This is a genomic window from Corynebacterium mastitidis DSM 44356 (genome assembly GCF_000375365.1).
Classification (GTDB): Bacteria; Actinomycetota; Actinomycetes; order Mycobacteriales; family Mycobacteriaceae; genus Corynebacterium; species Corynebacterium mastitidis.
The window spans coordinates 1-110,094 of the sequence record NZ_AQXB01000008.1; the positions used below are offsets into that span (position 1 = coordinate 1).

The following is a 110,094-nucleotide window of genomic DNA, read 5'->3' on the forward strand; positions in this document are numbered from 1 at the left end:
ACGCTGTCTGATGAGACGGTGGCGGGTGTTGGCGATGTTGTTAATATCCAGCCGAAGCAGATTGATCGGTTGAAGGTGGGTGAGTCCGGTGAGTTTACCGGCGAGCTGATCCTGCCTGAGGGTGGTCAGGAGCACAAGGACGTCGCTAAGGCCGAGGGTGTGCCGCCGAGCCCGGAGAATCCGGACGAGCCTGGTGATGTTCCCCCGGTGCCGTCGGATGAGGACCCCGCGCACGCCAGGACCCCGAAGAACTTCGAACCCAAGGTGGAGACCTCTGCCTCGGTGGACAAGGACGGCAAGGTCGCTGCGGTGGAGTCGGATGAGGCTCAGACTGTGTATGACACGGTCACGGTGAGCAACCTCGTTGAGGACGCCCCGTACACCCTGGATGCCCAGTTGATGAAGAAGTCTGATGGTTCCGAGATCGCCGGTGCCTCGGCGTCGAAGAGCTTCACGGCTTCCGAGTCCGAGCTGAAGGACTTCACCAGGAACGAGGACGGCTCTGTCTCCGGTTCCGTCGTGGTGGAGATTCCGCTCCCGGCCAGCTCCCTCTCCGACGGTGATTCCGCCGTTGCCTTTGAGACGCTGACCTCGTCGGCGGACAAGGCGAAGGAGAATCGTGCGGAGAAGCTGACGGATGGTTCCGAGCCGTCGGGTGACGTGATCGCGGATCACAAGGACATCAACGATGAAGCCCAGACGGTGACGTATCAGGCCAAGCCGGAGCCGGGTGAGCCGAAGTTGGAGTTGAAGAAGTTCATCAACGACAACGATGCTCAGTCTGCTGATGAGGCTGAGGTGTTGAAGCCGGGTGAGAAGGCCACGGTGAAGTTCGTGGTCAAGAACACNGGNGAGGTNGATCTGTTCAACGTGACGCTGTCNGATGAGACGGTNGNGGGTGTTGGCGATGTNGTNAANATNNAGCCGAAGCAGATTGATCGGTTGAAGGTGGGTGAGTCCGGTGAGTTCACCGGCGAGTTGACCCTTCCCGAGGGCGGTGTTGAGCACAAGGACGTCGCTAAGGCCGAGGGTGTTCCGCCGAGTCCGGAGAACCCGGATGAGCCGGGTGATGTTCCGCCGGTGCCGTCGGATCCGGATGAGGGCCATGCCAAGACGCCGAAGCCGGGTGAGCCGAAGTTGGAGTTGAAGAAGTTCATCAACGATAACGATGCTCAGTCTGCTGATGAGGCTGAGGTGTTGAAGCCGGGTGAGAAGGCCACGGTGAAGTTCGTGGTCAAGAACNCNGGTGAGGTGGATCTGTTCAACGTGACGCTGTCGGATGAGACGGTTGAGGGTGTTGGCGATGTGGTCAACATTGAGCCGAAGCAGATTGATCGGTTGAAGGTGGGTGAGTCCGGTGAGTTCACCGGCGAGCTGACCCTGCCTGAGGGCGGTCAGGAGCATAAGGACGTCGCCAAGGCCGAGGGTGTTCCGCCGAGCCCGGAGAATCCGGACGAGCCGGGCGTCGATGAGCCGAAGGTGCCGTCCAATGAGGATCCGGCGAACGCGAAGACGCCGAAGCCGGACGAGCCGAAGCTGGAGCTGAAGAAGTACATCAACGGCAACGACGCCCAGACCGCCGAGGACGCCGTCATGGCCTCCAAGGCTGGCGAGGAGCTTGAGGTGACCTTCGTGGTGACCAATGCCGGTGCCGTGGATGTGTTCAACGTGACGGTGGAGGACAGCCTGCTGGATTCCGACGAGTCCGGCGTCAAGGTGGACGAGCCGAAGGCCGCCTCCGCCGAGGACGAGGCCAAGGCCCGGCGCCTTGCCCCGGGGGAGAAGGTGACCTTCAAGGGCACGATTCCCGCCCCGGAGTCCGGCAAGCTGCACGCGGATCAGGCCAAGGCGAAGGGCGTGGCCCCGAAGCCGGGTAATCCCGACGAGCCGGGCGATACCCCGGTGGAGTCGAACGAGGACCCCGCGCACGCCAAGACCCCGAAGCCGGGTGAGCCGACCGAGGAGCCGAGCAAGCCCGCCAAGCCGTCCGAGGAGGAGCCCACCCCCTCGGAGCCGGTGAAGCCGGGCGAGCCCGGTAAGCCGAACGAGCCGAAGCCGGGTAAGCCCTCGGACTCCGCTCCGGAGCCGAAGATCACCACGGACGCTGCGATCGAGGATCAGGGCGCCCTGGTGGCCGGTGCGACGGTGGTGGACACGGTCAGCTTTACGAACCTGGTTCCGGGTAAGAAGTACGAGCTGTCCGCCGAGCTGATGTGCAAGGCCTCCGGCGAGTCCACGGGCGCGACGGCCAAGGTGACCTTCCTGGCGAGGGTGGCCGACGGCCAGATCAACGTGCCGGTGTCCGTCACGGACGGCGACTGCTCCGAGCAGGTGGTCTTTGAGACGCTGCGTAACGCCGATGGTGAGGTGGTGGCCGTTCACCATGACATCAACGATGAGGCGCAGACGGTGACGGCGCAGGATGTGCTGAAGCCGGCCCCGTCGCAGGAGACCCAGGAGTCCAAGCGCGACCATAACGTCACGCGGGTGACCGAGGAGGCCCCCGAGGTGGGCAAGCCGGTGGCCCCGAAGACGCCGCGCCGCTCCATCAAGGCGGTCCCGTCTGGTTCCCTGGTGTTCGAGGAGGGCATGCCCTCCCGGATCTAGGAGAATACAGGCTCGCTAGGTCCCGGTAGGGTCCTAGCGGGGCGAGAAGCCCCTCGTCAAGACGCACCGCGTGCGACCTTGCGAGGGGCTTTCCCTATGCCCCATGCCCCATGCCTCGGTCCCGGGAGAGCAGCAAGAAGATCAGCCCCGGCCCGTGCGTGGCCTACTGGGGAGTCCGTGCATGCGGAAGGTCAGCCCCCCGGGGCGCATGGAAGTATCCGAGCGGCGGAGAAGTCCCGATCACGGTGGCGTTCCCCGAGGCCCCGGCGGGGCGTCGAGAGCGGGGCGTCGGGAGTGAAGCCTCGGGAGTGGGGAGCCGTGAAGCGGCGCAGGAGGGCACGCCGGGGGGATACCACGCAGCGGCCCGCGCCCCGTGTGCCGCTTTTCACCCCTCGCGGCGCGCCCCGCAGGGACCCACGCGGTGGCCCCACGCGCAGAAAAGGGCGCCCTCCACGAGGGCGCCCGCATCCGGTAAAAGGGTATGCGCTAGTTCTTGGCCGAGACCCAGCGGTACAGCCCGGCCACCAGGACCACAAAGGCGGCGATGCCGACCCACTCGGCGGCGGGCTGGTAGGAGTCGGGGAAGATGCCCAGGGGCGAGGCCTTGCCCGTGGCGGCGATGATGCCGGCGTGCAGCACCCCGAAGAGGCTTTCGCCCACGATGAGGCCGGTGGCCATGAGGGTGCCCAGGCGCGTGAGCTTTTCCGGGTTGGCGCTGCGCGCGGCGCGTCGGTTGTAGAGGGCGCCGATCACGCTGCCGAGGACGATCATGAGGGTAAGCCCCAGCGGCAGGTACATGCCCATGCCCACGGCGAGCGGCGGCAGCGCGAGGCGCTTGGCGGTGGTGCGGCCCAGGGTTTCGTCGATGGCGATGAGGCCCACGGCGATGAGCGCGCCGAGGCCCACCTTGCCCCAGTCCAGGGAGTCCCCGAAGATGCCCTGCGCCACGGAGGACATCAGGGCGGCCTGGGGCGCGGCCAAGGCGTCCGGCCCGGCGCCCTCCATGCCCTGGAACCCGAAGGCCTGGAGCATGAGCTGCAGGATCGGCGGGATCACGAGGGAGCCAAAGACCACGCCGATGATGAGGGCCACCTGCTGCTTCCAGGGGGTGGCGCCCACGAGCTGGCCGGTCTTGAGGTCCTGGAGGTTGTCGTTGGAGATGGTGGCGATGCCGAACACCACGGCCGCAGTAAACAGCGTGTAGGCCACCAGGGCGGTGGGGTTCACGCTGGATTCCGAGCCGGTGGCCACCTTGATGAGGAGGGCGGCGCAGAGCACGGTGATGATGCCCATGGAGGAGATGGGGCTGTTCGACGCCCCGATGAGCCCGGCCATGTATCCGCACACGGCGGCGATGAGCAGCCCGGAGACGAGGGTAAACAGCACGCTCAGGGTGATGAGCAGGCCGGTGTGGTGGCTGATGGGGGTGCCGCTAAGGAAGCTCCACAGCAGCAGCCCGATGGGGATCATGGAGGCGCCGATGGTGGCGAGCACGAGGGGGAAGGGGAGGTCGCGCTCCACGAGTTCCACCTGCTGACCGTTCTTGCGGGCGCGGGAGGACAGCAGGGAGTCCCGTATTCCCCGGGTGATGGGGCCGATGATCTTCAGCAGCGTCCACAGCGCGGCCACGGCCATGGCCCCGGCGCCCACAAAGCGCACCTCGCTGCTGAACACGGTGGCCACGGCCTCGGAGACGTCCCCGCTGGCGGGGACGCTGCCGCGCGAGAAGATCGGGAGCAGCACGCCGTTGGAGATGAGCACGCCGATGAGCATGGCCACGCCCACGGTCAGGCCTACCAGGTGCCCCACGCCGATGAGAGCCAGGGAGAGGCTGGCGCCGACCATGGTGCCGCCGGTGCCCACGCGCAGCGCCGTGGAGATCTCCGCCGTGGCGGCCTTGAGCGCACCGAGGAGGGCAAAGAAGGCGGAGGAGAGGGCGCCCGCGAGGATCACGTGCAGGCCCCGGCGGTTCTCGTCCGCCGAGCGGCTTTCGTCGCCCACTCGCAGCACCTCGGCGGCGGCCACGCCCTCGGGGAAGGGGAGGTCGGAGCCGGTGACCAGCGCGCGGCGCAGCGGGATGGAGTACATGACGCCGAGGACGCCGCCGATCATGCACACCAGCAGGGTGGTCCAGTAGGGGAAGCCCTGCCACCAGCCCACCATGACCAGGCCGGGGAGCACGAAGATGATGGCGGACAGGGTGCCCGCCGCCGAGGCGATGGTCTGGACGATGTTGTTCTCCACCACCGTGTGCTGCGCAAACCGGCGCAGCACCGCCATGGAGATCACGGCCGCCGGGATGGAGGTGGCAAAGGTAAGCCCCACCTTGAGGCCCAGATAGACGTTGGCGGCGGTGAATACCAAGGTGATGATTCCGCCGAGGATCACCGCCCTGAAAGTAAGTTCGCGCATAGTTGCCTGCCTGCTCGAGGAATAAAAATGCTGAGAGGTAGATTACTCCCACCTGACAATGAGCAGAGCGTAACCCCGTGGTATGTCCGTCACACCGTGTATGCGGCACCCTCGAGGTCGAGCAGGAACCGCTTGGCGGCCAGCCCGCCCGCGTAGCCGCCCAGGGAGCCGTCGGCGCGCAGCACCCGATGGCAGGGGACCACGAGGGGCAGGGGATTGGTGCGGCACCCGCTGCCCACCGCGCGGGACGCACCGGGGGAGCCCAGCGCCGCCGCGAGGGCGCCGTAGCTGGTGGTCTCCCCGTAGCCGAGGGTGAGCAGGCGGCGCTGGACCCGGCCCCGGAACCCCGTGGCCCCGAACCAGTCCAGCGGCACGGTGAACTCCCTGCGCCGCCCGGCGAAGTATTCTTCGATCTCGCGGCGGGCCTGATCCACGAAGGGGGATTCGGTGGAGGGGCCGGGGCCAAAGAGCACGCGGCTCAGGCCGCGCGGGGAGGCGAGGAGGGTGAGCGGCCCGATGGGGGTGTCCACGCTAGGACCTGTCCGCCAGGGTCTCCCGGATGGGGCGAGCGAGCTGAGTCATCTCCCGGCGGCCCCGTAGCTCCACGGACTTCATCAGCGTCCAGCGGGCCTGCTCGGCCTCGTTGGCGCCGCGCAGGGTGGCGGAGTTGGTGAGCACCCGCCCGGGGGTGTCCTTGGCCAGCTCGGTCAGGCGCGCCGCCTGGTTGACCGCGTCCCCGATCACGGTGTACTCGAAGCGGTCGTGGCCGCCGATGTGCCCGGCCACCACGTGCCCGGCGGCCACGCCGATCCCCGCCTGCAGCTCCATGTCGCGCAGCTCCTCGCGCAGCTCGCGGGCGGCGCTCAGGGCGAGCGAGTTGGCGTCGGCAAGCGGCAGCGGCGCGCCAAAGACCGCCAGGGCGGCGTCGCCCTGGAACTTGTTGATGATGCCCTTGTTGCGGTGCACCACCTTGACCACGCGCTCGAAGAAGCGGTTCAGCTCCGCCACCACCTCCTCTGGCTCGTGGTGCACGGCAAAGGTGGTGGAGCCGATGACGTCGATGAAGAGCACGGCCACCTTGCGGTCCTCGCCGCCGAGGGTGGGGCGCTCCTCGAGCGCGCGGCGGGCGACCTCGGTGCCCACGTAGCGGCCGAAGATGTCGCGCACGCGCTGCCGCTCCTTGAGCCCGCGCATCATCTCGTTGAACCCGGCCTGCAGCACCCCGATCTCGGAGCCATCGTAGATGTCCACCTGGGCGTTGGAGTCCCCACGGCGCACCCGGTTGATGGCCTCCTGCAGCTCCTGGATGGGGTCCACCACGCTCATGATGGAGAAGGTGGTGCCCACGAAGCCGGTGACGAGGGCGCCCACGATGAGCCACAGGATCGCGGGGACGATGTCGGCGGCGTCCTCGGTGAAAAAGCCCGCGCCCTGGCCCCAGATGAGCAGCAGCACCCCGAGGGCGGGAACCCCGGTGGTGAGCACCCAGGTGGTGCGCAGGCGGGACTTGATGGGGGGCTCCAGGGTGGAGTCCTCGAAGCGGCGGGCCAGCGCCGACGCCGCCACCGGGCGGACCATGCGCTCGGCAGCCAGGTAGGTGATGATGATGACCACCGAGCCCGCCAGCGCGCAGGCCACCGCGATGACCCAGGCCATGCGCCCGCTGACGGAGGCGGCGAGCGCCACGGCGATGAGCACTCCGAGCAGCCACACGATCGCGCACACCACCGCCTGGTAGATGGGCAGGCGTAGCACCAGGTTGCGCACCATGTTGGGGTCGTGGGAATCCGGGGCGCGCTGCCAGTCCAGCACCGGGCGGAAGAGCACGAAGGTGGCCACCATGCCCACCACCGTGGCCAGCCCCACGTAGCTGATGCCGATGAGGGGAAGGTGCGTGTCCGTGGAGTCGAAGTGATTCAGCTCCGGCAGCGGGATGAGAAAGCGGATGAAGAACATGATGGCCGCCGCGCCCACGAGGTTCGATCCGAGCACCAGGGCGGCATACAGGGGCCACGAGGTGCCCCACAGCCATGTGATGGCCCTTAGCAATCGGTTCATGCTAGATACTCTATCCATTCGCTACGCTGGGTGCGGTGAGCACTTCCCCCCGAAGCGTGGCCGAGCGCCTCGCCGATACCCCCAGCGTGCGCGACGCGGTATTGGGCGCCGCCCGGGCCGCCCGCGAGGCGCGCCGCGACGCCGCGTCCGGCGAGGCGGTCGCCGGGGACGCGGGGGGCGGCGTCGGGGGTGTTGTCGGGGACGCGGGGGAGGCGCCGAGTTCCTCCGCCATGACGCACTCCTGGGTGTTTACCGGGGCCCCGGGTTCGGGCCGCTCCCAGGCGGCCCTGGCCTTTGCCGCCGCCTTAGAATGCACGGGCGAGGAGCCCGGCTGCGGGCGGTGCCGGGAGTGCCGCGCGGTGCTGGAGGGGGCGCACACGGACGTGGTGCGCGTGGTGCCCCAGGCGCTGTCCATCGGGGTGGACTACGTGCGCGAGACGATCATCGCCGGGGCGCACCGCCTGCCCACCGTCTCCCCCTGGCGGGTGGTCATCATCGAGGACGCGGACCGCCTCTCCGCCTCGGCGGCCGACGCCCTCCTCAAGACCGTGGAGGAGCCGCCCTCGCGCACCGTCATCGTCTTCTGCGCGCCCTCCACCGACCCGCAGGACTTTTCCACCACGCTGCGCTCCCGGTGCCGCCACGTCTACGTGCCCTCGCCCTCGGTGGCGGAGATCACCCGGCTCCTCGTCGAGGAGGAGGGGGCCACGGAGCACGACGCCCGCCTGGCCGCGCAGGCCTCCATGCGGCACATAGGCCGCGCCCGCCGCCTGGTGACCACCCCCAGCATGCAGCAGCGCCGCGCCGCCGTGCTCAACCTTGCGGAGCTGATCCGCCACGGCGACCAGGCGTTTCAGGCCATGTACGCCCTGGTCAAGGCGATGGAGAAGGAGGCCACCGAGGCCTTCGCGGAGGAGGACGCCGCCGAGCGCGAGCGCCTGGAGCGCTCCCTGGGGGCCGGGGGGCGCGGAAAAGGCGCCCAGAAGGCCGCGCGCGGGGTGGCGGGCATGGTCAAGGAGCTGGAAAAGGCGCAGCGCATGCGCACCACGAGGCGCCGCCGGGACCTCCTCGACCTCGCGCTGGTGGACCTTGCCGGGCTGTACCGGGACGCGCTGCTGCTCGCGGTGGGCGCCACGGTGGAGCCGGTGCACCCGGACTTCTCCGGGCTCGCCGGGGAGCTGGCCCGGGGCGTGGGGGAGCGGGGACTGGTGCAGTGCCTGGACGCCATCGCGGTGTGCCGGCGGCATATCTCGGAAAACGTGCAGTTCAGCATCGCCACCGACGGCCTCGTGGGCCGTTTGCGGCAGGCGTATGGGGTGTAGTAGAGTGATCGCTCGTGCCGCCTTAGCTCAGTCGGTAGAGCGATTCACTCGTAATGAATAGGTCGCGAGTTCGATTCTCGCAGGCGGCTCCATTTTTTTTGAGGGTAGTGATTGCCCTTTATGAGGCCGGTGGCAGGCTCTCCCTTGGGTGGTTTGCCGCCGGTTTTCTTGTGTGCGCGGCCCGCTTTTTTGGGGGGTGCCGGTGCACGGGGTGAAGGGGCTGCGCGCCTCGGCATGCCGTGAGAGTCGGGGGTGCGGGGCCTTGAGGTGCGCGCCTGCCTCGCGCGGGGCGCAGGGCGTGGGTCGGCTTTTCCGGTTGGTGGAAGCTCCGTCACGCCCCGGTGCCGTGCGGCGGGCGGGCGTTTCCCGGGTACCCCTGAATGGGGTCATTCTGGCTCTTGGCGGGGTGCGGGGCGATGTCGGGCTACCAGGGCTTTCTGGGTGTGTGGGCAGGGTGGTGCCGCGCCGATCCATTTTTTACACTTTTACAAAAACTGTAAAAGTGTAATGATGTGGCCATGGCTACTGAGACGTTCCCTTCCGGTGTTCCGCTTCCCCCCATGTCCCACAACCTGTGGGGCACCCCGGAGGAGGCCAAGCCGCTCTCCGGCAGCGTGCGCAAGCTCGTGTCCACGGTGCTCGGGGCCGAGGCGGCCGCCGTCAACCGGATCCCGGCCACCGACGTACGCCTGAGCGAGGTGCGCCTTTCCGACCAGGATCGTGCGGCGCTGGAGCGGATCGTGGGGCAGAGCTACGTGAGCACCGAGCATGAGCAGCGCTTGCGCCGCGCCCGCGGCAAGTCCTATCCCGACCTCTTGGATTGGCGCTCCGGGCGGGTGATTGACGCCCCGGATGCCGTGGTGGCGCCCGGCACCGAGGAGGAGGTCGAGCGGGTCCTGCGCTGGTGCACCGAGCAGCGCGTGGCCGTGGTCCCCTTCGGCGGGGGCACGAGCGTGGTGGGGGGCGTGGCTCCCCGGGCGGGGGCGCTGCGGGCGGTGATCAGCCTGGACCTGGCGCGTTTTGACGCCCTGGAGGACGTGGACACCGTCTCCATGGAGGCCACGCTGGGGGCCGGGCTTTCCGGGCCGCACGCGGAGCTTAAGCTGGCCGAGCACGGGTTGCAGATCGGCCACTTCCCGCAGTCCTTCCCCTATGCTTCCATCGGCGGTTATGCCGCCACCCGTTCCTCCGGACAGAACTCCGCGGGCTACGGGCGTTTTGACGAGATGGTGCGGGAGCTGACCGTGGTGACCCCGGTGGGCATCACCCGCGTGGGGTACCGGGCCCCGGCCTCGGCCGCGGGGCCAGACCTGCGGCAGCTGTTCCTCGGTTCCGAGGGCACCCTCGGCGTGATTACCCGGGTACGCCTGCGCGTGCACCCCATCCCGGAGGTCAAGCGATACGAGGCCTTCAGCTTTCCCTCCTTCGCCAAGGGCGCGGAGGCCATGCGCCGCGTGGCGCAGACAGGCACCGGGCCCACCGTGCTGCGCCTTTCCGACGAGATCGAGTCCAGCATCAACCTGTCCTCCACCGATAAGATCGGAGACTCCGAGGAAGCGGATTCCGGCTGCCTCCTACTCACCATGTACGAGGGCAGCGCCGAGCACGCGCGGTCCCGGCACGAGGAGACCCGCAGCCTCCTTCTTGCGCTGGGCGGCGTTTCACGCGGGGAGGGGCCGGTGCGTCAGTGGGAGCGCGGGCGCTTCGGCGCGCCGGTGCTGCGCGACGGCCTGCTGGACCAGGGCGCGGTGTGTGAGACCTTCGAGACCGCCACGGAGTGGTCCAACATCGGTCGGGTCAAGAAGGCTGTCACCGAGGCCGTGGGAGGTTCCCTGGCGGAGTCCGGAACCTCCGCGATCATCATGTGCCACATCTCCCACGTGTACGAGGGCGGCTGCTCCCTGTACTTCACCGTCATCGCGGGCCAGCGCGGGGAGGATCCCGCCAGCCAGTGGTGGAAGGCCAAGGAGGCCGCCTGCCGGGCGATGGTGGATAACGGGGCCACCATCACCCACCACCACGCCGTGGGAACCGATCATCGCCCGTGGGTGCAGCCCGACATGGGAGAACTGGGGAGCACGATCCTGGGATCGGTGAAAAAGACCCTCGATCCCGCCGGCATCCTCAACCCGGACAAGCTGTTCTAGCGCACCCCTTATGCCGTGAAGGAACGAACGATGAGTAACACATACCAGCTGGGTCAGCGGAAGATCTCGCGCGTGGCCCTGCTGACCAACCCAGCCGCGGGCAAGGGGCGCGCGGTGGCCGCCTCGGAGGAGGCCACCCGGGCCTTCTATGGGTACGGCGTGGACGTGGTGCGCCTTTCCGGTTCCTCCCCGGACGCCTCGCGGGAGCTGGCGCGCGAGATGATCCGGGACGATTCCATCGACGCCCTGGTGGCCTGCGGCGGCGACGGGCTCATCGGCCTGGCGCTCCAGGAGCAGGCGGGCACGGACACCCCGTTGGGCATCATTCCCGCTGGAACGGGCAACGATCACGCCCGCGAGTACCGGATCCCGCTGGATCCGCGCCGCGCGGCCAAGGTGATCGTGGAGGGCTTTACCACCCGCACCGACCTCGGCATCATGCGCACCGATGACGGCAGGCAACGCTACTTTGGCACCATCGCTTGCGCGGGGTTTGACTCGCTGGTCACGGATCGCACCAACCGCATTCCGTGGCCCTCGGGCCAGCCGCGCTACGTGCTGGCCATTCTCATCGAGTTCCTTAATTTCCACTCGTTGCCCGCCCGGATCACGCTGGACGACGCCGAGCCGATTGAGGGCGACGTCACCCTGTGCGCCATCGGCAACACCAGGACCTACGGCGGTGGGATGCACGTGTGCCCGGACGCGGATCACTACGACGGCCTCTTTGACATCACGGTGGCCGCCAAGATGAGCCGTGGGAAGGCTATGCGGAACGTGGGCAAGATCTTCTCCGGGGACTTCGAGGATCTGGAGGAGACCCGGCAGTACCGCGCGCGCAAGGTGCGCGTGGAGATGCCTGGCATCAACGCCTACGCGGACGGGGACAAATACTTTGCCTGCCCTGTGGAGTGCGAGGTGGCCCCGGGGGCCGGTTATTACCTCGTACCGAGGCCCTAGCGGGCAGGAAGAGGGGAACAATGAAAGGAGATCCGACCATGAGGAAGCCCTCCCGGCTGGCCCGGGTGCTCGACTGGCGTCCGCGCGGGGCGCTCGCCCGGGCGCTCATCGTCATGTTGCTGGTCATGCCGCTCATCGTGGCCGTGGCCTACATGTGGTCCATGTGGGACCCCCGCCATTACCTGCGCGACGTCCAGCTTGCCGTGGTCAACAACGACAAGGGCGCCCTGCAGGCGGGAAAGCAGGAGAAGTTCGGTCAACAGGTGGTAGACGGGCTGCTGGATACCGACTACCTGAACTTCGTGGAGGTCAGCGCCTCCGAGGCGGACGAGGGACTAGCCAAGGGCACGTACCTGTTTACCGTGGAGATCCCGGAGACCTTCTCGCAGGACGTGGTGACGGTCATCGACGATAAGCCCCGGCAGCCCGTCATAGAGATCTCCTACAACGACTACAACGGCACCAACGCCCCGCTGCTCACCAACGGTCTGGTCTCCGAGATTCAAAAGGGTGTGGCCCAGGGCATTCAGGAGGGCTACGCCAAGCAGATCCTTGGGGGCATGAACCAGCTGGGCAAGGGACTCGGGGAGGCCGCCGACGGTGCCCGGCAGCTCGACGACGGCGCCACCTTGCTCCACGATGGCACCACCCAGGGGGTGGACGGCGCGGGCCAGCTCAAGGACGGCACCCGGCAGCTGCGCGAGGGCTCGGGGCGGCTGGTGGACGGCCAGGCGCAGGCCCTTGATGGTTCCCGTCAGCTGGTGGACGGCCAGGCGCAGGCGCTCGACGGCTCGCGCCAGCTGGTGGACGGCCAAGGGAAGCTCCTGGACGGCACCCGGCAACTGGGCGACGGCATGGTGCAGATCGACGACGGCGTGGGGCAGCTCACCGGCACCTTGATCCCCCTCATGGAGCAGATTCAACATGCGGTGACCACCGTGCAGCCGGTGCTCGACACCATGCGGTCGGTGGGGCTTGGGGCCCAGGCGGACCAGATTGCGGGAGCCCTGGGGCAGTTTCACAACGGCAACCCGGAGAACATGGCCGCGCAGCTGCGCAAGCTCAAGGACGGCACCGCCGAGGTCCGCTCCAACCTCACGGACCCCTCCTCCCCGTACATGAGCGGCCTGCTACAGCTGGGCGACGGCCAGCGTCAGCTGCACGAGGGCCTGACACAGCTGAGCGATGGCCAGGGGCGGCTCCACGAGGGCCTGGAGCAGCTGGATGACGGACAGCGTCAGCTGCAGGACGGCATCCTGCGGGTGGACGACGGCATGGGGCAGCTCTACGACGGAACGCTGCAGCTCAACGACGGCACCCGGCAGCTCAAGGACGGCGCCGGGCAACTCTCCTCGGGGCTCAGCGAGGGGGCCAAGCAGGCGCCCCGAATCAACGCCGTGCCGCTGTCCGCGAAGCAGATCGCCGCGCCGATCCTGTACGACTCCACCAATAACCACGCCGTGCAAACCCAGGTGGACCTGCACGATCCCACCAGCCAGACGCTTTCGGGCGGGGTGTCCATCATCCTGGTACTGGTGTTTGGATTCTTGTTCATGGCGCTCGCCTCCATCCTCCTGCCGGAGATCCTGGGACGCATGCGCCAGCGCCCGGCGCTCCCCGCGGTCAAGGCCTTTGCCCTGGTGTCCGCGGTGAACATGGCGATTCTCCTGGCCCTGGCGGGCGTTTCCACCGCAGTGGGCTGGCACCCGGCTCGGTGGGGAGCCATCCTGGCGGTCTTTGCGCTGATGTCCATGTGCGGTGCGGCGGTGTATCAATTTTTGCGCGTCCTGTTCGGGCGCCTCGTGGGTGGCATCTTCGCCCTGGGCTTCCTGGGCTATGGGGCCTTCTCCTTCGGCGGGGTGTGGCCGCTGGAGCTGACCCCCTCCGCGCTGCGGATCCTCCACGGCGTGCACCCGATGTCGTACGCGCGCTACGCCTTTATCCGTGCCACGGATGGCACCCTGGACGGCACCTTCTGGTTGGGGGTGTTGGGGATGGCGCTGTCCATCGCGCTCGCCCTGGCCCTGACGCTCCTCGTGCGCGCGGTGCGCGCCAAGCGGCAGGAGGACGCCGGACGGCACGCGGTGCGGCGGGCGCAGAACCCGGAGCCTGTGTCATGGTAGTGGAGGTACAGGCAGGGCTAGGAAAGGAACGGGCCGTGGTAACCAGCGTGGACGTCGCCGCCGACAAGCGCACGGAGGCGGAGGAGGCCATCCTCGCCGCCGCGCGGCAGTGCTTCATGGAAAGGGGCGTGGGCGGGACCACGATGGTGGCGGTGGCGCGCCGGGCGGGGGTATCCCGCCCCACCGTTTACTCCTACTTTGGCAGCGTGGATAACCTCGCACGCAAGGTGCTCACCCGGGAGATCGTGGGGCTTCTCGACGCCGCCTATCCCCTGCCGCAGGACGCCGAGGGCCTCTGCGAGGCGCTCGTGGCGGTGGCCCGCCACGCCCGGCGCAACGAGTTCCTGGCCCAGATGTTGGGTAAGAGCCCGGAGCTGCTGCTGACGTATCAGTTTCAGCGCTTTGGGGAGAGCCAGGAGATCCTGGTGCGCTTTATCAAGAACGTCGTGGCCCGCGTCCAGCAAACAGACCCCGCCATGCGGCGCGGGGAACCCAAGGTCATCGCCACGCAGATTTTCATGGTGGTGCAGTCGCTGGTGCTCTCCGCCGAGGCGATGAGCGCCGGGGTGCCGTCGGAGGAGGAGTGGGCCAACGAGCTCACCGCAATGTTGAAGGGATACTTATGCCAGTGAATGCTCATGGTGCAACCTCCGCGCTCAACGCGCTGCGGCGCGAGCGCGAGCTGGAGGCCCTGGTCGCCAGCGACGATGCCGTGGACGTGGTGATCATCGGCGGCGGCATTACCGGGGTGGGGTTAGCCCTGGACGCCATCACGAGGGGCCTTTCCACCGTGCTGGTGGAAAAGCACGACCTTGCTTTTGGCACCTCCCGGTGGTCCTCCAAGCTGGCCCACGGGGGCCTGCGCTACCTCGCCAAGATGGAGCTGGGTATCGCCCATCACTCGGCGGTGGAGCGCGGGATCATCATGGAGTGCACCGCCCCCCACCTGGTCCGGGCCTTGCCGCAGGTTATGGCGCTGGGGGATGACTCTACCCTGGTGCAAAAGGCCGCCACCCGGGTGGGATTCCTGGCGGGCGATGCGCTGCGGATCACCGCAGGAACCTCGGCCGACACGTTGCCGCGCTCGCGCTACGCCTCCCGGGAGGAAACCCTGCGGCTCTGTCCGGCGGTGGCGCGCACGAAGATGCGGGGCGCGTGGGTGAATTATGACGGGCAGATGGTGGATGACGCGCGCATGGTCACGGCTATCGCCCGCACCGCGGCCCGCGAGGGAGCGAGGATTCTCACGTATTGCGAGGCCACGCGCGCCAGCGGAGACGAGGTCACCCTGCGCGATAGGCTGGCGGGCAGGGAGCTTACGGTGCGGGCGCGCGCGGTGATCAGCGCCGCCGGGGTGTGGGCCGGGGGGTTGGACCCGGATATTAAGGTGCGTCCCGCGAGGGGCACGCACCTTGTGTTCCGCGCGGAGTCCCTGGGCAACCCCACCGGGGCGCTCACGGTGCCGCTGCCGGGCTCCGTTTCGCGGTATCTTTTTATCCTCCCGGCGCCGCACGGCCGCTGCTACCTGGGTCTGACGGACGAGGACGCCCCCGGGGAGATCCCGGACGTGCCCCCGACCCCGGAGGAGGACGTGGATTTCTTGCTCCGCAATATCAACCGCGCGCTGGACCGCAAGCTCACCCGGGACGACGTGGTGGGGGCCTTTACCGGGCTGAGGCCCCTGCTGGATAGCGGGCAGGGGGGATCTACTGCGGATCTTTCGCGCCGCCACGCGGTGGTGGCCTCCCGCGATGGCATGTTCTCCGTGGTGGGCGGCAAGTTTACCGAGTACCGCCTCATGGCGGAGGAGACCCTGGACAGGGTGATCGAGGACCGCGGCCTGCGGGCGGGGGAGTGCGTGACGCGGAACTTTCCCCTCGTCGGCGCGCCCGGGCATCGGGACTACTCCCACATTGCGGTCCGTGACCTGCATGGGCTGCCGGAGGCGATGATCCGTCGATTTGGCAACGAGGCCCCCCGCGTGGTGGAAGCCGCGACGGTGGAGCGCCCCCTGGACACGGTGGGCTCTCTGGACGTGACCAGGGCCGAGGTGGAGTATGCCTTTACCCACGAGGGGGCGGTGACGGTGGAGGACGTGTTGGAGAGGCGCACCCGTGCCGCGATGGTCCCCGAGGACGCGCAAGAAATGCGCCCTGAGGTGAGCGAGATCCGCGAGCGCGTGATGCGCATGATGGGAGTGGAGGAGAACGCATGAAGAACCCGAGGAATATCCTGGATTCCCTCTTTGTGAAGGCGCAGGCCCGGTACCCCGTTGCCACGGGGGCCCTCATGCATAGGATCGTGGCCGTGGCCTCGGGCGGCGGAAAGAAGAAGGCACCGGAGGCTCCTGGGGCCACGGAGCGGATCAGCGGGATAGCCGCCGCGAACCGGGCCGCCGGCATGGAGGCGCCCGGGGAGGCCGAGGCGCGGCGTACCAACGGCGTGCTCGCCGCCAACGCTGCGGCGGGTGTCCCGGGCTACGAGGCCCTGCGCGGCTAAACGAAAACGATTCTCACCTGCGGCGGCTCGCCGGACCCGGCGTTAGACTCGGCCAGGTAACTGCATCGAGAACCCGTATGTAAGGAGCCCGATATGTCCCACAAGGTCACCGGCATCGTCTCGCGCGCCAAGGGCGAGCCCGTGGAAAGCGCCACCATCGTGGTGCCGGACCCCGGCGCGCACGACGTGGTGGTCAAGGTCCAGGCCTGCGGCGTGTGCCACACGGACATGGCCTACCGCGACGGCGACATCGAGGACGCCTACCCCTTCCTGCTGGGCCACGAGGCCGCCGGCGTGGTGGAGGAGGTGGGCGAGGCCGTCACCCACGTGGAGGTGGGGGACTTCGTGGTGCTCAACTGGCGCGCCGTGTGCGGCGAGTGCCGCGCCTGCAAGCGCGGGGAGCCGCACTACTGCTTTGCCACCTTCAACGCCTCGAAGAAGATGACCCTGGAGGACGGCACCGAGCTGACCCCGGCCCTGGGCATCGGCGCGTTCGCGGAAAAGACCCTGGTGCACGAGGGCCAGTGCACCAAGGTCAACCCCGAGGAGGACCCCGCCGCCGCCGGGCTGCTGGGCTGCGGCGTGATGGCGGGCGTGGGCGCGGCGGTGAACACCGCGCAGGTCCGGCGCGGGGAGTCCGTGGCGGTCTTTGGCTGCGGCGGCGTGGGGGCTGCGGCCGTGGCGGGCGCCCGGATGAACGACGCCACCACCGTGATCGCCGTGGACGTGGACGAGCGCAAGCTGGAGTGGGCGCGCACCCTGGGCGCCACCCACACCCTGAACTCCGCCGAGCTTTCCGAGGAGGAGGTCATCGAGAAGGTGCGGGAGCTGACCGGCGGCTTCGGCGCGGACGTGACCATCGACGCCGTGGGCATCATGCCCACCTGGCGGCAGGCCTTTTACTCCCGCGACCACGCGGGCCGCATGGTGATGGTGGGCGTTCCCAACCTCACCTCCGCCATCGAGATCCCGGCCATCGACTTCTTCTCGCGCGGCGGGAGCCTCAAGCCCTCCTGGTACGGCGACTGCCTCCCGGAGCGGGACTTCCCCGCCTACGTGGACCTGCACCTGCAGGGGCGCTTCCCGCTGGGGGACTTTGTCTCCGAGCGGATCGCGCTCGACGGCGTGGAGGCGGCCTTTGCCACGATGAAGTCCGGCGACGTGCTGCGCTCGGTGGTGGTGCTCTGATGGCGCACACCGACCTGCGCGTGGATCACGTGCTCACCTCCGGCATCTTTGCCCTCGACGGCGGCGAGTGGGAGGTGGAGAACAACGTGTGGCTGGTGGGCGACGACTCCGAGGTGTACATCATCGACGCCGCTCACGACGCCGCTCCCATCATCGACGCCGTGGGGGATCGCGCCGTGCGCGGGATCATCTGCACCCACGCCCACAACGACCACATCAACGCGGCGCCGGAGCTGGCGCAGCGGTGCGACGCCCCGATCTTCGTCCACCCCGGCGATCAGATGCTGTGGGAGGAGACCCTGCCGGGCGTGGCCCACAGCGACCTGAGCGACGGCCAGGCCTTCGAGGTGGCGGGCACGCGCATGACGGTGCTCAACACCCCCGGCCACTCGCCGGGGTCGTGCTGCCTCTACCTGCCCGAGGCCGCCGAGCTGTTCTCGGGGGACACGCTCTTCCAGGGCGGGCCGGGCGCCACGGGGCGCAGCTACAGCTCCTTTGACACGATCATCGCGTCCCTGAAGACCTCGCTGCTCGACCTGCCCGCGGAGACCACCGTGCGCACCGGGCACGGGGACCACACCACCATCGGCGCGGAGGCCCCGCACCTGGAGGAGTGGATCAAGCGGGGGTACTAGCGGCGCGGGCGTCGCACCGGCCTGCCCAGCAGCTCGGCGGCGGCGCGGGCGGCCTCCCGGGCGGCGGGCCCCACCCCGGCGAGGGTGGCCGAGCCGGGGTAGGCCCAGTCCCCGTAGCCCACGAGGAACAGGCCGGGCACGCGGGGTTCCCCGTGGCGCAGGAGGGGGCGGACGGGGCCGAGGGCCGGGCGGAAGCCCGTGCACCAGATCAGGTGCTCCGCCGGGATCTCGCTCAGCGAGGAAAACATGGGGGTGGCGGCGAGGCGGCCGGAGTCGCGGGCGGTGCGCACCTCGGGGGTGACCACGATGTCTCCCAGGGCGGAGTCCGCCCCGGGATCGGGCTCGCCCCGGGCGATGGCGGCGGCCCGCTCGCGGTTGCGGTGGAAGAGCACCCGCCCGTCCACGTCGTCCGGCATCCAGCGGGGCGGGCGCCGGGTGTACCAGGTCACCGCGCGCACGGCGGGATCGTCCGTAAGCTCCGCGGCGATCTGCGCGCCGGAGTTCGCCCCGCCCACCACGGCCACCGTGGAGCCCCGGAACGGGCCGGGGCCGGGGTAGCCCGCCGAGTGCCACTGGGTGCCGGGAAAGGAGCCCGGGTAGGCGGGGACAAAGGGCGCGGACCACGTTCCGGTGGCGGCGATCACCACCTCCGCCGTCCAGGAGCGGTCCGGGTGCGCGGTGCGCAGGCGAAAGCGGCCGCCCGCGTGGGCGACCTCGCGCACGCGCACGGGGCGCTCCACGGGGATCCGGTAGCGGCGCTCGTAGGCGGCGAGGTAGCCGATCACGTGCGAGGCCGGAGGGAAACCGGGGTGGCTCGGCATGGGCATGCCCGGCAGGTTGGAAAAGCCCGCGGTGGAAAAGAGCCGCAGCGAGGGCCAGCCGTGGCGCCAGGCGCCGCCGGGGGCGGGCTGATCGTCCAGGACCAGCGCGTCTATCCCTGCCTTGAGCAGGTAGTACGCGGTGGCCAGGCCGGCCTGCCCGCCGCCGAGGACGATGACCTCGCGGTGGCGTTGCGGGTGCGGGGAGCGCAGGGGAATCACGGGGCCACTATAGGACGGCGGCCCTCCGGCGCGGTCCTATGCGGCCCCCAGCACGGCGTTGTCGATCAGCCGCACCCCGCCCACGGTGGCCGCCACCAGCGCCAGGGCGGGCGCGGCCAGGGGCGCGGAGAGGGCGGCGCCGTCCAGCGGCTCCAGGGTGCCGGGATCGACCACCACCAGGTAGTCCAGGTCCACGCCCGGGGAGTCTCCGAGGCCCCGCCGCGCGCGGTCGAGGTCCAGGGGGCGGCGCGCGGCGGCGCGCTCCTGGAGCCCGAAGAGGGTGCGCGAGAGCGCCAGGGCGTGGCGGCGGGCTGTAGGCGAGAGGCGCTGGTTGCGGCTGGACTCCGCCAGTCCGTCCTCGGCCCGCGCGATGGGGACCTCCTCGATGCGGACGGGAAAGTTGAGGTCGCGCACCAGGCGGCGCACGATGGCCACCTGCTGCGCGTCCTTGCTGCCAAAGTAGGCGCGGGTGGGCCGGACGAGGTGAAAGAGCTTGGACACCACGGTGGCCACGCCGTCGAAGTGGCCGGGGCGGCTGGCTCCCTCCAGCACGGACCCCATCGCGCCGGTGCGCACCCACAGCCGCGGCTCGCCCTCGGGGTACATCTCCGCCACGTCGGGCAGGAACACCACGTGCGCGCCGAGCCCGTCGAGGAAGGCGACGTCGGCCTCCGGCTGGCGCGGGTAGAGGCGGTAGTCCTCGCAGTCCCCGTTGCGGGAGAACTGAAGGGGGTTGACAAAGACGCTCACCGCCACCCGGTCGTTGTCCCGGAGCGCCTGGCGGATCAGGGTGCCGTGCCCCTGGTGGAGGGCGCCCATCGTGGGCACCAGGCCGAGGGAGTCGGTGGGCGCGGCCTCGAGGGCGTCGCGCAGCTCCGCGGTGGTGCGGCACACGGTGATCGTCACGGCTTCTCCTCGAAGGACTCCGCCGCCTGGGGGAAGGTGGAGGCCTGCACGTCGCGGATGTAGGCGCGGGCGGCCCGGTCCAGCTCCTCCCCGAGGTGGGCGTAGGCGCGCACAAAGCGCGGCGTGCGGCCCCGGGTGAGGCCGAAGGCGTCCGTCCACACGAGGATCTGCCCGTCCGTGCCCGCCCCGGCCCCGATGCCGATGGTGGGCACGGCCAGCCCCGCGCTGATCGACTCCGCCGTGGCGGCGGGCACCATCTCAAAGACCATTGCGCACACGCCCGCCTCCTGGATCGCGTGGGCGTCCGCGCGCAGCTTCTCGGCGGCCTCACCCCGGCCCTGCACCACGTGCCCGCCCAGGGCGTGCTCGGACTGCGGGGTGTAGCCCAGGTGGCCCACCACGGGAATGCCCGCCCGGACGAGCGCGGCGATGGTGGGGGCGATCTCCGCGCCGCCCTCGATCTTCACGGCGGCCACCCCGCATTCCTTCATGAAGCGCGCGGCGGTGGCCAGGGCCTGGGCCGGGCCGGACTCGTAGCTGCCAAAGGGGAGGTCGGCCACCACGAAGGCGCGCCGCGCGGCCCCCGCCACGGCGCGGGCCATGGGGATCAGCTCGTCCACCGTGATGGGCAGGGTGGAGGAGTGCCCGAGCACCACGTTGGCGGCGGAGTCGCCCACCAGCAGCATGTCCACCCCGGCCTCGTCGAAGATGCCGGAGGTGAGGGCGTCGTAGCTGGTCAGCGCCGTGATCTTGCGCCCTTGTTCCTTTGCCTGAAGGAGGTGGCGGGTACGCACCCGGCCCTTGGAGATGTGTGCCATGGGAAGAGTGTAACCGATGGGTTTTCTCCCCTTCTCGTGTCTCACGTCACTCACGCGTACCATCCTTGCTATGCCCACTACACACCCCTCCCCCCGCCTGTGGCTGCGCGTGGCGCTGAGCATGTTCGCCGTGGCGTGGGGCGGCAACCAGTTCACCTCCATGATCGTGTTCTACCGGGGGGAGGGGGAGTTCGCGGACCTCTTCGTGGACTCCATGCTTGCGATCTACGCGGTGGGGGTGGGCGTGGGCCTGCTGGTGGCGGGCTCCCTCTCGGACTACTGGGGGCGCAAGGCGGTGATGCTGCCCGCGCCGGGCCTGGCGATGGCGGCCTCGGTGCTCATCGCCGCGGGCGAGCACCTCGCCCCGGTGCTCGCCTCGGGGCGCTTCGTGGCGGGCCTGGCCCTCGGTATCGCCATGACGGCGGGCGGGAGCTGGCTCAAGGAGCTGTCCATGCCGCCGCACGAGCCGGAGGCGCGCGCCTCCGCGGGCGCCAAGCGGGCCTCCATGACGCTGACCATCGGGCTGGCGCTCGGGCCGCTCACCGCCGGGGTCCTGGCGCAGTGGGCCAGCTACCCCGGCCAGCTCATCTACGCGGTGCACATAGCGCTCACCCTGGCGGTGTACCCGCTGCTGTTCCGGGTGCCGGAGACGCACCGGGGGCGGGGGGCCTCGCTGCGCGACGTGCTCAGCGACGCCAGCGTGCCCTCCCTGCGCAGCCGGCGCTTTCTCACCGTGGTCGCCCCCATGGCCCCGTGGGTGTTCGGCTGCTCCTTTACCGCGCAGACGATCATCACCTCGCGGCTGCAGGGGCAGATCGAGCACGCGGTGGCGTACACGGGCATGATCTCGCTGATCACCATGGGTTGCGGCTTTGCCATCCAGCAGGTGGGGCCGCGCTTTGACTCCGGCGGGCGGCGCGGGCCGGTGAGCGCGATGGCCCTCGCGGCGGGCGGCATGGCCTGCGCCACGCTCACCGCCATGCACCCCACCGTGTGGGGCGGGGTGGCGTGCGCGATCCTCCTCGGCATGGCCTACGGCCTGGCCATGTTCATCGGCCTGGCGGAGACGCAGCGCATAGCGCTGCCGGAGGACCTCGCGGGCCTGACCGGAATCTACTACTGCTGCACCTACCTGGGGATGATGTTCCCCGCGCTGCTCACCTTCCTCGGCGGGGTGTTCACCTACCCGCAGATGCTGGGCTTCGGCGTGCTCATGGCGTCCGCGGGCGTGGCGTGGGAGGCCCGGGCGGCCCGACGACGCCCGCCGGGGCACCGCTAAGGTAGTAACCATGCGCACACTTGTTACCGGCGGCGCCGGATTCATCGGTTCTCACCTCAGCGACGCCCTCCTGGACGAGGGGCACAGCGTGGTGGTGCTGGATAATCTCTCCTCCGGCAGGCGGGACAACCTCCGCCGGGCGGAGGCCACCGGGCGCCTCACTCTGGTGGAGGAGGACGTGCGCACCGTGGACATGGACGCGCTCCTCGCGCAGCACCGCCCCGAGGTGATCTTTCACCTGGCCGCCCAGATCGACGTCCGGGCCTCCGTGGCCGATCCGGTGGCCGACGCCCAGACCAACATCCTGGCCACCATCAGGCTTGCCGACGCCGCCCGCCGCCACGGCGTGCGCAAGATCGTGCACACCTCCTCCGGGGGATCCATCTACGGCGAGCCGGACTCCTTCCCCGTCGGGGAGGACACCCCCGTGGACCCCCATTCCCCCTACGCGGCCTCGAAGTTCGCGGGCGAGACCTACCTCAACACCTTCCGCCACCTCTACGGCCTGGAGTGCACGCACATCGCCCCGGCCAACGTGTACGGCCCGCGCCAGAATCCCCACGGGGAGGCGGGCGTGGTGGCGATCTTCTCGCAGCGCCTGCTCCAGGGGCAGCCCACCAAGGTCTTTGGCGGGGGAGAAAACACCCGCGACTACGTGTACGTGGGCGACGTGGTGCGCGCCTTCTGCCTCGCCGCCGGAGAGCGAGGCGGCGGCATGCGCTTTAACATCGGCACCTCGGTGGAGACCTCCGACCGCGAGCTGCACGCCCTCGTGGCGCAGGCCGCCGGGGCCGCCGACGATCCCGAGTACGTCCCCGCGCGCCTGGGGGACGTGCCCCGCTCCGCGCTGAGCTATCGCCGCGCCCAGGAGGTGCTGGGCTGGGAGCCGCAGGTGCCCCTGGCCGAGGGCGTGCGGCGCACCGTGGAGTTCTTCCGGGGCGAGTAGGGGCTGAGCTCTCGGCCCCGTCCCCTCCGAGCCCCGCGCCGCGCGGCTACTGCTCCTCGGCGGGGGCCTCCTGGGGAGCCTGCCCCTGATCCTCCTGCGCGGCCTCCTGTGCCTCCTGGGCGGCGGGGTCACCCTCCGGGCCCGCGACCTCCTGCGGCATGGGCGGCTGCTCGGGGTGCCCGTTTTCCAGGGACTGCTCGATGGCCTCCTTGAGCGAGTCGTAGTCGTTCCCCAGCACCGGGACGCCGTTAATCACAAAGGTGGGCACGCTGGTCACGCCCACGTAGCTCGCGTAGGTCATGGCCTGCACGATGGTGCCCGCGTACTTGCCGGATTCCACCTCGGAGCGGAACCTGGCGATGTCCGGAACCCCGGCCTGCTCGGCAAAGCCCACGAAGTCATCCAGCGTGTGCTCGGGGTGCTCCTTGCCCTCGAAGGAGGCGTACACGGCGCGCGTGAACTCCCAGAACTTGCCCTGCGCGGCCGCCGCGCGGCCCGCCTGTGCGCCCAGGAAGGAGTTCTCGTTCACCAGCGGAAAGTCGTTCCACTCCAGGCGCACCCGGCCGCTGTTGACGTATTCGTCGATGATCCTGGGCTCCGCGTCCCGCTTGTAGGCGGCGCACACGGGGCACTCGAGGTCCCCGAAGTAGGAGACCACCACCTTGGCGTCCGTGGGGCCCTGAGCAAAGGGATCGTCGGGGTTCACCCGGTGCACGTCGGCCAGGGAACGCATCGGGCCGCCGGGCCCGCCGATGTAGGAGGCCGCCTCGGCGTCGGTGCCCGAGCGCATGTTCGTGCCCAGCAGGAAGCCGCCCGCCCCGGCGGCCAGGGCGATCACCGTTAACGTGCCGATGGCGGCCTTGGCCCAGCCGGGAACCGGGCCGGACTTCTCTGCTTCCTTGGTGCCCTCAGTACCCGCAGTGCCTTCGGAAACCTCGCCGTTCTCGGGCTCCGGGGCGGGCGTGGCCGCGGCCTCGGCCGAGGCGTCGGGAGAAGGGGAGGGGGCGGCGTGCCTCGCCTCGGACGCCTCCCGCGCCGGGCGCGCCGCCGGGGTGGCGGCGGAATCGACGCCGTCCGCGGAGGAGGGGTGATCGGGGTTGTTCTCGTTAGCCATGCGCACGAGTCTAACCGCTTAGCGCAGGCCCTCGTCCTCCGGGCGGATGGCGTTTTGCAGGGCCACGGCGCGGGCCAGGCGGGAGTAGCGCAGCTCGAGCTCCCTAAAGCGTACATAGGTGGACATGGTGACGAACATGAACGCCACCACCACGCCGTAGAGCAGCAGATCCGTGCCGCGATCCACGCCCACCCAGTTGGCGATCACGGTGAGGTCGTCCGGGCGCAGCACCGCCCAGATGCATACCGCGATAAAGAGCACGAAGGAGATCTTCACGTAGGCCTTGGCGCGGGCCTTCCGGCGGTGGCTGATGAAGTACCACACGAGGCCGATGGTGGCCAACAGCAGGATGATCTGAATCAGGGCGGTCACGGGAGCCTCCTTGCGAGTAGCTCGTCGGCCAGGATATTCACGCCGTTGAACAGGGACTGCCCCTTGCTCAGGGAGTATTCCGTGTAGAGGATCTCCACGGGCTGCTCCGTCACGCGCCAGCCCAGGTCGTCCATGAGGGCCACGAACTCCGAGGCGTGGGACATGCCGTTCATTCTCAGGTTGAGCTGATCGGCCACCTTCTTGTTGAAGGCGCGCAGGCCGTTGTGGGCGTCGGTGAGTCCCAGGCGGCGGGTGCGCGGGGAGAGCGCCACCACGGTCTTGAGCACCACCCGCTTGATCCAGGGCACCTGGTCTGTCTCGCTGCGGGGGCGGCCAAAGCGGGTGCCCACCACGATGTCGATGGGCTCGGAGCGCAGCCGGGCCACCATGCTCAGGACGTCCTTGACCTGGTGCTGGCCGTCGGCGTCGAAGGTGACAAAGTAGCGCGCGCCGGGCTGGGAGCGGGCGTACTCCACGCCGGTTTGGATGGCGGCGCCCTGCCCCAGGTTCACCGGGTGGTTGACCAGGTGGGCGCCCGCCCGGTGGATGGCGTCGGCGGAGTTATCCGCCGAGCCGTCGTTGACGGCCACGATGTTGGGAAAGGTCTCGCGGGCCTGGCTGATGACGTCACCGATGACGGTGCCCTCGTTAAAGCAGGGGACGATCAACCACGTGTCTTCATTCATGATGCCTCACATACTAATGGGCGTTCCGCTTTCTATGGAACAACCACGCGTGGGCGCGCCGCAGAAGCCACAGGGGCAGGAGGCGGTAGGTGTTGCGCGCCGCGAGGTTGAACCAGGAGCGCGGCTTGCCGATGAGCCCGTAGGAGACGAGGTTGCGCTGCATGCGCCGCTCCACGGCGAACATCTCGCGGCCGGTGCGGCGCCGGAGCTGCGCGGCGGAGACGCGGAAGTAGGTCAGCGGCTCCGGCAGGTTGTGGAAGCGCGCCCCGGTGGCCAGGGCGCGGGCGAAGAGGTCGTAGTCCTCCATGTAGTGCACGTCGCGGTAGTTGCCCGCCTTGTGGACGGCGCGGGCGCGCATCATCACCGAGGGGTGGTTGATGGGGGAACTCATCTTGGCGTAGCGGGCCAGCTCCTCGTGGCGCTCCGGCAGGCTGCGGATCGCCGTGACCCGATCGGGGGAGTCCTCGAACTCGGCCATCGCGGTGCCCAGGATGTCCACCTCCGGGTGGCGCTCGAGGAAGGCGCACTGCTTTTCAAAGCGCTGCGGGTCCGCGATGTCGTCCGTGTCCAGCCGGGCGATGAGGTCGTCGGACAGCGCCTCCACCCCGGCGGCGGAGGCCAGCCCGCCGCCCACGTTGCGGGGCAGGCGCACGATGGTGGCCTCGGGGTGCTCGGCGGCGAATCCCTCGATCACCTCCGTGAGCTGGAGGGATACGGGGCCGTCCTGGACGATGGCGATGTGGTCCGCGCGGCGGGTCTGGGCGGCAAGGGACTCAAGGGAGGCGCGCACCTGGTCGGGCACGGAACCGTGGTAGAGGAGGGCGAAAGCTCCGAGAGTGGACATGCCGCTCATGTTAGTGCCGGTGCCGCCCCGCGCGTGCGGCGCGGGTGGGGCTCGCCCCGGTGCCCGTGGCGGGTCCGGCGCGCAGGGCGCCGAGGTGCACGAGCGCGCCGAGGATGGGGCCCGCAGTCAGTGCCAGCGGGATGGTGCGCAGGGGGTCGGAGCCGTACCACAGCACCGCGCACACCGTGGCGGAGGCGGCCACCCACCCGGCGACGTAGAGCCGGTGCCGCTCGGCGGCGATGGTGGCCGACCCGGTGATGACGAGCACCCCGGTGCAGGAGGAGGCGAAGGTCAGGGCGGCCAGCAGGGGGCCGGGGACGGCGTAGGCGGGGTCGTGATCCCACCCGACGCCCAGGATCCAGGGGCCGATGAGCCAGGCTAGCCCGGCGCCCGCCGCGCCCACGGCGAGGGAGGCCGCCGCCGGGGCGGCGACGGCCTGGCGCATCCGCGCGCGGTGTCGCACGAAGTACACGATGAGGGCGGACTGGAAGCGCTGCAGGGGAACCAGGATGGGGGCGCGGGTGAGGGAGACGGCCAGCATGATCCCGGTGAGCGCCACCCCGGTATCCGCGGTGGGTTCCTCCATGGTCACCTGGATCAGCGGTGCCACGCCGGTGATGATGACCGCCGAGGCGCCGGTGGCCACCATCGCGGCTCCGGCGCGGCGAGAAAAGTCCCCCAGGAACACCGGGCCGGGGGTGCGCAGGTGCGCCCGCGCCGCGGGGTCCGCCGCCAGGATGATCAGCCAGCTCAGCGTGCCCACCACCGTGATGACGAGGAAGGGGAGGATGTTCCAGCCGAAGAGCGCGGCGAGCGCGCTCAGGGCGAAGCGAATCCCGGAGTCGAGCGCGATGAGCCGGGCGTACTGGGGCCACCGCTCCCAGCCCGAGAGCGCGCCGGAGAGCACGGCCTGGAAGGCGTAGAGGCACAGGCCCAGGGCGAGCAGGCCGCTGCCGGTCATGTGGTGATCTCCAAGGATGCGGGAGACCCAGAGCGGCTCCGTGACGAGGCTCAGCGCCGCGGCGCCGAGGCCGACGAGGAGCGCGAAGTGCCAGGGGGCCAGGGCGTGCGAATGCTTTTCGATACCCCCTCGGGGGTACAGGTGAGCCTCTTCCTTCTGCGCCGAGATCGTGCGCGTGGTCTCTTGCATGATGCCGTCGAGGATGCCGGTGCAGGCGAAGAAGAGGCCCCAGTATGCCTGAAAGTGCTTACCTGCCTCCTCGTCCAGCGTCCGGGTGGCCACGATGACCACGAGAAACCCCGAGAGGGCGGCGAAAACGGTGGCGGCGCTGAGGGACTTCATAGATACACTCCCGTATCTAGAGCGGTTTGGGCGGGGAGGGATGCAGCGGGTAACATCGTGAGCGATCATACGCGCGGGATTTTTTCTCCCGGGTGTGGCTGTAGCACTTGCACAGCCTCAGATGTCTGCTAACTTGTAGAGCATATTGTTTTCCAAGCGGCGTCACAGGAGTACACCGGTGAACCGCTAGAGAGTATTAAGCCAGGTTGCGCCGTAGGTGCGGCCGCAACGAGACGAAAGTGAAATCGAGCATGAAGAAGCTTAGTGCTGGCTTCACCGCTGGCCTTTGCGCTCTGGCGATGGGCGTAGCTCCCGCGCATGCTTCCGCCACCGTGTACATGGAGGAGCAGTCCTACTCCTACGCCGCGCGTTACATCATGATGGTGCCCACGGAGATCATCGTCTCCGTGGCCGACGTCTTTGATGACGGCTCCGCCGCCCCCCAGGAGGAGGCCGCTCCCGCCGAGGCTGAGGCTCCTGCGGAGGCAGAGGCCCCCGCCGAGGACGCCGAGACCCAGGCCGGGGAGCTTTCCGTGGACGACCTCCACGAGGGCGATACCTTTAGCAGCCAGATGGTGCAGCTCGCCGGCAAGACCATCGACAGCGCCACCAGCAGCAAGAGCCGCGGCGGCTCCATCCATGCCGTGACCACCTACGAGGACGGCACCGTCCTCAACTTCGCCAAGGAGATGGCCGAGAGCGAGTACAAGCTCATGAGCATCGAGAAGGCATAAGGCTCCTTCCCAGGATCGCAAAAAGGCACGAGGGCGCGCCCCTCGTGCCTTTTTGCGTGATCTCCTGCGGCGGCGCGGCGCGCGGGCCGCATAAGGTACGGTCCCGATCCCGTGGTTGCGAGTCCACCGCGCCTCCACGATAATGGCCTTTTGACTGTGGCCGTGACGGCCTTGACACTCAAGGGAATGAAGAACCAATGAGCAACATGAACAATGCCTCCCCGGTGCCCCACCCGGAGGAGCAGGCAGAAGCGACGAACAGCACGCAGAAGAAGCGCTGGCCCGCCGTGGCCATCGGCATCGCCATCTTTGCGGTGATCGTCATCGCGGCGGTGTGGGCGCTCGTGGGCGGCGGAAAGGGCGATAACGAGGCCGCCGATACCGGGGTGTCCACCGCCACCAGCGCCTACGTGGACGATTCCGGCGAGCAGGAGCACGAGCTGGAGCCCGCGCCGGGCGAGAACGACGCGGTCACCGGCATGCAGATCACCGTGGGTGGCGAGGACAGCGCTGAGGTGGACCCCATCCAGGTGACGGATGATAACTACCTTATCCCCCCGCAGGACGTGCAGCGCCTGGGCTGGTACGCCGCCTCCGCCGTGCCGGGCGATAAGGGGCCCGTGGGTTCCTCCGTGATCACCGGGCACATCAACTTCGCCGGTCAGGGCGAGGGCTACGCCGCGCGCTTCACCCGCCTGAAGGAGGGCGAGACCTTCACCATCACCGTCAACGGCGAGGAGCGCGAGTTCCGCGTGACGCAGGCCCCCTACCACGTGACCAAGGGCAACGACTTCGCGGACGTGATGGACGACGCCGACGGCGAGAACCGCGTGGTCCTGGTGACCTGCGGCGGCGACTGGGTGGGCGGCAACCTGGGCTACGCCGATAACATCATCACGCTGGCCGAGCCGGTGTAGGAGATCGGCAATACGGACGCCAAAGGGGCCACCGCTTTTTAGCGGTGGCCCCTTTTTTTATCGCGGGGGTTGAAGGTCTAGAGCCCGAGCCCGCGCGCGATGGTGGGCCAGGAGGCCCGCAGATCCTGCTGCCAGTAGCCCCAGGAGTGCGTCCCGGTGTTGTGGAAGTTGAAGTCCGCCGGGATGTTCAGGGAGTCCATCTTGGCCTTCAGGTTGTGCGTGCACATGTTGGTGCTGCCCTCGATGATCCCGCCCAGGCCGATGGTCTGCGCCATGGCCCAGGCCGTCTGGACGTCGCTGTAGTCCTGGAAGCGGGGCCCGTTGGGCATGTCGTTCTCCCCGGCGGTGCCGGAGCCGTTGGACACGTACACCTGCGTCCCGGCAAGTTTGTCGGCGCCGAGCAGGGCGTCGTTGTAGCGGTTGAGCTCCCCGCCGCGCTCGCCCCACATCTTCTCGAAGGAGAGCCCGTTGAGCTTGCTGTGGTTGAGCGTCAGCGCGATGGAGGCGTAGCCCAGGGGGCTGGAGGTCTCCGCGCAGCCGGAGAAGGAGCCCACGGCGTCGTAGAAGCCCTGATTGTGCTGGGCCAGGAGCAGGGAGGAGGTGCCGGACATGGACATCCCCGCGATGGCGCGCCGGTCGTTCGCCTGAAGGTAGCCCTCGACGGCCCCGGGCAGCTCCTTGGTGAGGAAGGTCTCCCACTTCTGCGGGCCGCCCAGCGCCTCGGCGTCCTCCAACCAGTCCGTGTAATAGGAGAACTTGCCGGACATGGGGATGACCACGTTGATACCCTTGGAGAGGTAAAAATCGATCACGTCGGTCTGCTGCACCCAGTTGGCGCTGCCCTCGCCGCCGTCGCCGCCGTTGAGCAGGTACAGAGTGGGGGCGTCCGGGTGACCCGCCTTGATGAGGGCCAGGGGCACGTGGCGGTTCATGGAGGGGGAGAAGGCGCTGACCTCCTCCACGCGCTCGCCGTACTCGCGGACGTTCTTGCGCCACTGGGGAGCCCCCTCCGGCGCCGGGCCGGGAACCGGGGTGATGGTGGCCGGGGCGGTGTCGCCAGCCACCTGGGCGGGGGTCACTTCCGCGGCCGTGGCCAGCGCGGCCGGGGCGGCCAACGCGCAGCTCGCGGCGAGCGCGGTGGCGGCGAGAGCGTTGTTGAGGTATCTCATGCGTACAACCTTGGATAGGGGTGGTGAGGGGCTAGGAACGGGCAAAACCCTGGCGGGGAGACCACCAGGGTTTTATTCAAGCCGTGACGGCATGATGAGCGCAAACTAGATGGACTGCGGGATGTCCGGGAGGTTCAGCTCGCCGTTGAGGTCCAGGAGATCGGAGAGATCCAGGTCCAGGATGTCGGAGGAACCGTTCTCGCCGGAGAGCTGGCTCAGGTCGGCGAGGTCGGTGGAGCCGTTGTCGCCGGAGGACAGCTCGGAGAAGTCACCCAGGAAGTCCGTGGAGAGCTGGTTATCGCCCGAGGACAGCTCGGAGAGGTCCAGGTCGCCGAAGAAATCGGTGGAGAGCTGGTTATCGCCGGTGGAAAGCTGGTTGTCGCCGGAGGAGAGCTCGCTCAGGAAGTTGGAGGAGCCGAACTCGTTGTCGCCGGAGGACAGCTCGGAGAGGTTCAGATCGCCGAGGAGGTCCGTGGAGAACTCGCCCTGGTTGTCGCCGGAGGACAGCTCGCTCAGGAAGTCGGAGGAGCCGTTATCGCCCGAGGAGAGCTGGGAGGAGCCGTTGTCACCGGAGGACATGTCGGCGGGGGAGAAGTCACCGAAGGTGGAGCCGAGGTCGCCCACCTCGATGTTCTCCGGGAGGGTGAGCTGCGGGGTCAGGCTGATGTTCGGGAGGGCGGGCAGCTCCGGGAACTGGATGCCGCCGGTGCGCAGCTGCACCAGGAGGTCGCCGATCGGCCCATCGACGAACTCTTGAATCTGAAGCAGGAAATCCATGTGTGCAAGTACTCCTTGTTTAGCCCGTGGCGTGAACAGATGGGTGAAGCCTAACAAGGGGCGAAAGATCACGCAATGGTTACAAACGAAAACAAATTGGTATCTTTGCAGGGGACGTTGTGGACCAAGGGAACTTTGGTCTACTTACTATGGCGTCCGTCCGCCGTATTTTCTCGGGGCGCGGGTAAGTTGCGCAGGTAGCGGGCGTTTTACGGTGGAATACATCACCCAACACCGCTTTATGTCTGATGTGTAACTTTTTGTTGCGGGGTCGTTGTGGGGCCGTTGTGGGGAAATCTCGCGGGCCCTCTGTGCCCCCGTTAGGGGGTGGGCCTGGTCTTGAAGGCGCCGGATCGCGCAGGATATATGCCGATGGGCGATGCCGCTTTATGGGCCGTTCGCCGCTCGATGCACAGTCTTTATGTACGGAAAGGCAGTTATGACCCCCCTGGAAAACCTCACCCTCGCCATCTCCGATGTCCTCGGCCAGGCCGCCAACCTGGGCTCCTCGAACGTCGCGGAGCTCTCCGTGGCGCTTCACCTCTTTTAGGCGGGCCGAGGGCCCGGGGCGGCGCGGGATGGGGGTGGTCCCGGGCCGGTTCGGGACAACGGGTGGCGTCTTACGTATCCTGAACACCATGAGCGAACACTTTGATGTAGTAGTCCTCGGCGCCGGCCCCGGCGGGTACGTTGCCGCCATCCGCGCTGCTCAGTTGGGCAAAAAGGTGGCCGTGGTGGAAAAGCAGTACTGGGGTGGCGTGTGCCTGAACGTGGGCTGCATCCCTTCCAAGTCCCTGCTGAAGAACGCCGAGGTGGCGCACACCTTTAACAAGGAGGCCAAGACCTTCGGTATCTCGGGCGAGGTGACCTTTGACTTCGGCGTGGCACACCAGCGCTCCCGCAAGGTTTCCGCGGGCATCGTCAAGGGCGTGCACTACCTGATGAAGAAGAACTCCATCACGGAGATCGACGGCCTGGGCTCCTTCAAGGACGCCTCCACCATCGAGATCGTGGAGGGCAAGGATAAGGGCAAGACCGTCACCTTCGACGACGTCATCATCGCCACCGGCTCCGTGGTGCGCACCTTGCCCGGCGTGGAGCTGTCCAAGAACGTGGTGTCCTTCGAGGAGCAGATCCTCAACGAGGAGCTGCCGGAGAGGATGGTGGTGGTCGGCGGCGGCGCCATCGGCATGGAGTTCGCCTACGTCCTGGCCAACTACGGGGTGGACATCACCATCGTGGAGTTCATGGACCGCGTGCTGCCCAACGAGGAGCCGGAGGTGTCCAAGGAGATCGCCAAGCAGTACAAGAAGCTGGGCGTGAAGCTGCTCACCGGGTACAAGACCACGGCGGTCCGGGACAACGGCAGCTCCGTGGAGGTCGATGTGGAGTCCAAGGACGGCTCCAAGTCCGACACCCTGACGGTGGATCGCGTGCTGGTGTCCGTGGGCTTCGCCCCGCGCACCGAGGGCTACGGCCTGGAGAACACTGGGGTCAAGCTCACGGAGCGCGGCGCCATCGACATCGACGAGCGCATGCGCACCAGCGTGGAGCACATCTACGCCATCGGCGACGTCACCGCCAAGCTGCAGCTCGCCCACGTGGCGGAGGCGCAGGGCGTGGTGGCCGCGGAGACCATCGCGGGCGCGGAGACCCAGGAGCTGGGCGACTACATGATGATGCCCCGCGCCACCTTCTGCAATCCCCAGGTGGCCTCCTTCGGCTACACCGAGGCCGCGGCCAAGGAGAAGTGGCCGGACCGGGAGATCAAGACCGCCGTGTTCCCCTTCAGTGCCAACGGCAAGGCGGCGGGCCTGGCGGAGACGGCGGGCTTTGCCAAGATCGTGGCGGACGCGGAGTACGGGGAACTGCTCGGCGGGCACATGGTGGGTGCCAACGTCTCCGAGATGCTCGCGGAGCTGACCCTGGCGCAGCGCTTTGACCTCACCGCCACCGAGATCGGCCGCAACGTGCACATTCACCCCACGATGTCCGAGGCGATCAAGGAGGCCGCCGAGGGCATCGAGGGCCACATGATTAACCTCTAAACCGCCTTTCCTTCGAGAAGGGGCCGCCTATGGGTGGCCCCTTCTCTCATGGTGCGGTCCCTCATGCCCTGAGAGCGTTCCTGAAGCGCTCGCGCCGCCCGCTCGCGGGGCGGGGGCGGCGGGCGGGGTCGCGGCGCTCGCGGGGCGGGCAGGGGCCGACGAAAGTTTGACGCCTTCCGGGGGTTAGGCGTCATCGCGGCGGGTTCAAAGTGGGGAATATCACCTTTTACTGTGGCGATGAAACTTTTGGAAAAGTCTTTGCACCTCGGGGCCGATAAGGTAAGCCTCACGCGCCGGCATTTAGAGGTAACCCTCACCTAAGAAAAAGTGGAATGAGCCACACGGCGGGGGAGGCGGTGGCCCGCAACCTGTCTTTGGACTGTGAGTTTTGTCCGTCCCACCCTTATTGTTGAGACGACATTGGAGGTGCCATGACTGTAAAAAATCCAGACCGTGAGGCAATCCGTCACGGCAAAATCACCGAAGAGCCGCTGCGCCAGGCTCCGAAGGTTCCCTCGTGGGCGCTGAAGCTGGCGATGGCCATCACCGGCCTCATCTTTGGCGGCTTCGTGCTCGTCCACATGGTGGGTAACCTGAAGCTCTTCATGCCTGATCACGCGGGCGTGGCCGCCATCGACGAGTACGGCGAGTTCCTGCGCACGATCGGCGAGCCCATGTTCCCGCGCGAGTCCGTCCTGTGGATCTTCCGCATCGTGCTGCTGGCCTCCCTGCTGATCCATGTGTACGGCGCGTTTGCGCTGCACGGCCGGTCCCGGCAGTCGCGCGGCAAGTTCCGCCGCACCAACCTCTTGGGCGGGATGAACTCGTTTGCCACCCGCACCATGCTGGTCACCGGCGCGGTGCTGCTGCTGTTCATCATCTTCCACATCCTGGACCTCACCCTGGGCGTGGAGCCCGCCGCCAGCGCGGTCTTTGAGCACGGCGCGGTGCAGGCGAACATCCTGGCTAGCTTCAGCCGCTGGTCCGTGGCGATCTTCTACATCCTGAGCATGGTGATCCTGTTCCTGCACCTCTCGCACGGCATCTGGCTGGCGGTGAGCGACCTCGGCATCACCGGCAAGCGCACCCGCTCGATCCTGCTTTTCGTGGCGTACCTTGTGCCCGCCATCGTGATGCTCGGCAACATCGTGATGCCGCTCTCCGTGGCCGCCGGTTGGATCAGTTAGGTCAAGGAAGAAGGGTTTTAAGGATTCAAGATGAGCAACGAAAAGCAATTCACCGCCCCTGATTCCGCCGTGGCGGGGGTGACCGTGGGCCGCGTTCTGGACGCCCACGAGCCCAAGGGCGTGCCCACCAAGGACATGTGGGAGTACCAGAAGGATCACATGAACCTGGTCTCCCCGCTCAACCGCCGCAAGTTCACGGTGCTGATCGTGGGCACGGGCCTCTCCGGCGGCGCCGCGGCCGCCGCGCTGGGCGAGCTGGGCTACAACGTCAAGGTGTTCACCTACCACGACGCCCCCCGCCGCGCGCACTCCATCGCGGCCCAGGGCGGCGTGAACTCCGCCCGAGGCAAGAAGGTGGACAACGACGGCGCCTACCGCCACGTCAAGGATACGGTCAAGGGCGGCGACTACCGCTGCCGCGAGTCCGACTGCTGGCGCCTGGCCTACGAGTCCGTGCGCGTGATCGACCACATGAACGCCATCGGCGCGCCCTTCGCCCGTGAGTACGGCGGCACCCTGGCCACCCGCTCCTTCGGCGGCGTGCAGGTCTCCCGCACCTACTACACCCGTGGGCAGACGGGGCAGCAGCTCCAGCTTTCCACGGCCTCGGCGCTGCAGCGCCAGATCCACCTGGGCTCCGTGGAGATCTTCACCCACAACGACTTCCAGGACCTCATCGTCACCGAGGAGAACGGCACCAAGCGCGTGCGCGGCCTGGTCACCCGCAACCTCATCACCGGCGAGCTCGCGGCCTTCACCGGCCACGCCGTGGTGCTGGCCACCGGCGGCTACGGCAACGTCTACGGCATGACCACGCTGGCCATCAACTCCAACTCCTCGGCGATGATGCGTGCCTACGAGCACGGCGCCTACATGGCCTCCCCCGCGTTCATCCAGTTCCACCCCACGGGCCTGCCCATCAACGCGGACTGGCAGTCCAAGACCATCCTGATGTCGGAGTCCCTGCGCAACGACGGCCGCGTGTGGCTGCCCAAGGAAAAGGACGATCAGCGCGACCCGAACAGCATCCCGGAGGAGGAGCGCGACTACTTCCTGGAGCGCCGCTACCCGGCGTTCGGCAACCTGGTGCCCCGCGACGTCGCCTCCCGCGCGATCTCCCAGCAGATCAACGCGGGCTACGGCGTGGGCCCCAAGAAGAACTCCGCCTACCTGGACTTCCGCGACGCCTTCGAGCGCCTGGGCCGGGCCACCGTGGACGAGCGCTACTCCAACCTCTTCAAGATGTACGAGGAGGCCATCGGCGAGGACCCGCACGACGCCCCCATGCGCATCGCCCCCACCGTGCACTTCACGATGGGTGGCCTGTGGACGGACTTCAACGAGATGACCTCCATCGACGGCCTCTTCGCGGCGGGCGAGTGCTCCTGGACCTACCACGGCGCCAACCGCCTGGGCGCAAACTCGCTGCTCTCGGCCTCCGTGGACGGCTGGTTCACCCTCCCCTTCACGGTGCCGAACTACCTGGCAAACCACCTCAACGAGCCGCTGCTCGCGGACGACGACGCCGCGGTGACCGAGGCCCTGGAGCGCGCCCAGGCGCGCCTGGATCGCCTGATGAATACCAAGGGCAACGACCCGCACGGCCCGGAGTACTACCACAACCAGCTGGGCGAGCTGCTGTACAAGGCTTGCGGCGTGGCCCGCAACGTCAAGGACATGAGCGAGGGCATCGAGAAGATCCGCGCCCTGCGCGAGGAGTTCTTTGCCAACGTGCGCATCCCCGGCGGGCAGCACGAGATGAACCAGGTGCTCGAGCGCGCCACCCGCGTGGCCGACTACCTTAACCTGGCCGAGCTGATGTGCGTGGACGCCCTGGACCGCGACGAGTCCTGCGGCGCCCACTACCGCGAGGACCACCTCTCCGAGGAGGGCGAGGCCGAGCGCGACGACGAGAAGTGGTGCTTCGTCTCCGCCTGGGAGCCGGACGGCGAGAATCGCTTTATCCGCCACGCCGAGCCGCTGTACTTTGAATCGATCCCGCTCCAGACAAGGAACTACAAGTAATGAAGCTTCATCTTGAGATCTGGCGTCAGGCCGGACCGACCACCGACGGCGCCTTCGAGGGCTTTGACGTGGACGACGCCGAGGAGCAGATGTCGATCCTCGAGCTCCTCGACTTCGTCAACGACAAGCTCATCGAGCAGGGCAAGGAGCCGTACGCCTTCGCCTCCGACTGCCGCGAGGGTATCTGTGGCACCTGTGGCCTTCTGGTCAACGGCCGCCCGCACGGCGCGGCCAAGAACTCCCCGGCCTGCCAGCAGCGCCTGTTTAACTACTCCGACGGCGATACCCTCAAGATCGAGCCGCTGCGCTCCGCCGCCTACCCGGTGATCAAGGACATGGTGGTGGACCGCTCCGCGCTGGATCGCGTGATGCAGCAGGGCGGCTACGTGTCCATCAACGCGGGCACCGCCCCGGACGCGGACACCCTGCATGTGAACCACCAGACGGCGGAGTGGGCGCTGGATCACGCCGCCTGCATCGGCTGCGGCGCATGTGTGGCAGCCTGCCCCAACGGCGCGGCGCACCTGTTCACGGGCGCCAAGCTGGTGCACCTGTCCAAGCTGCCGCTGGGCTCCGAAGAGCGCGGCAAGCGCGCCCGCAAGATGGTGGACGAGCTGGAGACCAACTTCGGGCACTGCTCGCTCTACGGCGAGTGCGCGGACGTGTGCCCGGCGGGCATCCCGCTGACCGCCGTGGCGGCGGTCACCAAGGAGAGGGCGCGAGCTGCTTTCCGAGGCAAGGACGACTAAGCTAAAGGTCATTCGACCTGCACGAGAAGAAAGCGAGTAAGGCGCTCATGTCTAACACGCACACCCCCGAGGCCGCGGGGCGCATGCACTACATCGATGGGTACGACCCGGTGAGCTACGAGGCCCCGCACTCCTCGCTGCTGCGCACCGAGACCTGGGTGGGCATGGGCCTCGTCCTGGCCGCGCTGTGTCCCGCGGGCATCGCCATCTACGCCGTGGCCATGATGATCTTTGGCAACACCGGCCAGGCGGACGTTAACCCCACCTTCTTCCTGTGGCTCGGCATCATCCTGACGGCGGTGCTGCTGGTGGCGGGTTCCGTGCTCATCAGCTACGGCCGCCGCTACTACAAGCAGTACGTCAAGGAGACGGGCCGCAAGAACTAGGCTCCGCAGGCGTACCGCAAGACGGGCCGTGTCTCCCCGGGGCCGGGGGAGGCGCGGCCCGTTTTCTACACTGGTACCCATGCAACGCAAGATACTGCTCGTAGCCACGGGGCTCATCAGCCTCATCACGGGGATCGCCCTCATCGTCTCGGGGATGCAGGGGCTGTAGGCGTCATGGCGGAACATGCACTCACGGCGCGCGCAGTCCCGGGCCCCAGCCCCGACGTGGAGCGGGAGCGCCGCAGAACGCTGCGGCGGCACAAGGCCTTCGTCACCGGCCTGCTCGTGGTGGCGGCCCTCATCTTCCTCGGCTGCACGTGGTGGCAGCACCAGCCCGGCGGGGCTCCGGGCTGGGTGGGCTACGTGCGCGCGGCCTCCGAGGCTGGCATGGTGGGCGGGCTGGCGGACTGGTTCGCCGTCACGGCCCTGTTCCGGCACCCGATGGGCCTGCCCATTCCGCACACCGCGCTCATCCCCAAGAAGAAGGATCAGCTCGGGGAGTCCCTCTCCGGCTTCGTGGGGGAGAACTTCCTCAACGCGGAGCTCATCACGGAGAAGATCGCCACCGCCAACCTCCCGCTGCACGCCGGGCGGTGGCTCGCGGCCCCGGAGAACGCTCGCAGGGTGTCCGAGGAGGCCGGGCGGCTGGCGCACAACGCCGTGGTGGCCATCGACCCCGCCGACGCCGAGGAACTGATCCGCCGCCTGCTGGTGGACAAGGCCGCCGAGCCGCAGTGGGGGCCGCCCGCCGGGCGGGCCTTAGAGCAGCTCATGGAGGACGGCAAGACGGAGCCGCTGATCGAGGAGGTCATCGCGTGGGCGCACCGCAAGGTGCGCGGCTCCCAGGACCTCATCACCAGGATGCTCGACGAGCGCAAGCCTGTGTGGGCCCCCCGCTTTGTCAACGAGCTGGTGGGGGAGAAGATCTACCGCGAGCTGGTCACCTGGATGGGGGACGTGGCCGCGAACCCCCGGCACGAGGCGCGGCTGGCGCTGCACCGCTTCCTGGGCGAGCTGGCCCAGGATCTTCAGCACGACCCGCAGATGATCGCCCGCGTGGAGGGGCGGAAGGAGGAGATCATGAGCTCGCGCCCCGTGGCCGAGGCCGCCCCGGCGCTGTGGCGCGCGGCCTCGCAGTCCCTGCTGGCGGCGGTGGACGATCCCGATTCCCTCCTGCGCCGCACCATCGAGGACTACGCCCGGGGGTGGGGTCGGCGCCTGGTTGCGGAGGCGGACCTGCGCGAGGAGGTCAACCGCAAGGTCGTGGCCGCGGCCGCCTTCGTGGCGCACAACTACTCCGGGCAGATCACCGCCATCATCTCCGACACCGTGCGGGCCTGGGACGCCGAGGAAGCCAGCGAGAAGATCGAGCTGATGGTGGGCAAGGACCTGCAGTTCATCCGGCTCAACGGAACCCTGGTGGGCGCGCTGGCAGGCCTGGCGATCTACACGGTGGCCGACGTGCTCTTTTAGCGGCCCCGGCTATACTCGTGCCCATGAGTTCCGGGAAGAACCGTGTGTCCGAGATCCTGCGCGCGGGTGGCCACGCCGCCCGCAGCGCCGGCGAGGTGGTGGGGGAGTTCGGCGCCCGGCTGCGGGAGTCGGAGGACCGTGGCCGCCACGCCCTGCACGAGGAGACCGTGGTGGACCATCTGCGCGCCGCCACCAGAGATTTTAGCGAGCACCGCAGCGTGGATTCCCTGAAGGAGGGGGCCGGGCGGGTGGCGGGCGCGACCACCGAGGCGCTGGGTTCCCTGGCGGATCGGGTGGGGCGCGCCGCCGCCGAGACCCGACGCTCGGAGGCCGCGGCGCGCGCCGCTCAGGCCCTGCGGCGCGTGGGCGAGCAGGTGGAAACCGCCGCCCGCGAGGCGGCGGGCTCCCTGGTGAACCCGGAGGACTCGCGGGAGCGCCCCGGCGAGCGGGGAGAGATCATCGACGGCGAGGTGCTCTCGGAGACGGTGCACGAGGAGGATAACCGCAATGGCTAGCACGTTGGCCCTGATTTATCTCCTGACCTTTAAGCTCGAGGCGGTGCTGTACTGGGGTGTGGGCATCGCCGGGATCGTAGGCCTCATCATGGTGGCCATGACGCGGCCGGACGCCTTCCCCGCCGCCGACCGCCAGAGCAAGGGCACCTGGCTGGCCCTCATGGCGGGCGCCTCCGTGGCCTGCCTGATCGGGGTGTCCTTCCCCATGCTCGCTATCGCGGGCGTGGTGATCGTGGGCCTGTACTGGTGGGACCTGCGCCCGCAGCTGCGCGACCTGCTGGGCGGCGCGCAGGGGGGCTGGTGATGAGGGACCTCACGGGGGCGGCCTCGGCCGCGGAGGTGGCCCGGGCGCTGCGCGAGGGGGAGACGGGGCTGCTGGTTCCGGCCTCCTGGGTGCCCGCCGAGGTGCCCGAGGGGTGCGCCGTCACGGCGGCCTGCGGTTTTCCCACCGGGCGGCACCACCCGCTCATCAAGGCCTCCGAGGCGCGCCTGGCGGTGCAGAGCGGGGCCACCGGGGTGCTCATCGTGCTGGACGCCTCCGCTGACGAGCACGCGTGGATGGTGGACCTCGTCACCGCGCGCGAGGCCGTGAGCGATCAGGTGCTCCTGGCCGCGGGCGTGGACGCGCGCAGCCCGCGCCGCGCGGAGATGGAGGCGGTGGCCCGGCGCGCCGGGGCCGCCGAGATCGTGCCGATCGAGTGCTCCTACGGGGTGTGCACCTCGGAGACGTGAACGTCCTGCCCGGCCACGGTGGCGCGCAGCCCCTCCCCGGTGACCTCGGCCTGGGTGATGGAGAGCCCGCCGGAGGCGATGAGCTGCTCCTCCACGCCCTCCTGGAGCTGCCGGGTGATCTCCTGGGTGACGCTGGGCGGGAGGTCGAATCCCAGCACCTGGGTGTTGCTCACCTCGAAGGTGGTGCGGCCCTCGGCGGCCACGGGCCGCAGGTCCAGGCTGCCGGCCCCGTTGCTGAACTCCACGCTGATGGTCTGGGTATCGGGGTGGGAGGTCACGGCGGTGACCTGCACCAGGTTGCGGATGAGCGAGGCCCCGAGGTCGCCCGGCTCGGCGGGTGCGCCGCTGATGTTGCTCTGCAGCAGCGCCAGCAGGAACTGGTTGCTCAGCTCGGCGGTAGCCTCCAGCTCGGCGGCCACGGGGTCGTGGCGGTCGGAGATGTCCACGCCCTTCATGGAGATGTCCGCGGCGGGGTTGCCGGAGGCCACGCCGTCCTCCACGCGCAGGGTGGAGGGGGTGGTCACGGCGACGTGCCCCAGCTCGCCGCGCAGGTACCCCAGGAGCACGGGGGAGGCGCCGAAGGAGATGGAGGGGTCCTCGCTAAGCTGCACGCCCTCGGCCTCTGCTTGCGCGTGGAACTTCTCGTTGAGGTCCCGGCCCACCAGCCAGCGGGTGCCAAACTCGGCGGCGGCGAGCAATAGAAGCAGGACCACGACGATCGTGGTGAAAATCTTGGCCGTCTTTGACATGCCGCTAGTCTACGGGCACGGGCCGGGCCCCGCCGCCGACGGCGGACCACGGCACGGTGAGGAGGTTGTCCCGCAGGGGGCGGCGCTGCGCGTCCACGGGCAGGCCCCGGCGCCGCAGCAGGGCCTTGGCCTGCCGCCATCGCACCCGGGGGCCGTAGGGGGACCACCCGGCGCAGCGGTCCCAGGCCTCGTCGCAGGCGCGCAGCAGCGCGTGGATGGCCTCCCCGGGGCGGTTGCGGTGGATCAGGGCCTTGGGCAGGCGCTCCGCCACGTCGGAGGGGCGCTCCACGTCGAAGGGGTCCCAGGCGAGGGTGAGGGTGCGCGGTCCGTGGCGGTCCAGGGTGATCCAGGCGCTTCGCCTGCCCACCTCGTCGCAGGTGCCCTCCACGAAGAGGCCGCCGGGCGCGAGGCGGGAGGTCACGGACCGCCACGCGGGCGGGACGTCCGCGACGTCGTACTGGCGCAGCACGTTGAACGCCCGCACCAGGTGGGGGCGGTGCCCCGCCAGCTCGAAGCCGCCGAGCGCGAAGGTCACCCCGCCCTGGGGCGGGAGCACGCGCTCGGGGTCGATCTCCAGGCCCAGTACGCGGGTGTCCGGCCGCACGCGGCGCAGCCAGCCCGCCCACTCCACGGTGGTGGTGTGGCTGGCCCCGTAGCCGAGGTCGATGGCGAGGGGGGCTGTGGCACGCATGAGTAAGCGCCGCGCGGGTTCGTGATGGCAGAGCCAACGATCGCAGCGGCGCAGTCGGTTATACCCGGTGGTGCCCCGGGTTATCACGCCCACGGGGCCCTGCGCGTGAAACTGGGCCCGCAGGTTGTGGGCGTGATCGGCCATTTAGAGGTTCTCGTTGATCCAGGTGGAGATGAGCTCCCCCTCGTTCTCGAAGATCTCGCCCAGGGCCTCGGCCACCTTCGGCTCGATGGCGCCGCCCATGAACGGGATGTTCACGGAGACCTCGTTGTCGTAGTCGAAGGTGGTGCTGTTCTCGTCGCCGGAGATGGTGGCCTCGCCCTTGTAATCCACGGGGGTGCCCTTGACGTCGGCGGTGTACTCCAGCTCGGCGCGGCCGTCGGTCAGCGGGCCCACGGTGACCACGCGCTTGACCTTGAGGGCCTGGGACACCATGGAGCGCACGGCCTCCGGCAGCACATCCAGGGGCAGCACCTCGAAGAGGGTGGCCTCGCCGCCGCCGTTGTTCTCGGTGAACTCGTGGACCTCGCCCGGCTCGGGGGAGAGGTGGGCAACGTCATAGGCCCAGAAGTCGGCGTTGGTCAGCGCGGCGTGGACCTTCTCCACCGGCTGGTTGATCGTTACGGTGTTCTCACTACGAGTAGCCATGCCTTAGAGACTACCGTGAGAAGAGTGAGCGATGTAGCCCTGACCCAGCGCCTGACCGACATTCCCGGCGTTACCTGTGACACGAGCACGACGCTCGCCGACCTCACCACGCTGAGGCTCGGCGGCGCCCCGAGACTGACCGCGAGGTGCGCCACCGCCGAGGCCGCGGCGCGGGCGGTGCGCGCCCTGGACGAACAGGGGGTGGAGCCACTCATCGTGGGGGGAGGCTCCAACCTCGTGGTGGCCGACGGCCCCCTCGACCTCGTGGCCGTGCTGCTGGAGGACGACGCGATCCGCGTGGACCCCGCCACGGGGATCGTGCGCGCCGCCGCCGGGGCCGTGTGGGACGACGTGGTGCGCGCCTCCGTGGAGGCGGGGCTGGGCGGGCTGGAGTGCCTCTCCGGCATTCCCGGCAGCGCGGGCGCCACGCCGGTGCAGAACGTGGGGGCCTACGGCGCGGAGATCGCGGACGTGCTCACGCGCGTGCGCCTGTGGGATCGCCGCGCGGGCCGGGAGGAGTGGGTTCCGGCCTCCGAGCTGGACCTGGCGTACCGCTACTCCAACCTGAAGTTCACGCACCGCGCCCTCGTGCTGGAGGTGGAGTTCCGCCTGCACACGGACGGCCTCTCCGCCCCCCTGCGCTTCGGGGCCCTGGCCCGCGAGCTGGGCGCGGCGGAGTCCGGCGAGCGTTTCCCGGCGGGGCGGGTGCGCGAGGCGGTGCTGCGCATACGCCGGGACAAGGCGATGGTGCTGGACGCGGCGGATCACGATACCTGGTCCGCAGGGTCCTTCTTTACCAACCCCGTGGTGGACGCTGCGGTGGCGGACGCCGTGCAGGACGCGGTGGGCGAGGCATCCATGCCGCGCTTTGCCGCGGGCGAGGGGAGGGTGAAGCTCTCGGCGGCGTGGCTGATCGAGCGCGCCGGGTTCCCGCGCGGGTACCCGGGGGAGGGCGCGCCCGCGCGGCTTTCCACGCGGCACACCCTGGCCCTGACCAATCGCGGCGCGGCCAGCACCGAGGACCTGGTGGCCCTGGCGCGCACGGTGATCGCCGGGGTGCGCCGCGAGTTCGGGGTGGAGCTGGTGCCCGAGCCGGTGTGGGTGGGGGTGGCGCCCTAGCGCAGGCTGTGGGGCAGGGGGCGCAGGTTACGGTGGCGGCGGATTTTGAGTGGACAGGCCTCCAAGCGCGTGCCGTTGCCCTCCCCCTGGCCCGCGCTGGCGCCGCCGCGCAGGTAGAAAGTGGGCCCCTCCGCAATGGGAGGGGCCCACTTTCTGCTTCTCCTACCTTTTGATTCCCAGGTGCTCCAGCAGGTCCTCCTGCACCTGGCGCCTGCGGATCTTGCCCATCTGATCCCGCGCCAGCTCCTCGAAGTGGTAGAAGGTGCGCGGCACCTTGTACCGGGTGAGGCGCTCGCGGGCGTGTTGCTTGAGCCCCTCGGGGTCCAAGGCCGCGCCGGGGTTGAGGGTGATGCAGGCCACCACGGACTCGGAGCCGTCCTGGCGGGGCACGCCCACCACCGCGATGTCCGCGATGTCCTTGTGGTCCCGCATGGCCTCCTCCACCTCGCTGGGGTACACGTTGAACCCGCCGGTGATGATGACCTCCTTGATCCGGGCCACCAGGCGGATGAAGCCGTCCGGCTCCATCACGCCCACGTCCCCGGTGCGGTACCAGTCCTCGTGGAAGGACGCGGCCGTGGCCTCCGGGTTGTTCAGGTAGCCCTGGAACACCTGGGGGCCGCGCACCAGCACCTCGCCCTCCTCGCCGTCGGGCACGGTGCGGGAGAGGTCCTCGGGGTCCGCGATGCGCACCTCCGTGTCGGGGAAGGGAATGCCCACGTAGCCGGGGCGTCGCGCGGTGGACATGGGGTTGCCCACGATGATGGGGGAGGTCTCCGTGAGGCCGTAGCCCTCCACGAGGAGGCCGCCGGTCATGGACTCCCAGCGCTCCACGGTGCTCACCGGCAGGGTGGAGGCCCCGGAGAAGGAGCTGCGCACCCCCTTGATGCAGATGTCGTCCTCGGCGGCGGCCTCCACGATTTTCTCGTAGAGGGTGGGCACCCCGGGCACCCAGGTGGGGGTGTGGTTCTTCATCACGTCCATGATGAGGGGCACCTGGGGGCTCGGCAGCAGGATGAGCTGCCCGCCGATGAGGAAGGCCAGGGTGGCGTTCATGGTCAGCCCGTAGGCGTGGAACATGGGTAGCGCGGCCAGCATGCGCTCGTCCTGATCCCCCAGGCCCGGCACCCAGGCCTTGCCCTGGAGGAGGTTGGCGTACAGGTTGCCGTGGGAGAGCTGCGCCCCCTTGGGCGCCCCGGTGGTGCCGGAGGTGTAGAGGATGAGGGCCACGGTGTCCTTGGTGACGGTCTCCAGGGAGGTCACGTCCGAGCCGTTGCCGCCGAGCTGGGGGGAGAGCAGGAGATCCCAGGGCACGGTGTTGGGCGCGGGGGCGGTGAGCTGGGAGCGCATCTTCTTGAGCTTGGGCAGCGGAAGGCGCAGGGCCAGGCGCTTGAGCGGGGGCATGGCGTCCACCATGTTCACGGAGATGATGGTCTCCAGCTCCGTGGTGCTGCGCAGCTTGTCAAACACGTCCGCGGACTTGTCCCAGGTCACCGCCACGCGCGCGCCGTGATCGCGGAAGGGGTGCTCCAGCTCGTGCGCGGTGTAGAGGGGATTGTGCTCCACCACGATCGCCCCGAGCTTGAGGATCGCGTAGAAGATCACGATGTGCTGGGGGCAGTTGGGCAGCGCGATGGCCACCCTGTCGCCGGGGCGGACCCCCAGCGCGCGCAGCCCGGCGGCGGCGGCGCGTACCTGCTCGTCGATGTCCGAATAGGTTTGGGTGCGCCCGAAGAACCACGTGGCCGGCTTTTCCGGCTTGGTGGCCAGGGTGCGGTCGTAGATGTCCAGCAGGGTGGTGTCCCCGTAGTCGAGGTGGTGGGGCGTCCACTCCGGGTAGTGCTTCAGCCACGCTCGTTCCTCTGCGGCAGACATGGGTCTCCCTTCCCGCACCGTCCGAGATGCGCGTTGCACAACAATCAAGTTTCCTCCGCTTGACTATACGCTCCGCCACCTGCCCCCGCGCGGCGTCGTGCGGCGGCATCGTGCCGCCCCCGGCGGCGGCGCTCCCGGAGCCGGGGAGCGTCGTAGCATGGGCGCTATGCGCGTAGCGATGATCTCCCTCCACACCTCCCCCCTGCAGCAGCCCGGCTCCGGAGACGCCGGGGGCATGAACGTGTATGTGCTCTCCACGGCCACGCAGCTGGCCCGCCTGGGGGTGGATGTGGACGTGTACACCAGGGCCACCCGGCCCAGCCAGGGGGAGGTGGTGGAGGTCGAGCCCCGCCTGCGCGTCATCAACATCGTGGCGGGCCCCTACGAGGGCCTCGCCAAGGAGGAACTCCCCACGCAGATGGTGGCCTTCGCCGGAGGCATGATGCAGTACGTGCGCTGCCATGGCCTGCGGTACGACGCCATCCATTCCCACTACTGGCTCTCCGGGCAGGTGGGCTGGTTGCTGCGGGACCTCTGGGGGGTGCCCCTCGTGCACACCGCGCACACGCTGGCGGCGGTGAAAAACCTCCACCGCGCCGGGCGGGACTCCCCCGAGACGGAGGCCCGGCGCATCTGCGAGCAGCAGCTCGTGGACAACGCGGACATGCTGGTGGTCAACACCGGGCAGGAAAAGGAGGACCTCGTGGCGCACTACGACGCCCCTCTCTCCCGGATCGTGGTGGTACCCCCCGGGGCGGACACGGAGACCTTCACCCCGGGCACGGACCGCAACACCGAGCGCTCCCGGCGCGAGCTCGGGGTGCCCCTGCATGCCAAGGTGATCGCCTTTGTGGGCAGACTCCAGGAGTTCAAGGGCCCCCAGGTGCTGCTGCGCGCCGTGGCCCGGATGCTGGAGGACGCCCCCGAGCGCAACCTGCGCGTGCTGATCTGCGGCGGAGCCTCGGGCGCGGAGACCACCGCGACGCGGTACCGCGAGCTGGCCCGCGAGCTGGGGGTGGCGCACCGCGTGCGCTTCCTCGAGCCGCGCCCTCCCCAGGAGCTGGTGGCGGTGTATCAGGCCGCCGACGTGGTGGCGGTGCCCAGCTACAACGAGTCCTTCGGGCTGGTGGCGCTCGAGGCCCAGGCCACGGGCACGCCCGTGGTGGCGGCGCGCGCCGGGGGGCTGCCCATCGCGGTGGCGGAGGGGCGCACCGGGATGCTGGTGGACGGGCACGACCCGGCCGACTGGGCGCGCGTGCTCGGCGAGATCCTGGACGACGACGAGACGCGCATCCGCATGGGCCAGCGGGCCGTGGAGCACGCGGCGGGGTTTTCCTGGGCGGCCACCGCGCGCAGGCTGCACGAGGCCTACGGGCGGGCCGTGGCGGCGGACGTGGAGGACTGCCGGGCGCGCCGCGCCTCGGGGCTGTGAGGGGAAATTATGATTCTATGTGGAGGCATAAGGGGTGGGCGGCGTGCTAGTGTGGGTGGTGGCAGCCACCCCAGGACTGTCACATGCGGAGACCCCCACCTACGGGTAAAGGCAAGTGAGGGTCTTTGTGAGACTAGCTGAGTAGCTCGGCGATCGCGTCGGCGATAAATCGCGCGATCACGTTGGTACCCAGCCGCCCCAGGAACCGCCGCACGGAGCTGCAACTCCCGCGGCGGTTCCTTTTATCTCCGCATACACGGCGATGGCGGGCCATTCATCTCACCTCCTCCCAGCAAGGTCGAAGGCACGGCGATGCGCACCCCCGCCAGGCGGTGGAGACACGCACCACCAGGAGGAACCAGGGAAAAGGACAACAACCCCCGCCCCCGGCAACATCAAAGCATAGCCCGACCTGGCGCATTAGGTGTGAAAAATCATGCATATTTTTGGGGGTGCGCCGCCCGGCGCCGCCACTCGGTCATCCCCGGGCACGATCGGAAGGATTATGGAATGCTGGGAAGCATGACTAACGGAAAGCTGATCCTGCTGCGTCACGGGCAGAGCGAATGGAACGCCTCCAACCAGTTCACCGGCTGGGTGGACGTCAACCTCACCGAGAAGGGCGAGGCCGAGGCCCGCCGTGGCGGCGAACTCATCAAGGAATCCGGGCTGGAGCCGCAGGTGCTCTACACCTCCCTGCTGCGCCGGGCCATCCGCACCGCCAACATCGCCCTCGACGCGGCGGATCGCCTGTGGATCCCCGTGCGGCGCGATTGGCGCCTCAACGAGCGCCACTACGGTGCCCTCCAGGGGCTGAACAAGGCCGAGACCCGCGAGAAGTACGGCGACGAGCAGTTCATGGAGTGGCGCCGCTCCTACGGCACCCCGCCCCCGGAGCTGCCGGAGGACTCCGAGTTCTCCCAGTCCCGCGATCCCCGCTACGCGGGCCTGGAGCGGGTGCCCGCCACCGAGTGCCTCAAGGACGTGGTGGAGCGCCTGGTGCCGTACTTCGAGGAGGAGATCCTGCCGCGCGTGAAGCGGGGCGAGGTGGTCATGGTGGCCGCGCACGGCAACTCCCTGCGCGCGCTGGTCAAGTACCTGGACAACATCTCCGACGCGGACATCGCCGAGCTGAACATCCCCACCGGCATCCCGCTGGTGTACGAGATCGACGCCGAGGGCGCGGTGGCCAACCCCGGCGGCACCTACCTGGATCCGGAGGCCGCCGCCGCGGGTGCGGCCGCCGTGGCCTCGCAGGGCGCACAAAAGTAGCGCGTGGCCTTGTCCTGGTCCCTGGTGCTTGCCTTCGGGGCGGGGGCGGCCGTCGTCGGTGGCCTGCCCCCGCTTTTCTCGCGCGCGCGGGCGGCGCTGCGGCGGTATCGCTCCGCCGCCACCCTGGAGGAAAACCAGGTGACCACCATCAGCCAGGTGCTGCACCTGGCCATTCAGGGATCGCCCACCGGGCTCGTGGTGGTCGATCGCAAGGGGGAGGTGCTGCTCTCCAACGCCCGGGGGCACGAGATGGGGCTGGTGCACGAGCGCACCCTCAACGGCGAGGTGTGGGAGGCCGCGCAGCGGGTGCACGAGGACAAGGAGGCCCGCGTGCTCAACCTCGTCACCCCGGAGCGCCGCCCGGGATCGCGGGTCACCCACGTGCGCGCCGTGGTGAAGCCGCTGACGCTCATCGACGACCGCTTCACCATCGCCTACAGCACCGACGAGTCGGAGTACGTGCGCATGGACTCCGCCCGCCGCGACTTCGTGGCCAACGTCTCCCACGAGCTCAAGACCCCCGTGGGCGGCATGGCCCTGCTGGCGGAGGCGCTGGTGGAGTCCGCCGAGGACCCCGAGCAGGTGGACTACTTTGGCACGCGCCTGCGCAAGGAGGCGCTGCGCATGTCCGACCTCATCAACGAGCTGATCTCCCTCTCCAAGCTGCAGGGGGCCGAGGCCCTGCCGGACATGGAGCCGGTGCTGGTGGACGACGTCATCGCGGAGGCGATGGCGCGCAACCAGGTGGCCGCCGACGGCCACTCCATCCCCCTGCTGTGCGGGGCGGACTCCGGGATATGGGTCAACGCCAATAAGTCCCTGCTGGTCACCGCCGTGTCCAACCTGGTGAGCAACGCCATCAACTATTCGGGGACCTCCGCGCCCGTCTCCCTGTCCCAGCGCGTGGTGGAGGGAACCGCGGTGCAGATCCGCGTGACCGATCGCGGCATCGGCATCGCCCCCGAGGACCAGGAGCGGGTGTTCGAGCGCTTCTTCCGGGTGGACAAGGCCCGGTCGCGCTCCACGGGGGGCACCGGGCTAGGCTTGGCGATAGTCAAGCACGTGGTGGCCAACCACGGCGGTACGATTAAGCTGTGGTCGAAGCCCGGAACGGGATCGACTTTTACCATCGAGTTACCAATCTATAGCCCGGAGCGGGAGGCCCTGCCGCCCGTCCCGGAGGACGAAGATGCCGCCGAGAAGCCCCTGCGCAAAGCGGTATCGCGCGTGACGAACCGGCGAAAGGACAAATCTTCATGACCACCATCCTGATCGTTGAAGACGAGGAATCGCTGTCCGACCCCCTGGCCTTCCTGCTGCGCAAGGAGGGCTTTGACACGATCATCGCCGGAGACGGTCAGACGGCCCTCATCGAGTTCGTGAAGAACGACGTGGACATCGTCCTGCTCGACCTCATGCTGCCGGGCATGTCCGGCACCGACGTGTGCCGGGAACTGCGGGTGATGTCCAACGTGCCCGTCATCATGGTCACCGCGCGCGACTCCGAGATAGACAAGGTGGTGGGCCTGGAACTCGGGGCGGACGACTACGTGACCAAGCCCTATTCCTCCCGGGAACTCATCGCCAGGATCAGGGCGGTGCTGCGCCGCAACGGCATGGCGGAGCCCACCGAGGACGTGGAGGAGGACTCCGATCAGATCCTCCACGTGGGGCGGGTGCGCATGGACGTGGAGCGGCACATCGTGACCGTGGCGGGCAAGGAGGTGAGCATGCCGCTCAAGGAGTTCGACCTGCTGGAATACTTCCTGCGCAACGCGGGCAGGGTGCTCACGCGCGGCCAGCTCATCGACCGGGTGTGGGGCGCGGACTACGTGGGGGATACCAAGACCCTGGACGTGCACGTCAAGCGGCTGCGCACCAAGATCGAGGAGGAGCCCTCCCAGCCCACGCGCCTGGTCACGGTGCGCGGGCTGGGGTACAAGTTCGAGAGCTAGGGGCGGGTCGCCCCCGTCGCCGGGTGCACCGGCAGCACCCCCCGGGGCGCCGCCGCCCGCGCCCGCAGGTGCGCGGCGAGCACCTCGTAGGCGGCGTCGCCCATCAGGGCGCGCAGCTCCGCCTCCTGGGTGACCCACACGGGCTCCGCGGCGGTATGGCAGCCGGGGGCGGCGGAGCAGTACCAGTCGAAGTCCTCGCCGCCGTCGCCCCAGCCGCGCCGGTCGTACTCCCCGATGGTGGTGCGCAGGATCTCCGCGCCGTCGGGGCGCTCCTCCCACTCCTCCGTGCGGCGCAGGGGGAGCTGCCAGCACACCTCGGGCTTGTCCACGGTGAGGTCGCGCCCCTCGGCCACGCACCACTGGTGGATGGCGCAGCCCGCGCCGGTGGGCCAGCCGCGCCGGTTGGCGAAGATGCAGGCGCCGTCCACCACCTTTGTCTTGAGCGCGGGCTCGGGGTTGCCGTCCTCGTCGTCCAGCTCGTCCCACACCAGCCAGGGCTCGAGGTCCTCCGGCTGGCCGTGCTCAAGGTACTCCTGTGTTTCTGCCGGGCGGAGCTGCCAGTAGCGGGCGGGGAGCTGCGCGACGGCGTCGTAGAGCTGGTCCCGGTCGGCCTCGTCCGCGAGGAAGGCCCCGTGGTTGCAGCAGCCGACGTCCGGGTGCGCGGCGTCGATACCGCGGCAGGCGCTGGTGCCAAAGGTGCAGTGCCAGTGCGATTCCATCCAGGTAAGGTCCACGCTGAACACGTGCTGGGGGTCCTCGGGGTGGGGGAACTCGTACCACTCGCGCGGAAAGTCCGGAGGTGTTTCTACGCCGCTGGCCACGGACCTCCCTGCGGGGGAGGAGGCGGGGAACCCCAGGTAGACCGGGGTGGATTCTGGGCAATTCACACCTGATGAGGGTAGACCGTCTACCCTATAGGTGTGCGATTAGGTGTATTGGACGTGGGCAGCAACACTGTTCACCTGGTAGCGGTGGACGCGCGGCCCGGCGGCCGCCCCACTCCGATGAGCGACTGGAAGACCGCGATCAAGCTCGTGGAACTCCTCGACTCCGACGGGGCGATCCACGACAAGGGGATCAAGAAGCTCACCAAGGCGGTGAGCGAGTCGGCGGACCTGGCCCGGCAGCTCGGCTGCGAGGAGCTCATGGCCTTCGCCACGTCCGCCGTGCGCTCCGCGACGAACTCCGAGGACGTGCTCGCGCACGTGCACAAGGAAACGGGGGTGCGCCTCGAGGTGCTCTCGGGGGAGGACGAGGCGCGCCTGACCTTCCTGGCGGTGCGCCGCTGGCACGGCTGGTCGGCGGGCCGGATCACCAACCTCGACATCGGGGGCGGCTCCCTGGAAATCTCCACCGGCGCCGACGAGCAGCCGGACGCCGCCTTTTCGCTGAACCTCGGAGCGGGTAGATTGACCCACGAGTGGTTTGATACGGATCCGCCCGAGCGGAAAAAGATCAACCTATTGCGCGACTTCATCGATGCCGAGTTGGTGGAGCCGGCCCGCCAGGTGCGTAGCTATGGTCCTGCTCGCCTCGCGGTGGGGACGTCCAAGACGTTCCGCACCCTGGCGCGGCTCACGGGCGCGGCCCCCTCCTCGGAGGGGCCCTACGTGACGCGCACGCTCACGGCCCCCGGCCTGCGTCAGTTGATCGCCTTCATCTCCCGGATGACGGCTTCCGACCGCGCGGAGCTGGAGGGCGTGAGCTCGGATAGATCGCACCAGATCGTCGCGGGCGCGCTCGTGGCGGAGGCCGCGATGCGGGCGCTGGCCCTGGAGAAGATCGATATTTGCCCGTGGGCGTTACGCGAAGGCGTGATCCTGCAGCGGATAGACAAGGGACTGGAATAGGAGAGGATGCACGATGAGTGACGAGGAAAAGCAACTCACCGTCGCGGAGCTTTTGGAGCGTGCCCAGGCCAATAGGGGTTCCGCACAGAGGGCCAGCGGGCGGCGACGCCGCCGCAGCCTGGAGGACGGCGGCATCTCCGTGGCGGAACTCACCGGGTCGCTCTCCCGGGTGAAGGAAAAGCCCGCGGAATCCAAGCACTCCTCCGTGCCCATCGACACCCCGGAGTCCGAGCGCCGCTCGCGGCCCCGCACCCCCTCCTCCCCGGCGGCCACGGCCCCCTCGGTGGCGGGCATCAACGCCACGCCGCTGAGCGGCGGCTCGTTCAAGCCTGCGGCCGCGTCCCCCGCGGCCTGGGGCGCGCCGCAGCAGGGCCCCGCGACGCCGAAGAGCGGCCAGCCGACGCGTCCGGGCGCGGCTCCCGCAGCCAAGGGCAGCCCCGCCGCCCCGGCCCGGCCCGTGAAGGCCGCCGCCGCAGCCCCGGCGCCCGCCGCGAAGCCGGAGCCCGAGAAGAAGAACGCCCCGGCGGGCCCGGCCGCCCCGGCACAGCCCCAGCCGCAGCAGCCTCAGCGGCCCGCCCAGGACAAGGCGCAGGCTCCCCAGAGCGCCCAGCCCGCTCGGGGCTCCCAGGGCTCCGCGACCAAGAGCCCGTGGCCCATCCCTGACTCCGCGCGCCGCCCCGCGCCCGCCGCCGAGGCCCCGGCGAAGGGCGCCGCCGCTGCCCCGAAGCCCAAGGCCTCGACCTCCCCTGAGCCTGCCAAGGAGTCCGCCTCGGAAAAGACCGCCGTGATCTCCCCGGTGGGCGGCACCCCGCAGGCCGAGAAGAAGCAGGCCAAGGGGCAGGCGCCCAAGGCCCAGGCCAAGGAGAAGCCCGCCGAGGAGACGGGCCGCATCCCGCGCGTGGGCGACGAGGATTCCGCCCCCGTGGCGAGCCTGTACCAGAACGCGCAGCAGCGGCCCGACGAGGCCGACGCCGAGCGCGGCGAGCGAGAGGGCTCCGCCGAGGACGCGGCGCCGAAGAAGCGCCCCAAGCGCCCCGCCGAGCCGGAGCCGCGCACCGGGGCGGGATCGGCGGTGCTCCTGGCCGTGATGGGCGTGGTCTTTGGCGCCCTGGTGTTCATCGGATTCGACCAGTTGTGGTCCTCCGGCCTGAGCCGCATCCTGGTGGGCGTGCTGGCGGTGGCCGTCACCGGGATCATGGTGGGCGTGGTGCACGCGCTGCGCACGGCGCGCGACGGCGTGTCCATGGCGCTGGCCGCCGTGGTGGGCGTGCTCATGACCTTTGGGCCCTACATCCCCCATATGCTCTCCTAGCACGGCGGGCGGCCGAGGGGCCCGGCGAGGGCCCAGGCGGCGTGCCTGCGCGGTAGATCCCGCGCGGGCGCGTCGCCTTTGTTTTTGCGGGGAGACCCGGGCGCGGGGCGGCGCGAGGACGTGGCGCGCGGGGATCTGTGGCAGGGTGGTGGCATGAGTTCAATCGCAGTGCTTGGCGGAGGAAAGATCGGAGAGGCCCTCATCGGGGGCCTGGTGGCGGCGGGGACGGACCCCTCGGACATCGTGGTGACCAACCGCAGGGAGCAGCGCGGCGAGCACCTGCGGGAGCGCTACGGCGTGGAGACCACCTCGGATAACGCGCAGGCCGCCTCCGGCGCGGAGGTGGTGTTCCTGTGCGTGAAGCCCAAGATGATCGGCGGCGTGCTGCGCGAGATCGCGGAGACCATCAACGACAATGACGCCGACACCACCGTGGTGTCCATGGCGGCGGGGATCTCCCTGGCCTCGCTTCAGGACGACCTCTCGGCGGGCACCGCCGTGGTGCGCGTGATGCCCAACACCCCGATGATGGTGGGCAAGGGCGTGTGCGCGGTGGCCACGGGGCGCTTCGTGAGCCAGGAGCAGGCGGCCGCCGTCACCGAGCTGCTGTCCGCCGTGGGTGCCGTGGTGGAGGTGGCCGAGGAGGACATGGACGCCGTGACCGCCCTGGCGGGCTCCTCCCCGGCCTACATCTACCTGGTGGCGGAGGCGCTGATCGACGCCGGGGTGAACCTCGGGCTGACCCGCGAGGTGGCCACCCGGCTGGCCTCCGGGGCGATCGAGGGCGCGGGCACCATGCTGGCCCAGGAGGGGGCCGACCCCACGACGCTGCGGGCCAACGTCTCCTCGCCCGCGGGCACCACGGTGGCGGCGCTGCGGGAGCTGGAGGAGTCCGGCATCCGGGGCGCGTTCTTCCGCGCGGCGGAGGCGTGCGCGCTGCGCTCCAAGGAGCTGGGGGCGCCCGTGGCCCCGCAGGAGGACTAGGGGGACTCGGGAGCGCGGGGCGGCCCGCGCGTCCCGGGAGGCGCATCGCGGCGTTTTCGGCCCCTCGCATGAACTTTTATGGCCTCGGGTCGCACCAGTCACAGGATTCACGCTAGACTTGATGAAGCACGTGCGTGATTCGTTCTGTGGGAGGGGAAGCCTACAGCGCGCCACCTGCTGTGAAGGGTTAGGTAACTATGGCTAATGATGACAAGGGAACCTTTTTGACGGTCGCGGAGGTCGCGGAGATCATGCGCGTCTCCAAGATGACCGTGTACCGCCTCGTGCACTCCGGCGAGCTGCCCGCCGTCCGCGTGGGCCGCTCCTTCCGCGTGCACGACAAGGCGGTGAACGAATACCTGGACTCCTCGTACTACGAGGTAGGGTAGTTCGCTCCGCCTGACGTAGAGGTTCCGCGCCGCCTGCCTCGCTCCTCCCGCGCGGAGGAAGGGGCGGGCGCGATTTTTGGTAGCGCCTGGCGCTGCCGCTAAAGTGGAGAACATTCGTGCCGGCACAGGCGCGCGTGCTAGGCAGAACAGAAGATTAGAGTCTAACGAGGTAAGTGAGGTAGCCCTATGGGTTCCGTGATCAAGAAGCGCCGCAAGCGCATGTCCAAGAAGAAGCACCGCAAGATGCTGCGCCGTACCCGCGTGCAGCGGCGCAAGTTGGGCAAGTAAGCCATAGGGTACTCCAAGGAAAGGGGCACCGCGCGAGGGCGCGGTGCCCCTTTCCTTGTGCGTGGTGACGGTTGTGCCCGTGGATGAGATCGTGAGGGAAAATGCCCCATGGCAGGGGGTAATTCTTTGTCAGCGTAATTCCGCCTGGGGATTGGTATCCGGAAGATTGTGGGGAGGTAAAACCCGGCTAATCCATTGAGAATGGATTGCGTTGTGTGTTTTTCTCATCGGTTTCCACGAGGCCAAGTGCGTAAACCGGGGTCACCCTTTGCGAGGTGTTCGCGAGATTGGTTTGGCTCTGTGCACAGTTTTGCGGCTCGTGCCCCTGGGTTCTCTTTATCGTCGGCCCATGCGGTTTTTATTTTCCTTTTTGAGTCGGGTGCGTGAGGAACAAAATTATCCCCACGCCCCGCGCCGCAGCCGCCACCCCAGCAGGCTAAACCCGGCGGTGGCCAGCCCGGGCAGCCCGTAGGTGCGCACGGCCTTGCGCACGTTGCGGTAGTCGCGGACGAGCCAGCCGCGGCGCTGCGCGGCCCGCCGCAGGGCGCGGTCGGGGTTGATGGCCACGGCGGTGCCCACCATGCTGAGCATGGGGATGTCGTTGGCGGAGTCCGAGTAGGCGGTGCACTTGTCCAGGTCGAGGCTCTCCAGGGCGGCCAGCGCCGCCACGGCGTGCTTCTTGCCGGGGCCGTGGAGGATGTCGCCCACGAGCCTGCCGGTGAAGCGCCCGTCCTCCACCTCGGCCACGGTGCCCAGCGCCCCGGTGAAGCCAAAGCGGCGGGCGAGGATCTGCGCTAGCTGCACGGGGGTGGCGGTGACCAGCCATACCTGCTGCCCGGCGGCCAGGTGCATGGCGGCGAGGTCGCGGGTGCCGGGGAATGCCTTGTCGATCATGTGGCGGTCCACGATCTCCTCGCACAGCTCGGTCAGCTCGGCCACGCTGCGCCCCTTGATAAAGGCCAGGGCCTGGTTGCGTCCGGCGGCCATGTCCTCGGCGTTTTCGGAGCCGGTGAGGCGGAACTTGAGCTGCTTCCAGGCCATGGAGACGATCTCGGCGGGGCGGAAGTAGCGCTTGCGGGCCAGGCCGAAGGCCAGGGCGACCAGGGAGGAGCCCTGGATGAGGGTGTTGTCCACGTCGAAGAAGGCCGCCACCCCGGCGTCCTCGGGCACGCCGGGGTCGGCGGGGGAGACGCGCAGGGAGCCCGCGGCCTCGATGGAGCCGCTGACGGACTCCATGCCGGAGTGGAAGGATTCCAGGGAGATCCCGTAGCTTTCCTCCACGGCGGCCGCGGCGGCGGCGCGCCCGGCGGCCTCCTGCTCGTCGTCGCCCAGCGGCGGCAGCGCGGTGCTGGCGAGGAAGCGGCGCAGGTTGCCGTGGCTGATGGACCAGTTGGCCAGGAAGTCGCGCGGCGAGGCCGGGAAAGCGGGCGGCTGGATCTCGTTCACGCCCACCATCGTAAGCCTGGTAGGACGTAAAGTGTGCAGAGACATCGTGTTCAGTTGATGGTGCGCTCCACCTGCGGCTCGTGTAAGCGGGTGGAGGCGCAGATTCGTCCGGTGGTGGCCGGGGCCGGTGCGTCGCTGGAGGTATGCGACGTCGATAGCCAGCGGGAATGGGCGATGGAGTATGGGGATCGGGTGCCGGTGGTGGTGCTCGACGGGGAGGAGTTCGCGTGCTGGGAGGTGGACAACGAGGAGTTAGGCCACGCTTTGTTGTCCTAGGTAAAGAAAGGCTATTACCGTTGGCCTCAACTGAAAAGATCTCCCTATCATCCACCTAAAGTTTGGGGGACGCGTGAGAAAGCGGTGAGTGGCAACGTGAGTGTGCTCGTGGTGGGCATGTCGCATAGGTCGGCCCCGGTGGCGCTCCTGGAGAAGCTGAGCATGGACGACGCGGTGCGTAACGAGGCCACCGCCCTGCTGCTGGAGCGCCCGGCGCTCTCGGAGGCCATGATCGTGTCCACCTGCAACCGCCTGGAGGTGTACTCGGTGGCCACGAGCTTCCACCCCGGGGTGCAGGACGTGGTCACGGTGCTCCACGAGGTCTCCGGGGTGGACATCGACACGCTGCGCGGCTACCTGTACGTCCGCTACGCCGACGCCGCCGCCGAGCACATGATGGAGGTGGCCTCCGGGCTGGACTCGATGGTGGTGGGCGAGCAGCAGATCATCGGCCAGGTGCGCGCCGCCTACCAGGAGGCCACGGACAAGGGCACGGTGGGCCCGGCCCTGCACGCGCTGACCCAGGCCGCCCTGCACACGGGCAAGCGGGTGCACACGGAGACGGGCATCGACGACGAGGGCGCCTCGATGGTCACCCTGGCCCTCCAGGAGGCGCTGGCGGCGCAGAACCTCGAGGGAGAGCGCCCCCTGCGCGGGCGCAGGGCCCTGGTGCTGGGTGCGGGTGCGATGGCCTCCCTGGCGGCCACCCACCTGGGCAGGCTGGGGATCTCCGCGCTGATCGTGGCCAACCGCACGCGCTCGCGGGCGGAGCGCCTGGCGCAGCACGCCCGGGAGGCCGGGGTGGAGGCCGAGGTGGTGGACTTCGAGCGGCGCACGGACGCCATCGAGCGGGTGGACGTGGTGGTCTCGGCCACCGGGGCGGATTACTTCACGGTGACCCCGGGGGACGTTGCCGGGCGCCGCCGCCCGCTGACGCTGATCGACCTCTCCCTGCCGCGCGACATCGCCTCGCACGTGGGGGAGATACCGGGCATGCACCTGGTGAACATCGAGCGTCTGCACCGGCGCGACCCGCGCGCGGCCAGCGAGGTCGAGCGCAGCGCGCGGGCCATCGTGGAGGAGGAGCTGACGCAGTTCACCTCCGCGCAGCGGGTGCGCGACGTCGCCCCGGCGGTCACCGCGCTGCGTCGGCACGCCGCCGATCTGGTGGAGTCGGAGCTGGGGCGCCTGCGCGGCCGCGCCCCGGAGATGGGGGAGGGCGAGTTCGAGGAGGTCGGCCGCACGGTGCGCCGCGTGGTGGACAAGCTGCTGCACGCGCCCACGGTGCGGATCAAGGAGCTGGCGGTGACCTCCGGGGTGGTCTCCTACGAGTCCGCGCTGCAGGAGCTGTTCAACCTCGATCCCCCGCCGGGGCGCAGCGTGGCCCTGCCCGCCAGTGACCTGCCGCGCAGCGACTTCCCGGAGCCCGCCGACCGTCGCTCTGCCGCCGAGAACAACAAGGAGTGAGACCGTGACGACCCTGACCATCGGCACCCGAGGTAGCCTGCTGGCCACCACGCAGGCCGGACACGTGCGCGACGCCCTCGCCGCCGCCGGGACCCCGGCGCAGCTTCACATCGTGACCACCGAGGGGGACGTGAACATGGCCCCGGTGGAGCGCATCGGCGTCGGCGTGTTCACCCAGGCGCTGCGCGAGGCGATGGCGCGCGGCGAGTGCGACGCCGCCGTGCACTCCTTCAAGGACCTGCCCACGGCGGCCGACCCCCGCTTTCACCTCGTGGTGCCGCCCCGGGAGGACCCCCGGGAGGCGCTCGTGGCCCGCGATGGCCTGACGCTGAGCGGGCTGCCGGAGGGCGCGCGCGTGGGAACCTCCGCGCCCCGGCGCATCTCCCAGCTTAAGGCCCTGCGCCCGGACCTGGACATCCGCCCGCTGCGCGGCAACATCGACACCCGCATGGGCAAGGTGGTCTCCGGGGAGCTCGACGCCATCGTGCTGGCCTACGCGGGCCTGGTGCGGGTGGGCAAGCAGGACCGGGCCACCGAGGTGTTCGATACCGCGCGCCTCCTGCCCGCCCCCGCCCAGGGGGCGCTGGCGGTGGAGTGCCGCGCGCAGGACGCCGCCGCCGTGGCGGCGCTTAACGCCCTGGAGCACGGGGAGTCCGCCGTCCGCGCCCGCGCCGAGCGGAGCCTGCTGGCCACCCTGGAGGCCGGGTGCACCGCCCCGGTGGCGGCGCACGCCGTCCTCGAGGGCGGGGAGCTGGTGTTGCGCGCCGGGGTCTTTGCCCTGGACGGCTCCCGCAGCCTCCTCATGGAGCGCCGCGGGACGCCGGAGGGCGCCGCGGACCTGGGGGTGGAGGTGGCCCGCGCGCTCCTGGAGGAGGGCGCGGCCGAGGTCATGGCGGGCTAGGGCCCGCGCCGCGATTCCGCGCGGCGGCCTGTGACCCCTTACACTGGTAACCCACCATGGCTTATTTACAGATCACCGGACAACAGGTGACCGTGACGTTGGATTGGTGGGAAAAGCTCGCCGCGCACCGCTCCCACCTGACCATCCCCCTGCGCGCCATCGTGAGCGCGCGGGCGGTGGGGGACGTGTTCGACCTCCCGGAGATCCGGTCGGCGGCGCGGGCCTCCGGCCCGGGGGTCTCGGCCACCCGCATCCGGGGTGTGACCACCACCGGCACCTTCGATACCCCGGAGGGCACGATCTTTGCGGTGTGCCACGCGGGCGGCGGCGCCCGGGGCGGGCGCCAGGGGCTGGTGCTGGAGCTGGATAAGGCCACGGTGGACTACATCGTGGTCACCACGCCCCACGCGCGGCGCTATGCCCAGCGGTTGCATTCCGGCGGGCAGCGGCGGGCCGCGTGATCCGGTTTCCTATTTAACCCGGCATATTTTAAGGTGTTAATACCACATTGTGATTCCGCGGCTGCGACCGGGGCATGAGATCGCGCTACGGAGTCGGTAAAGATAACGCCTCGCGCCGTGTCGGCACGCCCACGTGGTGCCGCGCTGGCCGCGAGGCGTCCTTGACCCTGTCCAAGAACTAGAAAAGAAGTACATGAGTATGGCCCACCAGGCTTCCGCGCCGCAGAGCACGCCGCAGACCCCCCAGCCGGGCACGGTCATCTTTGTGGGCGCGGGCCCGGGTAACCCCGACCTGCTGACCATCCGCGCGCGGGAGGTGCTGGCGGAGACGTCCGTGGCCTATACGGACGCCGAGGTGCTCGGCGGTGTGCGCGAGATCGTGGCCTCCCGCCTGCCCGTGCCGCAGGAGAAGATCGACGCGGCGGACAAGGAGTACGAGGCCCTGGTGGAGGAGGCCCGTAGCAACGGGGCGCGCCGCAAGCCGCCGCGCCCCGCCGCGCCCACCGCCGCCGATATTTATGAGGTCGCCAGCCCCGCCCCCGGCGAGATCGCCGCGCGCCTGGCGGAGGCGGTGCAAGGCGGCGCCAACGTGATCCGCCTGGTGGCGGGCAACCCGCTCTCCCGGGAGTCCGTCCTGGCGGAGATCTCCGCCGTGGCCGAGACGGGCGCGGAGTTTCAGGTGGTGCCGGGCATGTCCCTGCCCTCCACCGTCCCGGCTTTCGCCGGGATCGCGCTGGGCTCCACCTTCACGGAGACGGACGTCACCGGGGGCCACACGGACTGGGACCGGCTGGCCGCCGCCCCGCAGCCGCTGGTCCTTCAGGCCACCCGCGAGGACCTCGGCGCGATCGCCCAGGAGCTGCAGGCCCGGGGGCTGGGCACGGGAATCCCGGCCTCGGTGACGGTGCACGGCACCACCCGCCTACAGCGGACCTTCGACGCCACGCTGGGCACCCTGGACAAGCTCGACGTGGACCTGCCGGGCCGCCTGGTGATCACCCTGGGCACCGCCGTGGACGATCGCTCCAAGTACTCCTGGTGGGAAAACCGCCCCCTCTACGGCTGGCGGGTGCTGGTGCCGCGCGCCAAGTCCCAGGCCGGGCCGATGAGCGCGCGCCTGGCCGGCCACGGCGCCATCCCCCAGGAGGTGCCCACCATCTCCCTGGAGCCGCCGCGCAACCCGGCGCAGATGGAGCGCGCCATCAAGGGCATCGTGGAGGGCCGGTACCAGTGGATCGTGTTCACCTCCGTCAACGCCGTGGAGGCGGTGTGGAACAAGATCACCGCCTTTGGCCTGGACGCCCGGGCCTTCGCCGGGGTGCACCTGGCGGCGGTGGGCCGCAAGACCTCCGAGGCCATTAAGGCCCTGGGCCTGACCCCGGAGGTCACCCCGCCCGCCACCAAGCAGAACGCCCAGGGGCTGGTGGAGGTGTTCCCCGAGTACGTGGAGGACCTGGACCCGGTGGGGCGGGTTCTGCTGCCCCGCGCGGACCTCGGCAGCGACCTGCTGGTCGAGGGCCTGCACGCCGCGGGCTGGGAGGTGGACGACGTGGTGGCCTACCGCACCGTGCGCGCCGCCCCGCCGAGCGCCGAGGTGCGCGACATGATTAAGACCGGCGGCTTCGACGCCGTGTGCTTTACCTCCGGCTCCACGGTGAAGAACCTGGTGGGGATCGCCGGGAAGCCGCACCGGCGCACCATCATCGCCGCCATCGGCCCGGCCACCGCGCAGGTGGCCCGGGAGATGGGCCTGCGCGTGGACGTCATGCCGGAGGTCGCGGACGTCCCCGCTCTGGTGGACGCGCTGGCGGAGCACGTGGCCTCCCTGCGCGCCGCCGGGCAGCTTCCCCCGCCGCGCAAGAAGCGCCGGGCGCGTCGCAAGGCATAACCGGCGCGGGCCTAGGATGGGGCCAGTAGTTCATCCCCGACCGTGATTGGAAGGTTCTCCGTGCCCGATCCGCAGCGCTACGCCCCCCAGGTGCCCGTGCGGCGCCCCCGCCGCCTGCGCACCAACCCCGCCATGCGGGAACTCGTGGCGGAGACCGCCCTGCGCCCCGCCGACCTCATCCTCCCGATGTTCGTGGCCGACGGCATCGAAAAGCCCCGCGAGATCGCCTCCATGCCGGGGGTCTACCAGCACACCACCGACTCGCTCCTGCGCGCCGCGCACGAGGCGCTCGACGCCGGGGTGCGCTGCGTGGACCTCTTCGGGGTGCCGCTGCCGGGGGACAAGGACGCCACCGGCTCCGTGGCCTGGGACCCGGACGGCGTGCTCAACCGGGGCGTGCGGGCGCTGCGCGAGGAGTTCCGCGACGACCTGCTGGTCATGGCCGATACCTGCCTGGACGAGTTCACCGACCACGGCCACTGCGGCCTGCTGACCACCGACGCCCACGGGGTAACCGTGGTGGACAACGACGCCACCCTGCCGTGCTACCAGGCGATGGCGGTGGCCCAGGCCCAGGCCGGGGCGCACATCGTCAGCCCCTCCGGGATGATGGACGGGCAGATCGCGGCCATCCGCGCGGCCCTCGACGAGGCCGGGTTCCAGGACGTGGCCATCATGGCCTACTCCGCCAAGTACGCCTCCGCCTTCTTCGGCCCCTTCCGCGAGGCCGTGGGCTCCTCCCTGGAGGGGGACCGCCGCGCCTACCAGCAGGACCCGGCCAACGCGCGCGAGTCCCTGCTCGAGGTGGAGCTGGACGTGGCGGAGGGCGCGGACTTCGTGATGGTCAAGCCCGCCCTGCCCTACCTCGACATCGTGCGCCAGGTGGCCGACGCCTCCCCGGTGCCGGTGGCCGCCTACCAGGTCTCCGGGGAATACGCCATGATCCAGGCCGCCGGGCAGCGCGGCTGGGTGGACGGGCGCGCCGTGATGATGGAGTCGCTGACCTCCATCAAGCGCGCCGGGGCCAACCAGATCCTCACCTACTTTGCCACCGAGGCCGCCCGCCTGCTGGGCTAGGCCGCCGCCACACAGAAGAAAGGTATCCGTGAGCGCTGTAGACGCTGTAGACAAGGCCGCAGAGGAAACGCAGGCCACCCCTCCGGAAAGCGTGAGCCTGCTCACCCGCGTGTGGGCCCTGGTGCTGGGCGCGGAGCTGCTCCACCAGGTGCTGTCCATGACCATGACCCTGATGGACACCGCCGCGCTGAAGGCCGCCACCAAGGAGATCGCCCAGCAGCAGGGCGTGGAGGGGGAGGTATCGGACTCCCTGATCTCCGCGGCTGCCTACCTGGGGGTGATCCTCTCCGGCGCGATCGCGCTGACCATCGTGGCCGTGCTGTGGTGGATGCTCGCCGTGGTGCGCAGGCGGCACCGGTGGGCGGCGGCGGGCCGCCGGATCACCATGATCTTCGCCTTCTACTTCGTGGTGCGCGCGGTAAGCGTCTTTTCCCTGGTGCCCGGCGGCACCAAGGTTCCGGTGGCCCTCTACGCGGTGGACGGCTCCCTGCAGATCCTCGCCGGGGTGGGGGCGGCCGTGGCGCTGGTGTTCGTGTTCCGCCGCGAGACCCTCGTGTGGACGGGCGAGCTGAAGCGGCCCGAGTAGCGGGGCCGAGCACCTCACCCCACCGGCGCGCGGCCGGTGGGGTTTCTCTATGCCCTGCGGCGGGTGACGGCTTTTCGCCCCTTGCGCCCTTTGCACCCCGCAGCGTGGCCTCTGGTGTTCCCGCGCGCCCCACCGTGGAATGAGAACATCCTTCCATGCCACGTCGTGGCCCCTGGGGGCCTCGGCGGCCACGCTGCGGCATGGAAGCGTTGCGGTGGCTGTGACGCGGAGGCGCCTCGAGGGCACCGGGAGCGCCGGGGGCCGTCGCCACGCCCGGGGAACGCCCCGGCGAGCCCGGTGCGCGCCGGGGCACCCGGGTAGGATCGCCTGGTATGTCCGCCGATTCTTCCGCCCCGGTTCCCGGCGCGATCAAGGCCGCCTACGGGCTGAGCGTGGCGGGGGCCGTGCTCGCGCTCCTGTCCGCCCTCGTGGCGCTCACCGACGCCCCGCAGGCCGAGGGCGCGATCGTGCGCGTCAACCTGTGGGCCGTGGGGGTGACCAACGCGGCGTCGGGGCTGCTGGTGGCGGCCCTCGCCCCGCTCCTGCGCCGGGCGGGTTCCCGGGGCATGCGCGCCCGGCGGGGGTTGACGGCGGCGTGCGCGGCGAGCGTGGTGGTGAGCGTGCTGGGGCTGATTGTGCAGGCGGTGGGGGTGGCGGTGCTGCTGCACGTGATCGCCTTCGCGTTGGGGCTGCTGGCGATGTTCCGCCCGGCGGCCACGGCCTTTCTGCGCGGTTCCTCGCGGTGGGGCGCGGGGGAGTAGTCTGCTGCGGAGAAGGAGGAGGAAAGGCATGCAGGAATGGCCGATGAGGTAGCCCGGGCGATCAGTCAGGCCAAGGCCGCCGCCGCGGAGGCGGGCTTTGACGCCCCGTGGACCCCGGGGGATTCCGGGCGCAAGATTTCTTTTTCGTTCGAGCTCTCCGGGCTCGATGACGCCCCGGAGATCGCGCCGATGGAGCGGGCCCTGGAGGAGCTGCCGGGGGTGCGGGCGCGCATCGTCTACCGCAGCTCGATGGCGTGGGTGACGGCCCCGGAGGGGACCACCCCGCACCGGGTGGTGGAGGTGCTCGGCCGCTTCGGGGTGGAGGCGGTGCTCACGGACGGCTCCCTGCGCCGCCAGAGCCTGTATCGGGACGACCCTGGGGAGCAATCGCCGCGGCGCCCGCGCCCGCCGCAGCGCGGCAAGCAGGAGCGCCGGCGCGCGGAGTCGGATCGCCGGGCCCTGGAGCGCGCCCGCGCGGCGGGGTTCTTTCGCCCGGACGCCGCCTGGCCCACCCCGGAGGCGGGGGCGCATGGGGCGGAGCCGTATCGCAGGGATCGGGACGTGCTCTATACCGCGCGCGATCTGATTACCACCCCGCGCCTGATCGTGGCGCTGCTGTTCACGGTGCCGGTGGTGGTGCTGAGCTACTTCACCGAGGTGCAGTTTTCCGGGTGGCAGTGGCTGTGCGCGCTGATGTCGGTGCCGGTGGTCACGTGGTGCGCGTGGCCGTTTCACCGGGCGCTGGCCGGCGGGGTGCGCCGGGGGGCGGTGGCGCTCGACGGCGCCAGCTCGATCGCCATCCTGGGGGCGTTCGCGTGGTCGGTGGGCACGCTGGTGTTCACGCCCGCCGGGCACCTGGGCTGGCAGGGTACCCCGGACGTGTTCGCGCTGACGGCGCAGCGCTTTAACGAGGTGGAGCTGTTCTTCGACGTGGCCTGCGGCACCACGCTGCTGCTGCTGGGCGGGCGCAAGCTGTCCATCCAGGCGCGCTCCTCGCTGCTGGACGACCTGGCCGCGCAGCGGGTGGACCCGCAGTCCCAGGTGATGCTGGTGAGCCACAACCGCGCCACCGGGCAGCCGGTGACGGAGGAGGTGCCGGTCAGCGAGATCAACGTGGGGGATGACATCCTGGTGCAGCCCGGCCAGCGCATCCCGGTGGACGGGGTGGTCATCGGCGGGAGCAGCGAGGTGCGCCCCGGGGTGGTGGAGACGGTGCTGCCCAGCTCGGGCGGGGTGGTGCCGGTGGCGGTGGACTCCCCGGTGCGCGCCGGGGCGATCAACCTGCACCACAGGATCAAGATCCGGGTGCAGCGCACCGGGCACCGCACCCGGATCGCGGGGGTGGAGCGCTGGGTCTCGGGGGTGAACGCGGTGCAGAACACGGCGGTGATGCTCTCCACGCGCAGCGCGCGGCTGCTCATCCCCGCCGCGCTGAGCGTGGCGGTGCTCAGCTTCGCGGTGTGGATGCTGGGCACGGGCAACCCGGCGCTGGCCTTCGGGACGGCGCTGGCGGTGCTGGCCTGCGTGGCCCCGGCGGCCCTGGCGCTGTCCTCGGCCCTGGCCCTGCGGCTGGGCGTGGAGACGGCGGCCCGCCACGGGATGCTGCTGCGGGAGGGCGCGGTCATGCGGCGCCTGCAGGGGGTGGACACGGTGATCTTCAACCGGGTGGGGGCGCTGTCCCACTCGGCCATGACGGTGGAGACGGTCACCGCGGACGCCGGGGAGAACCCGGAGCTGGTGCTGCGGGTGGCGGCGGCCCTGTGCCTGGAGTCGGACCACACGGCCTCGCGGGCCATCGTGCACGCCGCGCGCCAGGCCCGGGACCACGACGCGGGCGGGGACATCCCGCACTGGATCGACGTCAACCACGCGCACATCGACGAGGACGGCACCTTCCACGCCCAGATCGAGCTTCCGGTGCGCGACGAGGCGGGGGTCTATCACGGGCGCCAGGTCAGCGCCAGCCTGTGGCGCCCCCACGACCTCTCGGAGCTGGGCGGCAGGCTTGCCGACGCCGCCTTTAGCGGCGGCACGCCGCTGGTGGTGCGCTGGGCGGGCCGCGACCGGGGAGTGATCTCCCTGCACGACACCGTGCGCGAGGACGCCGCGGAGGCGATCGGGCGGCTGGAGTCGATGGGCCTGGAGACGATGATGCTCACCCGCGACGCCTACCCGGTGGGGCGTCGCTTCGCGCGTCGGCTGGGGATCTCGCGGGTGCTGGCGGGCATCTCGGCGGCCCGCAAGCCCTACGCGGTGCGCGGGGTGCACATTCGCGGGGCCCGGGTGGCGATGGTGGGGGATTCCTCGGTGAGCGACTGCCTCAAGGTGGCCGACGTGGGCATCCTCATCAACGGCGAGGGGCAGCTCGATAGGGCCAGCCGCTCGGATTCCACGGGGGCGGACGTGGTGCTGCTGCGCCGGGACGTGAGCGCCATCCCGCAGCTCATGGCGCTGGCGCGCAAGGTGTGCACGGTGGTGGACCGCAACATCCTGTTCGCCTGGGGCTACAACGCGGTGGCGGTGGTGGCCTCCGTGGCCGGGCTGCTGCACCCGATGGCGGCCACGGTGCTCATGCTGGCGGCGTCGTTGGTGATCGAGGGGGCGTCGAACTCGGTGCGCAAGTATCCGGCCGCGTAGGGCAGAATCGAGACCATGAGTTCTTCCGCACGCCGCCAGTTGCACCACGCCCCGCTGATCGACGCCGCCGCGGGCCGCACCCCCACCCGCACCCCGGTGTGGTTCATGCGGCAGGCGGGCAGGTCCCTGCCCGAGTACCGGAGGGTGCGCGAGGGCATCGGGATGTTGGATTCCTGCTTCATGCCGGAGCTGCTGGCGGAGATCACCCTCCAGCCGGTGCGCCGGCACAACGTGGACGCCGCGATCCTGTTCTCGGACATCGTGGTGCCGCTCAAGGCGGCGGGCGTGGCGGTGGACATCGTCCCCGGGCGCGGCCCGGTGATGGAGTCCCCGGTGCGCACCGGGGCGGACGTGGCGGCGCTGCCCCGGCTGGACTCTCCGGTGCCGGGGCTGAGCGAGGGGATCGCGGGCATCCTGTCCGAACTGCGGGAGGATCAGGCGCTCATCGGCTTCGCCGGGGCGCCGTTTACCCTGGCCAGCTACCTCATCGAGGGCGGGCCCTCCAAGGCGCACCAGCGCACCAAGGCGCTCATGCACACGGAGCCGGAGACCTGGCACGCCCTCATGGAGTCCCTGGTGCACACGGTGGTGGCCTTCCTACGCCAGCAGATCGAGGCGGGCATTGACATGCTCCAGCTCTTCGACTCCTGGGCGGGCTACCTGAGCGCACGGGAGTACCGGGAGTACGTGCTGCCCTACTCCCGGCGGATCTTCTCCGAGGTGGCGGACGCGGGCATTCCCCGCATCCACTTCGGGGTGACCACCGGGGAGCTGCTGGGGGACATGGCCCTGGCGGGCCCGGACGTGGTGGGGGTGGACTGGCGCGTGCCGCTGGATACGGCGGCCCGGCGCATTGCCCACGCCGCCGAGCCCAAGGCGCTGCAGGGCAACCTGGACCCGGCGATGCTTTTCGCCGGGCCGGGGGTGCTGCGCGAGGAGATCCGCCGGATCAAGGCGGAGGCCCGCCGCGCGGTGGAGCGGGGGCACGCCCGGGGGCACATCTTTAACCTGGGCCACGGGGTTCTGCCGGATACCCCGGCGGAGGCCATCACCGAGGCCGTGGCCCTGATCCACGAGGAGGACTAGCACACATGCGTTACGCCGTTATCGGGGCCGGGCTGGCCGGGCTTACCTGTGCCTATGAGCTTTCGCGCGCGGACGAGGGCGCCTCGGTGGAGGTGTACGAGGCCGCCGACCGCATCGGCGGCAAGCTCTTCACCGTCCCCTTCGAGGGCGGCCCCGTGGACATGGGCGCGGAGGCCTTCGTGGGCCGGGGGGAGCAGCCGGTGGGCTTCTTCAAGGAACTCGGCCTGGCCGATCGCCTCGTTTACCCCTCCTCCCTGCGCTCGCTGCTGTACACGGGGGGCGCGGCGGTGGAGCTGCCGCGCGGGACCATGATGGGCATACCGGCCTCCGGGGAGGCCGTGCGCGAGATCGTCGGCGCGGAGGCCGCCGCGCGGATCGACGCCGAGGCCACCGCCGAGCCGATCCCCTGGGAGATCGGCGCGGAGGTCAACGTGGGGGCCCTGGTGCGCGGGCGCTACGGGGATGAGGTGGCCGATCGCTGCGTGTCCGCTCTGCTCGGCGGGGTGTACTCCTGCGGCGCGGACGACCTGGGCCTGCGGGCCACCGTCCCGGCCCTGGCGGAGGCGATGGACGCGCTGGCGCGCCGGGGCGAGCCGGTGCGGCTCTCCGCGGCGGTGCGCGAGGCGCTGGACAACCGCTCCGGCGGGACGCTGGACAAGCCGGTGTTTGCGACCTTTAAGGGCGGCTACGCGGAGCTGTACGAGGCCCTGGCCGAGCGCGCCGAGCGCGCGCGGATCTACGTGGACGCCTTCGTGGCCGGGGTGCGCAGGCAGGGCGCGGGTTTTGAGCTCAAGGGGGCGGGCGAGGGCGTGTACGATCGCGTGATCCTGGCCACCCCGGCGCCCACCACGGCCCTGTTGCTGGGCGAGGTCGCCCCGCGCGCCGCCGCGGCCCTGCGGGAGGTGCGGCTGGCCAGCAGCGCGGTGGTGGGCATGAGGTTCGACTCCGCGGAGGGGCTGCCGGAGAACTCCGGGGTGCTCGTGGCGGCGGACGAGCCGGGACTGCGGGCCAAGGCCTTCACCCTGTCCTCGCGCAAGTGGCCGCACCTGGGGCGGCGCGGCGGGGCGGTGGTGCGCGCGAGCTTCGGCCGCCTGGGCCAGGACGAGCTGGTGCGCGCGGAGGAGGACGACCTCGTGGACTACGCCCTGGATGACCTGCGGGCCGTCACCGGATTCGACGGCCGGGCGGCGGGGTCGAGCGAGATCTTCGTGCAGCGCTGGTTCGGCGGCCTGCCCTGCTACGGGGACGGGCACCTGGACGTGGTGGCGCGGGTGCGCGCGGCCCTGGCGGAGGTTCCCGGCGTGGAGGCCACGGGGGCGTGGGCCGGCGGGGTGGGGGTCCCGGCGGTGATCGAGGACGCCCGCGCGGCGGCGGGGCGGGCCCGGCAGGCACGGCGAGCACAGCGCTGACGGGGCGGGGAAGCGCCCGGCGCGGCGGGGGAATCGGGGGTCATATGGCCCCGGTCCGCGTGTGTGGATCGCTGGGGGAAGACTGTGTTTTTCTTTAAGGCCTAACCACTTTTGGGGGTGGTGGGCGAGGGCGCGCACTTTGCAAATACTGAGATCGGCTTAGTGTTCCGCCCCTGAAAAGCCCTGGTAGGAGTGCGGAGTACACTATATACTGTCGTTGTATAGAAAAGGGGAGTGGTATGCACCTACAACCTCGTGAACAGGAAAAACTCCTGATCGTCGTGGCCGCCGATCTGGCCCGCAGGCGGCAGGAGAGAGGCCTCAAACTCAACTACCCGGAGGCGGTGGCCATTATCACCTACGAGCTGATGGAGGGCGCCCGGGACGGCCGCACCGTGGCCGAGCTGATGAGCTGGGGTACCACGATCCTGGGCGTGGAGGACGTGCAGGAGGGGGTAGCCCAGATGATCGACGACGTCCAGGTGGAGGCCACCTTCCCGGACGGCACCAAGCTCGTCACCGTTCACAACCCCATTCGCTAGGAGGCAACGCGATGATTCCCGGAGAATACGTCCTGGTGCGCACGCCGCTGCTGTACAACAAGGGGCGCCAGGGGCTGCGGCTGAGCGTGACCAACACCGGCGACCGTCCGGTGCAGGTGGGCTCCCACTACCACTTCGCGGAGGCCAACCCCGCCCTGAAATTCGACCGCGAGGCCGCCCGGGGCCGCCGCCTGGACATCCCGGCGGGCACCGCGATGCGCCTGGAACCGGGCGATACCGCCACGGTGGGGCTGATTCCCCTGGGCGGCAACCGCGTGGTGCGGGGCTTCCGCAACCACTTCAACGGCCCGGTGGACGAGGCCCCGGGGGAGGCCGCGCGGGGCGGAGGGAGCCGCGGGAACGACGAAGGCGGGGAGCGGGCATGAGCTTCGAGATGAGCAGGGCGCAGCACGCCGCGCTCTACGGGCCCACGGTGGGGGACATGGTGCGCCTGGGCGACACCGAGCTGTTCGCCCGCGTGGAGCGGGACCTCACCGCCGACGGCGAGGAGGCCGTGTTCGGCGGCGGCAAGATGATCCGCGTGGGGATGGGGCAGAACGGGGAGCACCGCCGCGAGGAGGACCCGAACATGCCGGACCTGGTGATCACCAACGCCCTGGTGATCGACTACACCGGGATCTACAAGGCGGACGTGGCGGTGCGCGACGGCCATATCTGCGGCATCGGGCACTCGGGCAACCCGGACATGATGGACGACGTGACCATCCCCATCGGCGTGTCCACCGACGTGGTGGCGGGCGAGGGCAAGATCCTCACCGCCGGGGGCATCGACACGCACATCCACTTCATCAGCCCCGACCAGATCGCCACGGCCCTGAACTCCGGGATCACCACGATGATCGGCGGTGGCACCGGCCCCTCGGAGTCCTCCAAGGCCACCACCATCACCCCGGGCCCCTGGAACATCGCCGCCATGCTGCGCGCCTTCGAGGCCTACCCCATGAACTTCGGCCTGCTGGGCAAGGGGCACGCCACCCACCCCTGCGCCCTGGCGGAGCAGATCGAGGCCGGGGCCATCGGGTTGAAGGTTCACGAGGACTGGGGCGCGACCCCCTCCACCATCGACCTCTCCCTCCGGGTGGCCGACGAGTACGACGTCCAGGTGGCCATCCACACGGACACCCTCAACGAGGCCGGCTTCGTGGAGTCCACCCGGGAGGCCATCGGCGGGCGGGTGATCCACACCTTCCACACGGAGGGCGCCGGGGGCGGGCACGCGCCGGACATCATCACCCTGGCCGGGGACCCCAACGTGCTCCCGGCCTCCACCAACCCCACCCTGCCGTACACCAGCAACACCGCCGAGGAACACCTGGACATGCTCATGGTGTGCCACCACCTGCGCCCGGACCTCCCGGAGGACGTGGCCTTTGCGGACTCCCGGATCCGCACGGAGACGATCGCCGCCGAGGACGTGCTGCACGACATGGGCGTGTTCTCCATGACCTCCTCGGACTCGCAGGCGATGGGCCGGGTGGGGGAGACGATCCTGCGCACCTGGCAGGTGGCGGACTCCATGAAGCGCCAGCGCGGGGCCTACCCCGAGGACGCCGAGCGCGGCGGGGACAACCTGCGCATCCGGCGCTACATCGCCAAGTACACCATCAACCCGGCGCTGGCCCAGGGTATTGCGGACTCCGTGGGCTCGATCGAGGTGGGCAAGTTTGCGGACCTGGTGCTGTGGGAGCCCAAGTTCTTCGGGGCCAAGCCGGACTCCATCATCAAGGGCGGGCAGATCGTCAGCAGCGTGGTGGGTGATCCCGGCGCCTCCATCCCCACCCCACAGCCCGCCTTCTACCGCTACGCCTTCGGCGCCCACGGGGCCGCGCCGCACCACAACTCCATCACCTTCCTCTCCCGCGCGGGCGTGGAGGCGGGGGTGCCGGAGCGCCTGGGGCTGCGCAAGCTGATCCGCCCGTGCGGCGGCATCCGCGCCCTGACCAAGGGCGACCTCAAGCTCAACGGCACCACCCCGCACCTGGCCGTGGACCCGGAGACCTACGAGGTCCGCGTGGACGGGGAACTCATCACCAGCCAACCCGCGCGGCGCCTTCCCCTGGCGCAGCGCTACTTCCTCTTCTAAGGAGCAGCGATGATTATCACCTCGATCGTGGGCAACCTGGGGGATAACCCCGGGCTGATCCCAGTAGGCGAGCACCGGGAGGTGGTGTGGCTCGACGACCAGGCCCGCACCAAGCGCACCCAGCGCCTGACCACCGATCACGGCACGGAGGTGGGCCTGCGCCTGCCCACCGGCCACCCCGACCTGCGCGACGGCGACGTGCTGCTGCGCGCGGACATCACGATCGTGGTCAGGGCCAGGCCCAGTGACGTGCTGGTGATCTCCCCGCGCGGCGTGCACGAGATGGGCGTGGTGGCCCACGCGCTGGGCAACAGGCACCTGCCCGCGCAGTTCATGGGCGAGCAGATGGTGGTGCAGTGGGACCCCACGGTGGTGGACTTTCTCACCCAGCGCGGGGTGCCCCACGAGCGCCAGGAGCGGGTGATGCCGGTGCCCTTCCGCCACGCGGAGCACACCCACTGATGGCGGGCCTACGGGCGCGCCTGGCGTTCATGCAGCTCGCGGACTCCGCCCTGCCCACGGGGGCGTTTAGCCACTCCCTGGGCTTCGAGGGGTACCTGGACTCCGGGCTCATCAGCGGCCCGGAGGGCTTCGCCGCGTGGCTGGAGATGTTCGTGCGCGCCCAGCTCGCCGCCACCGAGGCGGTGATCGTGCGCGAGGCCTACCGCCTGTCCGCCCCCGAGGAGGCGGTGGACCTGGACGACCTCGCCACCGCCGCCACCCTGCCCGCCGAGGTGCGCCACGCGGGGATCACCATGGGGCAGCGGCTGCTGAGCATCGCCTCCGAGTCCGACCCCGGCCCCTGGATAGACCCCTACGCGCGGGCCGTGGCGTCCGCCCGCGCCCACGGCAACCAGTCCCTGGCCTGGGGCCTGGTGTGCCGCCAGTGGGGCATTCCCGAGGAGGAGGCCGTGGCCGCGCACCTGTACACCACGGTGATCTCGCTGACGCAGAACGCCGTGCGCGGGGTGCCGCTGGGCCAGGACGCGGGCCAGCGGATCATCGCCCAGGCCAGGCGGTGGGTGGAGCGGGCCACGGCGGACTCCGCCGCGTGGGGCCGCGACGACCTCGGGGCCATGCCGCCGGGGCTGGAAATTACCCAGATGAGGCATGAGGGCCAGCGCGCCCGCATGTTTATGAGCTAGGAGGACCAAGGGATGAACACCACACAGGACAAGGCAAGCGCCCCGGTGCGCATCGGCGTCGGCGGCCCCGTGGGGGCGGGCAAGACGCAGCTCGTGGAGAGGATCACGCGCGCCCTGGCCGGGGAGCTGTCCATGGCCGCCGTGACCAATGACATCTACACCATCGAGGACGCCAAGATCCTCGCCCGCACCAGCGTGCTGGACCCCGAGCGCATCGTGGGCATCGAGACCGGCGGCTGCCCGCACACCGCCATCCGCGAGGACCCCTCCATGAACGAGGCCGCCGTGCGGGGGCTTCGGGAGAAGTTCCCCGACCTCGACCTCGTGTTCATCGAGTCCGGCGGGGACAACCTCTCGGCCACCTTCTCGCCTGAGCTGGTGGACTTTTCCATCTACATCATCGACGTGGCCCAGGGTGAGAAGATACCCCGCAAGGCGGGGCAGGGCATGATCAAGTCCGACCTCTTCCTCATCAACAAGACCGACCTCGCCCCCTACGTGGGCGCGGACCTGGACGTGATGGTGGCCGACGCCAAGGAGTTCCGCAAGGACCGGCCCTTCGCCCTGACCAACCTGCGCACCGACGAGGGGCTCGACGCCGTGATCCGGTGGATCCGGCACGACGTCCTCATGCTGGACCTGGCCTAGATGAGCGCGGCGGAAGCACGGGCGCCCCGGGAGGCCACCGGGGAGCTGGACCTGACCGTGGCGCTGCGCCCGGGCCCCACGGGCTCCCCGCGCAGCGTGGCCACCCACCAGTACCATCGCGGGGCGCTCAGCGTCATGCGCCCGCACTACCTCGACGATTCCGGCCAGGCCACCTACACGGTGCTCAACCCCGGCGGCGGGTTCCTCGGCGGCGATTCCTACCGCATGGGGGTGAGCGTGGAAGAAAACGCCTCCCTGCTGCTGAGCAGCCAGTCCGCCACCAAGGTCTACCGCAGCCCCCAGGGCCCGGCCACGCAGCGCATCGACGCGCGCCTGGGGCGCGGGGCGGTGCTGGAGTATGTGCCGGATCAGCTCATCGTGTACCGCGAGGGTCGCTACCGGCAGCGCACCCGGGTGGAAATGCACCCGAGCGCCAGCCTGGTGCTCACGGACATCGTCACCCCGGGGTGGTCCCCCGACGGCGCGGGCTTCGGGTGGGAGGAACTCAGCCTGCGCACCGAGGTGGTGTGCGCGGGGCGCCGCCTGGCGGTGGACCACCTGCGCCTGCCCGCGCACGGGCGGGTCACCGGACTGGGCTACCTGGAGGGCTACACCCACGCCGGAACCCTCCTGGCCGTGGACGCCCGCCTGGACGCCGCCGCGCTCGAGGAGATCGCGGAGATCGTCGCGCGCGGAGACGCCGCGGCCGCTACCCGCAGCGGCATGAGCAGGCTCGCGCAGGCCCCCGGCCTGCCCGCCGGGATCGCGGTGCGCTCCCTCGCGCACGGCACGGGCCAGCTCAGGCGGCTTCACGCCGGGATCACCACCTACCTGCGCTCCCGCCTGCGCGGGCAGGGGCCCATAGAGATGAGGAAGTACCAATGAGAATCGTCACCACGCTCCCGCGGGCCCTGCTCGCCTCCCTGTCCCAGATCTACCTGGTCGAGTCCCGCTTGGTGGGCCTGGCGATCCTGCTGGCCCTGGCGCTGGTCTCCCCGGGGCTCGCGGCGGGGGCCCTGCTGGGGATCGCGGTGTCCATCGCGGTCGCGGCGCTGGTTGCGGCGGTGCGCGCCCCCGGCCCGCAGGACCCCTGGGCGCGGGCGGGCTCCGGGCTGTGGGGCTACAACGGGGCGCTGCTGGGCATCCTGGTGAGCACGCGCTGCGAGCCTGGCTGGGCCTGGGCTGGGTGGATCGCGGTGGCCGCCGCGTGCGCGTCCGCGCTTTACCTGCTCGCGGAGCGCCCCGCCGCCCGCCGGGGCCTGCCGCTGCTCACGGGCCCGTTCTGCGCGGTGGGCACCGCGCTCCTCCCGGCGCTGCCCCCGGCGGCGTCGGCACCCGCCCCGGAGGGCCCCGCGCTCGCCGGAATCCCGGCGGCCTTTTCCCAGGTGGTGCTCGCCTCCGGCGCGGGCGTGGGGCTGCTGATCCTGGCGGGGCTGGCGCTGTCCTCCCGGCCCGCCGCCGCCTGGGGCGCGGCCGGGGCGGTGGCCTCCCTGCCGCTTCTGCTCGCGGTGCCCGCCGCCGAGTACGCGGGCGGCGCGTGGGCCTACTGCCCGCTGCTGGTCGCCCTCGCCCTGGGCGCGGCGGTCCCCGGGGCGAGGGGCACCGGGGGCTGGCGGCACCGCGCGCTGCCGGTGCTGCTGGGCGTGACGCTGGCGGCGCTCATGCAGGCGGCGCTCCAGGGGCTGGGCTGGCCCGTGCTCACCTGGCCCTTCGTGACGGCAACCTGGGTGATCGTGGCGGTGGAGGGGAGCCGGAATGTCCGATGATCTCGGGGTGCGGGCCGCCGGGCGGCGGGCCCGCCGGTGGGCGCTCGCCCTGGCCGTGGCGCTGTGCGCGGCGGCGTGCCTGGGCGTGGCCCTGGGGTCGGTGTGGCTGGGGCCGCACGCCCTGTACGAGGCGCTCGTGCATCGCGGGGAAAGCGCCCAGGCCACCATCGTGTGGCAGGTGCGCCTCCCCCGGGTGCTGCTGGGGCTGGCGGTGGGCGCCGGTCTGGGCGCCTGCGGCGCGGCCCTGCAGGCCCTGGCGCGCAACGACCTCGCGGACCCGCACCTGCTGGGCATCAACTCCGGGGCGTCGTGCGGCGCCGCCCTGGCGATCCTGCTGGGCTTCGGCGCGGGTTGGATGGAGCACGCCCTGCAGGCCATGGCCTTCCTCGGGGCGCTGGCGGCGGGCCTGTTGGTGTACGCCACCGCGCGCGCCGGGGGCAGGCTCACCGCCCTGCGGCTGGTGCTCGCCGGGGTGGCGGTGGGCTACGCGCTCTCCGCGGTCACCAGCTTTCTCATCATGGCGGTGGGCAACACGGAGGGCACCCGCTCGGTGATGTTCTGGCTGCTCGGCTCCCTGGGGCTGGCGCAGTGGAACTCCCCGCTGGCGGTGGTCGTGGCGGTCACCGTGGCCACCGTGGCGTGGCTGACGCTGCGCGCCCGCCAGCTCGACGCCCTGGGCATCGGCGATGCCACCGCCCACGCCGTGGGCTACTCCCCGCAGCGTGTGCGCGCCGGGCTGTTCGTGGTGGTGGCCGCCTGCGTGGGCGTGTCGGTCGCGGCGGCGGGCAGCATCGGCTTCGTGGGGCTGGTGGTGCCGCACCTGGCGCGCCGGGCGGTGGGCTCGGTGCACCGGCACGCGATCCCCGTCTCCGCGCTGATGGGGGCCGTGCTGGTGGTGTGCGCGGACGTGGTGGCGCGCACCGCGCTCTCGCCCAGGGAGATCCCCGTGGGGGTCATCACCGCGCTCGTCGGGGCGCCGTTTCTGTGGGGCGTGATCCGCCAGGGTCGCGCCGGGTACTAACAATCGTGACGGAGAAAGGAATATCGACGATGATCAGTGGTCTTTCGCGCACCGCCGTGGCGGCGGGGCTGGGCCTGATAACGCTGGGGATAAGCGCCTGCGCGGGCGGGGGAGAACCCGCCCCGGACGTGGCGGCCGAGGGCTCCTATCCGGTGACGGTGCACAACTGCGGGCAGGACGTGACCTTCGAGCACGCCCCGCGCAACGCCCTGCTGCTCGATAGCGCCCCGGTGTCCACCCTGGGCGCGCTGGGCGTGCTCGGCAGCGTGACCGCGCGGGCGGGCGCCTACCCGGAGCAGTACTACTCGGAGGAGGAGAACAAGCAGCTCGGCGCCATGACCTCCCTGACGGACCAGGTGGACGCCACGGGGCACATCCAGCTCTCCCAGGACGTGATCCTGGCGCAGGGGGCGGACGCGGTGTTTGGGCACCTGGACAACGTGGACAAGGCCTCGCTGGATCGCGCCGGAATCCCCGAGGTGATCGAGCCGATCTTCTGCCACTCGCGCACCGAGGCCGCGCGCATGGAGGACGTGTACGAGCAAGTGAGCATGTACGGGCGGATCTACGGGGTGCCGGAGAAGTCGGACGAGGTCAACCGCTCCCTGCGCGAGCGCGTGGCCGCCGCCACCGAGCGCGCCCGGGCCGACGCCCGCCCGGACAAGCCCACCACCGCCGCCGTGCTCTATCCCACGGTGGGCGGCGGGGCCACCTTCGCCTACGGAGTGCGCTCCATGGCCACCCCGCAGCTCGAGGCCGCCGGGCTGCGCAACGTGTTCGGGGACATGGACCAGCGCATCTCGGAGATCAACGCGGAGGATCTGATCGACCGGGACCCGGACGTCATCGTGCTGCTGCACACCGAGGGCGACCCCGCCCAGGTGGCCGAGGCCCTCAGGGAGATCCCGGGCGCCGAGCGGCTGCGGGCCGTGCGGGAGGGCAACGTCATGGTGCAACTGATGAACTACACGGAGCCCGCCACCCCGCAGACGGTGGACGGCCTGGAGCGGATCGTGGCGAGGTTCCACCCGTGATACGGGCGCGCAACCTGGGCTTTTCCTACGGGCCGCGCGCCGCGCTGCGCGGGGTCTCCGTGGACACCCGCGTGGGCGAGGTGCTGGGGATCATCGGGCCCAACGGCGGCGGCAAGAGCACGCTGCTCGGGCTGTTGAGCGGCCTGCTCGCCCCCGAGGAGGGCGCGGTGACGGTGGACGGGCAAGACCTGGGCTCCCTGCGGCCCAAGGAGCGCGCCAGGAGAATCGCCGTGGTGGCGCAGGACGCCGAGCCTGCCCCGGGGCTCAGCGCCGCCGAGGTGGTGCTCCTCGGGCGCAGTCCCCACCTGGGGGACTTCCAGCGCGCCGGCGCCGGGGACGAGCGCGCCGCCGCCGAGGCGCTCGCCGCAGTGGGCATGGCCGGGCAGGGCCACCGCCGCCTCGGGGAACTCTCCGGGGGCCAGCGCCAGCGGGTGTCCATCGCCCGGGCGCTTGCCGCGGGCAGCCCGCACCTGCTTCTCGACGAACCCACCAACCACCTCGACGTGCGCTATCAGCACGAGGTGCTGGCGCTGCTGCGGCGCTCGGGGGCGACCGTGGTGGTGAGCCTGCACGACCTCAACCTGGCGGCGCGCTACTGCGACCGCCTGGTGCTGCTGGACGGGGGAGGCGTGGCGGCGCAGGGGACGCCGGACGAGGTGCTCGACCCCGGGGTCATCGGGGGCGTGTACGGGCTGCGGGTGCACCGGGTGGAGGTCGGCGGGGTGGCGCAGTTGCTCTTTGAGCTGGGGGTATCCGGTGATGAGGGCTCTGCGGCTCTCGGAGAATCAGCGGGATGCGAGTCTCCATAGCTGGCTGCGTGCGGCGCGTGCGAAGCCGCGCGCACCGCAGCGGCTGAGGTCGTTAAGGATGTAGTTCACGGTGACGCGCGGATGCGCTGTGGCGGCAGCCTGGTGGGCGAGGGCTCCCATTACCAACCGGGGGTTCACGTCCAGTTGGTTGAGGAGGAACTCGTCGGGGTGCTGGGTGGTGAGCGAAAAGCGCTGAAGCTCTGCGCTCGGGAAGTCCTTCAGGTTGGCGGTAACGATGAGATCGGCGCGCCCCTGGATGGCGGCTGCAACTACGTGGCGATCATCCTCGTCGGGGAGGCTGATGATGGGGACAAGGTGGTCCCAGCGGTGCACGCATGAGCCCTGAAAGTAGCGGTTCATCGTGGTAACTCGGTGCCGTCCCGCGCCGGTCCTGCGCATGTCGGGATGGATGCGTTCAAGGGCGCGCACGGTTTCTTCCAGGATTATGGTGCTCCACAGCGGTCGGTACAGCCCCGCCTGAGCTATACGCAGCAGGGTGTCCGCTTGGGACATGGGAACGAGGACGCAGGAATCGAGGAGTGCGCTACACCGTGCCATGGTGACGCTCTCGCGCTATGTCCTTGCGGGCCTGTTTCGTGGCCATGAGATAGCCCTCGTCTCTTGTCTCATAGTGGCCGGAGGCATAGGCGCTGGCGGTGAGCTCGTCGAGGGCTGCTTGGCGTTGGCGCCGAGCTTCCTCCTGGTACGCCACTACGTCCTGGAGGAAGATCCGGCGGTGCCGTCCTCCGGGAGTGTACTCGTAGGCAAGCCGTCCTTCGTCGAGGAGCTTGATGAGGGTCGGTCGGCTGATGCCGAGGAAGTTGGCCGCTTCCTGAGTGGTGAGGCGTTGATCTACGGGGGCGATGGTGATGGCTTTTCCGCAGGACATGGCTTTGGCAACTCGTTGCAGGAGGTCGAAGGCCTCGCTGGGGAGCGGAATGGCTTGGCCATTGGGGCCGAGCAGGACGGCGGGCTCGGTGAGTTGGTCGAGGAACAGGCTGAGATCACCCATCCGCTCGGGGTTCGAGGGGGGCATGGTGGTGTGCGTGCTGCTCAACGTCGCCATGTACATAGTGAATCACGGGAAAACGAAAAAATCGCAACGGTGAGACTTTTCTCATACTGGTGGCTCGACGCCCGAGGATGCGTCGCTTGTAGAGCGGGCCGCATCCTTTCCCACCCCGCACCTACAATGGCGTGCATGACTGACCTGCAACCCACTTCATCCCAGACCACGGAATCGGCGCGCCTGCTGGAGCGCTCCGCCCGGCTGATCCCCGGGGGCGTGAACTCCCCGGTGCGCGCCTTCGGCTCGGTGGGTGGTCAGGCCCGCGTGATCCGGGAGGCCAAGGGCTCGCGCCTCGTGGACGTGGACGGCAACGAGTACGTGGACCTGGTGTGCTCCTGGGGTCCGATGCTCATGGGCAACGCCCTGCCCTCCATCGTGGAGGCGGTGCGCGAGGCCGCCACGCACGGGCTGTCCTTCGGCGCGCCCTCGGAGGCGGAGGCCGAGCTGGCGGAGGCCATCGTGGGGCGCACCGCCGCCGAGCAGGTGCGCCTGGTCAACTCCGGCACGGAGGCCACGATGTCGGCGGTGCGCCTGGCGCGCGGCTTCACGGGGCGGGCCAAGATCGTGAAGTTCGAGGGCTGCTACCACGGGCACGTGGACGCGCTGCTGGCCTCGGCGGGGTCCGGGGTGGCCACGCTGGGGCTGCCGGACTCCCCGGGGGTCACGGGGGCGGCCACGGCGGACACCATCGTGGTGCCGTACAACGACCTCGAGGCGGTGCGCCGCGTGTTCGCGGAGCACCCCGGCGAGATCGCCGCGATCATCGCGGAGGCCGCCGCCGGGAACATGGGCACCGTGGCCCCCGAGGAGGGCTTTAATGCGGCGCTGAAGGAGATCGCCCACGAGCACGGGGCGCTGCTGATCCTGGACGAGGTGATGACGGGCTTCCGCACCTCCTACCAGGGGTGGTACGGCGTGGATCGCGTGGCGGGGGACCTGGTGACCTTCGGCAAGGTGGTCTCCGGCGGCCTGCCCGCGGCGGCCTTCGGCGGGCGCCGGGACGTGATGGAGCACCTGGCCCCGCTGGGCCCGGTGTATCAGGCGGGCACCCTGTCCGGTAACCCGGTGGCGGTGGCGGCGGGGCTGGCCTCGCTGCGGGCGGCCACGGAGGAGGTGTACGACGTGGTGGGGAGCAACGCCAACAGGCTGGCGGGCCTGCTGCACGAGGCCCTGGAGCGCGAGGGCGTGGCGCACCACATCCAGCGCGCCTCCTCCATGCTCTCGGTGCGCTTTGCGCAGGGCGAGGGGCGTAACTTCCGGGACATGCAGGCGGCGGACACCTTCCGCTACCCGGCCTTTTTCCACGCGCTGCTGGACGCCGGAGTGTACGCGCCGCCGAGCGTGTTCGAGACGTGGTTTGTGTCCAGTGTGCTGAGCGACGATGATTTTGAGCGGATCGAGCGGGCCCTGGTCCCCGCGGCCAAGGCCGCGGCGGCCGCCGCCTAGAGCCGCAGAGCTACAGAGTCACCCGCGAATCGCCCGCCCGGAGGTTGCCATGTACCGCCGCCGGGCGGAACCATAGGGGAAAGATCGCCCCACCGTAAGAGAAAGCAGCCCATGAGCACTACCATCGTTCACCTGGTTCGCCACGGCGAGGTATATAACCCCGCCAAGATCTTGTACGGGCGGATGCCGGGCTACCACCTCTCCTCGCGCGGGCAGAGCCAGGCGGCCCGCACGGCGCAGTCCTTCCGGGACCACGAGGTGGCCTACCTGGCGGCTTCCCCCCTGGAGCGGGTGCAGGAGACCGCCGCGCCGCTGTCGGAGGTCACCGGATGCGAGGTGCGCACGGACGAGGCGCTGCTGGAGGCGGGGAACCGCTTCGAGGGGCTGCGCACCAAGGGGCTGCGCTCCCAGTTGTGGAACCCGGTGCGCTGGCCGCTGATGGTCAACCCGGCCCTGCCGAGCTGGGGCGAGCACTACAGCGCGATCCTGGAGCGCATGCGGGGCGCGATCGAGCGCGCCCGGGCGGCGGCCGAGGCCTCGGACTCCGGCTCCGAGGCGATCCTGGTCACGCACCAGCTCCCCATCGTCACGGTGCAGCGGTGGGCCGCCGGCAAGCCGCTGGCGCACAATCCGGCCACGCGCCGCTGCGACCTCGCCTCCGTGACCTCGCTGATCTTCCGGGACGGTCGCCTGGTGGAGCACCGTTACAGCGAGCCGGCCCAAGAGATCTAGCGAGGGAGATGCGACAGTGATGCGGGATAGCCGTAGGGTGGCGGTAGTGGCCGTCGTGGTGGCGGCGGGCCTGGGCGCGGCGGCGTGCAGCGCCGAGCAGACCGCCGGGCAGGACGCCGTCAGCCAGGGCGAGGGCTCCTTTTCCTTCTATTCCCCGGGCGGGGCCACGGAGATCTTCTACGAGGAGCAGGAGCGCCAGCCGATTCAGGAGTTCTCCGGGGAGTCCCTCATGGAGGAGGGCGCCACGGTGGCGCTGTCGGACTTCCACGATCAGGTGGTGGTGCTCAACGCCTGGGGCCAGTGGTGCGCGCCGTGCCGCTCGGAGGTGGACGACCTCGAGGAGACCCAGGAGGCCATCGAGCCGCTGGGCGCCACGGTGCTGGGCATCAACGTGCGCGACTACAACCGGCAGATCGCCCAGGACTTCGTGAAGGACAACGCGGTGACCTACCCGTCCCTCTACGATCCGCCCTTCCGCACCGCCGCCGCCCTGGGCGGCGTGCCCGCCAGCGTGGTTCCCACCACCATCGTGCTGGACCGTCAGCACCGCCCGGCGGCGGTGTTCCTGCGGGCGATCACGGCGGGGGAGCTTATCGACGTCGTGACGCGGATCGCGCAGGAGTAGGGCCGTGGGGGAGTATCTTGCCGACCTCGCGGTCTCCGGTCCGGTGATCCTCGCGGTGCTGGCCGCCGCGTTCGCCGGGCTGGTGTCCTTTGCCTCGCCCTGCGTGGTGCCGCTGGTGCCGGGTTATCTTTCCTACCTCGCCGGCACCGTGGGCGGGGAGATGAACTACGAGGGCGACCTCGGCCCCCGGGTGGGGCGTCGCCGTCAGTGGGCGGTGGTGCTGGCCGCCGTGCTCTTCGTCCTGGGCTTTACCGTGGTCTTTCTGCTGGGCACGGTCGCTGTTTTTGGTGCGATCGGGGCGCTGGCCCTGCGCGCGGAGCTGCTCATGCGGGTGGGCGGGGTGGTGACCATCCTCATGGGCCTGGTGTTTTTGGGGCTCGTGCCGGGGTTGCAGCGCGATACCCGCATGGTTCCTAAGCGGTGGACCACCTGGCTGGGCGCCCCGCTGCTGGGCGGGATCTTTGCGCTGGGGTGGACGCCCTGCCTGGGCCCCACGCTCACGGCGATCGTCTCCGTGTCCCTGGGCACGGAGGGCATGACCGCCGCGCGCGGCGTGGTCCTAATCGTGGGCTACTGCCTGGGCCTGGGACTGCCCTTTATCCTGCTGGCCCTGGGCTCCGGGGCCGCGCTGCGCGGGGTGGGCTGGCTGCGCCGGCACACCCGGGCCATCCAGGTCGTCGGCGGGGTACTCATGGTGCTCGTGGGCGTGGCGCTGGTCAGCGGCGTGTGGGCGGAATTCGTGAACTGGGTGCGCCAGTGGACCGTGGAATACGGCACCACCCTGGTGTGATCCCGATGGAGGAGGACTCATTCAGATGAAGCACGCGGCGAGGTACCTGCGCCGGGCCTGGAACTGGCTGACCAGCATGCGCACCGCGCTGGTTTTGTTGTTCCTGCTGGCCGTGGCGGCGATCCCGGGCGCGCTGCTGCCGCAGCGCAACCTCAGCCTGGCCAACGTGGAGGAGTACCTTGCGGAAAACGGCAAGGTGGTGGAGGTGTATGACCGCCTCCAGCTCTTCGACGTGTTCAGCTCCACCTGGTTTACCGCCATCTACGTGCTGCTCATGGTCTCCCTGGTGGGGTGCATCATCCCGCGCAGTTGGGAGCACTACAAGGCCATGCGCACCCCGCCGGTGCGCGCGCCCAAGCGCCTGGAGCGGATGCCCCTGCACAGCCGGGACGAGGTGGAGGCCTCGCCTCAGGAGGTGGAGGAGCGGGTGCGCGCCCACTTCCGCCGCTGGCGCCTGGCGGAGTACGCCCCGGGCGAGGACCGCGCGGGGCGGCGCTCCTTTGCCGCCGAGCGCGGCTACGCCCACGAGTTCTTCAACCTGGTCTTTCACCTCTCCCTGGTGGCGCTGCTGGTGACGGTGGGGCTGGGGCGGCTGGTGTACTACGAGGGCCACGTCATCGTGGTCACGGAGTCCGGCTCCAACGACGCGGTGGCGCTGGATCAGTCCACCGAGTTCTGCAATACCTCCCCGGCCAACTTCGATTCCTTCCGCGCCGGGCCGCTGTTCGACGGCACGGGGCTCAACCCCTTCTGCTTCCACGCGCACGACTTCACCGCGGACTACCTGCCCAGCGGGCAGGCGGAGATGTTCAGCTCCAACATCTCCTACGCGGAGGGCGAGGACATCACGCGGGACCCCGCCACCTGGCAGGACTATGAGCTCAAGGTCAACCACCCGCTGCGCATGGCGGGGGATCGGCTTTACCTCCAGGGGCACGGCTTCGCGCCCACGTTCACGGTCACCTGGCCCAACGGGGAAAAGCGCACGCAGACCCTCCAGTGGCGTCCCGACGACCCCACCTTCTTCCTCTCCTCTGGGGCGATGCGCTTCGACCCCCCGGCGGGCATGTACCCGGACCTCTACGAGCGCCGCCAGAACCAGCTCGCCATCCAGGGGCTGTTCGCCCCCACGGCCTCGTGGTCGGGGGAGAACGGCGAGCTGCTCACCTCCGCCTTCCCCGCGATGCGGGACCCGGCGGTGGCCATCGACGTCTATCGCGGGGACAACGGCCTGGACACCGGCGTGGGGCAGAACATCTTTACGCTCGATCCCACCCTCATCCACGCCGGACAGTTGCAGAAGATCGACCGCGTGAACCTCTCCCAGGGGGAGTCGGTCACCCTGGACGACGGCACCGTGGTCACCTTCGAGGGCGCCAACGAGTACGCCAACTACGTGGTGGCCTCGGACCCCACGCAGGTGTGGGTGCTGGCCTCTGCGGTGACCATGCTGGCCGCCCTGGTGGCCTCCCTGATGGTCAAGCGCCGCCGCGTGTGGGTGCGCATCGCCGCGGCCCCGGGCGGGGGCACGGCGGTGGAGATGGCGGGCCTGGCGCGCACCGATCGCGCCGGGTGGGGCTCGGAGTTTGAGGTGCTGCGCCGCCGCATCCTGGGTTTGCCGGAGGAGGACGAGGGGGAAGAATAGGCGGTGAGGCGTCTGGTAGCGTCGGCTGTCAGCGCAAGGAACTTTTGTGAGGAAGAAGCCTAAAAAATGTCTGTGAATACCAGCCTGGCGGGGTTATCCGATAACACCTTCCAGGCCGCCTTCTTGGTGTACCTGGTGGCGCTCGTGGCCTCCCTGTTCTACTACGTGCGGTTGCAGGCCATCGTCCGGCTGCGCCGGGAGAGCCACGCCGCCCCCGTCGCCGTGGGGGCGGGAGCGTCCGGCGCGGTGGCGGAGCAGGGGGGTCAGGGGGGCGCGGAGCCCTCCGGGGGGGTCGATCTTGCTGAGCGCGAGGCCAAGGCCGCCAAGTGGGCCGGGGCCACCCAGGCCCTGGTGTGGACGGGCATCATCCTGCACGTGATCTCCGCGGTCACCAGGGGGCTTTCCGCCGGGCGCTTTCCGCTGGGCAACCTCTACGAGTACGTCCTGGTGGTCTCCTGCATCACCCTGGCCGTGGCGGCCGCGGTGGTGCAGCGGCGCGGCCAGCAGGTGGTGTGGCCCTGGATTCTCACGCCCCTGCTGGTGCTGATGTTCATCGGCGCCACCAAGCTCTACGCAGATTCGGCCCCGGTGGTGCCGGCGCTGCAGTCCTACTGGCTGCCGGTGCACGTGACCACGGTGTCCACGGGCGCGTCCATCGGCATCGTCTCCGGCGTGTTTTCCCTGCTCTACCTGCTGCGAGTGTGGCAGGCGCCGGGCGAGGAGTCCACCCACGGCGCGGCCGGGTTCTTCGGGGCGATGGCCACCCCGCTGCCCTCGGCGGAAAGGCTGGACGCCATCGCGTACAAGCTGGCGGTCTTCACGCTGCCGATCCTGGGCATGGGCATCATCTTCGGGGCCGTGTGGGCGGAGGACGCCTGGACGCGGTTCTGGGGGTGGGACCCCAAGGAGACGTTCTCCTTCATCTCGTGGATCCTCTACGCGGCGTATCTGCACGCGCGCGCCACGGCGGGGTGGAAGGTGGGTGCCGCCTGGGTGAACATCCTGGCGATGGGCACGATGGTGTTTAATCTTTTCTTCATCAACCTGGTGGTTTCGGGCCTGCACTCCTACGCAGGTTTGAACTAGCAAACATAGCGATTTTCAAAAGGTATTAAGAAACACACGCGGGGCGCGCATGTTTTCCCCAAAAATCATATGGCGGGCCGCCGGATACTAAAGTAGAATGGGGCAGGCACTAAGGTTCAGTGGTCTATATACGGAATAGTACACATAACGCCTTTAGGGTGGTTGCTGCACACATTCTCGCTGGGAGGGCGGGGTGAGCGGTTTTGGACCGCATGCCCCGCCCTCCTTTTGGTATAGCTAAAATGGAAATTGTGAAAAATTGGCACACCATGCCACTCACGGTGTACTGTCTCAGTGCAAAGAAAACAAAAAAGTTGCAGATTGATAAAAGGCGTGGAAGAGGTGGGTGAGGGTTATGTCATTGCCTCGGCGTAAGGCTGGCAAGCCGGCGGGTGATGTCCCGGAGCTGTTGGAGCTTGGTACCCAGTTAGCCGAACGAAGGCGCCAGTTGGGTCGTCTGCAACAGGATGTCGCCGACGAGGCCGGGGTTTCCCGCTCCACCCTGCACGCCATCGAGCACGGCGCGTCCGGCGTGCGCTGGGAGAAGGTCGTCTCCGTGGCGCGCGAGCTGAACCTGGCCATGCGCTTCGTCGAGGTCGTCTAGCGCCCCTGAGCGGCTTGCTAGCCTGGTCTCATGCAGATCCTGGTTACCGGCGGCGCGGGCTTCATCGGCTCCAACTTCGTGCTGCGCACGCTCGCGCGCACCCCTCATCGAGTCACCGTGCTCGACGCCATGACCTACGCGGCCAACCCCGCCAGCCTTAGCGATGCGGGGTCGTTTGGGGAGCGGCTGCGCGTGGTGGAGGGCTCCATCACGGACGAGGCCACGGTCAACGACCTGGTGGCCGGGTGCGACCTCGTGGTGCACTTCGCCGCCGAGTCCCACAACGATCGCTCGCTGCGCTCCCCCCTGGACTTCGTGCGCACCAACGTGGAGGGCACGGCGGTGCTGCTCGCGGCGGCGGCGCGGCACGGGGTGCGCCTCCACCACGTCTCCACGGACGAGGTCTTTGGGGACCTCGCCTTCGACGACCCGGCGCGCTTTACCCCCGACACCCCCTACCGCCCGTCCAGCCCCTATTCCGCCTCCAAGGCGGCCAGCGATCACCTGGTGCGGGCCTGGGTTCGCAGCTTTGGTCTACAGGCCACGATCTCTAATTGTTCTAATAACTACGGGCCGCGCCAGCACCCGGAGAAGTTCATCCCCCGGCAGATCCTCAACCTGCTGGCGGGCGAGCAGCCGCGCGTGTACGGCACGGGCCGCAACGTGCGCGACTGGATCCATGTGGACGACCACAACGACGCGGTGTGGGCGATCATCGAGCGCGGCGAGCCGGGGCACACCTACCTCATCGGCGCGGACGGGGAGCGCAGCAACATGGAGGTGGTGCGCGAGCTCAACCGCATCTTCGGCCGCGACCCGGAGGACTTCCTCCACGTGAGTGACCGCCCCGGGCACGATCGTCGCTACGCCATCGACCCCGCCTCCACGCGGGCGCTCGGGTGGGAGCCGCGCCACCGCGACTTCCGCGCCGGGCTGCGGGCCACCGTGGAGTGGTACCGGGAGAACCCGGGCTGGTGGCGGGAGGCCTTCGCGGCGTCGGAAAGCGCCTACCGGCGCGGCGAGCGGCAGTTCCCGCACTAGAATGGCGGGCATGCTAGAACCCGTCACAGGCTTCGAGGGCGCGCTGCGCCTGGTCCCCACCGTGTTTCCCGACCAGCGCGGCACCTTCCACGAATGGTTCAAGGCCAGCGCGTTCGAGGAGGCCACCGGCTACCCCCTGGACCTGCAGCAGGCCAACATGTCCACCTCCCGGGCCGGGGCGTTGCGCGGCCTGCACTACGCCGAGGTACCCCCGGGGCAGGGCAAGCTGGTGGTGTGCCCGGCCGGGGCGATCTTCGACGTGCTGGTGGACGTGCGCGCGGGTTCGGAGACCTTCGGCCGGTGGGCGGGCTTCGAGCTGAGCGCGGAGAACCACCAGGGGCTCTACATCCCGGCGGGCTTTGCCCACGGTTTCCTCGCGCTGAGCGACGCCACCGTGGTCTACCTGACCACCTCGGAGTACCAGCCGGAGGTGGAGCACGGCATCGACCCGTTCGATCCCCGGATCGGCGTGGAATGGCCGGAGATTCCGGGGGAAAGGGTGCTCTCGGAGAAGGATGCCCAGGCGCCCGGCCTGGACGAGGCCGCCGCCTCGGGGATCCTGCCCACCGTGGAGGAGTGTCGCGCTTATCACACGGAGCTGCGCAACGCCTGGGCGCTGGCTAACCAAGAGGCGGGGCAGTGAAGGGCATCGTCCTGGCGGGCGGCACCGGCTCGCGCCTGTGGCCGATTACCCACGGGGTGTCCAAGCAGCTCGTGCCCGTCTATGACAAGCCGATGATCTACTACCCGCTGAGCACCCTCATGCTCGCGGGAATTACGGAGATCCTGGTCATCACCACCCCGCAGGACCGCCCCCAGTTCGAGCGCCTGCTGGGCGACGGCTCCCAGTTCGGTATCTCGCTCACCTTCGCCACCCAGGACTCCCCCCGGGGGCTTGCCGAGGCCTTCCTCCTCGGCGCCGAGCACATCGGAGACGACTCCGTGGCGCTGGTGCTGGGCGATAACATCTTCTACGGTGCGGGGCTGGGCACCCAGTTGCGCCGCTACACCGAGGTGGACGGCGGCGCGATCTTCGCCTACTGGGTCTCCCGGCCGCAGGCCTACGGGGTGGTGTCCTTCGACGCCGAGGGCCGGGCCACCGCGCTGGAGGAAAAGCCCGCCCGCCCGCGCTCCCACTTTGCGGTGCCGGGACTGTACTTCTACGACAACTCCGTGGTGGAGATCGCCCGCGGGCTGCGCCCCAGCGCGCGCGGCGAGCTGGAGATCACCGACGTCAACAACGAGTACCTGCGCAGGGGAAAGCTCCACGTCGAGGTGCTGCCGCGCGGCACCGCCTGGCTGGACACCGGAACCGTGGACATGCTCATGGCGGCGGGGGACTTCGTGCGCACCATCGAGCAGCGCCAGGGCCTCAAGATCGGCGCGCCGGAGGAGGTGGCCTGGCGCATGGGATACATCTCCAGCGCGCAGCTTCGGAAACGCGCCGAGGACCTGCGGGCCTCCGGCTACGGGGAATACCTCATGGAGATCCTGCGGCGCGACGCCGCGCTCTAGGTACTACCCGGCCCCTCCGGATCGGGATCGTCGGCCCCGTTCCTGCGGCGCCGCTCCTTCTGCTCCCGCTCCCGCTCGGCGCGCCTGCGCTCCGCCTCTTCCCGGGCGCGGCGCTCCTTGAAGCGCTGCTTCTCGATGTTCCAGAGGAAGTCCGGGTCGTCATCCGGGCCCTTGATCTGCGGGGCCTGCGCTCCGCCGACGGCCCGGTTCTTCCACGTCCTGGGCCCGAAGGCCTTCCACAGCAGCACCACGGCCACTATGACGAGGGCTAATAAGATAATGCGACCCACTGCGTTATTCCTCCTCGGCTCCCCACCATAGTAGCGTGGGGTGGGTGAGTGACGATCAACTGTTGCGCAAGAACGCCAACCGCGCCCTGTGGAAGTACGGTCTGGCCCGGCTGGGGCTTTTCGTGGCCCTGACGGTGGTGATTCAGCTCGTGGCGTGGCTGGTGGGCAGCCCCTTCCCGCTGCTGGTTTCCGCCACGGGGGCGCTGCTGATCGCCTTCCCGCTCTCCATGCTCATCTTCTCCACCATGCGGGTGGAGGCCAACGAGGCCGTGGCGGCCTGGGCGCGGCGCCGCCGCGAGCGCAAGGAGTGGATCGCCCAGGAGTTGGCGGAGCGGTAGGGGGCTGGCTTTTCCGGAGCGGCGAGTTATCGTTCGCTTAGGCGGCGCTCGAACGCCATATTTCCATGACAACCCCGGCACCTGAACATAGGCGCCGGGGTTCCTCGTATTCTCATTCCCCCAAGACTCCCACGGAGCTGCGGCTCACGCAGGCCCCCGGCGCCTGCACCCGCAGCTCCCTGCCGCCCCCGCTCACCTGCACGTACACGCTGTGCAGCCCCTCCGCGAGGGGGAACTCCACCGGGTGGCCGTCCAGCGCGAGCGTCCCGGTGCCGGGGGCCTCGGCAAGGTAGTTGAGGCGCACCACCCACTCGCGGTCCAGCAGCGGGCCGTCGAGGGGCAGCGTCGTGCTCGCGTCGCATTCCGGCGAGGCGGTGGCGCGCATCTCGTGGAGCCGCGCGGGGCGCAGCGATCCGTCGGCCCCCACGATCACGGGCTCGGGGGTGGCCGGGCCCACGGGGGAGGGATCCCCCAGGGCCGCGCCGTAGGCGGAGAGCCTGTTGTGGGGGTGGGTTACCGGCAGCAACACCTCCAGGGGGAGGTCCTGGTCCAGCAGCGGGGCGTGGTGGTGCCGGAGGGAGTCGCGCAGCCCGTGGAAGAAGTCCCGCCCGGGCTGCGGCGCCCACGCCTGGGCGAAGGCGAGCGCGCTGACGAGGCTGGACACCAGCCACGCGCCCCCGAGCGCCCTGGCGGTCACGGGGAGCCGCGCGGGCAGCGCGTAGGCCAGTGCCACCGCGCCGAGCACCGCCACCTCGCTGACGTGCCGCAGGGTCTGGGTGATCTCCAGCGCGGTGTCCGGGCCGGAGCGGGCCAGCGCCAGGGCGAGGAAACACAGCGCGGGGTAGGCGGCCACGGGGAGCCACGCGGCGGCCCTGCGGATGGTCAGCGCGAGCAGGAGCAGCCCCGCGGCGGCGCCCAGCAGGATGGCCGCGGTCTCGGGCGCGGCCCACGGCGGCCCCGGGTGCCAGCGTTCCCAGCGCCACGGTCCGCCGGCCAGCGTGGGCAGCAGCCCCAGGGCGTAGCCGTGGCCGAGGAACGGCAGCGGGTCGGTGGGCGCGGTGCGGGGATCGCCCACCACGGCGGCGTACACCCCGGCCCACGCCACGGTGGGAAGAAGCAGGCACAGCGCGAGGAGGCTGCCCCGGCGCGCCCCCGCGCGACCGAGCAGGCGGCAGCACGCCAGCATGAGCAGCACCGCGGGAGCGATGAACAGCGCGCGCTCGCTAAAGAGCGTGCCGAACAGCAGCGCCGCCCCGGCCCCCACGCACCATCGGGCGGCGAGGGCGTCGGCGGGCGCACGCACCGCGCGCAGGGCGCAGCCGAGGCACAGTGCCAGCGCGGCGTGCAGCGGCAGCGTGTTCACGGCCGACGCCAGCCACGTGGAGGTGGTCAGCGTGACGGGGGTAAAAAGATACGCGGCCAGGGGGATCAGGCTGCGGCTCAGCGGCCGGTAGGCCCAGGCCACTGCCGACGCCGCCAGCAGGTTCCCCACCCCCAGCGCCGCCACGGCCGCGGGCCACCACAGCCCGGCCCCGTGGGCCAGCGCCCACTCGATCAGCCAGGAGCCCGGCATGAGGTGGCCGTCGTGCGGGGAGAACAGGAGGCCGAGGTCCGGCAGGCGGTGCTCCCTGGCCTGGGCGTAGAGGGTGAGGTCGTCGTAGTAGAACCAGCCGCGCGCCGCCACCGCCGTGCGCAGGCCCACCCCGGTGAGGAGGAGGGCGAGCAGGGCGGCGGTTTTCTTGGCGGGCACGCCGCTTACGGTAGCAAAGGGGTGGGACGGCCCGGGGGTAGCGCGGTGCTCATCGCCCGCTGAGCGCCGCGATCGCCAGCATCACCGGCAGCGAGGCAAAGGTGGTGATCAGCACGGTATCGCGGGCCACGATGGTGCCCTTCTGGAAGGTGGCGGCGTAGTTGTACACGTTCTGCGCGGTGGGCAGGGCCGCCAGGATGACGGCGGCGTAGCGCTCGGGCCCGGCAAGCCCCAGCGCCGCGCTGAGCCCCCAGGCCAGCAGCGGCATGACCAGCGTCTTGAGCCCGGTGGCCAGGATGATCCGGAGGCGGTCCTTGGGGGAGTCCAGCACCGTGGTGGTGTTTAGGGAGGCGCCAAAGCTCATCAGGATCATGGGGATGGACGCCCCGCCCAGGATCTCCAGCGGGGCCATGACCGGTTCGGGCACGGAGACCGAGGTCAGGCACACCGCCAGCCCGGCGGTGGAGGCCAGCACGATGGGGCTGAGCAGCGCGGTGCGCACCGCCCCGCGCACCGACCGCGCGGCGCTTCGGCCGCCCTGCTCACCCGTGGCCCCGAGCACCGCCAGCAGCAGCGGGGTGAGAAACACCATCTGCAGCACCAGGATGGGCGGGATGTAGGCGGCGCTGCCCAGGACGTACATGCTCACCGGCAGCCCGATGTTGTTGGAGTTCACGTAGGAGGCCGCCGCGGCCCCCATGGCGGTATCCGCCGCGCTGTGGTGCTCCCTTCCGGGAAGCGCGCGGGCGACGATCAGGAAGAGCGCCCCGGTCAGCAGCGTGGCGAGCAGGCTCACCGCGATCACGGGGGAGAAGAGCGCCTGCGGCTGCGAGGTGGCCACCACGGTGAACAGGAGCGCCGGGGTGGCGGCGTAGAACGCCACGCGGTTGAGCATGAGCCGGGCGTCCCCGGCGGGGATGATTCCTATCCGCCCCAGCGCGTACCCTGCGGCGATCACCGCCATGATGATGGTGAAGCCGGTGATAACGCCGATCATGGAGTTCCTCGTTCCTGCACGGCACACCACTGTAGCCGGTTGGGGGCGCTTACCGTGAGGTCACAGAGGCTCTCGTTGCTCCTATGTGTGAAATGCTGAATATTGAGGTCGTGCCCCGATTACGATCCTGTGGGCAGAAAGCGAGCTGACCAGAGCGGCTACTCTGATCGGCTCGTAAAGGGTGAGAAAGTGGATTGAATCCAGTCAATGAGTCGCCTCGGCATAGTGGCTGCGATCCCTATTCGAATTTCAAGAGCGCGTTCGGTGGTATCTTCACCGGGCGCGCTCTGCCCTTGCACTGGACCCCGCTCACCCAAGCACGCACGCCAGGGACGTGGCCGCCGCCCAGGCGAGCATGGCGCGCCCGGTCAGCCCCAGCACCGGGATCAACCCCGCCCCCGTGGCCCCCGCGCGCACCGGCCTGGCGCCCACGGCGGCCAGCGGCAGGGCCAGCAGCCCCAGCAGCGCCCACCAGGTCGCGGTGAATCCCAAAAGCGGGGAGAGGACGAAGGGGGCGGCCACGAGCGCGCAGAAGAGCGCGCGGGTGCGGGCGTCGCCCAGCCGCACGGCCAGGGTGATCTTGCCGCTGGCGGTATCGGAGGGGATGTCGCGCAGGTTATTGGCCAGGTTGACCGCGGCGGACATGGCCCCCACGCCCACCGCGCAGGCGAGCCCCACCGCGCTGATCCCCCCGGCCTGCGTGTACTCCGTGCCCAGCACGGCCACCAGGCCGAAGAACAGGAACACCGCCACCTCGCCCAGCCCCATGTATCCGTAGGGGCGCGAGCCGCCGGTGTAGAACCACGCCCCGGCGATGCACGCCGCGCCCACGAGGATCAGCCACCAGCTGCTGGCAAGGCTCAGCGCCACGCCCAGTATCCCGGCGGCGCCGAAGGCGAGGAAGGCCGCCCTTTTTACCGCCGAGGGGGCCGCGAGGCCGGAGCCGGTGAGGCGCAGGGGGCCGGAGCGGTCGTCGTCGGTGCCGCGGATGCCGTCGGAGTAGTCGTTGGCGTAGTTCACCCCGACGATGAGCGCCCACGCCACCCCCAGGGCCAGCAGGGCGCGCCACCAGCTGGCGCCGTCGTGGAAGGCGGCGGCCCCGGTTCCCGCGATCACGGGTGCGATGGCGTTGGCCCAGGTGTGGGGGCGGGCGCCGGCCCACCAGTCGGCGGGGGTGGCGCGGCGGCGTTCGGGGGAAGTAGGCATGGGTCTATTGTGGCACCGAGTAGGGGAGCGTCGGTTACCGTCCCGCGCGCCCCACCGCGATGCGGGCAAAGTCCGCCGCGCTCCACAGGGACGCCCCGAGCATGATGGCGTCCTTGACCACCAGGCGCCCCGGCGCGGCGAGCAGCGGGAAGCCGCCCTCTCCGCCGCCCTTGTCGGAGACCCACACCTCCGGGGTGGTCACGAGGAAGGAGAGGGTCACCAGGCTCATGCCCACCAGGAGCAGGGAGCCCACCACGCCGACCTTGGGCCAGATCCAGCCCAGGGCGATGAGCACGCCGATGGTCACGATGGTTCCGCCGATGAGCAGGGCGATCCAGTAGGTGCCGTTGTCCTGGTGCCAGGCCTGCGCGGCGGCGTCGGCGGCGGCGCCCTCGGGGATCTTGTGGGCGGTGTAGTTCTCCGGGTCGCGCATGAGCCAGGACATGAAGGGGCTGTTGGCTACGAAGGGGATGATTCCCTGGGCCTCGTAGTGGAATACCTTCAGCGCACCGATCCACACGGTGACGAGCACCAGGCCCAGCCTGGTGAGCGTGGCGCCGAGCCGTTCTAGCCCGGCGAGCTTGGTCATGATGGCGTTCATCGCGGTTATGTCCTCCTCGGCAGGATTGGGGCGGGTACCTCCCGCAAAAGGCGATACTGTACCCAGTTTTAGGTGTATCGCGCAAGGCATTGCGTCCGTGCGCGGTTTCGCGGCCCGGCCGCGTGCCGGGGAGGATCGTGCCCGCCCGTGTAGGGTGGGGTGGTATTTTTTCGTGACGGTTTTGATTGCGAGGGCGGGTGGAGGCGGAACCATGTGGGTCAGTTACGTGGCCGGTCAGGTGGTGAGCTTTTTCTTCACGCTGTTTCGCCTCGTCCCGCTGCTGTGGAATAACCGCTTCTCCCGCGAGCCCATTCCCGCCGAGGGCTCCGGGGAGCACGGGGTGGTGATCTCCCTGACCACCCACGGCCGCCGCCTGCGCACGGTGTTTCTCGCCGTCGAGTCGGTGGTGCGCGGGCCTCAGCGCGCGCCCGTGGTGCTGTGGCTGGACCCGGAGGATTACGACCGCCGCGGGCAGTGGCCGCCGAGCCTGCGGCGCCTGGTGCGGCGCGGGCTCACGGTGCGCCGGGGCGACGGCGACCTCGGCCCGCACGCCAAGTATTGGAATCAGTTTTGCCGGGTGGCGGGCACACCCACCCGCGTGGTGACCATCGACGACGACGTCATCTACCCCGAGTGGTTCCTGGATCGCCTGCTCGCCATCGGCGGCCTGCGCCTGGACACGGTGGCGGCGTACCGCGCGCACCGGATCGAGCTGCGCGAGGGCCGCATGCTGCCGTACATGAAGTGGAGCCCCGCCGATACCTGCGACGCCAGCCTGCTGCACTTTGCCACCGGGGTGTCCGGCGTGTGCTACCCGCCCTCGTTTATCGAGTATGTGGTGGCGCAGGGCATCCGTTTTAAGGAGGTGGCCCCGCGTGCCGACGACGTCTGGCTCCACGTGTGCGCCCTGCGCTCCGGGCACCCGGTGCGCCAGGTCTTTGCCAATCCCCGCAACTTCGCCGTCGTCCCCTCCGCCCAGCTCAGCTCGCTGATCCTGAGCAACGGCGTGGGCGGGGGCAACGACGAGCAGATCGCGGCGGCCTACGGCCCGGCCGACGTGGCCGCCCTGCTGCGCGCTAGCGAGAAAGAAGACTGACCACGCCCGCCCGGTGCACCTTGCCGGAGCCGGTGCGCGGCAGCGCGTCCACGCGGCGCAGGTGCCGGGGAAGCTGCCAGCGGGGGAGGAAGTCGAGCGCCTCGATGAGGTCGCCGGGTTCCGCCTCGCCGGTGTAGGCGGCGGCGATGGCCTGGCCCAGGCGGGCGTCGGGAAGCCCCACCACGCACACCTCGGCCACCCCGGGAACCTCGCGCAGGTGGTGCTCCAGCACCTCGGGGTGGATCTTGAGCCCGCCGGAGTCGATCACCGCGTCCAGCCGCCCGCGCACGCAGAGTTCCCCGTCCTTGCCGAGCGCCCCGGCGTCGCTGGTGGCAAACCACCCGGGCTCGGCGAAGGCCTCGTGTTCGGGGGCGTTGCGGTAGCCGCGCGCGATCATCGGCCCGCCCAGGTGGATGCGGTCCTGCTCGCCCAGGCGCACGCGCGCGCCGGGCAGCGGGTGGCCGTCGTAGACGCACCCGCCCGAGGTCTCGGAGGCGCCGTAGGTGCGCACCACGCGGATCCCCAGCTCCTGGGCCGCGCGCAGGTCGTGCGCGCGCAGCGGCGCCCCGCCCACGAGGACGGCGGCAAAGGCGCGCAGCGCCTCGATGCCCTCCAGGCTGCTCATGGCCTTGAGCAACTGGGCAGGCGTGAGCGCCGTGTAGGCGCGCGCGCCCCCGAGGTCGCGCGCCGCCGAGGCAAAGGCGGGGATGGAGAATCCGCCGCGCAGGTCCAGGCAGCGCGGCTCGGTCCCGGCCACCAGGGAGCGCACCAGCACCTGTAACCCCGCGATGTAGTGCCCCGGCATGGCCAGGAGCCAGGTGCCGGCGCCCCCCAAGGCCTCATGGGTGGCCTCGGCGCTGCTGAGCAGGTTGGCGGCGCTGAGCTCCGCGCCCTTGGGCGTGCCGGTGGAGCCGGAGGTGCCCACCACCAGGGCCACCTCGGGGTCGATGGGCTGCCCGGCCCGCTGGGTGGTGCGCAGGAGCTGGGCGCGTGCCGGGTCGTCGTCGGGCAGGGGCAGGAAACTACGACGCCCCGCCAGCGCCTCCCGGAGTTCGGGAAGGGCGCTGGCGGGGCGCGCAGAGGAGATAAAGAGGGGTTCGAGGATGCGCTCGCTCATTCCCCTTAGCGTAGTACTAGGCGCTCACGGTGGCGCTGCGGGAGCGGGTGACAAAGGCGTCCGCGGCGATGCGGCCGGGGCCCGCGGCGGCGAGCGCCAGGGCGGCGGCGCCGATCGCGCCGGGCAGCTCCCAGCCGCCGTCGGAGGCGAGGATGCCGTTGCCCACGTGGGCGATGAGCGCCGCGCCGAGCATGTTGAGGAACACGAGAACCCCCGCGACGGGGGTGAGCAGCCCCAGGATGAGGGCGATGCCGCCGCCAAACTCGATGGCCGCCGCGAGGATCGCACTGACCTGGGGCAGGGGCACGTCCATGCCCTCGAACATGGCCTGGGCGGCGCCGAGGTCGCTGACCTTCTGCCAGCCGTGGGCGATGAGGATGGTGCCCAGCAGCAGGCGGGCGAGGAGGAGACCTAGATCTTTAATGATTGACACGACAACTAAATTAGTCTGCCCGGCCTCCCCCGAGCAACTTTGACGCTCCCTAGTAGTAGAACGGGAAGGAGGACCAATCCGGTTCCCGTTTGCCCAGGAACGCCTCCTTGCCCTCCACCGCCTCGTCCGTCATGTAGGCCAGCCGCGTGGCCTCCCCGGCAAAGACCTGCTGGCCCATGAGGCCGTCATCGGTGAGGTTGAAGGCAAACTTCAGCATCCGCTGGGCCGTGGGGGACTTCCCGTTGATCTCCCGGGCCGCCTGGATCGCCTCGGCCTCCAGGTCCGCGTGATCGGCCACGATGTTCACTGCACCCATCCGCTGCATCTCCTCCGCGCCGTAGGCGCGCCCCAGGAAGAAGATCTCCCGGGCAAACTTCTGGCCCACCTGCTTGGCCAGGTACGCGCTGCCGTAGCCGGCGTCGAAGGAGCCCACGTCGGCATCCGTCTGCTTAAAGCGCGCCTCCTGCCGCGAGGCGATGGTCAGATCGCACACCACGTGCAGGGAATGCCCGCCCCCGGCGGCCCAGCCGTTGACCACCGCGATGACCACCTTGGGCATCGTGCGGATCAGCCGCTGCACCTCCAGGATGTGCAGGCGTCCGCCCTCGGCCCGCGCGCGCTGCGCGTCCACGGTATCGGCGGTATCCCCCTCCGCGTACTGGTACCCCGAGCGCCCCCGAATCCGCTGATCGCCCCCGGAGCAAAAGGCCCATCCGCCGTCCTTGGCGCTGGGGCCGTTGCCGGTGAGCAGCACCACGCCCACGTCCGGGGTACGCCGCGCGTGATCGAGGGCGCGGTACAGCTCGTCCACGGTGTGCGGGCGGAAGGCGTTGCGCACCTCGGGGCGGTCGAAGGCGATGCGCACGATGCCGTCTCGACGATGCGTGCCCACGTGGCGGTGGTAGGTGATGTCCGTGAGGTCCTCGAAGCCCTCCACGGTGCGCCACTGCCGGGGATCGAAGGGTTGCTCGGTGCTGTAACTCATGCCACCGAGTCTAAGGGGTGGGAGAGCGCCCGATGCCATTGGAACACTCCGTGGGAATCGGTCATAAGTTTGTCATCGAGGCTCCGCGCCGTGCTGATGATTTGCTCCACTACCTCGTCTAAGGCGTAGTCAATGCAGGTGTCTGAGTAACGCAGCAACGTGTAGCCGGCGCGTTGTGCTGCGTTCGTCTTCCACCGATCGCGGACAAAGGCGCCGGTGTTCGTGTGAAAGCGTTGTCCGTCCACTTCTATCAGCAGCGGGGAACCTATGACCTTGAGATCGTAGGTGTAGGGGCCAACCTTCACGTTGGAACGCGTAAAAACGTTCTTGTCGGCTAGCGCGTGAGCGAGTCTCCTTTCCGTGGAGCTGGAAGCTCCCAGTACCGCCTTGGCGGCGATTTTGTTTAAGGCGCTGCGGCCCGTTGGGGATAGGGAGCGGGAATCACGGAGATAGTGCGCTTCTCCTTTGATACCGGCGTAGGACCGTTCGAGAAAGTTGATGAGCTTTGCCGAGGGCCACGAGTCCAGGAGCAGATGAGCCGTTGCGGCGGGGGAGGTTACCGGAAGCCCGTGGATGATCCTGGAGTTGTGGTTATGGGATCTCGTTAGGATCACCTTGGAGTTATGCACCGGACTCGTTGTTCGTGGCAGCAGACCATGAATGGGCCATGCGAGTTCCTCCCAGCCGTAGATGTGTGCTGCCGTGGCGCCGGAGAAAATAACCTTGGGCCACCGGTGGCATACGGCGCGTAGCCGCGTAAGCCCGTCCGCGTGAGGACGGACATACACCCCGTGGGTAAGGCGCTCAAGCTTTCCTTGGGAGATCATGGTCCTTATGGCGCTGGGGCTGATATTGCTGCGGCGCAGATCGTCGGTGGTCCAAAATTCTTCCATGCTTACTCAGACTGGGCGATGTTGGCGGATGGTTCCGAGTTCGGCTTCGTGAAGTTTTTGGAAGAAGGTGAAAGCGGTTTTTCTATGCCGGTGTGTGACGCCAGGGATCATCGTTGGGAATCTAGAGGAATGAAAGAACCTTGTCATGCCATGCTGTGACGGGTGTGGTGATCGGCAGCCTCTCAGCGGAATGAAAGCATCCTTTCATTCCGCTTTGTTGCCAGAGTGAATCACTCCCGTAACAAAGCGGCCCCAAGAAAACCGTGGCACCCCATTCCGCACCCCACCCCCGCGCGCCGCACCCGGCCATTACCATGACGTCCATGTCCCCCATAGCCCCCGATCGCACCCCCCGCCCGGAGCCCGATCCTGAGCCCCACCCCAAGCCCGCCCTGGATGACCTCATCGCCAGGTCCCACGTGGTGGCCCTGCCGATGCGCGCGCGGTTTCGCGGCATCACCACCCGGGAGGCCCTGTTGATCGAGGGGCCGCGCGGCTGGGGGGAGTGGGCGCCCTTCCCGGAATACGAGGATGCGGAGGCCGCCACCTGGCTGAGCGGCGCCCTGGAGTCCGCCTACGCGGGCCTGCCCCCCGCGCGCGCGGAGTCCGTGGAGGTCAACGCCACGATCCCGGCGGTGGAGCCGGGGCGGGTACCGGGCCTGCTGGCCCGGTACCCGGGGTGTACCACGGTGAAGGTCAAGGTGGCGGAGCGGGGGCAGTGTCTGGCCGAGGACGTGGCCAGGGTGGAGGCCGTGCGCGGGGTGATCCCGGACGCGCGGGTTCGCGTGGACGCCAACAGGGGGTGGACGGTGGACCAGGCGCTTAAGGCCGCCCGGGCCCTGGGGCCCCTGGATTACATGGAGCAGCCGTGCGCCACGGTGGAGGAGCTGGCCGAGCTGCGTTCCGGGCTCCGCGCGGCGGGGATACCGGCGCGGGTGGCGGCGGACGAGTCCATTCGCCGGGTTCGTGACCCGTACCGCGTGGCGGACCTGATGGCCGCGGACGTCGCCGTGCTCAAGGTGGCCCCGCTGGGCGGGGTGCGCAGGCTGCTGGGCATCGCGGAGCATCTGCGGGAGTCGCGGGCGCGCATGGGCGCCACCGTGGCCAGCGCCCTGGATACCGCCGTGGGGATGAACGCCGGGCTGGTCGCGGCCTCGTGCCTGCCGGAGCCGCAGGCCCCGGCGGGCCTGGCCACGCAGAGTCTCTTTGTGGAGGACGTGGCGGCGCCGCGCGCGCTGGTGGGCGGGCGTCTTTCCACCGCCCCGGTGGCCCCGGAGCGGGCGCGCCTGGAGTCCCTGGCGGCACCGGCGGGGCGCCGCGCGTGGTGGATCGAGCGCCTGTCTCGGTGCTGGGATCACTTAGACTGATCCTTATGGATGATAATGAGACCCGCTATTTAGGTCCCACCGGCGGCCGCGACGCCAGGAATGGTCGCGGCGGTGACGGTGGCCGGGGCGGCTGGGAGGGCGCGCCGCGGGGCACCGAGCAGGAGCGGCCCCGGCAGTACTTCCCGGACCCTCAGTATCAGGAACAGGCGTACCAGGAGCAGCCCTACCAGGAGCGGTACGCGCAGTATCAGGAGCCGGTGCCGGAGGACTCGGAACCGCCGCAGCGGGAGTCCAAGGCGAGCGGCGCGATGGCGGTGGCGGGGGTGGTGGCCGCCATCCTGATCGCCGCGGGGCTGTTCTTTTTCCTCGGTCGCGCCACCGGTGCCTCCTCGGGGTCGCAGGAGCCGGAGGTCATCACGGAGACGCGGGTGTCCACGGTGACGGTGACGGAGACGGTGCAGGACGATTCCGGCCTGCGCTTGCCCGATCTGCCCAGCGAGATCCCCTCCATCCCGGACGTGCAGGTGCCGTCCTGGCTGCAGGATCTGCTCAACGGCTCCCCGGAGGATGTCCCGGCCGAGGTCGAGCAGTATCAGGAGCAGTACCAGCAGTATCAGGAGCCCCAGGCATGAGCGCGCCCGACGCCCCGAGCGCGGAGGTAGCCCGCGAGGTGGCGGCGGCGCTGGCGGGGTACGTCACGGACGTGGTGATCTGCCCCGGCTCGCGCAACGCCGCGCTCACCCTCGCCCTGCTGGCGCGCCGCGACGTGCGCGTGCACGTGCGCATCGACGAGCGCAGCGCCGCCTTCATGGCCCTGGGCATGGCCCGCCAGCAGCGCCGCCCGGCCGCGGTGGTGATGACCTCCGGCACGGCGGTGGCCAACTGCCTGCCCGCGGTGATCGAGGCCGCCCAGGCGCACGTGCCGCTGGTGGTGCTCAGCGCGGATCGCCCCCGCCGCCTGGTGGGCACGGGCGCGAGCCAGACCATCGACCAGGTGGGGCTGTTCGGTTCCTACGCCCCCACGGTGCAGGTGGAGGGGCTGGGCGATGTGCCCCAGATCCACGCCGCCCTGCGGGATCACGCGCAGGCGCACCTCAACGTGGCCCTGGACGTGCCGCTGCTCCCGGAGGCCCTGCCCGCCCCGGAGGGGACCTCGCCGCGCGCGCCTCGCACCGTCCACCCGCACGAGGCGGATCACGGCGAGGCCCGGATCGACCTGAGCCTGCGCACCCTGGTGATCTCCGGGGACGAGGCGTGGGAGGTCGAGGGTCTGGGCGAGGTTCCCACCATCGCGGAGCCCTCCGCCCCCACCCCCTTTCATCCGGTGCACCCCCTGGCGGCGCACCTCCTGCGCGGGGGCGTCGAGGGGGTGGATACCAAGCCGGAGCAGGTGATCGTGGTGGGGCATCCCACCCTGCATCGCCCGGTCATGGCGCTGATCGAGGACCCGGAGATCGACGTCGTGGTGCTTAGCCGCACGGAGACGGTGACGGACCCGGGGCGCCGGGCGCGCCGGGTGGCCAGCCGGGTAACGGTCACGGGAAGCACGCCCGGGCAGTGGCTGAAGATCACCGAGGCGGCCTCGCAGATGGGGGCGCAGGCGGTGCGCGAGGCGGTGGCCTCCACGGAGTACGGCTTCACCGGGTTGCATGTGGCGGCGGCGGTGGCCGACGGCGTGGCGGTGGGCGATTCCCTGTTCCTCGCGGCCTCCAACGCGGTGCGCGACGCCGCGATGGTGGGCCTGCCCTTCGACGGCGTGGATACGCACACCCCTCGGGGCGCGGCGGGCATCGACGGCACGGTGGGGCAGGCCGTGGGCCTGGCCCTGGCGGCGCAGTCGGCGGAGCCGGACGCGGTGCGCGCACCGCGCACGGTGGCTCTGCTGGGGGATCTCGCGCTGCTGCACGACGCCGGCGGGCTGCTCGTCGGCCCCCTGGAGGCGCGCCCGGAGAACCTCACCCTGGTGGTGGCCAACGACGAGGGCGGCGGGATCTTCGAGACCCTGGAGATGGGCGCGCCCGCGCTGCGGGATTCCTTCGAGCGCGGCTTTGGCACCCCCCACGGCGTGCGCGTGGAGGAGCTGTGCGGCGCCTACGGCGTGGAGTACGCCTCGGCGGAAAGCCTCCAGGAGCTGATCGCCGCCCTGGACGAGGCGGAGGAGGAGGGCGGCTTCCGCGTCATCGAGGCCCGCACCACCAGGGGCACCCGCCGGGAGATGCACGCGGCCCTGGAACGCGCGGTGCGGGTGGGCGCGTGACCTCCCGGTTGCTGCACCGCAGCAGGCAGGCGATCATCGCGCTCTACGCGCTGGCCCTCCTGGGCTGCGCGGCGATGGTCGTGGGGCCGTGGTGGAACGATCGCACGATCGAGGCGGACCCGGGCCGGGCGCTGGCCACGGTCACCGGGGTCACGGCCTGGCGCACCACGGTGGAATACCAGGACGATCAGGGCATCTATCACCTTCCGGCCACGGGCCTGCTGTATCCCTCGGGCCTGGGCGAGGGGCAGAACGTGTGGGTCACCTACGCGCGTCGGGACCCGGATCTGGTGAAGGTGGAGGGGCGCGGGTGGACGCTGGCGGCGTGGCCCGCGGCATCGGTGGGGGTCGTCGCCACGGCCGTGGCGGGGCTATTGTGGTGGGCGGCCGGGGCGGTGGCTCGTTCACCAAGATTTTCCGGCCTTGTTACTCAATGATTAACTTGCCGTAGCGTTGCCGTAGCCAGCGCCGGGGAGGATGGGGATTATGCGGATTGGCATTGTGGCAGAGTCGTTTCTTCCTAACGTCAACGGTGTGGTCAACTCCGTGCTCCGGGTGCTGGAGTACGCCAAGGCGCACGGGCACCAGGCCTTCGTCATCGCGCCGGGGGCGCGGGACTTTCAGGAGGAGGTCCCGGATTACCTGGGCTTTCCCATTCATCGCGTGCCCACGGTGATGGTGCCGTTGATCGATTCCCTCCCGGTGGGCCTGCCGGGGCCCTCGGTGGCGGCCACGCTCAGGGAGCACCAGCCGGACGTGGTGCACCTGGCCTCGCCCTTCGTGCTGGGGGCCGCCGGTGCCTTCGCCGCCCGCCAGCTCAAGATCCCCGCGGTGGCGGTGTATCAGACGGACGTGGCAGGCTTTTCCACCCGCTATCACCTGGGGCCGCTGGCGGCGGCGTCCTGGGAGTGGACGCGGACCTTCCACAACGCCTGCCAGCGCACCCTGGCGCCGTCGAGCCCCACGATCGAGGAGCTGCGCTCGCACGGCATTAGGAACGTGCATCGCTGGGGCCGGGGAGTGGACGCGCGGCGCTTTCACCCGGCCAAGCGCTCCGCCGAGCTGCGCCGCCGGTGGGACCCCACGGGGCGCAAGAGGATCGTGGGCTTCGTGGGGCGCCTGGCGGCGGAGAAGGGCGTGCACCGGCTCGCCTCCCTCGCCCATCACCCGGGGGTGCAGTTGGTGATCGTGGGCGACGGCCCGGAGCGCCACGAGCTGGAGGGCAGCCTGCCCAACGCGGTGTTTACGGGTCAGCTCGGCGGGGAGGAGCTGGCCCGGGCCTACGCCTCGCTGGATCTGTTTGTGCACCCCGGCGAGTTCGAGACGTTCTGCCAGGCGGTGCAGGAGGCGCAGGCCTCGGGGGTGCCCACCATCGGGCCGCGCGCGGGCGGGCCCATCGACCTCATCACGGAGGGCCGCAACGGCCTGCTTCTCGACGTCCCCACGTTCGCCCACGAGCTGCCCTCGGCGGTGAACTGGGTGCTGGACGAGTCCCGGTACGCCCGGCTGTGCCGCAACGCCCGTGAGGACGTGGAGGGCCGCACCTGGGAGGCGCAGTGCGAGAAGCTCATGGGGCACTACCGTGAGGCCATCGCGGAGCACCGCCGAGGCCCGCGCGGCCTGGGGGCGATGTGGGGAGCGGTGCCGCTTTCCGCCCGCAGCCGCGTCTAAACTGGTGCCTCGTGGCTAAGGCATCACTGGATAAGAAGCCCCTGGACGTCGCCGCGATGTTTGACGACGTGGGCAAGAACTACGACCTCACCAACACGGTGCTGTCCTTTGGGCAGGACCGCCGGTGGCGTCGCCGCACCAGGGAGCGCCTCAACCTGCGGCCGGGGGAGCGGGTGCTGGACCTTGCAGCGGGCACGGCGGTGTCCACCGTGGAGCTGGCCAAGTCCGGGGCGTGGTGCGTGGCCTGCGACTTCTCCCCGGGGATGCTGGCGGCGGGGGCGCACCGCCCCGTGCCCAAGGTGGTGGGGGACGGCATGCGCCTGCCCTTTGCGGATAACACCTTTGACGCCGTGACCATCTCCTACGGCCTGCGCAACATTCACGATTTCCGCGCGGGCCTGCGGGAGATGGCGCGGGTGACGCGCCCCGGGGGGCGGCTCACGGTCAACGAGTTCTCCACCCCCGTGGTGCCCGTGTTTGGCACGGTGTACAAGGAGTACCTCATGCGCCTGCTCCCCGCGGTGGCGCGGGTGGTGTCCTCCAACCCGGAGGCCTACGAGTACCTGGCGGATTCCATTCGGGCCTGGCCGGATCAGGAGGCCCTGGCGCGGGAGATCAACGCCAACGGCTGGCAGGGCTGCGGCTGGCAGAACCTCACGCTAGGCATCGTGGCCATGCACTCCGCGATCAAGCCGGGCTAGGTCAGCACCATAGGGGGCGGCGCCCGGGCACGCGGGCGGCGGCCCATCCGGCGGCCCGCCAGGCGCGGGCCACGAGGTCGCGGTCCTCCTCCGTGACCAGGTTGCCCATCAGGCGCGCCGCGGCGGGCATGAGGCGCGCGCCCAGCGGGCCGCGCAGCGCCAGCGGGCCCACGGCGGGCAGCAGGCGGGGGTAGGTCAGCAGCCGGGCGGCGGCGCGGGCCAGGGCGAAGGCCTCCCCGTAGCGCTCGCGCAGGGCGGCGGGCCAGGCGCGCCGGTAGTCCGAGGTGCCCACCAGGGAGATCGCCAGCTCGGCGGTCTCCATGCCGTAGTCGATGCCCTCGCCGTTGAGGGGGTTGACGCAGGCGGCGGCGTCGCCGATGAGCATCCAGTTACGCCCGGCCACGGTGCTCACGGCCCCGCCCATGGGCAGCAGCGCGGAGGCCACGCTGCGGGTGGGGCCCAGCTCCCACTCCTCGCGCTGCTGCCGGGCGTAGTGCTCCAGGAGCTTTTTGGTGTTGACCCTGGCGCGGCGGCGGGTGGTGGACAGCGCTCCGCAGCCGAGGTTGACCTCCCCGGTGCCCAGGGGGAAGATCCAGCCGTAGCCGGGCTGGGCGGTGCCCTCGGCGTCGCGCAGCTCTAGGTGGGAGTGGATCCAGGGCTCCCGGTGGCGGGGGGTGGCGCAGTAGGAGCGCGCCGCGATCCCGTACACCTCCTCCTGGTGCCAGGTGCGGCCGAGCTGCTTGCCCAGGGGGGATCGCACGCCGTCGGCCACCAGCACGGCGGCGGGGCGCACGCGCTGTTCTTTCCCCTCGTGGCGCACGATGACCTCGCGGATGCGTTCGCCCTCGAGCACCGGGCGCAGGGCCTGGGCCCCCTGCCACACGGCGGCTCCGGCGCGCTGCGCGGTGTGCAGCAGCAGGTGGTCCAGGTCGGCGCGCGGCATGGCGGAGCCCACCGAGCCGAAGGTACTGCGCGGCCAGGGCGCGGTGACGGAGCCGCCGAAGCCGTGGAGCTTGAGTCCCCTGTTGCTGTAGCGGTCGAGGATCTGCGTGGAGAGGCCCAGGCGCTCGAGGTGGTGGATGGCGCGGGGGGTGAGGCCGTCGCCGCAGGTTTTATCGCGGGGGAAGGAGGCGGCGTCGATGAGGAGGGTATCGAAGCCGCGCGAGGCGGCCCAGGTGGCGGCCGTGGCGCCCGCGGGCCCGGCACCGACGATGAGCAGGTAGGGGGAAAGGTGAGAACTCACACCCCGGAGTGTATCTACGGGGGTTATTCCGCTACGGTTGAGTCCGAGTTAACGTTACTCTCCAGGATGGGGAGCCACCTGGCCCGGAGATACAAATCACCTGCGAGGACACCAAGACATGACCAATGGGCGAGAAGCGGCAACCCCTGGTGTGGTGGCGGGGTCGCTAAACCTCGGCGATGATGCCCTCAACGCGCGCGTGGGGCGGGGCCTGGGGCTGGTGGAGGACACCCTCTACGCCCACCTCGAGCGGGGCGACGAGGTCCTGCGGGATAAGGTCATGCACCTGGTGCGCGCGGGCGGCAAGCGGTTCCGTCCCATGTTTGCGCTTTTGGCCTCCGAGTACGGGCAGCGCCCCATGTGCGAGGACGTGGTGCGCGCCGCCGCCGTGGTGGAGATGACGCACCTGGCCACCCTGTATCACGACGACGTGATGGACGAGGCCGCGCGGCGGCGCGGGGTGGAGTCCGCCAACGCCCGCTGGGGCAACTCCGTGGCGATCCTCGCCGGGGATCACCTGCTGGCGCAGGCCTCCGGGATCATGGCGGACCTGGGTACCCCCACCGTCAAGCACTTCGCGGAGACCTTTGGCACCCTCGTGACCGGGCAGATGCGCGAGACCGTGGGGGCGCAGGGCGGTGATCCCATCGCGCATTACACCCGCGTGATCGAGGAAAAGACGGGCGTGCTCATCGCGTCTGCGGGCTACCTTGGCGGCCTGCACGGCGGCGCGAGCGAGCGGCACATCCGGGCGCTTCAGGGCTACGGACACGCCATCGGCATGGTGTTCCAGATCGTGGATGACATCATCGACCTCTTCTCCACGCCCGAGGAGTCCGGCAAGGTGCGAGGCACGGACCTGCGCGAGGGAGTGTGGACCCTGCCGGTGCTCTACGCCCTCGCGGAGGAGGGGGAGGTGGGGCAGCACCTGCGCGGCCTGCTCACCGGGCCGCTGACCTCGGAGGAACAGGTGGCCGAGGCGCTGGCCCTGCTGGAGCGCTCCGAGGGCAGGCGCCGCGCGGCGCACGACGCATCGGCGTGGGCTCAGCGCGCCCGCGAGTGCCTGGGGGAGCTTCCCGACGCCCCCGCTACCCGCGCCCTGGAGGCGTTGGTGACCTACACCGCCGAGCGCCTGGGCTGACCCGGTTGTCCCATGTGACCAGGTGATTTGCCCGGTTGGGGTGGGGGCATAGTAAAGTAACCCCCGCACCGCATGGTGTGGTTTGCCAGGTTGCCCGAGCGGCCAAAGGGAGCGGACTGTAAATCCGCCGGCATTGCCTTCAGAAGTTCGAATCTTCTACCTGGCACCGTGAACCGCCGCCATAATCTTCCCCGGGAGGTTATGGCGGCGGTTTTTGTTGTGCCCATTGTTGCCCGCCCCGGCCCGCCGGGCTGCGCGGCGGGGTGCGGCGCGGGGCGCGGGAGTGGCGTGAAGGCCTCAAAATGCGGGATGAACTGCCGATTTGTGGTTGGTTGGGGGATCGGGTTAACCTTTGTGAGGCTTCAACGGAGCGGCCAGGGAAACCTGGAAACGATGTTGTAAGCATGCCCCCTTAGCTCAGTCGGCAGAGCGTTTCCATGGTAAGGAAAAGGTCAACAGTTCGATTCTGTTAGGGGGCTCTGTTGCTCTTTCTGGCCCACAGCGGACGGGAGGGGTGCAGGGCGGTGTAGCTCAGTGGTAGAGCAAGCGACTCATAATCGCTGTGTCGAGAGTTCAATTCTCTCCATCGCTACTGGAACTCACGAGGGCCGGGCTTCGCGCCTGGCTTTAGTTCTAGGTTCCGCGGGGTGCCCGCTTCTCCACGGGAGCGGATGCCTCTGGTAGGGTAGTTCCTGCCGCGTCAGCGGCGAGAACAAAGGGGCGTGGCGCAATTGGTAGCGCAACGGTCTCCAAAACCGTAGGTTGCAGGTTCGAGTCCTGTCGCCCCTGCCAATACTTTTCAACTCTAAGGAGTGCTGTGAGCGAGGATCGCGCAAACCAGCCGGGCGCTAGCCGGCCCACGGGTAAGCGGCAGCGCACCGGTGCTGGCAGCATCACCACGTCCTCCTACGAGGCCCAGAAGGCCTCCTCCTCCGCCGTGGAGGACGGCAAGCCGGGCGGAGGCCCGCTGCATTTCATCCCCGAGGTGGGCTCCGAGATCAAGAAGGTCATCTGGCCCACCGCCGGGCAGATGGTCACCTACACCCTGGTGGTGTTCGCCTTCCTCATCGTGCTCACGGCCCTGGTCTCCGGGGTGGACTTCCTGGTGGGCATGGGAGTTGAGAAGGTGCTCAACCCGTAGTAGTATTTCCCATACTTTGATGATTATCCCGCCGTCCGCAAGGGCGGCGGGATAATTCTTTGGATACCGTGGGTGGTGCGCTGGCTGACCTGCACCGCGCCGGACATGATGTATTGATCTCAACCCCTTGGAGAACACGATGAGCGAGGATTACACCTCCCAGAACGAGGCCGATTCCCCCCTGTTTGCCGCCGCACGGGAGGCCATCCAGGAGTCGGTGGACACCGAAGCCGCCGCCGAGGCCCCCGAAGCCGCAGAACCCTCTGAGGCGCCCGTCGAGGGCGCTGCGGCGGAGCCGGAGCAGGGGACCGACGCTCCCGAGGCCGCCTCGCAGGCCCCCGAGGAGGACGCCTCGGACGCCGAGTACCGGCGTCGTCTGCGCGAGTTCACCCGAGAGCTGAAGAAGAAGCCCGGCCAGTGGTACATCATCCAGTGCTACTCGGGCTACGAGAACAAGGTCAAGACCAACCTGGACATGCGCGCCCAGACCCTCGAGGTGGAGGACTCCATCTACGACGTGGTGGTGCCGGTGGAGCAGGCCATCGAGGTGCGCGACGGCAAGCGCAAGATGGTCAAGCGCAAGCTGCTCCCCGGCTACGTGCTGGTGCGCATGGACATCAACGACCGCGCGTGGTCCGTGGTGCGCGAGACCCCGGGCGTGACGAGCTTTGTGGGCAACGAGGGCAACGCCACCCCGGTGCGGCACCGCGACGTGGCCAAGTTCCTCATGCCGCGCGCCGCGGTGGAGGGCGAGCAGCAGGCCGCGGCCGCCGAGGCGGAGCAGGTGGTGGCCATGCCGGAGGAGAAGGCGGCCCCGAAGCAGCAGATCGACTTCGAGGTGGGCGAGGCCGTGACCATCCTCACCGGCGCGCTGGCCTCCGTCTCCGCCACGATCTCCGACATCGACTACGAGACGGGCAAGCTCCAGGCCCTCGTGTCCATCTTCGGCCGCGAGACCCCGGTGGAGCTGACCGCCGACCAGGTGGAAAAGATCATCTAGCCTTTTGGCGGCGCGGCCCCGGCTGCGCTAAGGTATTTCCTCGCGTGTGCCGTGAACGCGGCGTGCGTGCAATCGTTCATCCCCGGTGGCCGGGCTACGCGAAGATCAGCGTGAGGCGCTGTGAGCGGGGCCCGGCATCCGGACGGTGGGATCAGGCGCGGCCGTCGAGGCGTCCCCGCCGGTACCTAGGAAAGAGAGTTATCGATGGCAAAGAAGAAGAAGGTCACCGGCTTTATCAAGCTGCAGATCGAGGCCGGCGCCGCGAACCCGGCCCCGCCCGTGGGCCCGGCCCTGGGTGCGCACGGCGTGAACATCATGGAGTTCTGCAAGGCGTACAACGCGGCCACGGAGAGCCAGCGCGGCAACGTGATCCCCGTGGAGATCACGGTGTACGAGGATCGCAGCTTTGATTTCAAGCTGAAGACCCCCCCGGCCGCCAAGCTGCTGCTGAAGGCCGCCGGCCTGCAGAAGGGCTCCGGCGTGCCCCACACCAACAAGGTGGGTTCCGTGACGATGGCGCAGGTCAAGGAGATCGCGGAGCAGAAGAAGCCGGACCTCAACGCCCGCGACATCGACGCCGCCGCGAAGATCATCGCTGGTACCGCCCGCTCCATGGGCATCACCGTCGAGGACTAATCGGTCCTCGACCCTCGTGGCAGGGCCAGCTCCGGCCCGCTCGACCACACAGATCAATCAAACAGAAGGATCTTTTGAACTATGAGCAAGAAGTCTAAGGCTTTCCGCGCCGCCGCCGAGGCCGTGGATCAGAGCCACCTCTACCGTCCCATCGAGGCCGCCAAGCTGGTCAAGGAGACCTCCTCCAAGAACTTTGACGCCACCGTGGACGTGGCCGTGCGCCTGGGCGTGGACCCCCGTAAGGCCGATCAGCTCGTGCGCGGCACGGTGAGCCTGCCCAACGGCACGGGTAAGACCGTGCGCGTGGTGGTCTTTGCCGAGGGGCCCAACGCCACCGCCGCCGAGGAGGCCGGTGCCGACGTCGTGGGTACCGCCGAGCTCATCGAGCGCATCCAGGGCGGCTGGACGGACTTTGACGCCGCCATCGCCACCCCGGACCAGATGGCCAAGGTGGGCCGCGTGGCCCGCGTGCTCGGCCCCCGTGGCCTCATGCCGAACCCCAAGACCGGCACCGTGACCCCGGACGTGGCCAAGGCCGTCAAGGAGATCAAGGGCGGCAAGATTTCCTTCCGCGTGGACAAGGCCGCCAACCTGCACGCCGCTATCGGCAAGGCCTCCTTCACCGAGCAGCAGCTCGCGGAGAACTACGGCGCCCTCATCGAGGAGCTGAACCGCCTCAAGCCCTCCTCCGCCAAGGGCATCTACATGAAGAAGATCACCCTCTCCTCCACGATGGGCCCCGGCGTGCCGGTGGATCCCTCCGTGCAGAAGAACTTTGCGGAGTAAGCCGCCGCGCGCTGAGCGCTAAGGTTAGCCAGAACCGCCCCCACGGGTTTCTCCGTGGGGGCGGTTTTTGCGTGCGGGGATCGCGCGTGGGGCGAGGGGAAGCAAGCAACGAGCAAGAAAAAGTTTGCGCAGTTCAGGGCGGTTTTTCCGGCGGGTGAGGGCCGTGCGGGGGGAGGGGATGGGGAAAGCGAAGCAAGAAAACCTGGCTACGCCCAGGAGGGCACGTAGCGCATGGCGCGAGCCCCGGCACTGGCATCGTGCGGCTTAATGAGGTCCGCCTCCACGCACTCCTTGAGCAGACGGGAGACCTGGGAGGCCTGGCTTTCCCTGAG

General features: G+C 69.8%; 111 protein-coding genes and 5 tRNA genes (1 of these 116 only partly in view). 84 read left to right on the plus strand and 32 right to left on the minus strand.

Annotated elements, in window-relative coordinates; all coding sequences use genetic code 11:
* Positions 1 to 264 precede the first annotated feature (264 nt).
* Positions 265 to 2,607 (plus strand): VaFE repeat-containing surface-anchored protein, encoded by a 2,343-nt coding sequence (locus tag B140_RS14580; RefSeq protein WP_425304666.1) that lies wholly within the window; start codon positions 265 to 267, stop codon positions 2,605 to 2,607.
* A 486-nt stretch (positions 2,608 to 3,093) separates the two neighbouring features.
* Here B140_RS14580 and B140_RS12480 read toward each other — a convergent pair whose 3' ends face one another.
* From B140_RS12480 to B140_RS0109740, 3 genes are all read right to left on the minus strand, one after another.
* The gene (locus tag B140_RS12480; RefSeq protein ID WP_051069293.1) at positions 3,094 to 5,019 is read right to left on the minus strand and encodes an OPT family oligopeptide transporter; all 1,926 of its coding nucleotides are present in this window, start codon (positions 5,017 to 5,019) and stop codon (positions 3,094 to 3,096) included.
* An 89-nt stretch (positions 5,020 to 5,108) separates the two neighbouring features.
* A complete protein-coding gene (locus B140_RS0109735; protein ID WP_018119171.1) occupies positions 5,109 to 5,549 on the minus strand; it encodes a methylated-DNA--[protein]-cysteine S-methyltransferase in 441 nt (146 codons plus the stop codon).
* 1 nt (position 5,550) lies between these two features.
* On the minus strand, positions 5,551 to 7,077 hold the full coding sequence (locus B140_RS0109740; RefSeq protein ID WP_018119172.1) for an adenylate/guanylate cyclase domain-containing protein: 1,527 nt from the start codon (positions 7,075 to 7,077) through the stop codon (positions 5,551 to 5,553).
* A 35-nt stretch (positions 7,078 to 7,112) separates the two neighbouring features.
* Between B140_RS0109740 and B140_RS0109745 the strand changes: the two genes are divergently transcribed.
* The 10 genes from B140_RS0109745 to B140_RS0109790 all read left to right on the plus strand — a co-directional run bounded on the left by B140_RS0109745 (position 7,113) and on the right by B140_RS0109790 (position 17,951).
* The gene (locus B140_RS0109745; RefSeq protein ID WP_156801743.1) at positions 7,113 to 8,399 is read left to right on the plus strand and encodes a DNA polymerase III subunit delta'; all 1,287 of its coding nucleotides are present in this window, start codon (positions 7,113 to 7,115) and stop codon (positions 8,397 to 8,399) included.
* Positions 8,400 to 8,415: 16 nt separating this feature from the next.
* Positions 8,416 to 8,491: transfer RNA gene (locus tag B140_RS0109750), tRNA-Thr, on the plus strand.
* 468 nt (positions 8,492 to 8,959) lie between these two features.
* Entirely contained in the window at positions 8,960 to 10,546 is a 1,587-nt protein-coding gene (locus B140_RS0109755; protein ID WP_018119174.1) for an FAD-binding oxidoreductase, read from the plus strand.
* A gap of 30 nt (positions 10,547 to 10,576) precedes the next feature.
* Complete coding sequence (locus tag B140_RS0109760) at positions 10,577 to 11,506, plus strand: diacylglycerol kinase (RefSeq protein ID WP_018119175.1); 930 nt, start codon at positions 10,577 to 10,579, stop codon at positions 11,504 to 11,506.
* A gap of 38 nt (positions 11,507 to 11,544) precedes the next feature.
* Positions 11,545 to 13,629: a YhgE/Pip domain-containing protein gene (locus B140_RS12485; protein ID WP_018119176.1), complete on the plus strand. Its 2,085-nt coding sequence runs from the start codon at positions 11,545 to 11,547 to the stop codon at positions 13,627 to 13,629.
* A gap of 35 nt (positions 13,630 to 13,664) precedes the next feature.
* Positions 13,665 to 14,261: a TetR/AcrR family transcriptional regulator gene (locus B140_RS0109770; RefSeq protein ID WP_018119177.1), complete on the plus strand. Its 597-nt coding sequence runs from the start codon at positions 13,665 to 13,667 to the stop codon at positions 14,259 to 14,261.
* The gene (locus tag B140_RS12490) at positions 14,252 to 15,844 is read left to right on the plus strand and encodes a glycerol-3-phosphate dehydrogenase/oxidase (protein ID WP_040426450.1); all 1,593 of its coding nucleotides are present in this window, start codon (positions 14,252 to 14,254) and stop codon (positions 15,842 to 15,844) included. The genes B140_RS0109770 and B140_RS12490 overlap by 10 nt, the downstream gene beginning before the upstream one ends.
* Positions 15,841 to 16,128, plus strand: a complete 288-nt coding sequence (locus B140_RS0109780; RefSeq protein ID WP_018119179.1) for a hypothetical protein — start codon at positions 15,841 to 15,843, stop codon at positions 16,126 to 16,128. Before B140_RS12490 ends, B140_RS0109780 begins: the two co-directional genes overlap by 4 nt.
* 93 nt (positions 16,129 to 16,221) lie before the next feature.
* On the plus strand, positions 16,222 to 17,316 hold the full coding sequence (locus B140_RS0109785; protein ID WP_018119180.1) for an S-(hydroxymethyl)mycothiol dehydrogenase: 1,095 nt from the start codon (positions 16,222 to 16,224) through the stop codon (positions 17,314 to 17,316).
* The gene (locus B140_RS0109790) at positions 17,316 to 17,951 is read left to right on the plus strand and encodes an MBL fold metallo-hydrolase (RefSeq protein ID WP_018119181.1); all 636 of its coding nucleotides are present in this window, start codon (positions 17,316 to 17,318) and stop codon (positions 17,949 to 17,951) included. Before B140_RS0109785 ends, B140_RS0109790 begins: the two co-directional genes overlap by 1 nt.
* Here B140_RS0109790 and B140_RS0109795 read toward each other — a convergent pair.
* Genes B140_RS0109795 through panB form a run of 3 tightly spaced genes read right to left on the minus strand, consistent with a single transcriptional unit; the run spans position 17,948 to position 20,715 of the window.
* Positions 17,948 to 18,991: an FAD-dependent oxidoreductase gene (locus B140_RS0109795; protein WP_018119182.1), complete on the minus strand. Its 1,044-nt coding sequence runs from the start codon at positions 18,989 to 18,991 to the stop codon at positions 17,948 to 17,950. The two genes, B140_RS0109790 and B140_RS0109795, sit on opposite strands and share 4 nt — an antisense overlap.
* Before the next feature lie 36 nt (positions 18,992 to 19,027).
* Positions 19,028 to 19,891, minus strand: a complete 864-nt coding sequence (gene panC / locus B140_RS0109800) for a pantoate--beta-alanine ligase (protein ID WP_026166207.1) — start codon at positions 19,889 to 19,891, stop codon at positions 19,028 to 19,030.
* Between the two features lie 2 nt (positions 19,892 to 19,893).
* A complete protein-coding gene (gene panB / locus B140_RS0109805) occupies positions 19,894 to 20,715 on the minus strand; it encodes a 3-methyl-2-oxobutanoate hydroxymethyltransferase (protein ID WP_018119184.1) in 822 nt (273 codons plus the stop codon).
* 70 nt (positions 20,716 to 20,785) lie between these two features.
* Here panB and B140_RS0109810 point away from each other — a divergent pair, with 70 nt between their 5' ends.
* Positions 20,786 to 21,994, plus strand: a complete 1,209-nt coding sequence (locus tag B140_RS0109810; RefSeq protein WP_026166208.1) for an MFS transporter — start codon at positions 20,786 to 20,788, stop codon at positions 21,992 to 21,994.
* Positions 21,995 to 22,004: 10 nt separating this feature from the next.
* Positions 22,005 to 22,940 (plus strand): NAD-dependent epimerase/dehydratase family protein, encoded by a 936-nt coding sequence (locus B140_RS0109815; RefSeq protein WP_018119186.1) that lies wholly within the window; start codon positions 22,005 to 22,007, stop codon positions 22,938 to 22,940.
* Positions 22,941 to 22,986: 46 nt separating this feature from the next.
* Here the strand turns inward: B140_RS0109815 and B140_RS13025 are convergent, their stop codons facing one another.
* Genes B140_RS13025 through B140_RS12500 form a run of 5 tightly spaced genes read right to left on the minus strand, consistent with a single transcriptional unit; the run spans position 22,987 to position 27,259 of the window.
* Positions 22,987 to 24,054: a DsbA family protein gene (locus tag B140_RS13025; protein WP_018119187.1), complete on the minus strand. Its 1,068-nt coding sequence runs from the start codon at positions 24,052 to 24,054 to the stop codon at positions 22,987 to 22,989.
* An 18-nt stretch (positions 24,055 to 24,072) separates the two neighbouring features.
* Positions 24,073 to 24,426 carry a DUF2304 domain-containing protein gene (locus tag B140_RS0109825; protein ID WP_018119188.1) on the minus strand — a complete coding sequence of 118 codons (354 nt, stop codon included), beginning with the start codon at positions 24,424 to 24,426 and terminating at the stop codon, positions 24,073 to 24,075.
* Positions 24,423 to 25,112, minus strand: coding sequence for a glycosyltransferase family 2 protein (locus tag B140_RS0109830; RefSeq protein ID WP_425304665.1), 690 nt, complete (start codon positions 25,110 to 25,112; stop codon positions 24,423 to 24,425). Before B140_RS0109830 ends, B140_RS0109825 begins: the two co-directional genes overlap by 4 nt.
* A 13-nt stretch (positions 25,113 to 25,125) precedes the next feature.
* Complete coding sequence (locus B140_RS0109835) at positions 25,126 to 25,956, minus strand: glycosyltransferase (protein ID WP_018119190.1); 831 nt, start codon at positions 25,954 to 25,956, stop codon at positions 25,126 to 25,128.
* A gap of 10 nt (positions 25,957 to 25,966) precedes the next feature.
* Positions 25,967 to 27,259 carry a hypothetical protein gene (locus B140_RS12500; protein ID WP_018119191.1) on the minus strand — a complete coding sequence of 431 codons (1,293 nt, stop codon included), beginning with the start codon at positions 27,257 to 27,259 and terminating at the stop codon, positions 25,967 to 25,969.
* A 299-nt stretch (positions 27,260 to 27,558) separates the two neighbouring features.
* Between B140_RS12500 and B140_RS14230 the strand changes: the two genes are divergently transcribed.
* Positions 27,559 to 27,993 carry a hypothetical protein gene (locus B140_RS14230; RefSeq protein ID WP_211208161.1) on the plus strand — a complete coding sequence of 145 codons (435 nt, stop codon included), beginning with the start codon at positions 27,559 to 27,561 and terminating at the stop codon, positions 27,991 to 27,993.
* A 197-nt stretch (positions 27,994 to 28,190) separates the two neighbouring features.
* Positions 28,191 to 28,910, plus strand: a complete 720-nt coding sequence (locus B140_RS0109850) for a class F sortase (protein ID WP_018119193.1) — start codon at positions 28,191 to 28,193, stop codon at positions 28,908 to 28,910.
* Between the two features lie 77 nt (positions 28,911 to 28,987).
* On the opposite strand, the gene B140_RS0109855 is transcribed toward B140_RS0109850, so the two are convergent.
* Entirely contained in the window at positions 28,988 to 30,079 is a 1,092-nt protein-coding gene (locus B140_RS0109855; protein ID WP_018119194.1) for an alpha/beta hydrolase, read from the minus strand.
* A gap of 105 nt (positions 30,080 to 30,184) precedes the next feature.
* Positions 30,185 to 30,856 (minus strand): hypothetical protein, encoded by a 672-nt coding sequence (locus B140_RS0109860; protein ID WP_018119195.1) that lies wholly within the window; start codon positions 30,854 to 30,856, stop codon positions 30,185 to 30,187.
* A gap of 638 nt (positions 30,857 to 31,494) precedes the next feature.
* Between B140_RS0109860 and lpdA the strand changes: the two genes are divergently transcribed.
* The 9 genes from lpdA (at position 31,495) to B140_RS12505 (ending at position 39,971) form a co-directional block, all read left to right on the plus strand.
* On the plus strand, positions 31,495 to 32,904 hold the full coding sequence (gene lpdA, locus B140_RS0109870) for a dihydrolipoyl dehydrogenase (RefSeq protein ID WP_026166211.1): 1,410 nt from the start codon (positions 31,495 to 31,497) through the stop codon (positions 32,902 to 32,904).
* Positions 32,905 to 33,335: 431 nt separating this feature from the next.
* Positions 33,336 to 34,091, plus strand: coding sequence for a succinate dehydrogenase cytochrome b subunit (locus B140_RS0109875; protein WP_026166212.1), 756 nt, complete (start codon positions 33,336 to 33,338; stop codon positions 34,089 to 34,091).
* A gap of 30 nt (positions 34,092 to 34,121) precedes the next feature.
* Complete coding sequence (locus B140_RS0109880; RefSeq protein ID WP_018119199.1) at positions 34,122 to 36,116, plus strand: fumarate reductase/succinate dehydrogenase flavoprotein subunit; 1,995 nt, start codon at positions 34,122 to 34,124, stop codon at positions 36,114 to 36,116.
* Positions 36,116 to 36,865, plus strand: a complete 750-nt coding sequence (locus B140_RS0109885; RefSeq protein WP_018119200.1) for a succinate dehydrogenase/fumarate reductase iron-sulfur subunit — start codon at positions 36,116 to 36,118, stop codon at positions 36,863 to 36,865. The genes B140_RS0109880 and B140_RS0109885 overlap by 1 nt, the downstream gene beginning before the upstream one ends.
* A 47-nt stretch (positions 36,866 to 36,912) precedes the next feature.
* Positions 36,913 to 37,251 (plus strand): hypothetical protein, encoded by a 339-nt coding sequence (locus B140_RS0109890; RefSeq protein ID WP_018119201.1) that lies wholly within the window; start codon positions 36,913 to 36,915, stop codon positions 37,249 to 37,251.
* Between the two features lie 174 nt (positions 37,252 to 37,425).
* A complete protein-coding gene (locus B140_RS0109900; protein ID WP_026166213.1) occupies positions 37,426 to 38,724 on the plus strand; it encodes a DUF445 domain-containing protein in 1,299 nt (432 codons plus the stop codon).
* A gap of 23 nt (positions 38,725 to 38,747) precedes the next feature.
* Complete coding sequence (locus tag B140_RS0109905) at positions 38,748 to 39,239, plus strand: hypothetical protein (protein ID WP_156801744.1); 492 nt, start codon at positions 38,748 to 38,750, stop codon at positions 39,237 to 39,239.
* Positions 39,232 to 39,543 carry a DUF2516 family protein gene (locus tag B140_RS0109910; RefSeq protein WP_018119205.1) on the plus strand — a complete coding sequence of 104 codons (312 nt, stop codon included), beginning with the start codon at positions 39,232 to 39,234 and terminating at the stop codon, positions 39,541 to 39,543. The genes B140_RS0109905 and B140_RS0109910 overlap by 8 nt, the downstream gene beginning before the upstream one ends.
* Complete coding sequence (locus B140_RS12505; protein ID WP_018119206.1) at positions 39,543 to 39,971, plus strand: hypothetical protein; 429 nt, start codon at positions 39,543 to 39,545, stop codon at positions 39,969 to 39,971. Before B140_RS0109910 ends, B140_RS12505 begins: the two co-directional genes overlap by 1 nt.
* On the opposite strand, the gene B140_RS0109920 is transcribed toward B140_RS12505, so the two are convergent.
* From B140_RS0109920 to B140_RS0109930, 3 genes are read right to left on the minus strand one after another with little or no spacing between them, the layout of a single operon-like run.
* Complete coding sequence (locus B140_RS0109920) at positions 39,944 to 40,720, minus strand: LmeA family phospholipid-binding protein (protein WP_018119207.1); 777 nt, start codon at positions 40,718 to 40,720, stop codon at positions 39,944 to 39,946. The genes B140_RS12505 and B140_RS0109920 overlap by 28 nt on opposite strands.
* 4 nt (positions 40,721 to 40,724) lie before the next feature.
* Positions 40,725 to 41,555 (minus strand): hypothetical protein, encoded by an 831-nt coding sequence (locus B140_RS0109925; RefSeq protein ID WP_018119208.1) that lies wholly within the window; start codon positions 41,553 to 41,555, stop codon positions 40,725 to 40,727.
* On the minus strand, positions 41,556 to 42,059 hold the full coding sequence (locus B140_RS0109930) for a DUF2505 domain-containing protein (protein ID WP_026166214.1): 504 nt from the start codon (positions 42,057 to 42,059) through the stop codon (positions 41,556 to 41,558). It abuts the gene before it with no gap.
* Between the two features lie 24 nt (positions 42,060 to 42,083).
* Between B140_RS0109930 and B140_RS0109935 the strand changes: the two genes are divergently transcribed.
* A complete protein-coding gene (locus tag B140_RS0109935) occupies positions 42,084 to 43,178 on the plus strand; it encodes a UDP-N-acetylmuramate dehydrogenase (protein ID WP_018119210.1) in 1,095 nt (364 codons plus the stop codon).
* Between the two features lie 162 nt (positions 43,179 to 43,340).
* Here B140_RS0109935 and B140_RS0109940 read toward each other — a convergent pair whose 3' ends face one another.
* A complete protein-coding gene (locus tag B140_RS0109940; protein ID WP_018119211.1) occupies positions 43,341 to 45,053 on the minus strand; it encodes a long-chain-fatty-acid--CoA ligase in 1,713 nt (570 codons plus the stop codon).
* 166 nt (positions 45,054 to 45,219) lie between these two features.
* On the opposite strand from B140_RS0109940, the gene mshA reads away from it, so the two are divergent.
* The 4 genes from mshA to B140_RS0109965 all read left to right on the plus strand — a co-directional run bounded on the left by mshA (position 45,220) and on the right by B140_RS0109965 (position 49,712).
* Complete coding sequence (mshA, locus tag B140_RS0109945; protein WP_040426452.1) at positions 45,220 to 46,485, plus strand: D-inositol-3-phosphate glycosyltransferase; 1,266 nt, start codon at positions 45,220 to 45,222, stop codon at positions 46,483 to 46,485.
* A 522-nt stretch (positions 46,486 to 47,007) separates the two neighbouring features.
* Entirely contained in the window at positions 47,008 to 47,757 is a 750-nt protein-coding gene (locus tag B140_RS0109955) for a phosphoglyceromutase (protein WP_026166216.1), read from the plus strand.
* 9 nt (positions 47,758 to 47,766) lie between these two features.
* Complete coding sequence (locus tag B140_RS0109960; protein ID WP_018119214.1) at positions 47,767 to 49,017, plus strand: ATP-binding protein; 1,251 nt, start codon at positions 47,767 to 47,769, stop codon at positions 49,015 to 49,017.
* Positions 49,014 to 49,712: a response regulator transcription factor gene (locus B140_RS0109965; protein ID WP_018119215.1), complete on the plus strand. Its 699-nt coding sequence runs from the start codon at positions 49,014 to 49,016 to the stop codon at positions 49,710 to 49,712. Before B140_RS0109960 ends, B140_RS0109965 begins: the two co-directional genes overlap by 4 nt.
* Here the strand turns inward: B140_RS0109965 and B140_RS0109970 are convergent.
* Positions 49,709 to 50,599, minus strand: coding sequence for a DUF3109 family protein (locus B140_RS0109970; RefSeq protein WP_026166217.1), 891 nt, complete (start codon positions 50,597 to 50,599; stop codon positions 49,709 to 49,711). The two genes, B140_RS0109965 and B140_RS0109970, sit on opposite strands and share 4 nt — an antisense overlap.
* 33 nt (positions 50,600 to 50,632) lie before the next feature.
* Here B140_RS0109970 and B140_RS0109975 point away from each other — a divergent pair, with 33 nt between their 5' ends.
* The 5 genes from B140_RS0109975 to B140_RS13430 all read left to right on the plus strand — a co-directional run bounded on the left by B140_RS0109975 (position 50,633) and on the right by B140_RS13430 (position 54,535).
* Positions 50,633 to 51,562, plus strand: a complete 930-nt coding sequence (locus B140_RS0109975) for a Ppx/GppA family phosphatase (RefSeq protein ID WP_083912307.1) — start codon at positions 50,633 to 50,635, stop codon at positions 51,560 to 51,562.
* A 13-nt stretch (positions 51,563 to 51,575) separates the two neighbouring features.
* Positions 51,576 to 52,874: a hypothetical protein gene (locus B140_RS14455; RefSeq protein WP_018119218.1), complete on the plus strand. Its 1,299-nt coding sequence runs from the start codon at positions 51,576 to 51,578 to the stop codon at positions 52,872 to 52,874.
* Between the two features lie 153 nt (positions 52,875 to 53,027).
* A complete protein-coding gene (gene proC / locus B140_RS0109985; RefSeq protein WP_026166219.1) occupies positions 53,028 to 53,858 on the plus strand; it encodes a pyrroline-5-carboxylate reductase in 831 nt (276 codons plus the stop codon).
* A 197-nt stretch (positions 53,859 to 54,055) separates the two neighbouring features.
* Positions 54,056 to 54,247, plus strand: coding sequence for a helix-turn-helix domain-containing protein (locus tag B140_RS0109990; protein ID WP_026166220.1), 192 nt, complete (start codon positions 54,056 to 54,058; stop codon positions 54,245 to 54,247).
* Positions 54,248 to 54,433: 186 nt separating this feature from the next.
* Positions 54,434 to 54,535, plus strand: coding sequence for a 30S ribosomal protein bS22 (locus tag B140_RS13430; protein ID WP_003855542.1), 102 nt, complete (start codon positions 54,434 to 54,436; stop codon positions 54,533 to 54,535).
* Between the two features lie 396 nt (positions 54,536 to 54,931).
* Here the strand turns inward: B140_RS13430 and B140_RS0110000 are convergent, their stop codons facing one another.
* A complete protein-coding gene (locus B140_RS0110000; RefSeq protein ID WP_018119221.1) occupies positions 54,932 to 55,990 on the minus strand; it encodes an HAD-IB family hydrolase in 1,059 nt (352 codons plus the stop codon).
* A gap of 48 nt (positions 55,991 to 56,038) precedes the next feature.
* On the opposite strand from B140_RS0110000, the gene B140_RS0110005 reads away from it, so the two are divergent.
* From B140_RS0110005 to B140_RS0110110, 22 genes are all read left to right on the plus strand, one after another.
* Positions 56,039 to 56,257 carry a glutaredoxin family protein gene (locus B140_RS0110005; protein WP_040426455.1) on the plus strand — a complete coding sequence of 73 codons (219 nt, stop codon included), beginning with the start codon at positions 56,039 to 56,041 and terminating at the stop codon, positions 56,255 to 56,257.
* A 96-nt stretch (positions 56,258 to 56,353) separates the two neighbouring features.
* On the plus strand, positions 56,354 to 57,724 hold the full coding sequence (locus B140_RS12510; RefSeq protein ID WP_051069296.1) for a glutamyl-tRNA reductase: 1,371 nt from the start codon (positions 56,354 to 56,356) through the stop codon (positions 57,722 to 57,724).
* 4 nt (positions 57,725 to 57,728) lie between these two features.
* Positions 57,729 to 58,625 (plus strand): hydroxymethylbilane synthase, encoded by an 897-nt coding sequence (gene hemC, locus B140_RS0110015; protein WP_018119224.1) that lies wholly within the window; start codon positions 57,729 to 57,731, stop codon positions 58,623 to 58,625.
* Between the two features lie 56 nt (positions 58,626 to 58,681).
* Positions 58,682 to 59,086: a hypothetical protein gene (locus B140_RS0110020; RefSeq protein WP_026166222.1), complete on the plus strand. Its 405-nt coding sequence runs from the start codon at positions 58,682 to 58,684 to the stop codon at positions 59,084 to 59,086.
* Between the two features lie 199 nt (positions 59,087 to 59,285).
* A complete protein-coding gene (locus B140_RS0110025; RefSeq protein WP_018119226.1) occupies positions 59,286 to 60,974 on the plus strand; it encodes a bifunctional uroporphyrinogen-III C-methyltransferase/uroporphyrinogen-III synthase in 1,689 nt (562 codons plus the stop codon).
* A gap of 60 nt (positions 60,975 to 61,034) precedes the next feature.
* Entirely contained in the window at positions 61,035 to 62,051 is a 1,017-nt protein-coding gene (hemB, locus tag B140_RS0110030; RefSeq protein WP_018119227.1) for a porphobilinogen synthase, read from the plus strand.
* 28 nt (positions 62,052 to 62,079) lie between these two features.
* Positions 62,080 to 62,637, plus strand: a complete 558-nt coding sequence (locus tag B140_RS12515) for a hypothetical protein (protein WP_156801748.1) — start codon at positions 62,080 to 62,082, stop codon at positions 62,635 to 62,637.
* A gap of 332 nt (positions 62,638 to 62,969) precedes the next feature.
* Complete coding sequence (locus B140_RS0110040; protein ID WP_018119229.1) at positions 62,970 to 63,398, plus strand: hypothetical protein; 429 nt, start codon at positions 62,970 to 62,972, stop codon at positions 63,396 to 63,398.
* A 36-nt stretch (positions 63,399 to 63,434) separates the two neighbouring features.
* Positions 63,435 to 66,035 carry a heavy metal translocating P-type ATPase gene (locus B140_RS0110045; protein ID WP_018119230.1) on the plus strand — a complete coding sequence of 867 codons (2,601 nt, stop codon included), beginning with the start codon at positions 63,435 to 63,437 and terminating at the stop codon, positions 66,033 to 66,035.
* 15 nt (positions 66,036 to 66,050) lie between these two features.
* The gene (gene hemE / locus B140_RS0110050; protein WP_026166224.1) at positions 66,051 to 67,121 is read left to right on the plus strand and encodes a uroporphyrinogen decarboxylase; all 1,071 of its coding nucleotides are present in this window, start codon (positions 66,051 to 66,053) and stop codon (positions 67,119 to 67,121) included.
* Positions 67,122 to 67,126: 5 nt separating this feature from the next.
* On the plus strand, positions 67,127 to 68,530 hold the full coding sequence (locus B140_RS0110055) for a protoporphyrinogen oxidase (RefSeq protein ID WP_018119232.1): 1,404 nt from the start codon (positions 67,127 to 67,129) through the stop codon (positions 68,528 to 68,530).
* Positions 68,531 to 68,769: 239 nt separating this feature from the next.
* A complete protein-coding gene (locus B140_RS0110060) occupies positions 68,770 to 69,072 on the plus strand; it encodes an urease subunit gamma (RefSeq protein ID WP_026166225.1) in 303 nt (100 codons plus the stop codon).
* Positions 69,073 to 69,083: 11 nt separating this feature from the next.
* On the plus strand, positions 69,084 to 69,458 hold the full coding sequence (locus B140_RS0110065; protein ID WP_018119234.1) for an urease subunit beta: 375 nt from the start codon (positions 69,084 to 69,086) through the stop codon (positions 69,456 to 69,458).
* Positions 69,455 to 71,176 (plus strand): urease subunit alpha, encoded by a 1,722-nt coding sequence (ureC, locus tag B140_RS0110070; RefSeq protein ID WP_018119235.1) that lies wholly within the window; start codon positions 69,455 to 69,457, stop codon positions 71,174 to 71,176. Before B140_RS0110065 ends, ureC begins: the two co-directional genes overlap by 4 nt.
* A gap of 9 nt (positions 71,177 to 71,185) precedes the next feature.
* A complete protein-coding gene (gene ureE, locus B140_RS0110075) occupies positions 71,186 to 71,638 on the plus strand; it encodes an urease accessory protein UreE (RefSeq protein ID WP_018119236.1) in 453 nt (150 codons plus the stop codon).
* Positions 71,638 to 72,321 carry an urease accessory protein UreF gene (locus tag B140_RS0110080; protein ID WP_018119237.1) on the plus strand — a complete coding sequence of 228 codons (684 nt, stop codon included), beginning with the start codon at positions 71,638 to 71,640 and terminating at the stop codon, positions 72,319 to 72,321. The genes ureE and B140_RS0110080 overlap by 1 nt, the downstream gene beginning before the upstream one ends.
* Before the next feature lie 12 nt (positions 72,322 to 72,333).
* Complete coding sequence (ureG, locus tag B140_RS0110085) at positions 72,334 to 72,969, plus strand: urease accessory protein UreG (RefSeq protein ID WP_018119238.1); 636 nt, start codon at positions 72,334 to 72,336, stop codon at positions 72,967 to 72,969.
* Positions 72,970 to 73,854, plus strand: coding sequence for an urease accessory protein UreD (locus B140_RS0110090; protein ID WP_018119239.1), 885 nt, complete (start codon positions 72,970 to 72,972; stop codon positions 73,852 to 73,854).
* The gene (locus tag B140_RS13875; protein ID WP_018119240.1) at positions 73,851 to 74,735 is read left to right on the plus strand and encodes an urea transporter; all 885 of its coding nucleotides are present in this window, start codon (positions 73,851 to 73,853) and stop codon (positions 74,733 to 74,735) included. The genes B140_RS0110090 and B140_RS13875 overlap by 4 nt, the downstream gene beginning before the upstream one ends.
* Positions 74,725 to 75,756, plus strand: a complete 1,032-nt coding sequence (locus tag B140_RS13880) for a FecCD family ABC transporter permease (protein ID WP_018119241.1) — start codon at positions 74,725 to 74,727, stop codon at positions 75,754 to 75,756. Before B140_RS13875 ends, B140_RS13880 begins: the two co-directional genes overlap by 11 nt.
* A gap of 29 nt (positions 75,757 to 75,785) precedes the next feature.
* Complete coding sequence (locus B140_RS0110105; RefSeq protein ID WP_018119242.1) at positions 75,786 to 76,790, plus strand: ABC transporter substrate-binding protein; 1,005 nt, start codon at positions 75,786 to 75,788, stop codon at positions 76,788 to 76,790.
* Complete coding sequence (locus B140_RS0110110) at positions 76,787 to 77,599, plus strand: ABC transporter ATP-binding protein (protein ID WP_018119243.1); 813 nt, start codon at positions 76,787 to 76,789, stop codon at positions 77,597 to 77,599. The genes B140_RS0110105 and B140_RS0110110 overlap by 4 nt, the downstream gene beginning before the upstream one ends.
* On the opposite strand, the gene B140_RS0110115 is transcribed toward B140_RS0110110, so the two are convergent.
* Positions 77,576 to 78,112, minus strand: a complete 537-nt coding sequence (locus B140_RS0110115; RefSeq protein ID WP_211208162.1) for a PIN domain-containing protein — start codon at positions 78,110 to 78,112, stop codon at positions 77,576 to 77,578. The two genes, B140_RS0110110 and B140_RS0110115, sit on opposite strands and share 24 nt — an antisense overlap.
* A 31-nt stretch (positions 78,113 to 78,143) precedes the next feature.
* On the minus strand, positions 78,144 to 78,665 hold the full coding sequence (locus B140_RS0110120) for a helix-turn-helix domain-containing protein (RefSeq protein ID WP_026166226.1): 522 nt from the start codon (positions 78,663 to 78,665) through the stop codon (positions 78,144 to 78,146).
* Positions 78,666 to 78,800: 135 nt separating this feature from the next.
* Between B140_RS0110120 and hemL the strand changes: the two genes are divergently transcribed.
* From hemL to rfbA, 10 genes are all read left to right on the plus strand, one after another.
* Positions 78,801 to 80,114: a glutamate-1-semialdehyde 2,1-aminomutase gene (gene hemL / locus B140_RS0110125; RefSeq protein ID WP_018119246.1), complete on the plus strand. Its 1,314-nt coding sequence runs from the start codon at positions 78,801 to 78,803 to the stop codon at positions 80,112 to 80,114.
* A gap of 111 nt (positions 80,115 to 80,225) precedes the next feature.
* Positions 80,226 to 80,846, plus strand: a complete 621-nt coding sequence (locus B140_RS0110130) for a histidine phosphatase family protein (RefSeq protein WP_018119247.1) — start codon at positions 80,226 to 80,228, stop codon at positions 80,844 to 80,846.
* Between the two features lie 19 nt (positions 80,847 to 80,865).
* Positions 80,866 to 81,471 (plus strand): TlpA disulfide reductase family protein, encoded by a 606-nt coding sequence (locus B140_RS0110135; RefSeq protein ID WP_040426458.1) that lies wholly within the window; start codon positions 80,866 to 80,868, stop codon positions 81,469 to 81,471.
* A 4-nt stretch (positions 81,472 to 81,475) separates the two neighbouring features.
* Entirely contained in the window at positions 81,476 to 82,261 is a 786-nt protein-coding gene (locus B140_RS0110140; protein WP_018119249.1) for a cytochrome c biogenesis CcdA family protein, read from the plus strand.
* Between the two features lie 25 nt (positions 82,262 to 82,286).
* Positions 82,287 to 83,906 (plus strand): cytochrome c biogenesis protein ResB, encoded by a 1,620-nt coding sequence (locus tag B140_RS0110145; RefSeq protein WP_018119250.1) that lies wholly within the window; start codon positions 82,287 to 82,289, stop codon positions 83,904 to 83,906.
* Between the two features lie 66 nt (positions 83,907 to 83,972).
* Positions 83,973 to 84,992, plus strand: coding sequence for a c-type cytochrome biogenesis protein CcsB (gene ccsB, locus B140_RS0110150; RefSeq protein ID WP_026166228.1), 1,020 nt, complete (start codon positions 83,973 to 83,975; stop codon positions 84,990 to 84,992).
* 355 nt (positions 84,993 to 85,347) lie between these two features.
* Entirely contained in the window at positions 85,348 to 85,596 is a 249-nt protein-coding gene (locus B140_RS0110155; protein ID WP_018119252.1) for a helix-turn-helix transcriptional regulator, read from the plus strand.
* A 30-nt stretch (positions 85,597 to 85,626) separates the two neighbouring features.
* A complete protein-coding gene (gene rfbB / locus B140_RS0110160; protein WP_018119253.1) occupies positions 85,627 to 86,637 on the plus strand; it encodes a dTDP-glucose 4,6-dehydratase in 1,011 nt (336 codons plus the stop codon).
* Between the two features lie 10 nt (positions 86,638 to 86,647).
* Positions 86,648 to 87,280, plus strand: coding sequence for a dTDP-4-dehydrorhamnose 3,5-epimerase (gene rfbC, locus B140_RS0110165; protein ID WP_018119254.1), 633 nt, complete (start codon positions 86,648 to 86,650; stop codon positions 87,278 to 87,280).
* A complete protein-coding gene (gene rfbA, locus B140_RS0110170; protein WP_018119255.1) occupies positions 87,277 to 88,152 on the plus strand; it encodes a glucose-1-phosphate thymidylyltransferase RfbA in 876 nt (291 codons plus the stop codon). The genes rfbC and rfbA overlap by 4 nt, the downstream gene beginning before the upstream one ends.
* On the opposite strand, the gene B140_RS0110175 is transcribed toward rfbA, so the two are convergent.
* Positions 88,149 to 88,442: a hypothetical protein gene (locus tag B140_RS0110175; RefSeq protein ID WP_018119256.1), complete on the minus strand. Its 294-nt coding sequence runs from the start codon at positions 88,440 to 88,442 to the stop codon at positions 88,149 to 88,151. The two genes, rfbA and B140_RS0110175, sit on opposite strands and share 4 nt — an antisense overlap.
* A gap of 44 nt (positions 88,443 to 88,486) precedes the next feature.
* Between B140_RS0110175 and B140_RS0110180 the strand changes: the two genes are divergently transcribed.
* Positions 88,487 to 88,780, plus strand: a complete 294-nt coding sequence (locus tag B140_RS0110180; RefSeq protein WP_026166229.1) for a DUF4229 domain-containing protein — start codon at positions 88,487 to 88,489, stop codon at positions 88,778 to 88,780.
* 112 nt (positions 88,781 to 88,892) lie between these two features.
* Here the strand turns inward: B140_RS0110180 and B140_RS12525 are convergent, their stop codons facing one another.
* The 4 genes from B140_RS12525 to B140_RS0110200 form a co-directional block, all read right to left on the minus strand.
* A complete protein-coding gene (locus B140_RS12525; RefSeq protein WP_018119258.1) occupies positions 88,893 to 90,530 on the minus strand; it encodes a hypothetical protein in 1,638 nt (545 codons plus the stop codon).
* A gap of 49 nt (positions 90,531 to 90,579) precedes the next feature.
* Complete coding sequence (locus B140_RS0110190) at positions 90,580 to 91,527, minus strand: AEC family transporter (protein WP_018119259.1); 948 nt, start codon at positions 91,525 to 91,527, stop codon at positions 90,580 to 90,582.
* Positions 91,528 to 91,836: 309 nt separating this feature from the next.
* Positions 91,837 to 92,733: a 1,4-dihydroxy-2-naphthoate polyprenyltransferase gene (locus B140_RS0110195; RefSeq protein ID WP_018119260.1), complete on the minus strand. Its 897-nt coding sequence runs from the start codon at positions 92,731 to 92,733 to the stop codon at positions 91,837 to 91,839.
* A gap of 34 nt (positions 92,734 to 92,767) precedes the next feature.
* Positions 92,768 to 93,334 carry a DUF417 family protein gene (locus B140_RS0110200; protein ID WP_018119261.1) on the minus strand — a complete coding sequence of 189 codons (567 nt, stop codon included), beginning with the start codon at positions 93,332 to 93,334 and terminating at the stop codon, positions 92,768 to 92,770.
* A 211-nt stretch (positions 93,335 to 93,545) separates the two neighbouring features.
* Here B140_RS0110200 and B140_RS0110205 point away from each other — a divergent pair, with 211 nt between their 5' ends.
* The gene (locus B140_RS0110205; RefSeq protein WP_018119262.1) at positions 93,546 to 94,430 is read left to right on the plus strand and encodes a hypothetical protein; all 885 of its coding nucleotides are present in this window, start codon (positions 93,546 to 93,548) and stop codon (positions 94,428 to 94,430) included.
* Here B140_RS0110205 and menE read toward each other — a convergent pair.
* Genes menE through B140_RS13440 form a run of 4 tightly spaced genes read right to left on the minus strand, consistent with a single transcriptional unit; the run spans position 94,411 to position 97,858 of the window.
* Positions 94,411 to 95,547 carry an o-succinylbenzoate--CoA ligase gene (gene menE, locus B140_RS0110210; protein ID WP_018119263.1) on the minus strand — a complete coding sequence of 379 codons (1,137 nt, stop codon included), beginning with the start codon at positions 95,545 to 95,547 and terminating at the stop codon, positions 94,411 to 94,413. The genes B140_RS0110205 and menE overlap by 20 nt on opposite strands.
* A 16-nt stretch (positions 95,548 to 95,563) precedes the next feature.
* On the minus strand, positions 95,564 to 95,980 hold the full coding sequence (locus tag B140_RS0110215) for a DoxX family protein (protein ID WP_018119264.1): 417 nt from the start codon (positions 95,978 to 95,980) through the stop codon (positions 95,564 to 95,566).
* Between the two features lie 49 nt (positions 95,981 to 96,029).
* Positions 96,030 to 96,965 (minus strand): 1,4-dihydroxy-2-naphthoyl-CoA synthase, encoded by a 936-nt coding sequence (locus B140_RS0110220; protein WP_018119265.1) that lies wholly within the window; start codon positions 96,963 to 96,965, stop codon positions 96,030 to 96,032.
* On the minus strand, positions 96,962 to 97,858 hold the full coding sequence (locus B140_RS13440) for a type IV toxin-antitoxin system AbiEi family antitoxin domain-containing protein (protein WP_083912310.1): 897 nt from the start codon (positions 97,856 to 97,858) through the stop codon (positions 96,962 to 96,964). The genes B140_RS0110220 and B140_RS13440 overlap by 4 nt, the downstream gene beginning before the upstream one ends.
* On the opposite strand from B140_RS13440, the gene B140_RS14140 reads away from it, so the two are divergent.
* The 7 genes from B140_RS14140 to B140_RS0110255 all read left to right on the plus strand — a co-directional run bounded on the left by B140_RS14140 (position 97,757) and on the right by B140_RS0110255 (position 103,815).
* Entirely contained in the window at positions 97,757 to 98,017 is a 261-nt protein-coding gene (locus B140_RS14140; protein WP_169332536.1) for a glutathione S-transferase family protein, read from the plus strand. The two genes, B140_RS13440 and B140_RS14140, sit on opposite strands and share 102 nt — an antisense overlap.
* A gap of 164 nt (positions 98,018 to 98,181) precedes the next feature.
* A complete protein-coding gene (locus B140_RS0110230; protein WP_018119267.1) occupies positions 98,182 to 99,225 on the plus strand; it encodes an o-succinylbenzoate synthase in 1,044 nt (347 codons plus the stop codon).
* Positions 99,226 to 99,230: 5 nt separating this feature from the next.
* The gene (locus B140_RS13030) at positions 99,231 to 99,818 is read left to right on the plus strand and encodes a hypothetical protein (protein WP_018119268.1); all 588 of its coding nucleotides are present in this window, start codon (positions 99,231 to 99,233) and stop codon (positions 99,816 to 99,818) included.
* Entirely contained in the window at positions 99,815 to 101,443 is a 1,629-nt protein-coding gene (menD, locus tag B140_RS0110240; RefSeq protein ID WP_018119269.1) for a 2-succinyl-5-enolpyruvyl-6-hydroxy-3-cyclohexene-1-carboxylic-acid synthase, read from the plus strand. The genes B140_RS13030 and menD overlap by 4 nt, the downstream gene beginning before the upstream one ends.
* Entirely contained in the window at positions 101,440 to 101,880 is a 441-nt protein-coding gene (locus tag B140_RS0110245; RefSeq protein ID WP_018119270.1) for a DUF3592 domain-containing protein, read from the plus strand. Before menD ends, B140_RS0110245 begins: the two co-directional genes overlap by 4 nt.
* 49 nt (positions 101,881 to 101,929) lie before the next feature.
* Positions 101,930 to 103,114: a glycosyltransferase family 4 protein gene (locus B140_RS12535; RefSeq protein WP_018119271.1), complete on the plus strand. Its 1,185-nt coding sequence runs from the start codon at positions 101,930 to 101,932 to the stop codon at positions 103,112 to 103,114.
* Between the two features lie 11 nt (positions 103,115 to 103,125).
* The gene (locus B140_RS0110255) at positions 103,126 to 103,815 is read left to right on the plus strand and encodes a demethylmenaquinone methyltransferase (protein WP_026166231.1); all 690 of its coding nucleotides are present in this window, start codon (positions 103,126 to 103,128) and stop codon (positions 103,813 to 103,815) included.
* Between the two features lies 1 nt (position 103,816).
* Here B140_RS0110255 and B140_RS0110260 read toward each other — a convergent pair whose 3' ends face one another.
* The gene (locus tag B140_RS0110260) at positions 103,817 to 105,058 is read right to left on the minus strand and encodes a geranylgeranyl reductase family protein (RefSeq protein ID WP_018119273.1); all 1,242 of its coding nucleotides are present in this window, start codon (positions 105,056 to 105,058) and stop codon (positions 103,817 to 103,819) included.
* Between the two features lie 118 nt (positions 105,059 to 105,176).
* Between B140_RS0110260 and B140_RS0110265 the strand changes: the two genes are divergently transcribed.
* The 9 genes from B140_RS0110265 to rplA all read left to right on the plus strand — a co-directional run bounded on the left by B140_RS0110265 (position 105,177) and on the right by rplA (position 109,762).
* Entirely contained in the window at positions 105,177 to 106,199 is a 1,023-nt protein-coding gene (locus tag B140_RS0110265) for a polyprenyl synthetase family protein (RefSeq protein ID WP_026166232.1), read from the plus strand.
* 84 nt (positions 106,200 to 106,283) lie between these two features.
* Positions 106,284 to 106,365, plus strand: a tRNA-Tyr gene (locus tag B140_RS0110270).
* 240 nt (positions 106,366 to 106,605) lie between these two features.
* Positions 106,606 to 106,678 (plus strand) — tRNA-Thr (locus B140_RS0110275).
* 41 nt (positions 106,679 to 106,719) lie between these two features.
* A tRNA-Met gene (locus B140_RS0110280) sits at positions 106,720 to 106,791 on the plus strand.
* Between the two features lie 124 nt (positions 106,792 to 106,915).
* Positions 106,916 to 106,991 (plus strand) — tRNA-Trp (locus B140_RS0110285).
* Between the two features lie 25 nt (positions 106,992 to 107,016).
* Positions 107,017 to 107,340: a preprotein translocase subunit SecE gene (gene secE / locus B140_RS0110290; protein WP_018119275.1), complete on the plus strand. Its 324-nt coding sequence runs from the start codon at positions 107,017 to 107,019 to the stop codon at positions 107,338 to 107,340.
* 139 nt (positions 107,341 to 107,479) lie between these two features.
* The gene (gene nusG / locus B140_RS0110295) at positions 107,480 to 108,340 is read left to right on the plus strand and encodes a transcription termination/antitermination protein NusG (RefSeq protein ID WP_018119276.1); all 861 of its coding nucleotides are present in this window, start codon (positions 107,480 to 107,482) and stop codon (positions 108,338 to 108,340) included.
* 204 nt (positions 108,341 to 108,544) lie between these two features.
* Positions 108,545 to 108,976: a 50S ribosomal protein L11 gene (rplK, locus tag B140_RS0110300; protein ID WP_018119277.1), complete on the plus strand. Its 432-nt coding sequence runs from the start codon at positions 108,545 to 108,547 to the stop codon at positions 108,974 to 108,976.
* 81 nt (positions 108,977 to 109,057) lie between these two features.
* Positions 109,058 to 109,762, plus strand: coding sequence for a 50S ribosomal protein L1 (gene rplA, locus B140_RS0110305; RefSeq protein ID WP_018119278.1), 705 nt, complete (start codon positions 109,058 to 109,060; stop codon positions 109,760 to 109,762).
* A 206-nt stretch (positions 109,763 to 109,968) separates the two neighbouring features.
* Here rplA and B140_RS12540 read toward each other — a convergent pair whose 3' ends face one another.
* Positions 109,969 to 110,094, minus strand: the final stretch of a protein-coding gene (locus B140_RS12540; protein ID WP_156801750.1) for an ATP-binding protein. The gene runs 420 nt beyond the window's last position; 126 of the gene's 546 nt are visible here — the last part of the coding sequence; its start codon lies off the right edge, out of view — the gene reads right to left on this strand; the stop codon is at positions 109,969 to 109,971.

Excerpts from the sequence above, each read along its gene's own strand:
- B140_RS12505 (WP_018119206.1), top strand. The coding sequence starts at position 39,543 with ATGAGGGACCTCACGGGGGCGGCCTCGGCCGCGGAGGTGGCCCGGGCG.
- ccsB (WP_026166228.1), top strand. The coding sequence starts at position 83,973 with ATGTCTGTGAATACCAGCCTGGCGGGGTTATCCGATAACACCTTCCAG.
- B140_RS0110060 (WP_026166225.1), top strand. The coding sequence starts at position 68,770 with ATGCACCTACAACCTCGTGAACAGGAAAAACTCCTGATCGTCGTGGCC.
- B140_RS0109790 (WP_018119181.1), top strand. The coding sequence starts at position 17,316 with ATGGCGCACACCGACCTGCGCGTGGATCACGTGCTCACCTCCGGCATC.
- B140_RS0110055 (WP_018119232.1), top strand. The coding sequence starts at position 67,127 with ATGCGTTACGCCGTTATCGGGGCCGGGCTGGCCGGGCTTACCTGTGCC.
- B140_RS0109930 (WP_026166214.1), bottom strand. The coding sequence starts at position 42,059 with ATGGCTACTCGTAGTGAGAACACCGTAACGATCAACCAGCCGGTGGAG.
- B140_RS12500 (WP_018119191.1), bottom strand. The coding sequence starts at position 27,259 with ATGAAGTCCCTCAGCGCCGCCACCGTTTTCGCCGCCCTCTCGGGGTTT.
- B140_RS0109905 (WP_156801744.1), top strand. The coding sequence starts at position 38,748 with ATGAGTTCCGGGAAGAACCGTGTGTCCGAGATCCTGCGCGCGGGTGGC.
- B140_RS14455 (WP_018119218.1), top strand. The coding sequence starts at position 51,576 with ATGAGTGACGAGGAAAAGCAACTCACCGTCGCGGAGCTTTTGGAGCGT.
- B140_RS0110080 (WP_018119237.1), top strand. The coding sequence starts at position 71,638 with ATGGCGGGCCTACGGGCGCGCCTGGCGTTCATGCAGCTCGCGGACTCC.
- menE (WP_018119263.1), bottom strand. The coding sequence starts at position 95,547 with ATGAGCGAGCGCATCCTCGAACCCCTCTTTATCTCCTCTGCGCGCCCC.
- B140_RS0109940 (WP_018119211.1), bottom strand. The coding sequence starts at position 45,053 with ATGTCTGCCGCAGAGGAACGAGCGTGGCTGAAGCACTACCCGGAGTGG.
- hemE (WP_026166224.1), top strand. The coding sequence starts at position 66,051 with ATGAGTTCTTCCGCACGCCGCCAGTTGCACCACGCCCCGCTGATCGAC.
- B140_RS0109860 (WP_018119195.1), bottom strand. The coding sequence starts at position 30,856 with ATGGATTTCCTGCTTCAGATTCAAGAGTTCGTCGATGGGCCGATCGGC.
- B140_RS0109875 (WP_026166212.1), top strand. The coding sequence starts at position 33,336 with ATGACTGTAAAAAATCCAGACCGTGAGGCAATCCGTCACGGCAAAATC.
- B140_RS0109920 (WP_018119207.1), bottom strand. The coding sequence starts at position 40,720 with ATGTCAAAGACGGCCAAGATTTTCACCACGATCGTCGTGGTCCTGCTT.
- proC (WP_026166219.1), top strand. The coding sequence starts at position 53,028 with ATGAGTTCAATCGCAGTGCTTGGCGGAGGAAAGATCGGAGAGGCCCTC.
- B140_RS0109780 (WP_018119179.1), top strand. The coding sequence starts at position 15,841 with ATGAAGAACCCGAGGAATATCCTGGATTCCCTCTTTGTGAAGGCGCAG.
- B140_RS0110025 (WP_018119226.1), top strand. The coding sequence starts at position 59,286 with ATGGCCCACCAGGCTTCCGCGCCGCAGAGCACGCCGCAGACCCCCCAG.
- B140_RS13025 (WP_018119187.1), bottom strand. The coding sequence starts at position 24,054 with ATGGCTAACGAGAACAACCCCGATCACCCCTCCTCCGCGGACGGCGTC.
- rplA (WP_018119278.1), top strand. The coding sequence starts at position 109,058 with ATGAGCAAGAAGTCTAAGGCTTTCCGCGCCGCCGCCGAGGCCGTGGAT.
- B140_RS0110020 (WP_026166222.1), top strand. The coding sequence starts at position 58,682 with ATGGCTTATTTACAGATCACCGGACAACAGGTGACCGTGACGTTGGAT.
- B140_RS0109900 (WP_026166213.1), top strand. The coding sequence starts at position 37,426 with ATGGCGGAACATGCACTCACGGCGCGCGCAGTCCCGGGCCCCAGCCCC.
- B140_RS0110005 (WP_040426455.1), top strand. The coding sequence starts at position 56,039 with ATGGTGCGCTCCACCTGCGGCTCGTGTAAGCGGGTGGAGGCGCAGATT.
- B140_RS0110230 (WP_018119267.1), top strand. The coding sequence starts at position 98,182 with ATGTCCCCCATAGCCCCCGATCGCACCCCCCGCCCGGAGCCCGATCCT.
- B140_RS0110105 (WP_018119242.1), top strand. The coding sequence starts at position 75,786 with ATGATCAGTGGTCTTTCGCGCACCGCCGTGGCGGCGGGGCTGGGCCTG.
- B140_RS0110200 (WP_018119261.1), bottom strand. The coding sequence starts at position 93,334 with ATGAACGCCATCATGACCAAGCTCGCCGGGCTAGAACGGCTCGGCGCC.
- B140_RS0109965 (WP_018119215.1), top strand. The coding sequence starts at position 49,014 with ATGACCACCATCCTGATCGTTGAAGACGAGGAATCGCTGTCCGACCCC.
- B140_RS0109925 (WP_018119208.1), bottom strand. The coding sequence starts at position 41,555 with ATGGCCGATCACGCCCACAACCTGCGGGCCCAGTTTCACGCGCAGGGC.
- B140_RS0110195 (WP_018119260.1), bottom strand. The coding sequence starts at position 92,733 with ATGCCTACTTCCCCCGAACGCCGCCGCGCCACCCCCGCCGACTGGTGG.
- B140_RS13875 (WP_018119240.1), top strand. The coding sequence starts at position 73,851 with ATGAGAATCGTCACCACGCTCCCGCGGGCCCTGCTCGCCTCCCTGTCC.
- nusG (WP_018119276.1), top strand. The coding sequence starts at position 107,480 with ATGAGCGAGGATTACACCTCCCAGAACGAGGCCGATTCCCCCCTGTTT.
- mshA (WP_040426452.1), top strand. The coding sequence starts at position 45,220 with ATGCGCGTAGCGATGATCTCCCTCCACACCTCCCCCCTGCAGCAGCCC.
- B140_RS0109830 (WP_425304665.1), bottom strand. The coding sequence starts at position 25,112 with ATGAATGAAGACACGTGGTTGATCGTCCCCTGCTTTAACGAGGGCACC.
- rplK (WP_018119277.1), top strand. The coding sequence starts at position 108,545 with ATGGCAAAGAAGAAGAAGGTCACCGGCTTTATCAAGCTGCAGATCGAG.
- B140_RS0109910 (WP_018119205.1), top strand. The coding sequence starts at position 39,232 with ATGGCTAGCACGTTGGCCCTGATTTATCTCCTGACCTTTAAGCTCGAG.
- B140_RS0109835 (WP_018119190.1), bottom strand. The coding sequence starts at position 25,956 with ATGTCCACTCTCGGAGCTTTCGCCCTCCTCTACCACGGTTCCGTGCCC.
- rfbC (WP_018119254.1), top strand. The coding sequence starts at position 86,648 with ATGCTAGAACCCGTCACAGGCTTCGAGGGCGCGCTGCGCCTGGTCCCC.
- panB (WP_018119184.1), bottom strand. The coding sequence starts at position 20,715 with ATGGCACACATCTCCAAGGGCCGGGTGCGTACCCGCCACCTCCTTCAG.
- B140_RS0109885 (WP_018119200.1), top strand. The coding sequence starts at position 36,116 with ATGAAGCTTCATCTTGAGATCTGGCGTCAGGCCGGACCGACCACCGAC.
- B140_RS0110090 (WP_018119239.1), top strand. The coding sequence starts at position 72,970 with ATGAGCGCGGCGGAAGCACGGGCGCCCCGGGAGGCCACCGGGGAGCTG.
- B140_RS13440 (WP_083912310.1), bottom strand. The coding sequence starts at position 97,858 with ATGGAAGAATTTTGGACCACCGACGATCTGCGCCGCAGCAATATCAGC.
- B140_RS0110040 (WP_018119229.1), top strand. The coding sequence starts at position 62,970 with ATGTCCGCCGATTCTTCCGCCCCGGTTCCCGGCGCGATCAAGGCCGCC.
- B140_RS0110065 (WP_018119234.1), top strand. The coding sequence starts at position 69,084 with ATGATTCCCGGAGAATACGTCCTGGTGCGCACGCCGCTGCTGTACAAC.
- menD (WP_018119269.1), top strand. The coding sequence starts at position 99,815 with ATGAGCGCGCCCGACGCCCCGAGCGCGGAGGTAGCCCGCGAGGTGGCG.
- B140_RS0110135 (WP_040426458.1), top strand. The coding sequence starts at position 80,866 with ATGCGGGATAGCCGTAGGGTGGCGGTAGTGGCCGTCGTGGTGGCGGCG.
- B140_RS12535 (WP_018119271.1), top strand. The coding sequence starts at position 101,930 with ATGCGGATTGGCATTGTGGCAGAGTCGTTTCTTCCTAACGTCAACGGT.
- B140_RS0110145 (WP_018119250.1), top strand. The coding sequence starts at position 82,287 with ATGAAGCACGCGGCGAGGTACCTGCGCCGGGCCTGGAACTGGCTGACC.
- B140_RS13880 (WP_018119241.1), top strand. The coding sequence starts at position 74,725 with ATGTCCGATGATCTCGGGGTGCGGGCCGCCGGGCGGCGGGCCCGCCGG.
- B140_RS0110205 (WP_018119262.1), top strand. The coding sequence starts at position 93,546 with ATGTGGGTCAGTTACGTGGCCGGTCAGGTGGTGAGCTTTTTCTTCACG.
- B140_RS0110190 (WP_018119259.1), bottom strand. The coding sequence starts at position 91,527 with ATGATCGGCGTTATCACCGGCTTCACCATCATCATGGCGGTGATCGCC.
- ureC (WP_018119235.1), top strand. The coding sequence starts at position 69,455 with ATGAGCTTCGAGATGAGCAGGGCGCAGCACGCCGCGCTCTACGGGCCC.
- B140_RS0110265 (WP_026166232.1), top strand. The coding sequence starts at position 105,177 with ATGACCAATGGGCGAGAAGCGGCAACCCCTGGTGTGGTGGCGGGGTCG.
- B140_RS0110220 (WP_018119265.1), bottom strand. The coding sequence starts at position 96,965 with ATGAGTTACAGCACCGAGCAACCCTTCGATCCCCGGCAGTGGCGCACC.
- B140_RS12480 (WP_051069293.1), bottom strand. The coding sequence starts at position 5,019 with ATGCGCGAACTTACTTTCAGGGCGGTGATCCTCGGCGGAATCATCACC.
- B140_RS0109850 (WP_018119193.1), top strand. The coding sequence starts at position 28,191 with ATGAGCAACATGAACAATGCCTCCCCGGTGCCCCACCCGGAGGAGCAG.
- B140_RS0109740 (WP_018119172.1), bottom strand. The coding sequence starts at position 7,077 with ATGAACCGATTGCTAAGGGCCATCACATGGCTGTGGGGCACCTCGTGG.
- B140_RS13430 (WP_003855542.1), top strand. The coding sequence starts at position 54,434 with ATGGGTTCCGTGATCAAGAAGCGCCGCAAGCGCATGTCCAAGAAGAAG.
- B140_RS0109815 (WP_018119186.1), top strand. The coding sequence starts at position 22,005 with ATGCGCACACTTGTTACCGGCGGCGCCGGATTCATCGGTTCTCACCTC.
- B140_RS12490 (WP_040426450.1), top strand. The coding sequence starts at position 14,252 with ATGCCAGTGAATGCTCATGGTGCAACCTCCGCGCTCAACGCGCTGCGG.
- B140_RS0109785 (WP_018119180.1), top strand. The coding sequence starts at position 16,222 with ATGTCCCACAAGGTCACCGGCATCGTCTCGCGCGCCAAGGGCGAGCCC.
- lpdA (WP_026166211.1), top strand. The coding sequence starts at position 31,495 with ATGAGCGAACACTTTGATGTAGTAGTCCTCGGCGCCGGCCCCGGCGGG.
- B140_RS12485 (WP_018119176.1), top strand. The coding sequence starts at position 11,545 with ATGAGGAAGCCCTCCCGGCTGGCCCGGGTGCTCGACTGGCGTCCGCGC.
- B140_RS0109880 (WP_018119199.1), top strand. The coding sequence starts at position 34,122 with ATGAGCAACGAAAAGCAATTCACCGCCCCTGATTCCGCCGTGGCGGGG.
- B140_RS14230 (WP_211208161.1), top strand. The coding sequence starts at position 27,559 with ATGGGCGTAGCTCCCGCGCATGCTTCCGCCACCGTGTACATGGAGGAG.
- B140_RS0110120 (WP_026166226.1), bottom strand. The coding sequence starts at position 78,665 with ATGGCGACGTTGAGCAGCACGCACACCACCATGCCCCCCTCGAACCCC.
- B140_RS0109890 (WP_018119201.1), top strand. The coding sequence starts at position 36,913 with ATGTCTAACACGCACACCCCCGAGGCCGCGGGGCGCATGCACTACATC.
- B140_RS0110130 (WP_018119247.1), top strand. The coding sequence starts at position 80,226 with ATGAGCACTACCATCGTTCACCTGGTTCGCCACGGCGAGGTATATAAC.
- ureG (WP_018119238.1), top strand. The coding sequence starts at position 72,334 with ATGAACACCACACAGGACAAGGCAAGCGCCCCGGTGCGCATCGGCGTC.
- B140_RS0110000 (WP_018119221.1), bottom strand. The coding sequence starts at position 55,990 with ATGGTGGGCGTGAACGAGATCCAGCCGCCCGCTTTCCCGGCCTCGCCG.
- B140_RS13030 (WP_018119268.1), top strand. The coding sequence starts at position 99,231 with ATGGATGATAATGAGACCCGCTATTTAGGTCCCACCGGCGGCCGCGAC.
- B140_RS0110045 (WP_018119230.1), top strand. The coding sequence starts at position 63,435 with ATGGCCGATGAGGTAGCCCGGGCGATCAGTCAGGCCAAGGCCGCCGCC.
- rfbB (WP_018119253.1), top strand. The coding sequence starts at position 85,627 with ATGCAGATCCTGGTTACCGGCGGCGCGGGCTTCATCGGCTCCAACTTC.
- B140_RS0109955 (WP_026166216.1), top strand. The coding sequence starts at position 47,008 with ATGACTAACGGAAAGCTGATCCTGCTGCGTCACGGGCAGAGCGAATGG.
- B140_RS0109755 (WP_018119174.1), top strand. The coding sequence starts at position 8,960 with ATGTCCCACAACCTGTGGGGCACCCCGGAGGAGGCCAAGCCGCTCTCC.
- hemL (WP_018119246.1), top strand. The coding sequence starts at position 78,801 with ATGACTGACCTGCAACCCACTTCATCCCAGACCACGGAATCGGCGCGC.
- B140_RS0110155 (WP_018119252.1), top strand. The coding sequence starts at position 85,348 with ATGTCATTGCCTCGGCGTAAGGCTGGCAAGCCGGCGGGTGATGTCCCG.
- B140_RS0109810 (WP_026166208.1), top strand. The coding sequence starts at position 20,786 with ATGCCCACTACACACCCCTCCCCCCGCCTGTGGCTGCGCGTGGCGCTG.
- B140_RS0109990 (WP_026166220.1), top strand. The coding sequence starts at position 54,056 with ATGGCTAATGATGACAAGGGAACCTTTTTGACGGTCGCGGAGGTCGCG.
- B140_RS0109760 (WP_018119175.1), top strand. The coding sequence starts at position 10,577 with ATGAGTAACACATACCAGCTGGGTCAGCGGAAGATCTCGCGCGTGGCC.
- B140_RS0109855 (WP_018119194.1), bottom strand. The coding sequence starts at position 30,079 with ATGAGATACCTCAACAACGCTCTCGCCGCCACCGCGCTCGCCGCGAGC.
- ureE (WP_018119236.1), top strand. The coding sequence starts at position 71,186 with ATGATTATCACCTCGATCGTGGGCAACCTGGGGGATAACCCCGGGCTG.
- B140_RS0110115 (WP_211208162.1), bottom strand. The coding sequence starts at position 78,112 with ATGTCCCAAGCGGACACCCTGCTGCGTATAGCTCAGGCGGGGCTGTAC.